This window comes from Stappia taiwanensis, from assembly GCF_014635285.1.
Classification (GTDB): domain Bacteria; phylum Pseudomonadota; class Alphaproteobacteria; order Rhizobiales; family Stappiaceae; genus Stappia; species Stappia taiwanensis.
The window spans coordinates 109,932-221,315 of sequence record NZ_BMCR01000006.1 but is presented as its reverse complement, the minus strand read 5'-3'; the positions used below and the strand labels follow the sequence as shown (position 1 = coordinate 221,315).

Below are 111,384 nucleotides of genomic sequence, written 5' to 3'. Positions count from 1 at the left end.
AAACGTCCAACTATGCTCACCGACAGCCTGGGGAAACGATACCGCGACACCTTGGACACCTCGCCAGCAACGGATTGCGCAGACCGAAATTTCAACCGAGAGCGTTAAAATCCGATCAACGCCGCAGAGTTCAGGACAAGCTCCTGAGAATCAGCAAGTTTTCACTGCCCCCGCTCCTTCCAGACCGGACCTCCCGCCTTGCGATCACTTCTCGATACCCTGTCTCCCGCCATTTTCGTGCTGCTCTGGTCGACCGGCTTCATCGGCTCCAAGCTTGGTGCGCCCTATATTGAACCTTTCGTCTTCCTGAGCATTCGCTTTCTCTGCGTCATTCCGGTCCTGCTCGTCTTCGCCCTCCTCACCCGCGCCCGCTGGCCGGGCAGCGGGCGCGACATCGGTCATTGCCTCGTCGCCGGAATGCTCATCCATGGCGTTTATCTGGGCGGCATCTTCTTCGCCATCGACCGGGGCATGCCGGCCGGCATCGCCGCGCTGGTGCTCGGGCTGCAACCGCTGCTGACCGCGCTGCTCGCCGGCCCCTTGCTGCAGGAGCGCATCGGCGCGCGCCACTGGCTCGGCCTGGCGGTCGGCGGCTGCGGCCTCGCCCTGGTGGTGCTGCCGCAGCTCGGCGTCGCCGCCTCTGGACTGACGCTGGTCAACGCGCTGGTCTGCCTGCTCGCGGTGATCGGCATGGCCTTCGGCACGGTCTATCAGAAGAAATACGCCGGCGGGCTCGACCTGATGCCGGCCACCAGCTTGCAGTATGTCGGCGCACTGCTGATCACCCTGCCGCTGGCCGCCGGCGAGAGCTGGCGGATCGAGTGGTCGGCGGAGCTGATCATCGCCCTCACCTGGCTGGTGCTGGTGCTGTCGATCGGCGCGATCCTGCTGCTGATGGTGCTGATCCGCCGGGGCAGCGCCGCCCGGGTCGCCAGCCTGTTCTATCTGGTGCCGGTCGCCGCGGCGATCGAGAGCTACTTCCTGTTCGGCGAAACCCTCGGGCCGGTGCAGATCGCCGGCAGCGCCCTGGTGGTCGGCGCACTGCTGATGATCCGGGAACGGCGCATCGGCACCCGGCGCCCCCCCGCCTGAGACCCAAGAAGCCAGGCGGGTGCCCAAGCGGTTCAGGCCGAAGCGGCCGCCTCGGCCTGGCGGCGGCGCCAGCGCAAGGTGGCGGCGTTGAGCTCGCCGCCCAAAACGAACACCATCGACACCAGATACAGGAAGATCAGCGCCGTCATCACACCGGCAAGGCCGGCATAGGTGGAGACGTAATTGGCGAAACCGGCGAGATAGATGCCAAAGGCAACGCCGGAGACCATCCACAGGACCAGGGTCGCCAGCACTCCGGGCAGCACATCGAAAAAGCCACGCCGACCGGCGGGCAGCACAAAATGGGCGACGAACAGCCCCATCAAGGTCAGGATCGAGGCGATCAGATAGCGCGACAGGTTGAGCCGGGCGGTGAACTCCTCCAGGAACGGCGCGTATTTCAGCACCGCCGTCCAGACCAGCGGCGCGAACACGATCAGGAAGGCGAAGGTGATCAGGATCGCCGAGCCGATCAGCACCAGGGCGATCGCCTGCAGCCGCCGGTAGATGAAGCCGCGATTTTCCGGCTCCCGATAAGCCCGGTTGAGCGCCACCCGATAGGCCTCCACCCCGTTGGAGGCGAACCACACCGAGGCGATCACACCGACGGTCAGGAAATCGCCGCGCGGCTCGGTCAGAACCACCGTGATTTCCCGCGCGATCGGCCCGGCGACCTCCTTCGGCCAGGCATCGAACAGCATCTCGGCAATCCGGTCGGCCATGTCGCCCAACCCCAGAAAACCGGTCAGCGCGGCGATGAAGATCAGGAACGGGAACAGCGCCAGCAGCGACGACAGCGCCACATGGCTGGCAATGGCGAACCCGTCATCGCGCGACATTTCCGAAATGGCGTCGCCAATGATCGTTCCAACGGCCTTGAGAATCGAAAAAATGGACATGTGTTCTCGTTTGCGGCAGCGGCCGCCGCCGGTCAAGCCGCCGCCTGCCGTTCATGCCGCATCGCAACCGGCACGAAATAAAATTTCTTGATCCGTCGGTCAAAAGAAGGATTGCTTCGGCCGCGCGGCGCGATACAGTTTGCACCGCAACATAATGCGCAGCAATCGCGCATGAGGTTAATGGAGAGGATGCATGTCGCTAGCGAGCGAATTCGGCGATAACCAGATGGACCGCGCCCTGGAGGAGTTGACCGGCGCCGCCGTGGAGGCCCTCGATGGCCTTCTGGGCGCTGCCGCCGATGCGGTACGGGCGCGGGTCATGGACGGTGGCCGGATTTCCACGGCGAAGATGGACGCGGAACAGCGCGCGACCCACGGTCTGGCCTGGCTGGCAACCTATGTGGAGGCGCTGCGCCAGCTTCATGCCTATGGCAATCGCCTGCGCGAAAGCGGCGCTTTCGGCGAGACCGAGGAGCTGATCACCCGCATCGGCTTTGCCGAATACCTGGCGCAGATCTTCGGCGGCATTCCGATGAACCAGGGCGAGTTCGTCCGCCTTGCCGACCTGGGACTGGACGGGGCTCAGGCAGACCGGTTCCATACGGCTGAGATCGCCGCCCTGATCGCCACCGGCAACACGCCGGCGACCCGCGCCCGGCTTGCCGGGCTGATCCAGCAGCAGGAAGGCGCCTCGCTGTTCGGTGCCTCCGGGCTCGACGAGACCTATGAGCAGGTGCGCGACGAGATGCGCCGCTTCGCCGCCGACAAGGTCACCCCTCATGCCCATGAATGGCACCTGAGCAACAGCTACATCCCGCTCGACGTGATCGCCACCATGGCGGAGCTCGGCGTCTTCGGCCTGACCATCCCGGAAGAGTTCGGCGGCATGGGGCTTGGCAAGGAATCCATGTGCGTCGTCTCCGAGGAGCTGTCGCGCGCCTATATTGGCGTCGGCTCGCTCGGCACCCGCTCGGAGATCGCCGCCGAGCTGATCCTGTGCGGTGGCACGGATGAGCAGAAGGCCAAGTGGCTGCCGCTGATCGCCTCCGGCGAGGTGCTGCCGACGGCTGTCTTCACCGAGCCCAACACCGGTTCGGACCTCGCCTCGCTGAAGACCCGCGCCGTGCGCGAAGGCGATGTGTGGAAGATCTACGGCAACAAGACCTGGATCACCCATCCGGTGCGCGCCGACATCATGACCCTGCTGGCCCGCACCGATCCGAGCGAACCCGGCTACAAGGGCCTGTCGATGTTCATCGCCGAAAAGCCGCGCGGCACCGATGAGACCCCCTTCCCGGCGCCGGGAATGTCCGGCGGCGAGATCGAGGTGCTCGGCTATCGAGGCATGAAGGAATACGAGATCGCCTTCGATGGCTTCGAGGTGAAGGCGGAAAACCTTCTCGGCCAGGTCGAGGGCCAGGGCTTCAAGCAGTTGATGCAGACCTTCGAGGGGGCCCGCATCCAGACGGCGGCCCGTGCGCTCGGCGTTGCCCAGGCCGCGCTTGATCTGGGACTGCGCTACGCCCAGGAACGGGTGCAATTCAGCCGGCCGCTGATCGCCTTCCCCCGCGTGTCGGACAAGCTGGCGATGATGGCGAGCGAATTGATGATGGCCCGCCAGCTCACCTATTTCTCGGCCTGGGAGAAGGATTCGGGCCGGCGCTGCGATCTGGAGGCCGGCATGGCCAAGCTGCTCGGCGCCCGGGTTGCCTGGGCGGCGGCGGACAATGCGCTGCAGATCCATGGCGGCAACGGCTTCGCGCTGGAATACGCGGTCTCGCGCGTGCTGTGCGACGCCCGCATCCTCAACATCTTCGAGGGCGCGGCGGAAATCCAGGCGCAGGTGATCGCCCGGCGCGTGCTGGAACTGCGGGCCTGAACGCCTTCGAAACCGTGAGATAGCCAGCGCGCCCCGGATCCCCGCGATCCGGGGCGCGTTTTTTTGCCTTGTCCCGCCAGTCCGGATCGCGCCCGCTGTGGCTCGCCGGTCCCGCATAACCTCGAAAGAAGCGGAACGAAGCAGCTTTCACAGCGCCTGCACGGATGCCGGAAAACGTCTTTTAGAAGGCCGGCGGCCGCATCCTGACAGGACAGGATTTCACGATTGACGTGTTGGTTGTCGCCATCCTGCCAAAGGTCTCCAGCAACGGATCAAGTTCGCCAATATCCCGAAGCAAGACGCGGGCAACGAAACCATCCTCTCCGGTAACCTTGTCGCATTGGACGATCCTGTCCGTGCTCTGAATCTGCTGTTCCAAGATATGCTGTTTCCCGGGAAACGGCTTGAATCTGACAATAGCCTCTAGGGAATAGCCGAGCGCCGCCGGCGATACCTTCACGGCAAATCCCAGAATAACGCCGGTATCCTGCAACCGTCTGACGCGGTCACGAATGGTTGGCGACGATACGCCCGCCTCATCGGCAAGATCCTTCCAACTGACGCGCGCGTCACAAGCCAGCGCGGTGAGGATCGTCCGATCGAGATCATCCAGCAAAATTTCCATTTTAAACCCAGTTCCATAAACTTCCTTCTGATGTGAAGGATTATACAATTGCCTCCTCTGAAATGAAAAGCACATTGTGGCAAATCCCAGTTAGCTTCTCCGTTGAGGATGTCTCAACACGGGAAAAGATCATGAACTGGATACTTTGGACATCATTCGCCACGGTCTCCATCGTCAACATTGTGACGCCCGGTCCCGCCAACCTGAACACGGTGCGGCGCGCCGTGCAGCTGGGGGGCGCACGTGTCATTCCGACCATCGCCGGAAATGCCTTGGGGCTTGCCGTCGGCGGTGCTGTTTGCGCAGCGGGCATAGCGTCTTTCGTGCTCGCCTCTGAGATTCTCTGGATGCTCTTCCACTGGTTGGGGGTCGGCTACCTCGCATGGCTTGGGTGCAAACTTCTGACAAAGGCCGAGGTGCTCGCATTGGACGAGGCGCCCCAGAGCCCGGTGGGCGCCAAGGCGCTTTTCATGGAGGCATTCCTACTGGCCGCGACCAACCCCAAGGCTTTGCTATTCTATATGGCTCTCTTCCCCCAGACCTTGGACCCGCAGCTTGAGTTGGTGCCGCAGGCGAGCATTCTGGTCCTGACCTATTGCGCTCTCTCCGTCGCCTCCCTCAGCACCTATTCAGCCCTGGCGCACATGCTGCGAAACCGCTTCATGACACAGACGAGATACAACAGGTTCCGCCAACTCTCTGGTGTCGTGCTGCTTGGCTTCGCGGGAAAACTCCTTCTGGGATCGCGATAGAGGAGACCTCGAAAACCGGGCGAAAACCGCTCAACGCATTGCCCCGACCAGCCAGAGCGACAGCACCGGGCAGCCGATCAGAAGCCCCAGCCGGACGATGTCGGCGATCCAGAACGGGGTCACGCCCTTGAAGATGGTCGCCAGGCTGACGTCTTCCAGCACGCTGCGCAGCACGAAGACGTTGAGCCCCACCGGCGGCGTGATCAGGCTGATCTCGGTAACCACCACGACGACGATGGCGAACCAGATCAGCACCAGTTCCGGATCGGCCAGGAGGCCGGTGCCGAAATCGAGCTCCGACACCAGCGGATAGAACACCGGGACGGTGAGAAGGATCATCGACAGGCTTTCCAGCACGCAGCCGAGGATCAGATAGACGACGACAATGGCGGCGATCACCAGCCAGGCATTGACCTCAAGGTCGTAGACGAAGCCGGACAGCGCGTCCGGCAAGCCGGCGAAATTGATGAAGTTGGTGAAGATATCCGCGCCGATGATCAGCACGAAGATCATCGCCGTTGCCCGCGCGCTTTCGCCGATCGCCCCCATCAGCGGCCGCCAGCCGAGCCGGCCGAACAGGGCCGCCAGCGGCAGCGAGGCGCCCGCGCCGATGCCCGCTGCCTCGGTCGGCGTGAAGAACCCGCCGTAAATGCCGACCATGATGATGGCGAACAGGATCACCAGCGCGGCAACGCCGAGCCCGTCGCGCCGGGTCAGCGGATCGAGCTCTTCGGCGGGCGGGGCCAGCGACGGATTGCGCCAGACCGCCACCTGCACGGCGGCGAGATAGAGCACGAGCCCAAGTAGCCCCGGCACGATGCCGGCGATGAACAGCTTGCCAATGTCCGATTCCGTCAACAGCCCGTAGATGATCAGGATCACGCTCGGCGGGATGAGAATGCCGAGCGTGCCGCCGGCGGCGATCGACCCGGCGGCGAGACTGTCGGCATAGCCGTAGCGGCGCATGGAGGGCATCGCCACCTTGGACATGGTGGCGGCGGTGGCCAGCGACGAGCCGCAAACGGCGGAAAAGCCACCGCAGGCGATCACCGAGGCCATCGCCAGCCCGCCGCGCATGCGCGCGGTCGCGTGATTGGCCACCGCGTAAAGACCGTGGCTGATGCCCGAGCGCGCCAGCACATTGCCCATGAAGATGAACAGCGGCACCACCGAGAGCGAATAGGCAAGGCCGGCATCGAACACCAGCGTGCCGGTCATCGCCAGCGCCGCATCCAGCCCGCGCATCAGGGCAAAGCCGACGAGACCGACCAGCGCCATGGCGAAGGCCACCGGCATCTTCAGGAAAATCAGCAGCAACAGGACCGCAAAACCGATCAGGGATTCCGTCATGAAAGCTTCCGTTCAACGCGGGCGAACACGCAGTGCCTGCAGCGCCGCCGACAGAGCGCTGATCGCGCAGGTCACGGCGGCGAGAAAGGCCACGGGGGAAAGGGGCAGGGACAGGGAGTTGGTGACCGTGCCATCCTCGGCAAGGCGCAGGCCATGGACGAACAGGCGCCAGGCAAACACCGCCAGCACCAGCGCCGTCAACAGGCCGGTCACCGGCCGCGCGGCGCGGGCGATCCGTCCGCCGGCCACCATGTCGAGCAGGTCCACCTCCACATGTTCGCCGCGCCGGGTGGTCAGCGGCAGGGCCAGGAACACCAGCGTGGCGAGAAAGATCTCGGTCAGCTCATAGGCCCCCGGCAGCGGCGCGTCATAGGCATAGCGCGCCACCACATCGATGCAGGTGACAAGGGTCAGCGCCAGCAGCAAGGTACCGCCGGCCACCGCCAGCCCCCGGTCGAGCGCATCCCACAGGGAGCGGCGCGGGCGCCGTCCCCCGTCAGGGTCAGGCTGCACGCCCGGAGCGTTTGGGGATGTCATCGCGTGCCCGGCCCGCCTAGTAGGCAACGCCGGTGCGGGCGCGAAGATCGGCCAGCGCCGCCGCCCCATCGAAGCCTTGCGCCGCGACCGCCTCGGCCCAGGCCGCCTCATGGCGGGCCGCGGCCTCCTTGATCGCCGACAGAACGGCGTCATTGGCCGCGTAGACCTCAATGTCGGTGCCCGCGACCAGTTCCGCGCCGCCGGCATCGGCCGCATCCCACACCGCGCCGGCCCGTTCGGCGAAAGCCGCACCGGAAAGCTCTTCCAGCGCTGCCTTGTCCTCATCGGACAGGGCATCCCATTTCGCCTGGTTCATCACCAGGAACCAGGAGGTGTTGTACATGCCGCCGGGCACGGTCATGGTGCTGGTCAGGTGATCGGTCAGGCGGAAGGCCTTCAGCGCCTCCATCGGGAAGGTGACCCCGTCGATCACCCCACGCGACAGCTTTTCATAGACCTCGCCCGGCCCCATGAACTGGGTGGTGATGCCCAGATCCTGCGACAGCGCGGCGATATAGCCGCCGGGGGTGCGGATCTTCAGCCCGGCGAAATCCTCCGGGCTCTCGATCTTGCGCCGGTTGTTGTGGAACATGCCCGGACCATGGGCGAACAGGCCGAGCAGCTTGACCCCCTCATGTTCGCCCTGGGCATCGAGCTGGCCGCCATAGACGTCCCAATAGGCCTTGGAGACCGCCACCGCATTGTCGCCAAGGAAGGAGAACTGGCCGATGCGCGAGCGCAGGAACCGGTCGTCCTTGGTGAAGGAATGCAGCCCGTAGGTGATATCCGCGACCCCATCGCGGGCCAGATCGTAATGGGCCGGCGGCGCGCCGAGCGGCTTGGCCAGCACCCGCACCTTGACCCGGCCATCGGTTGCCTTCGCCACATCGCGCGCCCAGGGCTTCATCACCTTGGCGACGATCGGATGCTTGGGCGGCAGCCAGGACGACAGCACCAGCGTCGTCTCCGCCTGCGCGGCGGGGACCGCGAACCCGAGCGTCGCCGCGACCGCGACAAGCCCTCCCGTTACCAGTCCGGCGAACCTCTTCATGACATCCCTCCCTTGGCGCCGGCCTCCCATTGGCGCCGGCCGGCGCACAGCATCTCTCCCATCCCCTGTCCCTGAACGGGCGAGGCTCCAATTAGTTGCAGATGCAACTTTTTCAGGAAACGGAACCTGCGTCAAGTTGTCCGCTGGCTTGCGGCAAAGCCAGTGGCACCTGCGCAAAACGCAAGGCAGACCGCGAGCCGGAATTCGCGGGGATCTTGAGGAAAGGAATCGACTGCGGCGCCGGGAGACAGTTGCGGGCCGCTACCAGTGTTCCCCGGGCAGCGGGTCGACCGGGAACCGCCCCTCGGTGTGGCCGCCGCCGGCGCCATGACGGCCGGTGAGCGGATAGGCCTCCTCCACCAGATAGGGACCGCCGCCGACGCTGGCGCGCGAGGAGAACAGCACGAAGCGACCCGCAGTGAAGCTCGGCGCCTGGAAGCTGCCGCGCTCGGCCAACCAGCGCGCCACATCCGAGGTGCTGGAGGCACGGCAGCGGGCCAGCGTCAGATGCGGCGTATACTTGCGCCGCTCCGGCGGAAGACCCAGCCGCTGCAAGATGCGCTCCTGTTCCGCCTGCAGCTCCATCAGCTCCGGCGTCGGCTCGACCCGCGCCCAGACCGCATGCGGCTTGCCATTGCCGAAGGAGCCAAGCCCGTCGAGCCGGACCGTCACCGGCTCCCGCCGGATGCGGTCGAAGGCCGCGACCACCTCGTCGGCCATCCGCTCGTCGATGTCGCCGATGAAGCGCAAGGTGATGTGATAATTTTCCGGATCGATCCAGCGCGCGCCACGCAGGCCGCCGCGCAATAGGGAGAGCATGAGACCGATGTCTGACGGGATCTCAAGCCCGGTGAACAGTCGAGGCATGGTGTTCCCCTCCGCTGTCGCCGATACCCTATCAGGACCGCAATCGGCATTGCCGACAAGGAAAAACATAAAATCGATTGAAATCAGCTTGTTAAATTCTGTCCGCCCCGGCCGCCCCCCGGCGACGACACCGCCGCCGGGTTCGCGAATCAGTTGATCGCCCGGCGCTGCCCACGCCGGACAAGGCTCACGGACAGGGGCTGCCGTGACGCTGGAACAGCCCGTTGATGCGCGCTTCCAGCTCCGCGTCGATGGTCACGTCGAGCGCGCCAAGATCGTGTTCGAGCTGGCCGAGCGAAGTGGCGCCGAGGATCACCGAGGTGGTGAACGCGCGGCTCTGGGCAAAGGCGATCGCCAGTTGCGCCGGCGAGATGCCGACCTCCTCGGCAAGGTCGAGATAGGCGTCGATCGCCTCCGCTGCTCCGGGCTTCTCGTAGCGGCTCAGCCGGTCGAACAGGGTCTTGCGCGCGCCGGCCGGCAGGGCGCCATTGCGGTACTTGCCGGTGAGATACCCCTGCCCCAACACCGAATAGGCAAGCAGGCCCACATCCTCGCGCAGGGCGATTTCCGCAAGCCCGCCCTCGAAGGTGCGGTTGACCAGCGAATAGGCGTTCTGGATCGAGGCCACGCGCGGCAGGCCGACCCGCTCGGCGGCGGCCAGATAGCGCATGGTGCCCCAGGGGCTTTCGTTGGACAGGCCAATGTGCCGGATCTTGCCCGCCGCCACCAGACCGGCCAGCGCCGACAAGGTCTCCTCGATCGGGGTTTCGTCCGCCGCCTGAGCAGGGTTCTCCCAGATCGTCGGATTGGAGCCGAAGCAGGTGACCTCCCGGTCCGGCCAGTGCAACTGATAAAGGTCGATGTAATCGGTCTGCAGCCGGCGCAGGCTCTTGTCCACCGCCTCGGTCAGTTGCGCATGGGTCAAACGCCCAGGCACGCCGCCCTCGCGGAACCAGGTGTTGCCCGTGCGCCCCACCGCCTTGGTGGCGATCACCACCGAGGCACGATTGCCCCGTGCCTTCATCCAGTTGCCGAGGATTTCCTCGGTCCGCCCCTGGGTCTCCGGCTTCGGCGGGATCGGGTAGAGTTCGGCGGCGTCGAACAGGTTGATGCCATGCGCCAGGGCGGCATCGAGCTGGGCATGACCTTCCGCTTCGGTGTTCTGCTCGCCGAAGGTCATGGTGCCGAGGCAAAGGCTGGAGACGAAAAGGTCGGTGCGTCCGAGACGGCGCTTTTCCATGTGTCTGTTTTTCCTGTGAAATGTTCAGATACGTTGGCAGTTTGAGACGGGGGCGCGGCTGGGCCGCGGCTCAGCCGCCGGAGGCGCGCGCCCGGGAAATCAGCTCCTCGACGCTGGGCAGGATGCCCTTGACCATCAGCCCGACGCCGGCGCCGGTCGGATGGATGCCGTCGGCCTGCACCGTTTCGGGAGAGATCGGCACTCCATCGAGGAAAAAGGGGTAGAGCAACGCGCCCTGTGCCTCGGCCACCGCCGGAAATACCGCGTCGAAGGCATCGGCATACTCATCGCCCAGATTGCGCGGCGCCTTGATGCCGGCGAGCAGCACGGGCAGGCCGCGTGCGCGCAAGGCGCCGACGATCTGCTCCAGATTGGACCGGGTGGTGGCCGGCGGCAGGCCGCGCAGGGCATCGTTGCCGCCAAGCGCGACAATCACCGCATCGCTGTCCGCCCCGACCGACCAGTCGAGCCGGGCAAGACCGCCGGAGGTGGTGTCGCCGGAGACCCCGGCATTGACGACGGCGACCTGATGGCCGCGCGCGCGCAAGGCGGCCTCAAGCTGCGCCGGGAACGCCTCCTCGGGGGGAAGCTGATAGCCGGCGGTCAGGCTGTCGCCCAGCGCGACGATGGTCAGGACCTCCGCCGCAGGGGTCTCCTTGGCGAGCGTTTCGGCGCGCACCGCGCCGCCGCCAAGCCCGAACGCCGCCAGCGCGCACAGGGCGAAAAATGTATCTTTTCGTATCAAGCCGCCTGATCCTCTGGACGCTGCCGCCGGTGTTTCCCATATCGGCGGTTTGAGCGATTGCCATGACCGCCATATGACCATGGAGCCTTTCGCCATGGTCGGCACACCGCCTATATAGGGTTATCCATGACCGACCGACCAGCCTCGGCGCCTCTCATTTCCCTCAAAGACGTGCATCTCAGCCTCGGCCGCGACGCCGGACGGGTGCATATCCTCAAGGGAATCGACCTTGACGTCGCCGCCGGGCGCTCTCTCGGCATCATCGGTCCGTCCGGGTCCGGCAAGTCCACGCTGCTGATGGTGATGGCCGGGCTGGAGCGGACCGACCGCGGCACCGTCCGCGTGGCGGATGCCGACCTGACCGCCCTGTCGGAAGACCGGCTCGCCCGGTTTCGCGGCGAAACGGTCGGCATCGTCTTCCAGTCCTTCCACCTCATTCCCAACATGACCGCGCTGGAAAACGTCGCCATCCCGCTGGAGCTGTCCGGGGTACGCGGCGCCCATGACAGGGCGCGGGCGGAGCTGGCCGCCGTGGGACTGGAACAGCGGCTCCATCACTACCCGGCGCAAATGTCCGGCGGCGAACAGCAGCGCGTTGCCATTGCCCGTGCGCTGGTGACCCGCCCGCCGCTGCTGCTGGCGGACGAGCCCACCGGCAATCTCGATGAGACCACCGGCGCGCAGATCATCGAGCTGATGTTCCGTGTCTCGCGCGAGCGCGGCATGACCCTGGTGCTGGTGACCCACGACAGCGCCCTGGCGAAACGCTGCGACGATGTGATTCGCGTGCGCTCCGGACGGATCGAAATGCTCGATGCCGCCTCCTCTCCCCGACCAGCGCCCTCTGCGGACATGCCCGCCCCCGCTCCTGCGGATGGGACCTGAGCCATGCACGCACCCGTCACCGGCGCCCCGCGCCCTGCCGCCCGCCCGTCTCTCGCGCTCGCCTGCCGTTTTGCCTTTCGCGAAATGCGCGGCGGCCTGCGCGGCTTTTATATCTTCATCGCCTGCATTGCCCTCGGCGTTGCCGCCATCACCGGCGTGACCTCAGTCTCCCGGGCGCTGACCGAAGGCATCGCCGCCGAGGGAACCTCGATCCTGGGCGGCGACCTCGCCGTTCGCCTGATCCACCGCAAAGCCTCCGCCGAAGAGGCCGAATTCCTCGAAAGTCTGGGCGATGTCTCACGCATCGCCACCTTGCGGGCGATGACCCGCGCACCGGACCAGGACGAGCAGACGCTGGTGGAGTTGAAGGCGGTGGATGGCGTCTATCCGCTCTATGGCGATTTTCGCCTGACCGGCGGCGGCGATCTCGACGCCGCCCTGCGCCGCGATGGCGATGTCTGGGGCGCGGTGGCTGAGGCGGAACTGCTGGCCCGCCTTGGCATCGACACCGGCGACGAAGTGCAGCTCGGCCGCGCCCGGGTCCGGATCACCGACACCATCGCCGCCGAGCCGGACCGGCTGAGCGGCGGCATCAATTTCGGCCCGCGTCTGATCATCTCCGATGCGGCCATCGAGGACACCGGCCTGATCCAGCCCGGCAGCCTGGTGCGCTGGCTCTACCGGGTCCGGCTCGAAGGCACGGCCAGCGACGCCCGGGTCGCCGCCATCGTCGGCCAAGCCGGCGAGCGCTTTCCCGATGCCGGCTGGCGCATCCTGTCGCGCGACAACGCGGCACCGGGACTACAGCGCAACATCGGCCGGCTGGCGCAGTTCCTGACCCTTGTCGGCCTGACCGCGCTGATCGTCGGCGGCGTGGGCGTCGCCAATGCGGTGCGCGCCTATCTCGACGGCAAACGCCCGGTGATCGCCACCTTCCGCTGCCTTGGCGCCGATGGCGATTTCGTCTTCCGCGTCTATCTGGTCCAGATTCTGGTGCTGACCGCCGTTGGCGTTGCCGCCGGTCTGGTGCTGGGCGCGCTCATTCCCTTCGCCGCCGCCGGTCTCCTGTCCTCCCTGCTGCCGATCAAGACCGTTGCCGCGCTCTACCCCTCCGAACTTGGCCTCGGCGTGCTCTACGGCTTCCTCACCGCGCTGACCTTCGCGCTCTGGCCGCTGGGCCGCGCCCATGACGTGCCGCCGAGCGTCTTGTTTCGCGACGATGTCAGCAGCACCCGCCGGCTGCCGCGCCGGCGCTACCGGCTCGCCACGGGGCTCGCCGTTCTGGTGTTGGCCGGTCTGGCCATCGGCCTGTCCGGCGACCTGCGCATCGCCCTTGTCTATGTCGGCGCCACCGGCGTCGTCTTTGCCCTGCTGGCGCTGATCGCCCGGCTGATCATGGCCACGGCCCGCCGCCTGCCGCGCGCCCGTTCCACCGGCCTGCGCCTTGCCATCGGCAACATCCACCGGCCCGGCGCCCTCACCCCCTCGGTGGTGCTTTCACTCGGGCTGGGTCTGTCTCTGCTGGTGACGCTGGCGCTGATCGACGGCAATCTGCGCCGCGAGCTCGGCACCGCGATTGCCGGACGCGCCCCGAGCTTCTTCTTCGTCGATGTGCAGAACAACGAACGCAGCGCCTTCGACACCCTGCTGACCAGTGCGGCCCCGGAAGCGCGGATCGACGGGGCGCCGATGCTGCGCGGCCGCATCACCGCGCTGAACGGCATCCCCAGCGACCAGATCAAGCCGGCCGAAGGTGGGGCCTGGGCCCTGCGCGGCGATCGCGGCATCACCTATTCCCCTGAGCTTCCCGACAACTCCACCCTGAGCGAGGGCAGTTGGTGGGCGCCGGACTACTCCGGCCCGCCGCTTGTCTCCTTCGAGGCCGAGGTCGCCGAGGCGCTGGGTCTGGCCCTTGGCGATACGGTGACCGTCAATGTGCTTGGCCGGCCGATCACCGCCGAGATTGCCAACCTCCGCAAGGTGGAGTGGCAATCCCTGGCCATCAACTTCGTCATGGTGTTCTCGCCGAACACCTTCGCCGGTGCGCCGCACACCCACCTGAGGACACTCACCTATGAGAATGGCGCCAGCGAGGACCGCGAGCTGGCGCTCCTGAAGACCGTGGCCAAGGCCTACCCGACCGTGACCTCGGTCCGGGTCAAGGACGCCATCGAGCAGGTCAACGCGCTGGTCGCCCAGCTTGCCTGGGCCATCCGCGCCGCCGCCTCGGTGACCCTTGTCGCCTCGGTGCTGGTCCTGGGCGGGGCGCTGGCCGCCGGTCATCGCCACCGGGTGCATGACGCGGTGGTGCTGAAGACCCTCGGCGCGACCCGGCGCCGGCTGATGGGCGCCTTCGTGCTGGAATACGCGATCCTTGGCCTGGTGACAGCGCTGTTCGCGGTGGTGACCGGCACGCTCGCCGCCTCCTTCGTTCTTGTCGAGGTGATGGACGCCAGCTTCACCTTCCTGCCGGCAACCGCCACGGGTGCCGCCCTTGCCGCCCTGGCCCTGACCGTCGGCTTCGGCCTGATCGGCACCTGGCGGGTGCTCGGGCGCAAGTCCGCCCCCGTCTTGCGTAACTTGTAAGATGCTGAAAATCAGGGAAAATTAACCCTCACGCACCGCAAAGTCGCACAAGGGGGTGCACCCTGTCGCCTGCCACGATAAGGTGCACCCGGGACGCGTGGGCCGGGGAGCCTGCGACATGACACGGGCTATGGGGACATCTCATGAATTTCAGCTTTACCAAACCGCTTCGCACGCTCGCCGCCGGGCTCGCCCTGGCCGCCGGTCTGGCCGCGCCGGCCATGGCCGAATCGCCCTTCCACACCGGCGTCTGGCAGGTCAACGAACCGACCGGCCCGCGCGGTCTGGTGGTCAGCGACTGGCTGGTGTTCGAAGAGGGGCTGCCGAAGTACTGGCTCTATCGCAAGGCCGGCACCAACGACATGAACCAGTTCGACTTCCTGACCCGGCAGATCGGCCAGGCCACCTATGCGCCGGTGGAGATTCGCGTCTACCGGACCGGTGATCACAAGATGCAGTACACCACCTTCGTCAAGAAGGAAGAGCCTGTGCAGCATCCGGCCGAGCGGCTGTCGATCCCGAACTACAAGAATTCCTGCCTGTCGGTGGAGAACAAGGGCGAGCGCCTGTTCGGCACCTGGCTCGGCACCAGCGGCTCGACCATGAAGCGGCTGCACCTGTCGAAGTCGAAGATCACCATCGACGGCGAAAGCCGCAAGGTCGACATCATGCCGGTGCGCACCGGGCGTCTCGGCATTGTCGAGAACGGCCAGCCGGTGGCCTTCTTCACCGACGGCGGCGGCGACTATGCCGTGCTGCAGTGGTTCAAGCCGGGCGTGACCACCGAAGTCATGGTCGACCCGAAGAAGGAAATCCTCGACTTCGCGCGTGAGGAAATCGTGCGCGACCCGAAGGGCACCTGCGACCGGCAGATCGCCTCGCGCCTGAAGGCGATGAAGTAAGCGGCCTTCGGCGGAACGACAGGATCGGCAAGGCCGCGGGCAACATGGCGAAATCGTAATGTTGCCTGCGGCGATTGCATCTTGTCCTTGTCGCCGGCCGCCCCCATATTCAAGAAGACCTGTGCCAGACCGCGCCATCGGGGCGCCCGGGAACCTGCAGGATCTTGCATTCATTCACGAGGGATAGAGAGGACTTCGATGTCGACCTTCGACCGCAACTCGAACATTCGGTATGCCGCGGCCGGCGCGCGCGCCGAGGCCGGCGTCTATGACGAAGGGCTCCGGGCCTACATGCTGGGCGTGTACAACTACATGGCTCTGGGCCTCGCCATCACCGGCGTGCTGGCCTTGGCGACCGTGTATTTCGCCACCACCACCGATCCGAGCCTCGCCGTCGCCACCTTGGGCAACGGCAAGATGCTCTCAAGCCTCGGCTACACCATCTATGCCAGCCCGCTGAAGTGGGTGGTGATGCTGGCGCCGCTGGCCATGGTGTTCTTCCTCAGCTTCCGCATCCAGTCGATGAGCGCCTCCACCGCGCAGACCACCTTCTGGGCCTATGCCGCGCTGATGGGCGTCTCCCTGTCGTCGATCTTCCTGGTCTACACCGGCGGTTCGATCGCCCGGGTGTTCTTCATCACGGCGGCCTCCTTCGGTGCACTCAGCCTGTTCGGCTATACCACCAAGAAGGACCTGTCGGCCTGGGGTTCGTTCCTGTTCATGGGCCTGATCGGCATCATCATCGCTTCGCTGGTCAACCTGTTCCTGGCATCCTCCGCACTGCAGTTTGCCATCTCGGTGATCGGCGTGCTCGTGTTTGCCGGCCTGACCGCCTATGACACCCAGCAGATCAAGGAAATGTACGACGGCGCCGACGGCTCCGAAGTGGCCGCCAAGAAGTCGATCATGGGCGCGCTGCGTCTCTACCTCGACTTCATCAACCTGTTCCTGATGCTGCTGCAGCTGTTCGGCAACCGCGAATAAGCGGCGCCGGCCTCAGCGAAAAACCAAAAAGCGCGGGATCGTTTCCCGCGCTTTTTTTGTGCCCGGCATCTTCCCCGCCCTGCCTTCGGACAGGCGGCACAGCAATCCGGACAGAGCGGCAGCCTCTCTCCGTTGACGCTCAACATATTCCCCGCAAGAGTACTTTTCATCCTTACCTCACGATGAAAAATCTCGACCATGATCCAGTTCCGTTTCCACTGCTGCGCTTCCCTGTCCGCCGTTCTGTGCGCACTCATGGCGCCGAGCCCGCTCAGCGCCGATGAATATTCCGCGCAATGGGGGCTTGGCATGATCGGAGCCAAGGCCGCGCATGATCGCGGCTACACCGGCGCAGGCGTCACCGTCGGCGTGGTCGACAGCGGCATCTACCAGTACCATTCGGACCTGATTGACAACCTGAGCCCGATTTCCATGAACGGCCCCACCGGCCTGCCCTCCGACGGCGTCGATGTGGAGGGGCACGGCACCCATGTCGCCGGCACCATTGCCGCGGCGCTCAACGGATATGGCATGGTCGGCGTCGCGCCGGGCGCCCAGGTCGCCTCGCTTCAGCTCGCCGATTACGGCACCGACGAGATCACCGAAGCCACCCTCGACACGACCGCCGCGCGACTGTTCGATCACGGCCTCGACAACGGCATCGAGTTCTACAACAACTCCTGGGGCTCGGACGACATGATGCCTTCGGGCGGTGTCGATCTGGAAAACGCGCGTCAATATCTTGAAACCACCTACGACTACATGCTCGACGCCATCGAGCGGGGCGTCGAGGCGGGCAATGTCTACGTCTGGGCCAATGGCAACGACGGGCTGCCAAGCGTCTCCCTGGAGGCCGGCCTCCCGGTGCTCGCCCCCGAGCTGAAGGGACATTGGATCGCGGTCGCCGCCCTGGAGCGGACCGGCGAGATCGCGCCCTATTCCAACCGCTGCGGGATCGCCGCAACCTGGTGCATCTCCGCACCCGGCGGCGATGACGATGAGGATGCGGGCGGCATCTACTCCACCGATCACAACGGCACCTATGTGCGCATGTCCGGCACCTCGATGGCCGCACCCCATGTGACCGGCGCGCTGGCCATCGCCCGGCAGATGTTCCCCAATGCCAAGGGCAGCGATCTCACACAGCTCATTTTCGCCACCGCGACCGACGCGGGCGACGAAGGCATCGACGCGGTCTACGGCTGGGGCATCCTGAACCTCGACGCCCTCACCTCGACCCGCGACGCTGAGGCCGGCGCCCTCTACTCCCAGAGCGTCTACGCGCAAGGGCGCACCCTCGGCCAGATCGCCGACATCGCCGGCGCCATCGTCTCCGGCGGACCCGGCGGCGGACAGCAGAACGTCACCTTCTCGACCAACGGCCCGGCTCCGGAGACGGATTTCAACGCCCGCTGGTGGACCGCCCCCCTTGCCGGACTGACCCGGACCCTCGCCAGTGCAACCAGCAACTCGGCCATGACCCGAACCGGCGGCGTGCTCACCGGTCTCGATTTCCGCCCCTCGCAGGACGTGCGTTTCGGCTTCGGCCTCGGCTTCAGCGAAACCCGCACCTCCAGCGGCGGCAACAAGAGCCGCGCCGCCGGGTTGCATGCGCTCGCCTACGCCGGCCTTACCATGGGCGAATGGTTCACCGATGCATCCGCCGGTCTCAGCCGCTTCGAGACCTCGACGAGCCGCGCCGCCATCCCCGGCGCGGGCGGAGCGGGCGGCTTTGCCGGCACCGCCAAGGGAACCGACATCGGCGTCTGGGGCAATCTGCGTGCCGGCATGAACCTCACCACCAGCCTCGCCGAGATCCAGCCCTATGCACAGGCCCGCGTCGTGCACCAGTGGCTTGGCGGCTCCACCGAAACGGGCGCCGGCGTCTTCACGCTGACCGCCCCCTCGGCCACATCCTCGCAGACGGACCTGGGCGTTGGCGTCCGGTTGACCGGAACGCCCCTGCCGATCTCCGCCGGCGACCTGAAGCCGGTGCTTGACGTTGCCTATGCCCGCGCCATCGGCTCGCTCGGCGACAGCCGCGCCACCAGCCTGCTCGGCGCACCGGTTGCCGCCAGTTCGGTGGGCATCGGCCGGGACATCGGCCGTCTCGGCGCCGGCCTGACCTATGCCTCGGCCAGCAGCACCGTCAGCGCCACGCTCGGCTACTCGGGCGAGTACCGAGCCCGGGCCGCATCGCATGCGCTCAGCGCCGGCGTGTCGATCAAGTTCTGACATTCCGGAGATGCCGGAACGGCAAAAGGGGCCGCGCGACATCGTCGCGCGGCCCCTTTTGCCGTCGTCTTTGCCGTCGCCGTGCCGGGAACCGGGTCCGCAGCCGGACCCTAGACCTCAACCAACCGCAGATCGCGTTTCTTGTCGAACACCTTGAGCACCTGGGCCAGATCGGTGCCGCGCTTCAGCACCACGCCGCCAGCGCCCAGCACGCTGTAGGCGCCCTGACGGCGGGCGTTCTTCGGATTTTTCTCGATCCGGAACAGCGGCACCTCGCTCGTGCGCCGAAACACGGAAAACACCGCCCGATCCTTCAGAAGGTCGATGGCGTAGTCGCGCCACTCGCCCGAGGCGACCTTGCGTCCGTAAAGCCGCAGGATCTGATCCAGTTCGCGCCGATGGAAGGCAACGACCGGTCGAGGCGCCGCCGCCGCGCCGCTCCCCGCCGCCGATCCCGATCCACCCCCCGACCCGATGGCGGCGCTGCGCACCGCTTGCGGCCGGGATGCCAGGGACTCATCGTCGAACTCGCTCATGACGCCTCCCGCCAGGTTGGTCTGTCCGCACGCTGGCGGCACCTGCCCCCCGCCACGCCGTGCCGCCATGATGCCTCCCGCGCCGGCGCTTTGGCAAGCCGGCTGCCAAACCGGCACGGATCGCGTGCGCAGGCTGCGCGCGCTCTACCGGAGCGCTCACCCCTTGGCGGAATTCATAGTTTTGCCCCAATCCAGTCAACACCGCGCCATCTTGGAGAGCGACAGTCCAATCGTTGCCAACGGGATTGGCGCTGGTGAGACTTCGGTACGCAACAGCCCCCCAGCCCCCCGGGGTTTCCCGATGTCTTTCCCCGTCCCTTCGCGGACGAAACTGGCAACCGGAAGGGCCGGCTTTACGCCGGCCCTTTTCCGTTTTTCCGGCCGCTTCGCGCCGGACCGCACCTGCCCTCCCCTCGGCAATTCTGGCAATCAAGCTTTTGCCCGCGCCGATTCAGCGCTATCATCAGAACATGAGCCTTGGTCTGATTGCCCTGCGCCCGGCCCGGCAAGATGACGCCATGGCCCTCGCCCTGATCCATGAGGAGGCGTGGCGAGGCACCTATCGCGGCATTCTCGGCGGTGTCGAGCTTGAACGGATGATCTCCCGGCGCGGGCCGCGCTGGTGGAGAACCGCCCTGTCGCGCGGTGTTCGCATCCAGATGCTGGAGGTGGCCGGCACCCCGGCCGGCTATGCCACCTACGGGCGGAGCCGCATGCGCGAGTTGCCCTTCGAAGGCGAAATCTACGAACTCTATATCCGCCCCGACCATCAGGGGCTGGGCTTCGGCACCGAGTTGTTCCATGCCACCCGCCGCGCCCTCGACCGGGCCTATCTGTCGGGCCTTGCCGTGCGCGTCCTCAGCGACAATGCCGAAGCGGTGCGCTTCTACCGCCAGCGCGGCGGTCAGGCGCTGATGAACACCCGCGAGCAGATCGCCTCCTCCACCCTCGAGCTGACCATCTTCGGCTGGTTCGCCGACACCCCCCAATAGCCTGGCGCCTCGCCGCGCCCCTTCGGCGCGCTTTGCCGCGCAGGCGTGGCGGTTTCGCGCGTCCAGGCGGTTGCACCGCACAAATTCCACCTTGCCATCAGCGTCGGTGCCTGCGATACAGCCCGCGACCCACCATTCTAGGAGCTTGATCCATGCGCATCGATGCCGTTCCGATCGGGAAGAACCCGCCTGAAGACATCAACGTGATCATTGAAGTGTCCGCGGGCGGCGAGCCGATCAAGTACGAAATGGACAAGGACGCCGGCGCCATGTACGTTGACCGGTTCCTGTACACGCCGATGCGCTACCCGGGGAACTACGGTTTCGTGCCCCACACCCTGTGCGGCGATGGCGACCCGGTCGATGTGATCGTCGCCAACCAGCGGCCGATCGTTCCCGGCGCGATCATGAACTGCCGCCCGATCGGCGTGTTGTTCATGGAAGACGAAGCCGGCATGGATGAAAAGCTCGTGGCCGTTCCCAGCTCCAAGCTGACCCGGCGCTATGAGAACATCGCTCATTTCGAGGATCTGCCGGAAATCACCATGCAGCAGATCAAGCATTTCTTCGAGCACTACAAGGATCTGGAGCCCGGCAAGTGGGTCAAGATCTCCGGCTTCGGCGGCCCGGACGAGGCCAAGCGGATCATCGAGGAATCGATCGCCCGCGCCAAGGCCGACAAGGCCTGAACAGCGCGTCCCGCGCCTGAAGCTCTGAAGAGCTGAGAGCTTGACCATCTGACCGGCGGGACCGCCGCCGGTCAGTTCGCCGCCTCGATGGCGTCCATATCGTCATCGGACAGGCCGAAATGGTGGCCGATCTCGTGCACCAGCACATGGGTGATGACCGCCCCGAGCGTTTCCTCATAGGCGCACCAGTAATCCAGGATCGCCCGGCGATAGAGCCAGATCCGGTTCGGCATCTGCCCGCTCCAGCCGGCGGCCGCCCCTTGCGCCAGCCCCACCCCCTCGAACAGCCCCATCAACTCAAACGGGCTTTCGATGCCCAGTTCGATCAGAACGTCCTCGTCGGCAAGATCGGCGACGCGCAGTTCAATCTCGCCGCACAGCCCGCGAAACGCCTCCGGCAGGCGGGCGAAGGCCTCCGCTGCGATCTGTTCGAACACCGCAAGATCCGGGGCCACCGCCCCGCTCCAGCGCATGTCTTCAGGCTTTGGTGCCGCCGTCGCCACGATCCGTCGCTTCCCTCTGAAATTTTCCTTCACCCCGCAGGGCCGGAGTTAGAAATAGGTCACCACCAGATAGATGATAAGGCCGACCGCGAAGATGGCGCCGGCGGTCCGGCCGATCCGCGTGCCCCATTCCTCGATTCTGTCGGGTTCGGCGCCGTCAGGATCGGCCTTTTCCGAGCGGCCGGACTTGGCCGCGCCGGTGAAGGTGGTGCGCAGGAAGGTCTCGCTTTCACGCTCCGCTTGCGCCAGCAGGCTGTCCGCCTCGCGCTTGCGTTCCTCCGCGCTCTTTTTGTCGGCCATGTCTCGCGCCCGCCGTTCCGTTCTGGTGCCGTGTTGCTCCGGCCCCGGTCTCAGTCGGCTTTCAGCTTCGAGGCATTCGCCCGCGATGTCCACAGGCAGAGAAGCGCCAGCAGCGCCAGCCCGGTGGACGCCACCGCGTTCCAGCCGGCAAAGGACAGGCCGAACATCCGCCAGCTTGCCTCGGTGCAGCTGACCACCCGGGTGCTGCGCAAGGCATTGAGCAGATCCGCCGCATTGGCCGGGGGTGCGGAGCCGCCGCCGCAATCGGCAGGTCCCGGCCAGAAGCCCCATTCCGCGCCGGCCTGATAGACCCCAAGCCCGGCGCCATAGGCAAACAGCGCCGCCACCAGCAGAAGAACCAGCACCAGCAGACCACGCGCCGCCCCCCGCCACAGCAGCCACAGCGCGACAAGCGCCAACGGCAGGCCGGCGTAATAGGGCACGCGCTGTTCCAGGCAGAGCTTGCAGGGCGCATAGCCGCCGATCAGCTGGTACCCCCAGGCGAAGGAGATCGCCGCCGTTCCGCCGGCGATCAGCAGGATAAGCAGCAGCAAGGACAGTGAGCGCGGCGAGGACATGGGGGGCAGCCCCTCCCAGGGGAGTTCAGAGAAACTTGATCAGGACGAAGCCGCCGACCAGGCCGACGACGAACAGGGTGAACATCAGCCCCAACCGCTTTTCGATGAAATGGCGGATCGGCGGGCCGAAGAAATACAGAAGGCCGGCGACGACGAAGAAACGCAAGCCCCGGGCGAGCACGCTGGCGACGAGGAACACCGGCAGACTGAGGCCGGAGGCGCCGCTGGCGATGGTGATCACCTTGTAGGGAAAGGGCGTCACGCCGGCGATGAAGACGATCCAGGCGCCGTATTCGTTGAAATTGTCCTGGAAGGTCTGGAACTTGTCGAGGTAGCCGTAGAAGGCAAGGATCGGCTGGGCCAGTTGCAGGAACAGCAGGGCGCCGATGGCATAGCCGGCGAATCCGCCGATCACCGAGGTCACCGTGCACAACAGCGCATAGAAGAACGCGCGCGCGCGCCGGGCGATCACCATCGGGATCAGCAACAGGTCCGGCGGCAGCGGAAAGATCGAGCTTTCGGCAAAGGACACGAGCCCCAGCGCCAAAGGCGCGCGGCGGCCGGAAGCAAGGGACATGGTCCAGTCGTAGAGTTGGCGCAACATGCCGTCTGCTTAGCCCGTCCCCCGCCGGTTGTCACGCGCGCGTGTGCCGCCCGGCACGCTTCCCGGTGACAACCGGCCAGGACAGACGATCTTTCCGTTGACGGGCCGTGCGCGATGACTATGATCGCCGCGTTTCCGGCAGCCTTTTCGCCTGCTGCCAAAGAGTGCCCCCGTGGCGGAACTGGTAGACGCGACGGATTCAAAATCCGTTTCCTTAACCGGAGTGTCCGTTCGAGTCGGACCGGGGGCACCACTTCCCAACATCGCTGACATGACGCACCCCGTCCGGATGCCCCGGCGCCGGGTAGTCGCCCGCACGCCGCCTCCCGGCCTATGTGCTGATGCGTTCCGGGTTTTCCCGCCCTTGCCTTCCTCCCGCCCCCGGTCTTTCATGCGCGGACCGCATGGGGGCGCGCTTGGGGGCAGAACCTGAGCTGTTTCCTCACCACCCATTTGCCTTGCGGCCACGAAAGTCACATCAAAAGGCGCACCCGGTGCGCTTTTCTCGACAGGGCCGCGCAAAACCGGTAGATCGGAAGCATGACGCAAGGGACACGAGAGATCGAGCTGAAGCTCGAGGTCGATGCCGATGCGCTGGAGGAGCTGAAGGCCGCTCCCGCGCCCCTGGGCTACACGGTCGATCCGCCCCGAACGCAGGAGTTGCGCTCGATCTATTTCGACACCGCCGATCTGGACCTCCACCGGGCCAAATGGTCCTTGCGCGTGCGGCAGGTCGGAGCGGACTGGATCCAGACCGTCAAATCCGGCACCTCGGTCAGCGGCGGCCTGTCGATGCCGAAGGAACAGGAGGCCGAGGTCAGTGCGCCGGCGCCCGACCTGACACGAATCCACGACCGGACCTTGCAAAAGGCCCTGTGGAAGCAGATCGACGGCAAGCAGGTCGATCCGGTGTTCGAGACGCGCATGCAGCGCACCACCCGCATCTTTCGCACCGAAGAAGGCGCGGAGATCGAGATGGCGCTGGATGCCGGTGAGGTGCGCACCAGGACCCGGACCCTGCCGCTGTTTGAGGCGGAACTGGAGCTGAAGCGCGGCCAGGTGGGCGATCTGTTCGCCCTCGCCTCGGCGCTGAACGGCACCAGCATTGCCCGATTTTCCGCCTTCAGCAAGGCGCAGCGCGGCTACGCCCTGATGCGCGGCGACGACATGACTTGCCGGCCGGTCGGCGCCGGCCGCGTCGAGCTGTCGCGCAAGACCGACACGGCGGAGAGCGCGCTGCGCACGATCCTGCGTTCCTGCCAGGCACAGATCGCCGCCAATCGCGATGCCACCCTGGAGGTGGACGATCCGGAGGCCGTGCACCAGATGCGCGTCGGCCTGCGGCGCCTGCGCAGCGCCCTGAAGGTGCACCACGACCTGTTGCCCCTCGCCTTGCGGGAAGATCTGGACGAGCGGGCCAAGGTGCTGGCCACGCGGCTCGGCGAATTGCGCGATCTCGATGTGCTGGTCGATGAGATCATCGCGCCGGTGCTCGATCAGGTCCCGGCCGAGGTCGACGCGAAACGTCTGGCCGTGGTGGTCGGCGCCCGGCGCCAGGCGGTGCGCAAGGCGCTGCGGACCGAGCTGCGCGCGCCCGAGGTCAATCGCCTGCTGTTCGCTCTGGGCAGTCTGGCCGAGGCGGAAACCTGGCCGCGCGACCCGATGGACGCGGATGCCGCCGCCGCGCTGCAGGAAACGCTGGCCATGCCGGCCCGCGACTACGCCCGCCGCGCGCTGGACAAGCGCTGGAAGGCGGTCGCCCATCTGGGTGAGCGGATCGACGAGCTGACGCTGGAAGAGCGGCACGACATGCGCAAGCGGCTGAAAAAGCTGCGCTATGCGGTGGAGTTCTTCCAGCCGCTGTTTCCGAGGAAACACTGCGCCCCGTTCGTCGCCACCTTGAAGACCCTGCAGGATGTGTTCGGCTATCTCAACGATGTGGTGATGGCCGCCAAACTGGCGCCGATCGCCCGGGAGAAACGCGGCGAAGGCGCCAAGCTGAGCCTGGCCGCCGGCTTCGTCATGGGCTGGCACGAGTACCGCGCGGAAAGCGAATGGGCCAAGGCCCGGGCGCTGTGGGACAAGAGTCGGCAGAGCCGCAAGTTCTGGCGGAACTGACCGCCAGCGCCGCCCCCACACGGAGCGCGTGAACCGGGCGCGCTCCGCCCCGCCCGCGCTACTGCTGCGGCGGGGCCGCGTCGGGCTCCTGCTTCGGCCCCTTGCCGATACCGAAGGAGCCGAGGAAGCCCGACGGCAGGCCGAAGCCCTGCTCCACCGCGTCCAGCACCTCCTTGTCATCGACCTCGCCGTCGATCACCTTCTGCACGTCGATGCTGCTGCCGCCACCGGTCACCCGGCCAATCACGTCATTGGCCGCATCGGTCAAGGCCTTCTCCGGCTGACGCTTGAGCACCTCCGCCAGCCCGCCGCCGATGCCCTCAAGCTGCTTCAGCGCCGTTTTCGGATCGTCAAGAATGCCCTTGATGTCCGGATAGATCTTCGGCCTGTCCCAGGGGCCGCGCACGATCACCGGCACGCCGAGCCCGGCCAACTCCCGGTCCTCACCCTTGCCGCGCGGCATCGGCGGCGCCCCTTCGAGCGTCGCCACCACCTTGGGCTCGAACCGCCAGTCGAGGCTCTTGCGCGGCAGGTCGATGAGCCCCGTGCCGGACATGCGCACCAACGGCCCGGCAAGGGCCAGATCGGTGGAGCGGGCGACACCATTGGCAATCTCGAAGCCAAGGCCCAGCGAGGAGAAATCCGTCTTCTGCGCCGGATTTTCCGCCCAGCCAAGCAGGGTATCCACGGTCAGCCCGCGCACCATACGCGGAATGTTGATGCCGCGTACGGCCCCGTCCACGAAGTCGAACCTTGCGGTGCCGCCAAGGCTCGCGACCAGATCGGCCTGGCTCGCCCCCCGGGCGCGCAGCGCCAGCGCGGTGCCGACGCGGCCCTCCAGCCAGCGAAAATCGATCAGCGCCGACAGGAACGGATGCGCGTTTACATCGACCAGATCGAACGCGGCCTCGATCACCGGCACCGGCCCGGCGCCGTCCAGCGTCAGCGTGCCCCGGCCGCTGCCCTCGTAAAGCGTGAGATCGGCGAGATCCGCCGTCAGTCGCCCGCCCTTGAGTGCAACAGTCAGCCGGCTCGGCCCGACCTCGACCTTGTCCCAGGCGATGGTCCGGGCACTCAGTTCCAGGTTGGCGTCGACGGCCTTCAGGCCGGAAAGATCAATCGGGTCGGTGCTCCAGGGTGCAGGTCCGCCAGAGGGGGCGCGGGCGCTGGTTTTGCCGCCCGCGCGGGCGGGAACCTGAGCATTCCCCCCGCCGGTCAGATAAGGATCGAGCCCGAGCCGATCGAGCGCCAGCGCGGCGGTGATCAACGGCGGATCGCTGAGGCGGATTTCGCCCTTGCCCGTCCCGCTGATGTCGTCGAGGCGGATCCGCGCATCGGTGAAGGCGACCGCCCCCGGCGCGGCCCCGAGCCGCCCGGCGATGGAGAAGGCCTTCAGCCCGCCGCCCGGCGGCAGCGGAGACCCGAGCCAGGCCGCCAGCCCGCGCAGGTCCGCCGTTTCCAGGAAGAGATCGCCATCGAGCGCGCCTTGCGCGGAGACCGCGCCGTCATAGCCCGCGCCCACCCGGCCGCTTTCCACGCGCACCCGCACCGGTGCCGGCAAGCCGGCGAGCAGCAGGGCCGGTTCCGCCGTTCCGGAGAGCTGGAAGGTCTCGCCGCGCCAGCGCAGACCGCCGGTCAGCGACACAGGGCGGTCGAGACCGGCAATCTCCACGTCCGCGGCGATGTCCTCGATCGTCGCCGAGGCCGGATCCTCGCCCAGCGGCGCCGGCAGCACCAGCCCGCCGATGCTGCCCCTGGCAAGACGCAAGGACCCGCGCAAATCGAGCGAACCGAGCAGCGCCGCCGCATCCCCGCCGCGTGCGCTGAAGGCAAGATCGCCACCGAGGGCACCGGTCGCCGCCTCCGCACGGCCGGCAAGCTGCAGCACTTCGGCCAGATCGAGATCGGCAAGGCGCACCCGGCCGGAGATCGCCGGCGCGCCCGCGCCCTGGGAGAGCGATCCGGCACCGCTGATCTCAGCGGCACCGATCTTCGCGACCAGATTGTCCAGATCCACCCGGCCGGCGGACAGGGCGACATCGCCGGCAAGACTGTAGGCGCCCGGATCGCGGGCGAGCGCAACCCCTAGGGCGGCCAGCGGCTCGGCGACAGAGTCCCCGGAGGCAGCAAGGGTCAATGCGCCGCTGCCGGCGGCGGAAAGATTGCCGGTGCTGCGCAGGGATGCGCCGGCCACGGTGGTCGTCAGGTCGATGTCGCTGGCCCCGCCCCTTGCCAGCGCCAGAGGGGCCGCCACACGCCCGGAGACGGCCGCCTCGATGCCCTGGTAGCGGGCGGCGATGTCGAGATCGAGCGCCCCGGCGAGTGAAGGCAGGCGCAAGGTGGCGTTGATCTGGTCCACCGCCATCTCATCGCCGCTGCGCCGGTCGGCGTAGAGAAGCCGGCCATCCTTGACCTGAAAATAGGCGACGCCAATCCGCGCCAACCCGAGCATGGGATCGGCGGTCTCCTCCGCCCCATCCCCGGTCGCGGGTTCGGTGGGTGCTGCGGCTTGCGGCGGCGGCGCGCCATCGGTCGAGTTTTCGGAGATGGCCTCGGCGGCGGCGGCCCAGCGGTCATGCGGGAAGGCGGAACGCGGCGCCCAGTTGGCCACACCGTCCGGGCCGACTTCAAGGCTGATCTCCGGGGTCCGCAGAACGATGTGGGTAAGCTGCAACGAGCCGCCGAACAGCGTTCCCCAAGCCAGGCCGAAATCGACCTCCTCGGCCCGCGCCAGTTCTGCCCCGCCCATTCCGGCCGCGCCGGTGAAGCCGACATCGGCGGCCTGCAACCGCAAACTGGGCAAGAGCGAGATCGACACCGGCCCATCGAGCCGCAGCCGCCAGCCGGAGCGGCGCTCCACCTCGGCGATCACCCGCGCTTTCAGCGCATCCGCCGGCAGGAAATACGGCACGATCAGCGCGGCCGCGACCAGCACGAGGATCAGCCCCAAGATCCCAATCGCCAATCGTTTCACCTGCGCCTCCCGTTCCGTGCGAATCACCCGGAGTGTACGTCAAAGCGTGTCGACAGAGTGGCCGAACCACCGATTGCAGCCCGCCCGGGGTTCCGATCCGCACAGTTGCCCAGGCCCCTTCCCCGCCAGCATGGACAAGCCTGCGGGAATTTTGCGATGCTGCGGCCGGGATCCCCACCAGCATCGGCGGCAGCAAGCAGCCCAGGCGGATGGAAGTCAAGGAGTGTGCATGTTCGTTGCGTTGAAGCGTTTCCTGAAACAGGCGGTGACCGGAGAGCAGGGCAAGCTGGATTTCGCCGAGGACGATCATCGGTTGGCGGCCGCCGCGCTGCTCGTCCATCTCGTCTCCGTCGACGGGGTGGTCGACGACAAGGAGCGGGAGGCCCTCAACGAGGTGCTTCGGCGCAACTATCAGCTGACCCCGGACATGACCGCCGAACTGATCAAGGCGGCCCAGCACCGGGACGACGAGGCCGTCGACCTGTTCGGCTTCACCTCCGTTCTCAAGCGCGATCTGGAGATCGAGGAACGGCTGAAGGTGCTGGAGATGATGTGGGAGATCGTCTACGCCGATGGCATCGTTCATGAATTCGAGGACAACACCATCTGGCGGGTGGCCGAGCTTCTGGGCATTTCCTCCCGCGACCGGCTCGCCCTGCGACGCAAGGTGGCCGGCGCCAGAGACGCCGCCGCGTCGGAGGCGGACGAAGACTAGGCAGAGGTAGAGACCGGATCGGCGACGGCCGGCGGCCCGCGGATCTCGCCAGCGTATGCGTAAAATCCCGTAGCGAACGGATGACAACCGGGGCACCCATGCGTTAGGTTGTGGTCATGATCCTTGATCCGAAGCTTCTGGCCGGACGGCCGAAAATCCTTGTGGTGCTGCATCAGGAAACCTCGACACCCGGTCGGGTCGGACAGGAGCTGATCCGGCGCGGCTTCGCCCTCGACATTCGCCGCCCGCGTTTCGGCGATTGTCTGCCCTCGACCCTTGAGGACCATGCCGGCGCGGTGATCTTCGGCGGACCGATGAGCGCCAATGACACCGACGCCTTCGTCACCCGGGAAATCGACTGGATCGACGTGCCGCTGCGCGAGGGAAAACCGTTCCTCGGCATCTGCCTCGGCGCGCAGATGCTCGCCCGCAACCTCGGCGCAAGGGTCTATGGCCATGAGGATGGGCTGGTCGAGATCGGCTATTACGACCTTCACCCGACAAAGACCGGCTGCGAGCTGATGTCCCACTGGCCCGACAAGGTCTATCAGTGGCACAAGGAAGGCTTCGATCTGCCGAGCGGCGCCACCTTGCTGGCCAGCGGCGAGACCTACCCCAATCAGGCCATCCAGGTCGGCCCCGCCGCCTTCGGCATCCAGTTTCACCCGGAGCTGACCTATCTGATGATGGTGCGCTGGACCACCCGCGCCGCGCCGCGCATGGCCCTGCCGGGCGCGCGAAACCGGCGCGATCATTTCGCCGGACGTTATGTGTTCGACCCGGCGGTGAAATCCTGGCTGGTTGGCTTCCTCGACCGCTGGATCGGCCATGCCGATGCCCAGCCCTGCCGCGCCGAGTTGCCCCAGCGGGTCCTGAGCTGACGCCCGGCGCGATCTGAACGGCCGGGCCATTCCGGATCGGCCCGGGGAGTTATCCCTCGCGGCAGTCGCGGCACAACCCGCGCAGCTCGATCATCGATCCGGCCAGCACAAAGCCTTCCCGCTTGGCCCAGTCGCGAATCGGCGCGGCAATCCGCTCCTCGGCAAACTCACTGACCTTGCCGCATTTCTCGCAGATGGCGAAGCCGGCGGTCTCATGCCCGGCGCAGTCCGGGTGACTGCAGGCAACAAAGGCATTGAGGCTTTCCAGCCGGTGCACCAGCCCATAGGCGCGCAGCTTTTCCAGCGCCCGGTAGACCTGCAGCGGCGCGCGGAAGCCTTCGCCGCGCAGGGCATCGAGAATCGAATAGGCGCTGAGCGGCGCGTCCGAGCCGTTCAGAACATCATACACGAGCGACTGGTTGCGGGTCAGGTCCGGATGATGGACATGCGCTGCGGTCATCTGGCGCCTCCGCCTCCTCCTTGGGGTGTTGTAAAGCGGCGCAGCAAGGCGCCGACCGGGGTCATCCCCAGCAGGAACAGCACCAGCGCGGCGACGACGATCGACGGCCCGGACGGGGTGTCGAACCGCAGCGATCCGAAAAGCCCGCCGATGACGGCCAACGCACCGATGAATGCGGCATAGACTGCCATCTGCTCCGGACCGCTGGCAAGGCGGCGTGCGGCGGCGGCCGGAATGATCAGGAGCGCGGTGATTAGCAACACGCCGACGATCTTCATGGACAAGGCGATGACGGTCGCCATCAGCAACATGAACACCGCATTCGCCGCATCCGGATTGAGCCCCTCCGCCTCCGCCAATTCGCGGTTGACGGTGGCGGCGAACAGCGGGCGCCAGATGACCGCCAGAACCGCCAGAACGGCGGCGCCGCCGGCATAGATCACCGCGATGTCGAACACGGACACCGCCAGGATATCGCCGAACAGGAAGCCCATCAGGTCGATCCTGACCCAGCTCAGGAAGGCCAGGCACACAAGGCCGAGCGCCAGCGCCGAATGGGCCAACAGCCCGAGCAGTGCATCGGAAGACAGCGACCCGCGCCGCTGCAAGCCCATCAGCAGGATCGAAATCGCCAGGCAGACGGCGAACACCGACAAGGTGATGTTGATGTCCAGCAGAAAGGACAAGGCCACGCCGAGCAAGGCCGCATGGGACAGGGTATCGCCGAAATAGGCCAGCCGCCGCCAGACGATGAAGCAGCCGAGCGGACCGGCCACCAGGGCAACGCCGACACCGGCGACCAGCGCCCGCTGGAAGAAATCGTCAAACATGGCCGGCCTCGTCCGTCTCCGTCGCGCCTTCTGCGTGTGCGTGACCATGGTGGTGATGACCATCCCCCGGATGGCAATGGTCGGTGATCGAGCCATCCGCATGGCGCACCCGGCCATCGGCCAGATGCACATGGTCGTGACGATGTTCATAGACGGCAAGCGCCGCATTGGCCCGCCCGCCGAACAGTTGCCGGTAGGCGGCGCTGCCGGCGACCGCCGAGGGCGCGCCGGTGCAGCAGACATGACCGTTCAGGCAGATAACGTGATCGGTCGCCGACATCACCACGTGCAGATCGTGGGAAATCAGCAGAATGCCGCAGCCCAGCTCGGCGCGGATCGCTGAAATCAGCTCATAGAGCGCGCTCTCACCGCTGAAATCGACGCCTTGCACCGGCTCGTCGAGCACCAGAAGGTCCGGCTTGCGGGCAATCGCCCGCGCCAGCAGCGCCCGCTGGAACTCGCCGCCGGACAGGTGGCGCACCTCCGCCCCGACAAGATGGGCAACGCCGGTGCGCTCCAGTGCCTCGTGGGCCGCGCCCGCCGGCAGCGGTCCGGTCAGCCGCATCAGCCGGTCCACGGTCAGCGGCAGGGTCCAGTCGATCGCCAGCTTCTGCGGCACATAGCCGACCGTGAGGCCCGGCGCCCGGTGGGCGGCGCCCTCGTCCGGCCGCTCGATGCCCAGCGCCATTTTCGCGCTGGTCGACTTGCCCGACCCGTTGGGGCCGATCAGCGTGACGATCTCGCCCCGGGCAACGGTCAGATCGACACCGCGCACCAGCCAGCGGCCATCGCGGTAAAGCCCGGCGTTTTCAAGACGGACGAGCGGCGGCGCGGCGGCACCGGCCCGGGCAGCAGCGGCAAGGGTCATGAGGAAGAGCTCGCAATCGTCATCGTCAGGTCCGGTCCAGGATCTGGCGGTTCCACGTCGAACCGCCGTGTGGGTGTGGTACGGCACGGACGACCGCCGTCCAAGCCGTTTTTCTCCCCGCCCCGGGGAAGCGAAGCGCAAGCCGCGCCGTGAGCAAGATCGACGGCGGCAGCGCCCGCATCCATCTTGCAGGCGGAAATTCGTTATGTTATGTCATAACACATCCCGACGCCGGGATCGAGAACCTACCTTCATTTCAGACGCGCCCTGTCGCATTTCAAGGACCCTGCCCCGTGGTATCGCCCGTCTCTCCGCTTCAAAGCCTGCCCTCCCTCACCTCGCTTCTGCTGGCAAGCACGGTCACGCTCGCCAGCGCCGTTCCGGCCATGGCCGAGGTGGCCGTGGTCGCCTCGATCAAGCCCCTGCACTCGCTCATTGCCGGTGTGATGGACGGTGTCGGCACCCCGGACCTGATCGTCGATGGCGCGGCTTCGCCGCATGTTCATGCGCTGAAGCCCTCCAAGGCGCAGCAGTTGCAGGATGCGGATGTGGTGTTCTGGATCGGACACGAGCTGGAGGCGTTTCTGGAAAAGCCGCTGGAAACCCTGCCGCGCGAGAATGCCGTGATCGTCGAGCTGCTCGAAAGCGACGGGCTGGTGCGCCACTCCATCCGTCAGGACGAGGCCTTCGAGGCGCATTCCCACGCCCATGCCGATGAGGACAAGCACGCGGACGAAGACGGTCACGATCATGACCATGGCGACGACCATGATCACGATCATGATGGGCACGATCACGACGAGCACGATCACGACGAACACGCGGGCGGCGAACCGGCACTCGACCCGCATGTCTGGCTCGATCCGGAAAACGCCAAGGTGTTCGTCGCCGCGATTGCCGCGACCCTGGCCAAGGCCGATCCGGACAACGCCCCCGCCTATGCGGCCAATGCCGAGACGATGACCGGGCGGCTCGACGCGCTTCAGGCCGAGCTTGCCAAGGAGCTGGCCCCGGCGGCGGGCAAGCCCTTCGTCGTCTTCCATGACGCCTATCAGTATTTCGAAAAGCGCTTCGGCCTGACCGCAGCCGGCGCCATCACCCTCAGCCCGGAGACGGCGCCCGGCGCCGAGCGCGTGGCGGAAATCTCCGGCAAGATCCGTTCGCTCGACGCGGTCTGCATCTTCTCCGAACCGCAGTTCGAGCCCAAGCTGGTCACTGTTGTCGCCGAGGGCAGCAATGCCCGCAGCGGCGTGCTTGATCCGCTGGGCGCCTCGCTCGACAACGGCCCGGAGCTTTACCCGACCTTGCTGCGCAACATGGCCGGCGCGGTCAGCGGCTGCCTGCTCGGCGGGAGCTGAGGCGGCCCGCACCCCGGGCACCGAATGATCGACGGGCGGCCCCTGGGCCGCCCGTTCTTCTTTTCCGGACAGGACCCGGTTCAGTTGTGATGGCCGCTGAGGCCGCCGGAAATTTCCTCGGTCTGCTCCGCACTCAGCTCCTCCGGCAGGATCAGGTTGAGCCCGATCGCCAGCACCGCCGCCGGCAGCAGGCCGGTGGTCAACAGAATCTGCAGGGTGCGCGGCAGATGCTGCAGGGCCTCGGGCACCAGTTGCAGCCCCAGCCCGACCGACAAGGCCACCGCGAAGATCACCATGTTGCGCCGGTTCCACTTGACGTCGGCCAGCATGCTGATGCCCGCCGCCGCGACCATGCCGAACATGACGATGACGCCACCGCCGAGCACCTCGATCGGCACGGTGGAAATCACCGCCCCGACCTTGGGCACCAACCCGCAGACGATCAGGAAGATCGCCCCGAAGGTCACCACATGCCGGCTCATCACCCCGGTCATGGCGATCAGCCCCACATTCTGGCTGAAGGAGGTGTTCGGCAACCCGCCGAACACGCCGGCCACCGCCGTGCCGAGACCATCCGCATAGGTCGCGCCGGCGATTTCCCGGTCGGTCGCCTCGCGCCCGGCGCCACCCTTGGTGATGCCGGAGACATCGCCCACGGTCTCGATTGCCGAAACCACGCCCATCAGGCCGAAGCCGATCACCGCCGCCCAGTCGAAGGCAAGACCGAAATGCAGCGGGTTCGGCAGGGTGAACCAGGCCGCCCGCCCCACATTGGCGAAGCTGACCATGCCGAGCGCCATGGACAGCAGGTAGCCGACGATCAGCCCGAGCAGCACCGCCGCCACCGACCACATGCCCCGGGTGAAGAACTTCAGCCCGAGGGTGACGGCAACAACGACAAGGGCGACGAACCAGTTCTGGGCGCTGCCGAACTCCGGCTTGCCCATGGCCGGCACACCGCCGGCCGCGTACTGGATGCCGACCTTGACCAGCGCCAGACCGATCATCAGCACCACCAGCCCGGTGACCAGCGGCGGCAGGGCGAAGCGGATCTTCCCGATCACCGTGCCGAGCGTGGCGTGAAACAGCCCGCCAATGATGATGCCACCCATCAGCGCCGCCATCGCGTCGACACCCTTGCCCGCGACCAGCGGGATCATGATCGGCAGGAAGGCGAAGCTGGTGCCCTGCACCACCGGCAGGCGGGCGCCAATCGGCCCGGCGCCGATGGTCTGGAACAAGGTGGCGATGCCGGCGAACAACAGCGACATCTGGATCATGTAGATGAGATCGAACACCCCGGCGGTGCCGAAGCCGAAGCCGGCGGCACCGGCAACGATGATCGCCGGGGTGATGTTGCTGACGAACATGGCCAGCACATGCTGGATGCCAAGCGGCACCGCCGTGGCAAGCGGCGGCGTGTAGTCGGGATCCCGCAACTGGGCGGGTGTCCCTATCGAACTGTCGACGGCCATTTGTATCTGTCTCCTTCTGGAAGGTGCGTGGCGGTTCCGCCTTGTTGTTTTTTCGTTCCAAGCAAATCCGGTGCCGGCTTTTTGTTCGCGTCCTCCGCGCGATGCCGGTCACCGGAAACTCTCAATCGGGCAGCCGGCTCAGTCCGCCAGCGTGCCGAACAGGCGCAGCCGGCTGACGCCCCCGTCGGGGTAGATGTTGAGCCGCACATGGGTCACCGGTCCGGCGGAAGTCACTGCTTCCGGACCGACCGCATGCTCGGCATCGGCGGACAGCGGCGTGCGGGCGATCAGCTCCGGCCAGAACATCGACGAGGTCACCACCGCATCGCGCAAATCGCCGCCGAGCGCGCCGAGATCGGCCCCTTGCAGGGAGAAGCTCTCCGGGAAATTACCCTTGAAATGCGCGGTATCGACCAGCGCCCGGCCGATGGTGCCGCGCGCGCCCAGCGCAACGATGATCCAGTCATTTCCCGGCTCGCGCCGGCGCCGGGTCTCCCAGCCATCGCCCATGTTGATCCCGCGCCCGGGCACCAGCAGCCGGTGATAGGAGCCGTAATGGGCGTTGGAAAAGGCGACGATCCGCCCGCCGCTGAGCGCCGAGGCCAGGTCGATCTCGCCGCTTCCCAAAGTGTTGCGGTCCAGCTCCGGCCGGCCATAGACCCTGAAGCGCGCCACCCCGCCATCGGGATGGATATGCAGGCGGACATGGCTCCACAGCGCATCGGAACCGCAGGCAAAGAAGTGCTGCGCGCTGGGCCCGAGCGGCGACATGGCCACCAGCTCCGTCCAGACCGTCGCCGCATCCGGCTCGCCCGAAACCCGGCACGCCTCGATGCGGCAGGCGGGCGGGTAATTGCCTGTAAAATGGGCGGTATCCACGTCGAAGCCTGAAATTCGACCAGGCACCGCCAGCCGCACCACCGCGTGATCATGCCCCGGGCCGCGCCGCCGGCGCGATTCCCAGCCATCCATCCATTTGCCGTTGTCGTCGAACTTGTCGGCGATGAACACCGCCTCGGTATCGGCGAGCATCCGATCGGCGGCGGCGAAGAAATCGTCGGTCACGGAGACGACCCGCGCGCCGAGCCCGGCGGAGGCGAGATTGACATCGGTCCGGGTGAAGGCCGGACGGTTGTCGGAGGAAGAAACGCTCATGAAGGCTCCTTGGCGAAACACGATGGAAACGACACAGGGCCGGCAGCCGGCCTGCGGGAACGAAACGCGCCGAAGCGTCAGTCCGGCAGCATGTCCTGAAGGCGCAACAGGGCGATCCGCTCCACCTGCTGGCAGGCGGTGCGGAACTCCTGCGCCCGGTCATGGCCGATCCGCTCTTCGAAATTCGCAAGGATCTCGTCCTTGCTGCGGCCCTTCACCGCCAGGATGAAGGGAAAGCCGAAGCGGGCGGTGTAAGTGGTGTTGAGCTCCTGAAACCGGGCGCGCTCTTCGTCGGTCAGCGCATCGAGCCCGGCGCCGGCCTGCTCGCGGGCGGAGTCCGCCGTCAGCCGGCGCGCCGCCGCCAGCTTCCCGGCAAGATCCGGATGGGCGGTGAGGACCCCGAGCCGTTCCGCCTCGCTGGCACTGCGGAAGATCCGGCAAAGCGCGTTGTGCAGCCCGGTCGCCGTGTCATGGGCCGGGCCGAGTTCCAGCGCGAAGGCCCGCTCGGCGATCCAGGGCGAATGCTCGAAGACCCCGCCGAACCGCTCGACGAACGCGCCCCGCGCCAGACGCGACGGGCGCCCCTCCCGCGGGCGCGGCGGATGGTGCCGGGTCCAATGCTCGGCGATGTCGATCCGGCGGGCGAACCAGACCCGCTCCTGCGCGGCCGCATAGTCGAGAAACCGGGCAAGGGCGGCGGCCCGGCCCGGCCGGCCGGCAAGCCGGCAATGCAGGCCGATGGACAGCATCTTCGGCGCGCCCGCCACGCCCTCGGCGTGCAGCATGTCGAAACTGTCCTTCAGATAGGCGAAGAACTGATCGCCGGAGTTGAAGCCTTGCGCGGTGGCGAAGCGCATGTCGTTGGCATCGAGCGTGTAGGGCACGATCAGTTGCCGTCGCCCCGCATGATCGTGCCAGTAGGGCAGATCATCCGCATAGGCGTCGGCCACATAGTCGAACAGGCCGGTTTCCGTCGCCAGATCGACCGTGTTGACCGAACAGCGCCCGGTGTACCAGCCGCGAGGGCGCGCACCGGTCACCTCCTCATGCAGCCGCACGGCGGCGTGCATGTCCGCCAGCTCCGCCTCCCGGTCATGGTCCTTGTATTCGATCCATTTCAGCCCGTGCGAGGCGATCTCCCAATCCGCCGCCTGCATCGCCGCCACCTGGGCAGGCGAGCGGGCGAGCGCCGTCGCCACTCCGTAAACGGTGATCGGAATGCCGCGCTGGGTCAGGATCCGGTGCAGCCGCCAGAAGCCGGCGCGGGCGCCGTATTCGTAGATGGATTCCATGTTCCAGTGGCGCTGCCCCGGCCAGGAGGCGGCGCCGACGATCTCCGACAGGAACGCTTCGGAGCCCGCATCGCCATGCAGGATGGCGTTCTCCCCGCCCTCCTCGTAATTGACGACGATCTGCACGGCGATCGCCGCATTGCCCGGCCAGCCCGCCCCCGGCGGAGTGGCCCCATACCCTTGCATGTCACGGCAATAGCGCGGCGGAACGTCAGATGCGGTCACCGTCCGGTCTCCCTTCGATCATGAGGACAGAATACGAACCGATAGATAAGGCCGCGCTTCACCATGTCTCATGCCACGCCGGCCCCATGTATCGGTCCGCACCTTCATAGTGGTAATGCAGAACAATCACCCTCTCTTTCAAAATTTTCTTGAAAGAGATATGCGCCGTCCGGTTGTTTGCCGGCACGGCTTCACCCGGGATAGTGCCGCCCCGCAGCACAAAACGTAAAGGGGCCCGCATGACCCAAGCCGCCACTCCCCCAGCCAATCCCAAAACCGGCAAACCAGCCAGGACACACGCCAGGACACGGGCCGGGACACGGGCCAGCGTCACCACCCATGTGCTCGACACCGCACGCGGGGTGCCCGCCGAAGGGCTTGTCATCGAGGTGTTCCGGCTCGGCACGGATGGCACCCGGCAACCGCTCACACACCTCGTGACCAATGCGGACGGACGCACCGATGCGCCGGTGGTGCCGCCGGAGCAGATGGCGGCGGGCAGCTATGAGCTGGTGTTTCATGCCGGGGCGTATCTCGCCGCCGCCGGGCTCATCGGAGAAGATGGCGTGCCCTTTCTGGATGCCGTGCCGATCCGCTTCGGCATCAGCGATCCCGCCCGGCACCATCACGTGCCGCTGCTGCTCTCGCCCTTCGGCTATTCCACCTATCGCGGCAGCTAGATTTTGGCTGGCTCAGCCGGAGGCGCGTCCGGATCGGCCAGCAGCGCCTCCAGCCCCTGCCGGCAGCGCGCGGTGACGAAATCGATGAACAGGCGGATCTTCGGATCCTGATAGCGCTTGTGCGGGTAGAGGCAGGCAAGGCGCACCGGCGGCGGCGGCGTTTGCTCGCACACCGCCACCAGCGCGCCGGAGCGCAAATGCCCGGCAACCTCGAACAGTGGCTTGTTGACGATGCCGCAGCCGGCGAGCGCCCAATCGGTCAGCACATCGCCATCGTCGGATTCGAACGGCCCGGACACCTCGAAGGTTTTGACCCCCTCAGTGGTTGCCAGCCGCCATTGAAACTCGCTCGCCCCGGGAAAGCGCAACAACAGGCAATGATGCTCATCGGCGATCAGATCCTCGCCGCACAAGGGGTGCCCATGGGCGGCGAGATAGGCGGGCGCGGCGCACAACACCCGCTCGCAATCGAGCACGGGGCGCATCCGCAAGGTGGAATCCTCCGGCGAGCCGAGCACGAAGGCCATGTCCAGCCCCTCGCCCATCACATCAAGCTTGCGGTCGGACAGGCGCAACCGCACATCGACCATCGGATAGGCCGCCTTGAACTCCGGGATCAGCGGCGCGATCAGCCGTCGGCCGATGCCCAGCGGCGCCGCGGCAAAGATCGAGCCGCGCGGCACCCGCGCCACATCCGCCACCGCCGCTTCCGCCTCGGCGATGGTGTCGAGGATCTTCACCGCGCCCTTGTAGAAGATCGCCCCATGCTCGGTCGGCTGCAGCTTGCGCGTGGTGCGGTTGAACAGGCGCACCCCGAGCCGCTTTTCCAACTCGCCGATACGGCTCGACACCACCGCCGGCGACACCCGCTGATCCCGGGCGGCAGCCGACATGCTGCCCAGCTCGACAACCCGCACGAACACCTTGAGATTGTTCACATAGGACATAGCAACCCCGTACCATCTTCAAGAAATTTTTGATAGTGCTAGGGGACGCACCGCATTTTTTGCAAATCATCCCCGTGCCACCTTTGCCGGCATGGGCTGCACCGCCGGGGCGAACGTGACATGCTCCCGGTCACGCACGGGGCTGGCAGCCGGACACATCGGGCGAAGAGAACGGACAAAAATGATCGACATGGCATTGGCTTGGGACTGGCTCTCCTTCGCGCTGCGCTGGCTGCACGTGATCACGGCCATCGCCTGGATCGGCTCGTCCTTCTATTTCATCGCCCTCGACCTTGGCCTGCGCAAGGCGCCGGACCTGCCGAAAGGCGCCCATGGCGAGGAATGGCAGGTGCATGGCGGCGGCTTCTACCACATCCGCAAATACCTGGTCGCCCCGGCTGAGATGCCCGAGCACCTGACCTGGTTCAAATGGGAGAGCTACGCCACCTGGCTGTCCGGCTTCGCGCTGATGGCCGTCGTCTACTATGCCGGCGCCGATCTTTATCTGATCGACGCCAATGTGCTGGAGATGTCGCAGCCGGTGGCCATCGCCGTCTCGATCGCCTCCATCGCGCTTGGCTGGATCGTCTACGATCTCCTGTGCAAGTCGCCCGCCGGAAAGAGCACCACCGGGCTGATGCTCCTGCTCTATGGCGTGCTGGTGGCCATGGCCTGGGGCTACACCCAGATCTTCACCGGCCGCGCCGCCTTCCTGCATCTGGGCGTCTTCACCGCGACGATCATGTCGGCCAATGTCTTCATGATCATCATCCCCAATCAGAAGAAGGTGGTGGCCGCGCTGATCGCCGGAAAGACGCCCGATCCCGCCCTCGGTGCCCAGGCCAAACAGCGCTCGCTGCACAACAACTACCTGACCCTGCCGGTCATCTTCCTGATGCTGTCCAACCATTACCCGCTGGCCTTCGCCGTTCAGTACAACTGGCTGATCGCCTCGCTGGTGTTCCTGATGGGCGTCACCATCCGCCATTTCTTCAATACCCGGCACGCGCGAAAAGGCTCGCCCTGGTGGACCTGGGCAGCAACGGCGGCCCTGTTCGCCGCCATCGTCTGGCTCTCCGCCCTGCCGCAGCCGATGGCCGGCGAGCCTGAGGACAGCGCCCGGCTGACGCCGCAGCAAAGCCGCTTCGTCACCCAGGCCCGGTTCGACGAGGTGCGCGACACCGTGCTCGGCCGCTGCTCCATGTGCCATGCGCGCGAGCCGGTGTGGGAAGGCATGATCGTGCCGCCGAAGGGGGTGGTGCTGGAGAGCGATGCGGACATCGCCGCCCATGCCCGCGAGATCTACCTGCAGGCGGCCCGCAGCCGCGCCATGCCGCCGGCCAACCTGACCTATTTGGAAGACAGCGAACGGCGCCTGCTCGCCGCCTGGTACGAAGACGCGACCCGCTAAGCACGACCCGCTGAGCCAGCCCCTTCCTCAGCCTCCTTCACTGCACTGACAACGCCCCCGCACCGCCCGGCGCCACCGCGCCCGGCGGCGCTTGCGCGTGGGCAGGTCAGGCCGCGCCGGCCCGGTGACGGTTGCACCAATATTGCGCAGCAGCCTTACCAAGGTGGATTCTCGCGACAAAACGTATTAACAAGTCCATCCATCCCGCCTTGGCGCGCCATGCGCCCCTCCGATGCGTTGCCGCATTCGGACAAGACAGAAAATTCGCGCAGCAAGAACGACGCCGACTATTTGTCGTCGGCGCGCGAATAATGACAAGGAGACGACAAACCGATGCCGATTCTCACAGAAGCGGAAGAAATCTCGGATATTGCTTTTGGATACATGGCCTCAAAGGCATTATTCGCAGCGCTTCACTTCGGCATCTTCACGCATCTGTCCCAGGCTCCGGCAAGGGTCGAGGATCTGGCCGCGAAGATCGGCGTTCCGGCGGAGCGGTGCCGCACGCTTCTGACCGCGCTTGCCGCCCTGGGCCTGATCGAACGGGACGGCGGGGCGTACCGCAACTCACCCGCCGCCGAACGCTTTCTGGTGAAGGGCGCGAAATACGATTTCAGCGACTACCTGCGCCTCCAGGTCCATCAGCAGATGTATCCGCTGATGGATCAGATCGAACCGGCGCTGGCCGGCGAGCTGCCGGAGGAGGCGACCGCCTCCTATGCGGAGTGGTTCTCCGACCCCGAAGAGGCGCGGCTTTATTCCGAAAGCCAGCACGCCGGATCGCTCGGCCCGGCTCTCGGCCTTGCCCGCCGGGTCGACCTGTCCGGCGCGCGCAAGCTGCTCGATGTGGGTGGCGGCACCGGCGCCTTCGCCATCACCCTGTGCGAGGCCTTCCCCGAGCTCTCCGCCACCATCGTCGACTTCCCCAATGTGGCGACGCTCGGCCGCACCTTCATCGACAAGGCGGAGCTGTCGGACCGCATCGCCTATCGCGAAGGCAATGCGCTGGAAACCGACTGGCCGGAGGCACAGGACGCGATCCTGATGTCCTATCTGCTCTCCGGCGTGCCGGACCACACCCATGTGGGGTTGATCGAACGCGCCTTCCGGCATCTGGCGCCCGGCGGCCAGCTGATGGTGCATGACTTCATCGTCGACAGCGACCGCGCCGGGCCGAAGAACACCGCGCTGTGGCAGCTGCAGCACACCGCCTTCACCCCCGAGGCCCGCTCGCTCGCCGACGATTGGCTGGAAACACAGTTGAAAGCCGCCGGCTTTGAAAGTGTCAGCGTCGAGCCGCTGATCCCCGGCATGACCAAGCTTGCACTGGGCACCCGCCCGGCCTGAGCGCCCTCGTCAACCGCCACGCTGGTCGAGCAGCCAGTCGCGCACCCGCAGAGCGGGCGGTGCCAGCGCCCGCCCGCGCGGCCAGATGAGCTGAAACGTCTGGTCCGTCTCCAGCACATGCCCGCCGACCGGCAGCAACAGACCGGCCCGCACCAGCCGGTCGGTCAGATGCTGCCAGCCGAGCGCGATGCCCTGCCCTTCCATCACCGCCTGCACCACCAGCACATAGTCGTTGATCACCAGACCGCTGGCGCGCGGCGGGCGCGGCAGGCCGACACTGGCGAACCAGTCGCCCCAGTCGGTGCAGGGGCGATAGGGCTCCTCCAGATGGATCAGCCGCTGGGACGCCACCTCCGCCGGCGTCTCCGGCCGGCCGAACCGGGCCACATAGGCCGGGCTTGCCACCGCCGCGATCCGCTCCGGTGCCAGCACCTCGGCCTCATAAGCCGCAAAGCCTCCGACCGGGCCGGCACGCACCCCGAGCGGAATGTTCTCTCCCGCCAGATCGAAATCCCGGTCGCCGGTCTGGATGCGCAAGTCGATATCCGGCAGATCCTCGCGCAATTGCGCCAGACGCGGCAGCATCCAGAAGCTGGCGAAGGCGGTGGAGGCGAACAGCGTCACATGCCGGTCGCTGCCCAGCGCCCGCAGCTCTTCCGCCGCCTTGCGGATATGGCCAAGGCCCAGGCTCACATCCGCGTGGAACCGGGCGCCCGCCTCCGTCAGCTCCACCTGCCGGTGCCGACGATGAAACAGCCGCACCGCCAGACTGTCCTCCAGCCCCTTGACCGCGAGACTGACCGCCGCCTGGCTGAGCCCCAGCTCCACCGCCGCGCGGGTAAAGCTGCCGAGCCGGCCGGCCGCCTCGAAGGCGATCAGCGCGCGGGCCGAGGGCAGCAGATGGCGCAGGCTTTCCATTAGGGAAGCTTATCCGTTCGATGAGAATTTTCCAGCGTTACGGCCCGTGTCCTCCAAGTTAGCCTGATGCAAGCGGCAGGAATTCCGGCAAACAGGATACCGCGGCGGAGGAGACCATGACTGACGCCCGACTGGAGACGAGCCCCCACGAAACCCATGGCACGCGCGACCGCCGTCAGGGTGGCGGCGCCCGCGAGCGGCGACGGGCCCAGCGGCAGGCAGCCGCCGGCGGCGCCACCTCCGCCCCGGCCTATATCACCCGCGCCCTGCCCCCTTACGACATTCTCGGCGAAGAGGGGCTGGCCCGCATCGAGCAGGCCGCCGACCGGATCCTTGCCGAGGTCGGCATCGAGTTTCGCGGCGATCCGGTGGCGCTGGAGCTGTTCCGCCGCGCCGGGGCTAAGGTGCAGGATCTGCGTTGCCGCTTCGAACCGGGCATGCTGCGCGAGATCCTGAAGAGCGCGCCGGCGGAGTTCACCCAGCTGGCCCGCAACCCGGCGCGGTCGGTGCAGATCGGCGGGACCAGCACGGTGTTCGCCCCCGCCTATGGTTCGCCCTTCGTGATGGACCTCGACAAGGGCCGGCGCTACGGCACGCTGGAGGATTTCGAAAATTTCGTGAAACTCGCCTTCATGGCGCCCTGGCTGCACCATTCCGGCGGCACGGTGTGCGAGCCCACGGACGTGCCGGTCAACAAGCGCCATCTCGACATGGTCCATGCCCATATCCGCTACTCCGACAAGCCGTTCCTGGGCTCGGTCACCGCGCCGGAACGGGCCGAAGATTCCATCGCGATGGCGCGGATCCTGTTCGGCCCCGAAGTGGTCGAGCGCCACTGCGTGATCATGGGCAATGTCAACGTCAACTCGCCGCTGGTCTGGGACGGCATGATGACCGGCGCCATCCGCGCCTATGCGGCGGCCAACCAGGGCTCGGTGATCGTGCCTTTCATCCTCGGCGGCGCCATGGGACCGGTGACCACCGCCGGCGCCATCGCCCAGTCGCTGGCCGAAACCATGGTCGGCTGCGCCCTCGCCCAACTGGTCAGGCCGGGTGCGCCGGTGATCTTCGGCAACTTCCTCTCCTCCATGGCGCTGCGCTCCGGCTCCCCCACCTTCGGCACGCCGGAGCCGGCGGCCGGATCGCTGGTGGTCGGCCAGCTTGCCCGGCGGCTCGGGTTGCCGCTGCGCTGCGCCGGGTCCTTCACCACCTCCAAGCTGCCGGACGCTCAGGCCATGCAGGAAAGCGTCACCTCGATGCTCTCGGCGGTGCATTGCGGCGCCAATTTCCTGCTCCATTCCGCCGGCTTCCTCGATGGCCTCCTGTCCATGAGCTACGAGAAATTCATGCTCGACGTCGATGTCTGCGGCGCCCTGCACAGCTACCTCGCCGGGGTCGCAGTGGATGACAACGCGCTGGCGCTCGATGCCTTCGCCGAAGTGGGGCCGGGCAACCACTTCTTCGGCTGCGCCCATACCATGGCCAATTACGAGACCTGCTTCTGGGACAGCCAGCTTGCCGACAACGACCCGTTCGAAACCTGGGCCGAGAACGGCGGGCTTGATGCGGCGGCCCGGGCCAATGCACGATGGAAGGCAATGCTGGCCGCCTATGAGCCGCCGCCCCTCGATCCTGGCATCGATGAGGGCTTGCGCGACTTCATCGCCCGCAAGAAGGCCTCGATGGAGGATGCCTGGTACTGATCAAGGTACCGACCCGATGGACGAGGAGGGAGGGGAGGCCCGCCGATGACATCAAATCCCGCGCCGCCGGACACCATGAACGCCGCGCAGGTCGCCGGCGATCCGCTGCTCCAGCCCTACCGGCTGAAGCACCTCACCTTGCGCAACCGCATCATGTCGACGGCCCACGAGCCGGCCTATGCGGAAGACGGGCTGCCGAAGGAACGCTACCGGCTCTATCACGCGGAAAAGGCCAAGGGCGGCATTGCCCTGACCATGACCGCCGGCTCGGCCATCGTCTCACCGGACAGCCCCGCCGCCTTCGGCAATCTCCACGCCTACCGGGACGAGATCGTGCCCTGGCTGCGCGAGATGACCGACGCCTGCCATGAGCATGGCGCGGCGGTGATGATCCAGATCACCCATCTGGGCCGGCGCACCAACTGGAACAAGGCCGACTGGCTGCCGGTGCTCGCCCCCTCGCCGCTGCGCGAACCGGCTCATCGCGCCTTTCCCAAGGAGGCGGAGGACTGGGATCTCGACCGCATCACCGCCGATTATGCGGACGCGGCCGAGCGGATGCAGGCCGCCGGCCTCGACGGCATCGAAATCGAGGCCTACGGCCATCTGCTCGACGGCTTCTGGTCGCCCGCCACCAACCAGCGCACGGATGAGCACGGCGGCAGCCTCGACAACCGGCTGCGGTTCACCCGCCGGGTGCTGGCGGCAATCCGCGACCGGGTCGGCAGCGATTTCATCGTCGGCATTCGCATGGTCGCCGACGAGGATTGGGACAAGGGGCTGAGCCGCGCCGAGGGGATCGACATCGCCCGCCGGCTGGTCGGCGATGGCGCCATCGACTTTCTCAACGTCATTCGCGGCCATATCGACACCGACGCGGCCCTTGCGAAGGTGATCCCGATCCAGGGCATGGCCGCCGCGCCCCATCTCGACTTTGCCGGCGAGGTGCGCGCCGCCACCCGCTTCCCGGTGTTCCACGCCGCCCGCATCAACGACGTCGCCACCGCCCGCCATGCAATCGCCGAAGGCCGGCTCGACATGGTCGGCATGACCCGCGCCCATCTCGCCGATCCGCATATCGCCCGCAAGATCGCTCAAGGGCGGGAAGCGGACATCCGGCCTTGCGTCGGCGCCACCTACTGCCTCGACCGGATCTACGAAGGCCATGAGGCCCTGTGCATCCACAACGCGGCCACCGGACGCGAGGCGACCATGCCGCATGTGATCCGCCGCAATGCGCGCGCGCGGCGCAATGTCGTGGTGGTCGGCGGCGGTCCGGCCGGGCTGGAGGCGGCCCGGGTGGCGGCGGCGCGCGGCCATCAGGTCACCGTGTTGGAAGCCGCGCCCCATGCCGGCGGCCAGGTCCGGCTGGCGGCGCAGACGCCGCGCCGGCGCGAGCTGATCGGCATCATCGACTGGCGCCTTGAGCAATGCGAAGCGGCCGGGGTCCGCTTCCAGTTCAACACCCTGGCCGAGGCGGAGGACGTGCTGGCGCTCGCCCCGGACATGGTGTTCATCGCCACCGGCGGCCTGCCGAACACCGATGTGCTTGAGGCGGGCGGCGATCTCGTCGTGTCCTCCTGGGACCTGCTCGCCGGTGATGTGCGCCCGGGCGCCAGCGTGCTGGTCTTCGACGACAATGGCGGCCACCCCGGCATGCAGGCCGCGGAACTGGCCGCGCGCGCCGGATCGCGGGTTGAAATCGTCACGCCGGAGCGCTTCTTCGCGCCGGAGATGGGGGGGCTCAACCATGTGCCCTATGCGGCGTTGTTCCAGGAAACCGGCACCCGCATCACCATCAACACCCGCCTCGTGGCGGTGGCGCGGCGCGGCAACGGGCTGGTGGCAACGCTGGGCTCCGACTACGGGCCGCAGCGAACAGAACGCGCGGTGGATCAGGTGGTTGTCGAACACGGCACACTGCCACTCAGCGAGCTCTACTTCGCCCTCAAGCCGCATGCCCGCAACCGGGGCGAGATCGATTGGCGCACCGTCATCAACGGCGGCGATCCTTTCCCGGGCCGCAATCCCGAGGGCACCTTTCAGCTTGCCCGGATCGGCGATGCGGTCGCCGCGCGCAACGTTCATGCGGCGATCTACGAGGCGCTGCGTCTTGCCAAGGATCTGTGAGGGGGCCGGCAGGGACGATCCACCTGCCCGGGAACAGATGCAACTGTGCAACACTCCGGCGATTTCGGTTTTCCTGTTAAGGCATTCCCCGCCGGTTCGGCGTATAACCCGAGATAACCAGATACCGACGCCCTTCTCCGGAGTGGATTTCCCACCATGCGCATCGCCAAACTCCTCGCCGCAAGCCTTTTGTCCGCAACGTTTTTGTCCGCCGGCCCGGGCCTTGCTCAGGATGGAATGAGCGCGCCGGACGATCTGCCCTTGCCGAAGAAGCAATATGTGGTCGACCTGGGCGTCGGTGCCATGGTCCAGCCGAAGTACGAAGGCGCGGACAAGATGCTGGTCTACCCGCTGCCGATCGTCTCCTTCGGCCGCTTCTACGTGCCGGGCCTTGGCCAGGTTGCGGAGGGCGGGGCCGTCAAGCGGGGCGTCTTCTTCTTCCCCTCCTTCAACTTCATCGGGGAACGCAAGGCGTCCGACAGCAGCAGGCTGACCGGCACCAACAAGATCGATTGGGCACTGGAGCTGGGTCTGGGCGCGGGCTTCCGCTATGACTGGTTCCGCGCCTTCGTGGAGCTGCGCCAGGGCATCAACGGCCACACCGGACAGGTGGGCCAGATCGGCGCCGATGTGGTGTTCAATCCGATGGAGCGGCTGCAGCTCAGCTTCGGTCCGCGCGCCGACTTTGCCAGCGGCAACTACATGGACACCTATTTCGGTGTGACGGCGGCGGAAGCGGCAGCCTCCGGCGGCGCGCTCACCGCCTATGACCCCAGCGGCGGCTTCAAGTCCCTCGGCCTTCTCGGCCGCGCCAGCTATGCGGTCACCGACACCACCGCCCTGCATCTGCAGGCGGGTTGGGATCGGTTCATCGGCGATGCCAAGAACAGCCCGATCGTCAAGGCGGGCAACGAAGACCAGTTCACCGTCGGCGTCGGCGTCACCTACCGCTTCGCCTTCGATCTGTTCGACTGATCCGGTTCAGCGGGGCGCACCGCCCTGCTGCCCCGCATATCAAACTGCAAGGACGGCCGAACCGGCCGCCCCGAACGCCCCCTCCCGAAAAACGTTCTCAGTCTTCCGCTTCCTGTGAGCGGCAGGTCTTCAGCGTAAAACCGTCCGGCAGCCGGGTGGTGCTGTCACCGCAGGCACCGATCATCCGCGCGGCCTGAAGCCCGCGCGTGTGGCGCAAGTCAGCCCCCACCAGACGGGTGCGCCGGAACAGGGCGCCCTCCAGATTGGCCCCGCTCAGATCCGCGCCGGTCAGATCGGCGCTGGAAAAATGCGCGCCGCTGAGATCCGCGTCGCGAAACACCGCGCCGCGCGCCTTCACCCGGTCAAGGTCACCGTATTTGAGCCGGACGCCGGTCAGATCCGCATTCGTCAACCAGGTGCGCTCCAGCACGACCCCGTCCATCTTCGCGCCGCGAAACACCGCCCCGGCGGCCGAGGCGCGCACCATGTTGGCAAGGCGCAGATCCGCATCGACGAAACTTGCCTTCTCCAGATCGGTCTCGCCGAGATCGGCGTTGCGCAAATCCGCATCGTCGAACCGGACGCCGGTCAGCTTCGCCTTTTCCAGATCGACCGCACGCATGGCGGCGCCCTCAAGTTGCGCCCCGGAGAGATCCGCCCGTTCCACCTCGGCCCGGCGCAGGTCGGCGCCGCGCAGATCCGCCCCGACCAGCGACACGCCCTTCATATCCGCCTCGCGCAACACGGCGCGGCGCAGATTGGCGTCCTTCACATCAAGGCCGCGCAGCTCGCCCAGTTTGAAGTTGCACCGCTCGCACGCACCGGTTCGCTTCAACTGCTCCAGGGGCGTTTCCGCCACGGCGCCGCCGACCGGAAGGACCAGAAGCAGGCTCAGCGCCGCAGCGCATCTGGCGCGTGTGCTGGCGATCATGTCGCATCTCCATCATCCGAATTCGTCACTCCATAGGATTTAGGCTTTTCGGCAGCAAAATGTAAGAGAACAGACCGACTTGCCGCGCGTCGGCCGGCATTTTCCCCCGTGAGGGGACTCTGCCCCGCTGCCGTGTTAAAATTACCGATAATCGTCTGGATTGCTGACTTCCACGTGCGGCCTAAGGGGGGAACACGATGAAGTGCATGTCCTTGATTCGCAGGTGTGCGGTGATCGCCGCCCTGCTTTTTGCCGCGCCCCTGCCGGCGGCGACCGATGCCTTGGCGGCGCAACTGGTCGCCCGCATCGACCTGTCCGAACAGCGCATGCGGGTTTACGTCAATGGCCGGCGCTACAGTTCCTGGCCGGTCTCCACCGCCCGGCGCGGCTATCGCACCCCGGTCGGCACCTTCCGCCCGGGGCGGATGCACCGGCGCTACTATTCGAAGAAATACCACGGCTCGCCAATGCCGCATTCGGTGTTCTTTTATGGCGGCTACGCCATTCACGGCACCAATCAGATCCGCCAACTCGGCCGGCCCGCGTCCCATGGCTGCATCCGCCTGCATCCGCAGAATGCCCGCGAGCTGTTTTCGCTGATCAAGCGAACCGGAAAACGCAACGCACGCATCGTGATCACCCGGTAACCTTTCCGAACGATCGGGTCACTTGTATCCTTTTCCGGAAGGGCCGGCTCGGCTAGGCTGCGGCAAATTCGGATGCACCATGAGGCATCCGGCAAGATGGGCGGGACGAAGGAAAACAGCGGGGTCGCATTTGCCGTTTTCCCTCGTCCGCCGATCGCTGACGACGCACTACCTGACTATCAGCGCGCCAAAGATGGAGCAAAACCCTTGCCAAATCGTTGGCGCGCTGAATTTTCAAGATCCGCGCGGCCAAAAAACGGCCAAATCAATATATTGATTTCATTAACTTTTCAGAAAGAGGCGCTGCATCGCATCCCGCCTTGCAAACTGCCTGATCCGGTTAGCGAAACGTAAACGCCACCTCACCCCATCCGGCGGCGTGGGGCCGCGATCCGCTCACAGAAACTCCGCGCGCAGATCGATGCTGGAGCGTTCGCCCACCGCCGCGAAATTCTCCTCGGCCCAGGTCTCCGCCGCGCCGCGCCCCAGATCCCTGAGATGGGTGAGGAAAGGCCATTCGGCGTTGACCTTGGAGGAGGATTGCAGCGGCTTCAGCCCTTCCGCCGCGATCCGGTGAATGCGCACCTTCTGATAGTCCTTGCGGTCGAGCTTGCCTTCCTCGATCAGCCGGCCGACGAACTCCACCGCCCGCATTTCGCGCAAGAGGGTGGAGTTGAAGGTGATCTCGTTCAGCCGGTTGAGGATCTCCCGCGCCGTGCGCGGCGTTTCCTTGCGCTCCAGCGGGTTGATCTGCACCAGCACCGTATCTTCGGTCCCGGTGGTGCCGAACAGCGGAAACAGCGGCGGATTGCCCATGTAGCCGCCATCCCAATAGGGCACGCCGTCGATTTCCACCGCCTGGAACATATGCGGCAGGCAGGCGGACGCCATCACCGCGTCCAGGGTGATCTCCGGCCCTGAGAACACGCGGATCTTGCCCGTATGCACATTGGTCGCGGCGAGAAACACCTTGAGATGATCGCAGGCGCGCACCAGCTCGAAATCGACGGTCTCCTCCACCACCTCGCGCAAGGGGTTGATGTTGAGCGGATTGAACTCGTAGGGCGAGGAAAACCGCGAGGCGAGATCGAAGGCAAGATAACTCGGCGACAGATCGAGGCTCCATTGGCCCATGATCACATCAAGCGGCGTGCGCTTGATCGGACTGAGCCAGGCGCGATTGCTGACCGCCTTCCAGAAGCGATGCAGCGCGTCGCGCGCCCCCGCCTGCCCGCCCTCATGCAGGCCGGCGGCCAGCACCACCGCGTTCATCGCCCCGGCCGAGGTGCCACTCAGGCCCTTCAAGGTGAAGAGCTCGCTCTCCAAGAGCCAGTCGAGCACACCCCAGGTGAAGGCGCCATGGGCGCCTCCCCCTTGCAGGGCGAGATTGATCGGCTTGGCCTTCACGGTCATCGTCCCGTCTCCCGGCCCGGCCCGCTTATTGCGCCGTCCAGCCGCCATCGAGCTGCATCATCGTGCCGGTGATGCAGGAGGCCGCATCGCCGGTGAGATAAAGCGCCATCGCCGCCACCTGCTCGACGGTGACGAATTCCTTGGTCGGCTGCGCCGCGAGCAAAACGTCGCGCTTGACCTCTTCCTCGGTCAGCCCACGCGCCTTCATCGTGTCTGGGATCTGCCGCTCCACCAGCGGCGTCCAGACGTAGCCCGGGCAAATGGCATTGACCGTCACCCCATGCTGCGCCACTTCGAGCGCCACCGTCTTGGTCAGGCCGGCGATGCCATGCTTCGCCGCCACATAGGCGCTCTTGAACGGCGAGGCGACCAGCGCATGGGCGGAGGCGGTGTTGATGATCCGGCCCCAGCCCTTCTCCTTCATGCCCGGAACGGCGGCACGGATGGTGTGGAAGGCGGAGGAGAGGTTGATCGCCAGAATCGCGTCCCATTTCTCCACCGGGAACTCCTCCACCGGCGAGACATGCTGAATGCCGGCGTTGTTGACCAGAATATCCACCGTACCGAAGGTCTTGGCCGCGTCCGCCATCATCCCGGCGATCTCGTCCGGTCGGGTCATGTCGGCGCCCGAATACTGGCAGGAAACGCCGAATTCGCTCTCGATGCCAGACCGCTCCGCCTCGATCGCGGCGGCATCGCCGAAACCGTTGATGACGACATTGGCGCCCTCGCGGGCGAAGGTGCGGGCCATGGCAAGACCGATCCCCGAGGTGGAGCCGGTGACAAGGGCGGTTTTATTGGACAGCATCAAGGCGGTTCTCCCGATCACACCGACCGGCGAACGCCCGCCGGCCTGTTTCGCTCATACAACATGAGATCGCATTGCACCGCAACATCGCCCGGCCGCGGCGCGCCCCGCGCTCAGACCGGAGGCTGGGCCTGCTGCGCGGCATTCGCCTGCCGCTCCCGCAGGAGGAAATAGGCACGGGTCAGGAGAGTTACATAGACAACCGATCCGACGTGCAAGATGGCAAATACAAGAAATAAAAATAAAATACCGAGAGGTGAATATAAACCAATCACCGCGATAAATCTCAAAGAAAACAATATTGCTATTTTCATAGACAAAAATAACGGAGCCGTCAAAACAAAAATAGAAAATCGAGCTCCCTGACTTAACTTTACTGATTGCGATATAGTTAAATTTCGCCCCAAAGAAATAGCAGGAACAACAAGAGACGAAGGAGCATGAAACAATACAAAAAAACATACGAAGATAAATACATAAAACGAATAACAAAGATTATCCGCAATCAAGAAAAGCACCAGAGAGCCACCACCCTTTAACAGATAGCCATAATAAAATATACTAAAAAAATGAAAATAAAACCTCGAAATAGTAAACGCAGAGCCAAAACTGATTAATGTAACAAATGAATATATAATAAATAAACGAACATATCTCGAATTTAAATTTAAATTCACCCAAAAAACATCTTCATTCAACTGAATGGCACGAATCCACGTCACCGCCCCCGAGGTCAACCCGATCATCAATATGATCATGAGAGGAATATGAAGCAGTTGAAACGACGAAGCGATATCAAGGTAATCGTCAGGCTCTATTCCCGTGATTAGAAATATCATGGCACTCAGAACCGTCCAGGCGCCACAAACCTTCACAACGAGGATGGGGTTTGAAGATACGACTCTGAGCGTTTCGGTAAGAATCTGCCTGGTGGTTGCAAACATGCCCTACTGAACCTCGATGTTTCGTACAGGGGGCTTCAGAAGCCGGGAACCGCCTTAGTCCTCCGGCGCCACGCTCAGACCGGGGGCTGGCCCTGCTGCGGGGCATTCGCCTGGCGCTCCCGCAGGATGTAATAGCCGCCGGTCAGAACGCTGATCTGTAGCGCGGTCGCTGCAACTTGCAACGCAAGGAGAAGAATAGTCGCCGCAACAACCGAAAAGAGGCCCGCCCCGCCCCCAATCATCGCAAGCAGGCCGACGGCGAAGGTTCCACCGGCGATCACCAACGAAAGGCCGACCGCCGCGAGGGACATCGGCAATCCGAGCCCCTCGCTGTCACGGAAGGCTTCGCCAAAGCCCAGCGGCTCGTCCATCGCGACGGCGGGAAGGACGAGGCTGAAACGCAGTATGAAAGGAAGAACAAAGAAAACCATTGTGGCGATCATGACGACAATCGCCAGAATGCCCTGCGAGATAAACAGCCAGAGCAAAGCCGCAACTGGGATCATCAGTACCATCAAAATCAGCATGACCGCGAAGAATTTCAGTGCATAGCGCAGCTCGCGACCGCCGACGGTGAGATGCAGCCAGCCCGGCCGCTCCTCCATCAGCAGACAGCGATGCCAGGCGACGGCGATGGAAGCATTGCCAAGGACATAGACGACGACAAAAACAAATGCGGCCACAACACGGCCGGGACCAATAGCGCCGAATTCCGGAGGGGAGAATATTTCTCCAATTACCTGACCGGCCAGAAAGATCGCGAACCAGGCCCAGCAGATCTTCAGGAACGTCTCGAAATTGGCGAAAAGTGCCTTGAACGCGCCGAAGAAAAGCCGACTGGTCGTCTTGAAGAGCATGCATCCCCCGAAAACAAAATTGGTTGCCGCGCACGCCAGCATCCGCGAACCGGTTGAAATCGAGTTGCACTATTCCAACCTCTGCGCGTGTCCGCAAGCAGCCCGCAATGAAATTATCGCCCGGCGCCCGTTTTCCGCGGCGGTGGATCAACGCCGCCGGCGGCCGATATCGCGCACTGCCGCCACCGCCCGATGCGCCTGCGCCCGCTGGCGCTCGCCGCGCAGCCGCTCCGCCCGCTCCACCTCCGCCTGTTGCAGCCCGACCTGCCGCGCCACCCGTTCGCGCACCAGCCCATAGGCGGTGACATGCAGGCTGGAGAGCAGCCAGGTCACGATCACCATGGTGCCCATCGGCAAGAGCGCGGACCGCACCTGCGCCAGCGGCCCGCTGCCACCGAGCGCCAGCGCGGTGTCGAACAGCCCCAGCAACAGGGTCCAGATGCCAACCGCGGCGCCGGCAACCGCCAGAACCGCAAGCGCGGCAATCGTCAGCGCCCAGCTCAGCCCCGCCGTCAGCCGCCAGGACTCGCGCAAGGTCAGCGGATCGTCCAGCGCCGCCGCCGGCAGCACCAGCGAGAACCGCTGCACCAGCATCACCGACAGCGGCAGGCACAGGATCATCAAGGCCGCACCGACGGGCGGGGCGATCAGCGTCGTAAACGCGGCGCCGAAGAACAGCGCCATCAGGATCCCGGTGCCGAGCAGGCCAAGCAGCAACAGCTCCCAGGCCACCCGAACATGGCGCAGACCGAAGGCCAGGAAAAATTCACGCCGCCCGGTGACGATCCGGCGCACATAGGCAATGGCGATGGAAAAGCCCGCCAGCAGATTGGCAAGAACGGCCAGCCCCCGCAGCGCCTTGGCCCGGTCCGGGTCGTCGGCCCCATCGCCGCCGGCGAACGGCTCCATCATGTAGGATCCGGTCTGAAAGCCGGTATCGGGGGTCATTGCCACGCTGATCGCCAGGTTCACCGCCAGGAGAACCAGCATATAGGCCCAGCCGGCGGTGAAGAACGTGCCGAGCCGGCTGCGGGCAAGTTTCAGACTGCGACTGACAACGACCAATAGCATGAGGCCCCCTCTCCTCCTTCAGATGCGGTCTGCCCTTCTCAAGGTCAAGCCGAATCTCCTTGGGAAAGATGCTGGGCCGGGGCCTGAGGATCGCGGACCGCCACTCTGCCGCCCCCCGAACCGGAGCGCCCCCCTTGCGCGCAGGGGCCGCGCGCCCTATTCAATCTGCGGGATTGCGAGCGCCCCGCGTCCCCGCCGGGCGCGACCAGACAAACGCGGATCGGCGTCATGCACAGCGAAGACACAAGTTTCGGGCCGGCGACGCGCCGGGTCTCCGTCCCCGTCCGGGTCGGCTCCGTCACCATCGGCGGCGGCGCGCCGGTTGCCGTCCAGTCGATGACCAACACCGACACCGCCGATATCGACGGCACGGTCGCCCAGGTCTCCGCCCTCGCCCAGGCCGGCTCGGAGTTGGTGCGCATCACCGTCGACCGCGACGAGGCGGCGGCGGCGGTGCCGAAGATCCGCGAGCGGCTGGAACGGATCGGCTGCTTCGTACCACTGGTCGGCGATTTCCACTACATCGGCCACAAGCTCCTTGCCGATCATCCGGCCTGTGCCGAGGCGCTGGCCAAATACCGCATCAACCCGGGCAATGTCGGCTTTCGCGACAAGCGCGACCGGCAGTATTCCGAAATCATCGACATCGCCCTTCGCCATGACAAGCCGGTGCGCATCGGCGTCAACTGGGGCTCGCTCGATCAGGAATTGCTGACCCATCTGATGGACGAGAATGCTGCGCTCGCCAAGCCGGCGCCGGCCAATGCGGTGATGCGCGAGGCGATCATTCAGTCTGGCCTCCTGTCCGCCGCCCGCGCCGAGGAGCTGGGCATGGGCCGGGACAAGATCATCCTCTCGGCCAAGGTCAGCCAGGTGCAGGACCTGATCGCCGTCTACGCCGATCTGGCCGCCCGCTGCGACTACACCCTGCATCTCGGGCTCACCGAGGCGGGCATGGGCACCAAGGGCATCGTCGCCTCCGCCGCCTCCATGGGCATCCTGCTGCAACAGGGCATTGGCGACACCATCCGCGTGTCGCTGACCCCGGAGCCGGGCGGCGACCGCACCCGCGAGGTGCAGGTGGCGCAGGAGCTGCTGCAGGTGATGGGCTTCCGCGCCTTCGTTCCGGTGGTGGCCGCCTGCCCGGGCTGCGGCCGCACCACCTCCACCGTGTTTCAGGAGCTGGCCCGCGACATCCAGGACAACATCCGCGTGTCGATGCCGATCTGGCGCGAGAAGTACCCCGGCGTCGAGGCGCTCAATGTCGCGGTGATGGGCTGCATCGTCAACGGACCGGGCGAGAGCAAATTCGCCGATATCGGCATTTCCCTGCCCGGCACCGGCGAGACCCCGGCGGCCCCGGTGTTCATCGACGGCAAGAAGGTCGCCACCTTGCGCGGCGAGAACATCGCCGAAGAGTTCAAGGCGATGGTCGACAGCTACATCGAAAACCGTTTCGGCTCCGGCTCCCGGTCTGCCGCCGAATGAGCGCGCCACTGACGCCCGGCGCCCCCCGGCCGGAGATCCTCGTGGTCAGCTCCCAGGTGGTGCGCGGCGCCGTCGGCGGCCGGGTTGCCGTCTTCGCGCTGGAGCGCCTCGGCTTCAAGGTCTGGTTCCTGCCGACGGTGCTCCTGCCCTGGCATCCCGGACAGGGGCGCGGCACCCGCCATGTGGCCTCCGACGAGACCTTCACAGCGCTGGTGGAGGATCTTCTGGGCGCCGACACGCTGGCCAATATCGGCGCCGTCGTCTCCGGCTATCTCGGCGCGCCGAGCCAGGCGCACGGCCTTGCCCGTCTCGTCGACAGGGTCAAGCAGGTCAATCCGGACGCCTTCTACCTGTGCGATCCGGTCTGCGGCGACCACAACGGGCTCTATCTGCCGGAAGAAACGGCAACGGCGATCCGCGACGAGCTGCTGCCGCGCGCCGACGTGGCCACCCCCAATCTGTTCGAGCTGGAATGGATGAGCGGCCTTGCCGCCGACACGGAACAGATGTCCATCGCCGCCGCCCGGTCGCTGGCGCCGGCCCGCGTCCTCGTCACCTCCGCCCCGGCCCTCAGGCGCAATGCGGTCAGCAACCTGCTGGTCACCGCCAAGGGGGCAATTGCCGCCGAACACGGCATCGTTCCCGATGCGCCCAACGGCACGGGCGATCTGATGTCGGCGCTGTTCGCCGCCCACCTTCTCGATGGTCTGGATGATGAAAGCGCCCTGAAGCGGGCCGCCGGCACCACCTTCGAGATGGTGGCGCGCAGTGTCCGGCAGGGCGCCCGCGACCTCTTGATCGCCAGCGAACAGGCCTCGCTCGTCGGACCGATGGCAATGGTCTCCTGCCGGCGCATCCTTGATCTGCCGATCCGCGCCTGAAATGCGAGCCTGAGAGCTGCCGTGCGAACCCAGCCGCAGTTATTGCGGCTTGGCGGCCGGCAACGGCGCCGGTCCACCGGCCGGAGCGACGGTCGCCGCCGCCTCATCCCCACCGGAAAACAGCCGGCTGAAGAAGCCGCCAGAGGATTTTTGCTGAGCCGGCTGCGGCGCGAAAGCCGAGGCGGTGGGTTCGCTCGTGGCGGTGGTGGCTGCGGTGGCCGCGGGCACCGACGCGGTCACAACGCCGGTCGCCGGATCGGCGGGCGCTTTCTCCGCATCCGCATCCTGATCCGCGCCGCCACCGAAAATGGCGGCGATCTGCGCCTTGCGCTCTTCCGACCGCTTGCGGCTGGCGACGATCTGCTCCACCTGTTCCCGATCTTTCTTCTGCTTGACCGCAACCGCCTGCTCGACCGGATCGGGAATATCGTAGGCCGGGCATTTGGCGGTGGCGCGGAAGGGCACGCCCTCCATCAACGGCACTGCGTCGAAAACATAGCGCTTGTCGCAGACATCGACCTTCGGCGGCCGCTTGGTCACCTCGAAATGATCGGAGCCGCGCTTCAGCATCCGCCAGAAGTCGATATGCGGATTGTCCTGATGCTCGGCCATGTTCTTCGCGGTCATGCGGAAAGGAAACGCCTGCACCTGGAAGGAGCGCTGGCCGCCCTTGAAGCTTTCCCGCGCCAGCGCGTAGATGTCCTGAACCTGCGCATCGGTCATGGCGTAGCAGCCGCGCGAGGAGCAGGCCCCATGCACCATCAGATGCGACCCGGTGCGGTTGTGCGAGCGATCGTACTTGTTCGGATAGCCCATGTTGAACGCCAGATGGTAGCTGGAGTTCGGGTTCATCAGCGAGGGAGTGATCTCGTAAAAGCCCTCCGGCGCCTGCCGGTCGCCTTCCTTGAACTTCGGCCCGAGCTTGCCCGACCACTTGCAGATCTCGAAGGTCTCCAGCAGCGCATAGCGCCCGGATTTGGTCTGCTTCCACACCTCAAGCTCGGAATCTTCCTTGAAGATCCGCAGCATGATCGGGCTCTTGCTGTCCATGCCAAGCCGGGAGATCTTGCTCTTCAGCTCGTCGCTGATCGGCCTGAGGTGCTTGGGGCCATAGCCCAGCTCATCCGCCTGACACGCCCCGAGCACGCCGACCAGCGCCAGCGCGGCCAGTGTCTTCATCTGCCGTGACCCGAACCGGGCAAATTCCTGAGCCATGCCGTCAATCCACCCTCAGCGTGCCGCAATACGGCGGCTTCCAGACAAGGATTTATACCAAACAGAATCCTGACAGGAACCGGTTTACCTCCGGTTAACCCATGCTGACGGCACGAACCCGGCCAGCAGATGCGACCCCAGCGGGTACTTGCTGAACCAGAATTCCGGCAATTTGGCGGCAGAAAAACGACCGGCGCGATGGAGCTACAGCGTACGGCCGATCTCCAGGAACTTCGCCCGGCGCTGTGCTCGGATCTCCTCGGCGCTCATGCCGTCGAACCGAGCCAGCGCCGCCTCGATGGCCGTCCCCGCCCGGTCGACGACGATCTCCTTGGCCCGATGGGCACCACCGAGCGGCTCCTCGACGATCTCGTCGATCACCCGCATGCCGATCAGGTCCTGGGCGGTGATCTTCATGTTGGTCGCCGCGTCCTGCGCCCGGGCGCTGTCCCGCCACAGGATCGAGGCACCGGCCTCGGGAGAAATCACGCTGTAGATGGAATGTTCGAGCATCGCCACATGGTTGGCCGTGGCAATGGCAATCGCGCCGCCCGAGCCACCCTCACCGATGATCAGCGCCACGCTGGCCGTGGACAGCCCGAGACCGGCATCGGTCGAACGGGCAATCGCCTCGGCCTGACCGCGCTCTTCCGCGCCGATGCCCGGATAGGCGCCAGCGGTATCGACCAGCGACACGACCGGCAGCGAAAACCGCTCCGCCATGTCCATGATCCGTACCGCCTTGCGGTAGCCTTCCGGCCGGGCCATGCCGAAGTTGCGCTTCAGGCGCGACTGGGTGTCGGCGCCCTTTTCCTGCCCGAGAATGGCAACCGACCGGCCACGAAAACGGCCGATACCGGCAATGATCGCCGCATCCTCGGCATAGCTGCGGTCACCGGACAGCGGCGTGAAATCCTCGATCAGGCCCGTAATGTAATCCACCGCATGGGGCCGGTCGGGATGACGCGCGACCTGGGTCTTCTGCCAGGGGGTGAGCTTTGCATAAAGCTCCTTCAGCGTCTGCTCCGCCTTCTGTTCGAGGCGGGCGATTTCCTGGGAGACTTCCACCGTCTCACCGGAGCCGGCGACGGCCTTGAGTTCGTGCACCTTGCCCTGAAGGTCGGCGACGGGCTTTTCGAAGTCGAGGAAACTGAGCATGGAAAGACGATCTCGGCGCTATGCGGGGTCGGGATATGCCCCGCGGTCTGCGGCGCGAAACTGGCGAGACACGCCCCTCCTGTCAAGAGCGGCGCGCAATGACAATCAGGTGGCGCGGCAAAGGGACGTTTTCAAGAGCGGTTTCCCGCCATCCCACCGGGACCCTCCGGCAACCGGAGAAAACCGCGCCGGCACGCCCTGGCCTTGCTAGCGCGCGGCCTGGTCCCGTCCGCCGGTAAACCGCAGCTTGCGCGGCTGCACCACCAGGGTGCCGTTCTTGGTCGCCATTTCCACCCGGTAAGGCACGAACACGCCCTTGGAACCGATCGGCGCGAGCCAGGCTTCCATCCGCCGGTTTTCCTTCATGTATTTCACCGAGGCGCGGGACGGGCGATGGCCCGCAACGGGAATCCAGCGCGCCGAACACACCACCACCTGGCCATCGTAGCCCTTGCCCGAGACCTCCCGCATCTCCTTGTACTCAAGCTGGATATCGAAACGTGTCCAGCCGTCGAACACCGGGATCCGCCGCTTGCAGACCGAGGCATCGGGCGCCCCGCGCGTGGCCGCCGCCGGCATCAGAATGGCACTCAAGGGATCGACCACATTGCGCTTGTGCCGGGCGGTCACCTTGATGCGTTCGGCGTTGGGCTTGAATTTTGGCGTGACGCGCATGGAGCGGACACGGCCCGAGCCTTGCGCCAGATCCACGAAGAAATCCCGGTTCGCCGCCCGCGAGGCCATCTTGTAGCGCGCCGGCCGCACCTTCTTTCCGCCCAGCCAGCCGGAGGCTTCCGCCCCGCCCTTGCCTGTGGAAAACAGCGTGCCGATGCCGGCGGGCTCCATCACCACCTTGGCGGAATAGGCATTGCTCTGCACCACCAGCGACAGAGACCCGCGCGCGATCTTCAACCCCGAAACGGAGATATCGTAGACACCGCCGAGCTTGGCGGTTTCGGCCCGGGCAAAGGGCGCCTGGGCGAGCACCAGTGCGGACACGCCGGCGAGCACGGGCAGGGAGGACCGCGCAAGGCGGGTGAAAACGGTCGATAGGCTGGTCATCGGAACCTCACCGGGAACGCGGCGACACGCGCCGGGCCTGAAAGCCGGGGCAGAAACAAAATCGTGGGTTACATCATGCCGACGGCGCGGCAGCATTTCACGCAAGTTTCATCGCTCAGGGTAACCGCATGGTTAATGGACTGCAAATGAATGCCGCGCGGACCGCCGACAGGACATCGCGCCAGTCCGCCTTTCGATCTTTCGCAAGTTGCCGGCGCAAGATGCCTTGACGGCGGCGGCCATGCCCCTTATAGCAAGCCGACTTTCCATGAAATGCCGGTCGGATAGTGCCGGACCCATCAGGTCCGCGCGAGGATTGGCAGTTTCGACCAAGAGGCGCGAGCCTCACCGAACAACCCGATTGAGAGAAGGTGTCCCATGGCCCGCCGTTGCGAACTGACCGGCAAGGACGTGATGACCGGCAACAACGTCAGCCACGCCAACAACAAGTCCCGTCGCCGCTTTCTGCCGAACCTGTGCAATGTTTCGCTGATGTCCGACGTTCTTGGCGAGACCTACAAGCTGCGGATCAGCGCCCATGCGCTGCGCTCGGTTGAGCATCGTGGCGGTCTCGACGCGTTTCTGATGAAGGCCGCCGAGAGCGAGCTGTCGCCGAAGGCGCGGCTGCTGCGCACCGAAATCCGGCGTCGCCAGACCGAGGCCGCTGCGGCCAACTGATCACGAGGGACGCAATTTCCGCAACGGAAAGCTACTTGCGTCGCCCGACATGATCCGGATATGAAAAGAGAGGCGCCGCGGCGCCTCTTTTGGTGTTTGCGCCCCACTCGCCCCTGAAAGGCGAAGCTCGGAGCCTGATACGCCCAAGCCCCCGTGCGCCCTGTCCGGCGCCGGCGACAAGGATCGACTGCCCGTGACCGACACCCCCAGCTTCACCCGCCTTCACGCCTTCAACGCCATGCTGGCCATGGCCGCCGTGGTGGTCGCCTCGAATGTGCTTGTCCAGTATCCGGTGCATGCAACGCTGGCCGGCATCAATCTGGCCGACCTCTTGACCTGGGGCGCCTTCACCTATCCGGCCGCCTTCCTCGTCACCGATCTGACCAACCGGCGCTTCGGCCCGGCAGCGGCCCGCAAGGTGGTGATGATCGGCTTCGCGCTGGCGGTCGGCATTTCGATCTTCGCCGCCACGCCGCGCATCGCCATCGCCTCCGGCTCGGCCTTCCTGATGGCCCATCTGCTCGACATCGCCGTGTTCAACCGGCTGCGCCGCTTCGCCTGGTGGACCGCCCCGGCGGTCTCCTCGGTCTGCGGTTCGCTGCTCGACACGCTGCTGTTCTTCGGCATCGCCTTTTCCGCCCTGGCGACCCCGTTGCTCGGCCATCACGACGATTTCGCCGCCGAGGCGGCACCGCTGCTTGGCGTCTTCGCGCTGGAGGTGCCGCGCTGGGTGTCCTGGGCGCTTGGCGATCTGTCGGTCAAGCTGCTGGTCGCCGCCGCGCTGCTGCTGCCCTATCGGCTGCTGCTCGCCTGGTTCGCCCTGACCGGCTCCCCGAGCCGCGCCTGACACCTGCGGAATAGCTGGCCGGCGCCTACGTTCCGAGCTTCAAGAAAACGACGCTCCGGGCCCGAGAGGCGTCCCGGGTCCGGAGCGCTGAAACAGGTACGGCGTGTTACATCGCCGGCACGGCCAGGCCGCGCCGCTGGCAGGCCGCCACCACCGTGTTGGCCAAGAGGCAGGCGATGGTCATCGGCCCGACGCCGCCCGGCACCGGCGTGATCGCGCCGGCCACCTCGACCGCCTCGTCAAAGGCGACATCGCCGACGAGCCGGGTCTTGCCCTCGCCCTTTTCCGGCGCCGGCACCCGGTTGATGCCCACGTCGATCACCGTCGCGCCCGGCTTGACCCAATCGCCGCGCACCATCTGCGGCCGCCCGACCGCCGCGACCAGAAGATCCGCCGACCGGCACAGGGCGGCGATGTCGCGGCTGCGCGAATGCACCATGGTCACCGTGCAGTTTTCATTCTGAAGCAGAAGCGCCACCGGCTTGCCGACCAGAATGGAACGGCCCAGCACCACCGCGTTGACCCCGGAGAGATCACCGCCCATGGCCTCCTTCGCCAGAAGGACGCAGCCCTGCGGCGTGCAGGGCACCAGCCCGGGCTTGCCCAGAACGATGCGGCCCGCGTTCTGCGGATGCAGGCCATCCACATCCTTCGCCGGGTCGATGGCCAGCACCACCTTGTCCGTGTCGATGTGCCCGGGCAGCGGCATCTGCACCAGAATGCCATCCACCTGCGGATCAGCGTTCAGCCGTTCCACCAGCGCCAGCAGATCGGTCTCGGAGGTTTCCTCCGGCAGCCGGTGCTCGAAGGAGCGCATGCCACATTCCTCGGTCTGGCGCGCCTTGTTGGCCACATAGACCTTGCTCGCCGGATCCTCGCCGACCAGCACCACGGCCAATCCCGGGGTCAATGCCTCGTCTGCCTTCAGCGCCGCCACTGCGCCGCTCACCGCCTCGCGCAGCCGTGCGGCCCGCGCCTTGCCATCAATCAGGGTTGCGGTCATCTCGTCTCCGATGGGTTATGCGCCGCGTGCGAAAAAGCTCCGGGCACAGTCTGATCATTCGCCGCCGCACAGCTCCATCAACCGTGCGGCACATTCTTGCGGATCTGCGTCAAGATGAAGGATTTTCAGCCGCGCCGTCGCCCCGCTTTCCAGCGTGACGGCGCTGCGGGCAAGGCCAAGCTGCTTGGCCAAAAGCTTGACCGTCGCCACATTGGCCGCGCCCTTGTCGGGCAGCGCCCGCACCCGCAGGCGCAGCACCGGACGGCCGTCGGACAGGACATCGACCCCGTCGACCCCGTCGCGGCTCGCCTTGGGCGTGACCCGCACCGCCAGCCTGAGCCCGGAGCCCGACGCGCGCCAGGGAAGGGTCTCGGCACCGGTCATCTACCCGCCTCAGAAGACGTTCGGGGCGACGTAATGGAAGATCACCCGCTGCAGCAGGAAGATGCCGAGCAAGAGCACGATCGGCGAAATATCGAGCCCACCGAAGGAGGGCACGAACCGGCGGATCGGCCGCAACAGCGGCTCGGTGAGGCTGTAGAGCGCCTGGCCGATCATCGAAACGAACTGGTTGCGCGGATTGACCACGTTGAAGGCGTAGAGCCAGGAAAAGATCGCGCTTGCGATGATCACCCAGGTGTAGAGGTTTAGGATCAGGAGAAAAACGTCGAGAATGGCACGCATGGGCGAGAAGGCTCCGGACCGGACCAAGGATTTTGCGATTGCCCTGATGTAACGGCAGCACGCGCGCCCCGCAAGGCCGCAGACCGGGAGGGGATGCCGCAGCGGCCGCCATGCGATCTCCCTTTTTTCCTCATGGGAACCGGGAAAACCGGCGCAACGGCCCGAAAACCGGAGTGCCGCAGGTGCAAACTCTCTCGCCTGGCGTCGCCGATAAAGGTCCGGGCGCCCCGGGTTTTCCCCTTGCAACCTGCCGCCCGGCGCCCTTTCGGACCCGCCGCCGCGCTTCTCTTGTGTGCCGGTGCCGATGGCCCTTGACAGCCCCCTCCCCGCTCCCCTAAAAGCCGCTGAACGCCAAGGCGTTGGGGCCGTAGCTCAGATGGGAGAGCGCTGCAATCGCACTGCAGAGGTCAGGGGTTCGATTCCCCTCGGCTCCACCAATTTCCCGAACGATCTGCATTTCCACGAAAAATCGATGACGCAACGACCGCGCCTTGCCGGCGACGGACGCGCGTTTGCATGCCTCCACGCGCGCTGAGCGGGCGGGCAGGCGAAAAAAGCCGGTGAAGGGCACCCCGCACGCTATCGGCGTTTTACCGCCGATAGCGCTGTAAGGTCGGAGGCAAGCGCAGGCCCTACGCCGCGCCGCCGATTTCCAGCGGGCCTTGCCAGGCGCCCGGAACCGGGATCATCGCGGCGGCTTCCACCGACGGCACATGATCGGATGGCTGTGGGGTCGGCAGCGGCATCGGCGCGGTGACATGGGCGCCATCGGCGCGCGGCACGGCGGCCAGCAAGCGGCGGGTATAGGGATGGCGCGGCGCGTGCAGCACCTGCGCGGTTTCCCCCTGCTCCACGATCTCCCCCTGATACATGACCGCGATCCGGTGGCTGACCCGTTCGACGACGGCGATATCGTGGCTGATGAAGAGGAAGGACACCCCCTCCTCACGCTGGATCTTCGCCATCAGATCGGTCACACGCCGCGCGTTGGAGACATCCAGTGCGGAAACCGCCTCGTCAGCAACGATGATCTGCGGCCGAACCGACAGGGCCCGGGCGATGCAGATCCGCTGCCGCTGCCCGCCCGAGAACTGGTGCGGATAGCGCTCGGCGGCATCGGCGGGCAGCCCCACCCGCTCCAGCAGCTCGCGCGCCATGGCATCCCGCTCCCCGGGGGCGACCATGCCATGCAGATGAGCCGGCTCGGTCACCAGATCGCGGATCGACATGCGCGGGTTCAGCGCCGCGTAAGGGTCCTGAAACACCATCTGGATTTTCGCCCGGTGCGGCTTCAGCGCGGCTGCATTCAGCGTTTCCACCTGCGTGCCCAGCAAGGCGATCTCCCCGGCGGCGGGATCGACCAGACGCATCACCGTGCGCGCCAGCGAGGACTTGCCGCAGCCGCTCTCGCCGACAAGGCCAAGCGTTTCGCCCCGACCCAGCGTCAGCGAAACACCGCGCACGGCGGTGAACGGCTCGGACCGGCTCAGGAAACCGCCGCCGCCATAGGTGGTGACCACATCGCGCAGCTCCAGAACCGTCTCCGCCCCTCGCAACGGCGCCGGCGAGCCACCGCCGAGGCGCGGCGTGGCGGCCAGCAACTCGCGGGCATAATCGGACCGCGGCGCGGTGAAGAGATCCGCCTTGCGCCCCTCCTCGACCAGATTGCCATCCTTCAGCACCACCACCCGGTCGGCGATTTCGGAAACCACACCGAGGTCGTGGGTGATGAACAGAACCGCCATGCCGAGATCGCGCTGCAACCCGGCGATGAGTGCGAGGATCTCGGCCTGGGTGGTGACGTCGAGCGCGGTGGTCGGCTCATCCGCGATCAAGACGTCCGGCTCGCAGATCAGCGCCATGGCAATCATCACCCGCTGCCGCAACCCGCCGGACAGCTCGTGCGGATACTGGTCGAGCCGGCGGTCCGGCTCGGGAATCCGCACCCGCTCCAGCGCGATCCGCGCCGCTTCGCGCGCGACCTTGCCGCGCAGCCCCCGGTGCAACGCCAGCGTCTCAGCCAATTGCGCGCCGATGGTCATCACCGGGTTGAGCGAGGTCATCGGCTCCTGGAACACCATCGCGATCCGGTCGCCCCGGATCGCCCGCAGCGCCGCCGGGGCAAGCTCGGTGATCTCGGCCGGGCTCTCGCCGCCCAGCCGGATGCTGCCCCCGGTGATCCGCCCGCCCTCGCGTTCGATCAACCGCAGGATCGAGAGCGCCGTGGCGCTCTTGCCCGAGCCACTCTCGCCGACCAGCGCCAGCGTTTCGCCCCGGTGAATGTCGAAGCTCAGCCCGTGCACCGCCTCGACCGAGCCGAAGGCGACGCGCAGGTTCTTGACCGAAAGGATGGGGGGATTGGGGGTCATGGCGCCTACTCCGCCGCGAGGTCTGCGAAGAACGGCGCCAGCGGCGGCGTCCAGCGGCGGCGGGAGGGCGTCAACCGCGCCTCGAAGGGATCGTCGCCGAACACCTGCCAGTGGATCGTCTCGCCGAGCTGCAAGAGCCCCCAGGCCCGGGCCGGCTCGCCGGCGGTGGTGAAGCTCTCGGTCAGGCTCTGCTGGGTCATGTGCGGGATACCGTCGACGGTGGTGACGGTGTTCCAGTGCACATGCCCGGCGATGGCCGCCATGGGAACACGGGCCTGCGCAAGCGCGGCGCGGGCGCGCTCGGCCTGCGGATAGGTGGAAAAGCCGGGAGTGCGCTGGAAATAGTAGTTCCCGGTCTGGGCATGGCCGGAGATCGGGACATGCGAGGCGAGCAGGGTGGGCTTGTCCGCCTGCTGCGCCATGCGCGACAGCCAGAGCAGGTCGGTCTCGGGCAGATCGAAGCCGGGACGCGGCACATTGCGGTGGATACGCGCATCCGCCCGCCACAGCGCCAGTTGCCAGGCGCCGAGGTCGATCACCTCGCTGGCGAGCGCCGTGCCGAGGATCTCCTCGTTCTCCGCCACGCTCAGGTGATCGCGGTCGTGGTTGCCGCAAACGTGGTGCAGCGGCGCCTCGATGCGGGCGAGAATATCGGCCACCTCGCGCTCCAGCCGCGCGTCGGTTTCACTGTCCACGTCCGAGATCCGGTCGCCCAGATCGAGCACCAGATCGGGCTTCTGCTCATTGGCCCAGTCAGTGAACGCGGCGAGCAACTCAAGCGCCGTATCGCCGCGCTTGGTGTGCGAGGGGGCGCCGTGGTGAATGTCGGTGATGATGGCGATCCGGGTCATGATGGTCTCTATAGAAGCGCGCCAGCTGCGCGTGGAGGCTGTGGAGGATGGGGCCGCAGGGCGAGGGGCCGGGCCCGAAGGCCCGGCCCCGTCAGCGCGGGGATCAGTTGCCGGCGAAGGAAATGCTGCCGGCGCGGAAATCAAGCACGTAGGGGATGTGCCCGGGCATCGGCGCCCAGTTCACCGACTGCTTCATGCCCCAGCTTTCGAACGGGCGGTACAGCGGCAGCATCGGCGGGTCCTGCTTGATCTCTTCCATCAGCTCGACATAGGCGGCGTTCCGGTCGGCCACGTCGGTGGAGAAGCGGAACCGGTCCCACTTCTTCGCGTAGTCGGCATCGGTGTTGAAGCGGCCTTCGCTTTCCGAGGGACCGCCGGGCGCCCACATCACGCCGAAGGAGCCGAAAGGATCGGCGAAATACATCGGGTTCGACCAGTTGCGCACCATCATCTCCGGATCGTTGCCGGACCACTGGTCCTGCACGTTCACCCGGCCGTTGATGCCCACCGCGCCCCACATCTCCATGATAGCCTGCGCGGCCAGGAGACCGTTGGTGTAGTAGGTCGCGGCAGTGTCGAAGGTGATCTCGAACCCGTCGTAACCCGCCTCTTCCAGCAGCTTCCGGGCGCGCTCGGGGTCATACTCGAAGGTCACGAGATCGGGCTGATGCAGTGCGCCCATCTCGGCCATGGTGTGGGTCGAAGGTACGATCGCCTTGCCCAGCCACAGCGCCTCGTTGAGCGCATCGCGGTCGATGGCCAGCGACAGCGCCTGACGGATGCGCGGGTCCCGCAGCTTGGGGTGGTTCTGGTTCATGATCATCACGTGGAACAGCGCGGTGGCCGATCCTTCGGTCTTGAGGTTCGGATCGCTGTCGATCAACGACAGCTGATCCGGCGCCACGTTGGTGATGATGTCCGCTTCGCCGGTCTTCAGCGCGGTAACGCGGCTGGCGGTCTCGGCGATCTGCACGACGGTGGCGCGCTCCAGCGGCGCGGTCTCGCCCCAGAAGTCGTCGAACCGCTCCCACACCAGCTTCTCGCCGGGCTGGAAGGCGGCGACCTTGTACGGACCGGTGCCCACGGGCGCGAGGGCGAAGGCCTCGTAGTCGCTGTCCTCGGCCACGTCGGCCTTGCCGGTCAGGCCCTTGATGTAGGCCTCGGGCACGATCATGACCTGCTGCAGGGACATCAGGGTTTCCCAAAGCGGCTCTTCACGCTCGGCCACCACGCGGATGGTCAGGTCGTCGACCTTCTCCGCGCGCAGGAAGTTGCCCAGACGATCCTTGGCCCGCACCACATAAGGCGGGAAGGTGGCCTGCATCATGCGGTTGAGCGAGAACACCACGTCATCGGCGGTCATGTCGGCGCCATTGTGGAATTTCACGCCCTCACGCAGCTTGAACTCCATGACCTTCGGCTCGACCAGCTTCCAGGACGTGGCCAGCGCCGGCACCCACTCAAGCTCCAGCTTGCCGTGGTCCCGGTCGATCAGCGTGTCGAAGGTGTTGTAGTAGAACTGCGAGCCTACGTTGGAGTGGTCGCGGCCCGGATCGATGTAAGGGGCCACGTTGGCGGCGCCCACGGTGATTTCCTGTGCGGCCGCCACCAGCGGCAGCGTGACAAGGGCGGTGGTCAGAAGCAGACGGAACATGAAATGTCTCCGATTGGGGGGAAGAGAAACAGCAACGGGACGGGCCGGTTTGTCCGGCTCTCGGTTTCTTGTCGGATCAACGCTCTCTCAGGCGGACATCGGCGCGGTCGCGCAGCCAGTCGCCAAGGATTTGCACGGTGAAGGTCAGCACCACGATCAGCGCGGCAGGGGTCAGCACGATCCACGGCGCGGTCGGCATGTAGTCGCGCCCCAGCCCCACCATCGACCCCAGCGAGGGCTGCGGCGGCTGCACCCCGAGCCCCAGGAAGGACAGCGTGCTCTCCAGGATCACGATGTTCGACAGCGACAGGGTGAACTGCACGACCAGCGGCGACACCAGATTGGGCAGCACATGGCGCCAGGCGATGTAGAACGGCCCGGCTCCGGCGGTGTGCGCGGCCTCCAGATAAGGCTGCGCGGCGATGCGGCGCACCTCGCCGCGCACGATGCGGGCGTATTGCTCCCAGCCGGCAATGCCCAGAACCAGGACGAGCACGGTCAGGCTCGACCCCATCAGCGCCAGCACCAGCAGGGCGACAAGCGTGAAGGGAATGGCGATCTGCATGTCGACCAGCGACATGATCCCATCCTCGACCCAGCCTCGGCGCTGCCCGGCGATGAGCCCCAGCAGCCCGCCGAGGAGCAACCCGATCACCGCACCGGCGAAGGCCAGCGCCAGGGTGAGCCGCAGCCCATGCAGCGACCGGGACAGCACGTCGCGGCCGAGCTCATCGGTGCCCGCCAGATGACCGGCGGAGTAGCGGTCGAAGCCGATAGGCGGACGCAAACGGGCGAGCAGGCTCTGATCGAGCGGATCGAACGGCGTCAGCCACGGAGCGAGAAGGGCGCCGCCGGCCAGCAGCACGGCGCAGACCAGCGCGATGGTCTGGATGATATCCGCCCCCCGCCCCTTGCGGCGCGCGCCGCGGCGGCGAAGGCGGGGAAGCGCGTCAACAAGGCTTGCCATATCGGTCTCCTTCAGGCGCGGGCCAGCCGGATGCGCGGGTCGGCCAGCGCATAGGCGATGTCTGTCAGGATGTTGATGGAGACCACCGCAACCGCCACGGCGATCACGCCGAACTGCAGCACCGGGTAGTCGCGCAGGATCGCGGCGTTCACCAGCATCTGCCCCACGCCGGGCCAGGAGAAGATGCTCTCCACCACCACGGATCCGGCGGCCGCCAGCCCGGCGATCTGCAGTCCGATCACCGAGATCACGGTGATCGAGGCATTGCCGAGACCATGCTTCAGCACCACCTGCGTCTCGCGCAGGCCCTTGGCCCGGGCGGTGCGGATGAAGTCCTGCCCGAGCACATCCAGCATCGCATTGCGGGTGAAGCGGGTCAGCGCGGCGATCAAGCCGCCCGACATGGCGATGGTCGGCATGATGAAATGCAGCCAGGTGCCATTGCCCACCACTGGCAACCAGTTCAGCCAGTAGGAGAAGGTCAGCACCATGACGATGGCGAGCACGAAGGACGGCACCGCATAGCCGGTGAAGGCCACCACCATCACCGCCGAGCCGATCCAGCTGCGCCGATAGACCGCCGCCAGCACGCCCAGCGGCAGGGACACCGCCACGGTCAGGGCGACCGAGGTCAGCAGGAGCTGCCCCGAAGGCCAGAGCCGTTCGGCCACCACCGTCGTGACCGGACGTCGGTCGACGAAGCTGAGGCCGAATTCACCGGAGAGAACGCCCCGCAGATAGGCCAGGTACTGGTGCCACAGCGACCGATCGAGCTGGAAGTAGTCAATCAGCGCCTGTCGCCCCTCGGCGGTCAGCCCCTCGCCCAGAAAGGTGTCGATCGGGTTGCCCGACAGACGAGTGGCGACGAAGGTCACCGTGACGATGGCCCAGAGCGTCACCACCGCCTTGAGCACATGGCGCAACAGATAGGGGGTCATTTTCCGGCCCTCCGCTGAATATGGATGAACGACATGCCGGCCGCCTCGGCGGCGCGCCCGTCGGTCGCGGCGTTGTCTCCGACGAAAACCGACTGCGCCGGCTCCAGCCCCGCCTCGGCCATTGCATGCAGCAGCATGGCGGCATGCGGCTTGCCGAGGCAGTGCCAGGCGAGACCGGGCCGGATCGCCCGCAGCGCGGCCAGCAGCGCGCCGGTTTCCGCCACCGGCCGGCCGGCGTGATCGGGATGCGAGACATCCTCGTTCGAGACCCACAGCGGAACGCCTCGCGCCACCGGCGCCAGCAGCGGCCCCAGCGTATCGACGGTCTGCGCCGGGTCCCGGCACAGCAGCACCGCCTGGGGGTCGCGCGCCTCGGGGTCGAGCCCGAGGGCGCGGGCGCGGGCCATGAGCAGCGGCGCGGCGCAAAGCGTCAGCCGCCGCACGCCCTGGCGGGCAAGGTGCTGAAGGGTGAACTCGCCCGCCATCAGAATGTGCGCGGGAGGTACGGAGAGACCCAGCCCGGACAGTTGCGACGCCAGAGCCTCCGCCGTGCTGTCGGAGCGGTTCGAGACGATGCGCAGCCGGTCGCCACATCCATCGGCGAACGCCGCCGTCTCCTCGAAGAGCCGCCCTTCGGACATCAGGCATCCGTCCAGATCGCAGAGTACAATCCGCGCCTGTTTCACGTCACGGGGATCAAGCCGGGCGCGACGTCGGGTTGTCGGGAGGGATGTTGGAACGACGGTCAAGTCTGCTCTCTCCTTGCGTTTGCAAGACCGGCCCCCACTGGCCCGGCGCTGGAGAGCAGATTTGACGGCGCTTTGTAACAGGACTGATACGAACGAAAGCTAAGCTTTGGACAAACCAAACCCGGAGCTTGAGAGATGGCCATTTCCCCGCAACGTCTCGACGCCGTCAGGGCCGTCGCGGAAACCGGCTCCTATGCCGCCGCGGCGCGCACGCTGGCGGTCACCCAGCCGAACATCTCCGCCCAGGTGCGCGGCCTGGAGCAGGAGTTCGGCATTCGCCTGTTCCGCCGCGAGGCCGGACGGCTGCTGCCCACCGACCTCTGCCTGAAACTTTGCGATACGGCGGAACGCATGGCCGAAGCCCGGCAGGAGGCCGAGCGTCTGCTACTGAGCCGCTCGTCGCTGCGCGCGGGACAGATCATCGTCGGCCTGGGCAATGCCATGCCGGGCATGGCGCTGGTGGCGGCCTTTCACCGCGCCTTTCCGGGGGTGACGCTGAAGGTCGAGACCGGCTCACATCACAAGATCACCCGCGCGGTGCTGAACCACGAATGCGACATCGGCGTTTTGCCCGATGTGCCCGCCGATCCCCGCTTTCGCCGCGCGCATCTGGCGAGCGCCCGCGTGGTGGCGATCGCCCCGCTTGGCCACCGGCTGGCGCAGGAGAGAATGGTGACCGCGAAAATGCTCTGCGATGAGCCGATGATCTTCCGCGCCTCGGGCTCGTCAACCCAGCGGGCGGTGGACAGGATGTTCGCCCGGGCCGGCCTCTCGCCCCGCCCGTTCCTGACCCTCGACGCCCGCGACGGCCTCTATGAGGCGGTAGCCAATGGCCTCGGCATCGGATTTCTGTGGCAAGGCTCCACCGGCCGCAGCGACGGGGTGGTGCGCCTGCCCATCGCCGAAATGCAGGGCCTGACCATCCACGAGACGGTGTTCAGCCTGAGCGAGACCACCAGTCAGGTGGTCGAAGCCTTTTATCAGCTGGTTCCGCCCCTGCCGAAACAGGCGCCCGCCGCCTCCGGCACTGCGGCTTGATCTTGCCCCGGCGTCAGGATGTAGAACCCCCGCACACACGGAAAGCGGGAGCAGACATCATGCAGAAGCAAGAAGTTCAGAACTGGCTCGATCGCTACGGCCGCGCCTGGGTGGAGGGCGATCCGGAGCAGATCACCGCCCTTTTTACCGAGAACGCAACCTACCGGGAAACGCCGTTCGACCCGGCCATGACCGGCCGGGAGGCAATCCGGCAATACTGGCAGGACGGGGCGGCGGACGCGCAGGAGGACGTGGCGTTCTCCTCCAAGGTCTGGGCCATTGACGGAACCACCGCCGTTGCCGGCTGGCAGGCGCGGTTCACGCGCAAGGCCTGCGGCAGCCGCGTGGAGCTCGATGGAACCTTCCGCCTCAAGCTGACAGGCAGCACGGACGGGCTTTTGTGCGAAAGCCTGGAGGAATGGTGGCACCGGCGCGAGACTTAAGGGGCGCTACCAACGCTCCAAGCCTGCGTTTCCCCCCTCGCGCTCAGGAGACAGCCCCATGCAACAGACGCCCCGGACCGGAGACCGGCTCACCGACAAGTCCGCCACCCCCGGTGACGCGACGATACGCGACTGGATCGGGGCGGAAGCCTGCGAGCACTGGACGGCGCTGCGCGCCTGGATCGACAGCTCCTACCCCGGCGTCTTCACTCCGGACTGGATTTATGGCGGCAAGACCCATGGCTGGTCCCTGCGCTACAAGAAGTCCAAGGCCTTCTGCACATTGCTGCCCGAATATGGAGTGTTTTCGGCGGTGATCGTATTGGGCGCCAGGGAGCGGGAGAAGGTGGAAGCGCAGCGAGAAGCCCTGAGCCCCGGCCTGATGGCGCTGTATGACGCGGCCGAGACCTATCACGACGGAAAATGGCTGAAGATCGGGATTGCCTCCACCAAAGACCTTCAGGACGTAACCGAGCTTCTGGCGCTCAAGCGCCCGCACCGCAAGGGCGCCTGACGCTCTCACATGCTTAAGGGCAGGCACGGCCCGGCGCCCTCACAAGAGCGCCGCGCCGTGCGGATCAGGCCGTCTGCCGGTCCGGGTTGACGCCGGTCCAGGCGGTGCGGTCGAGATCGAGGTCGGGGAAGTCGTCCGGGTTGAGCAGCGGCCGGGCGACGCCGGCCTTGAGCTGCGCCCGGAAGTCCTGCAGGATCCGCAGGCAGGTGGGTAACAGCATCATCAGGACCACCAGATTGACCACCGCCAGGATGCCCATCAGCGGATCGGAGAAGAAGAACACGGCGGTCGCTCCCGGCGCCACCGCGCCGACGAAGACGATACCCATGACGACCAGCCGGAAGCCGTTCAGCGCCATCGGATGTTCGGTGATCACCGTCAGCGCGTTCTCGCCGAGATAGTAGTTGTAGATGATCGAGCTGAAGGCGAAGAGCAGCAGGATGAACGTCAGGAAATACTGGGTCCAGTCGCCCAGATGTTCCGCCAGCGACTGCTGGGTCAGCACCACCCCGTCCACGGCCTCCGCCCCGGGCTGGTAGACATCGCCGAGCAGGATGACGAAGGCGGTGCAGCTGCAGATCAGGATCGTGTCGATGAACACGGAGAACGACTGGGTGATGCCCTGGCTGATGGGATGACGCACATCCGCCGTCGCCGCCACATTGGGCGCTGAGCCGAGACCGGCCTCGTTGGAGAACAGCCCCCGGCGCAGCCCCTGCGCCAGCGCCGCGCCCATGCCGCCGCCCACCGCCTGCTCGAAGCCGAAGGCATTGAGAACGATCGAGGCCAGCACGCCGGGCAGCTCGCTCACGTTGAGAAGGATCACCACCACCGCCATCAGCAGGTAGCCGACGGCCATCACCGGCACCACCACATCGGCGGCCTTGGCGATGCGATGAATGCCGCCGAAGACGATGAAGCCGGCAATAATGGTCAACACCACGCCCGACCAGAGACGGTCGATGCCCAGGCTCTCCTCGGCGGCGCCAGCCACCGTGTTGCCCTGGAAGGCATTGAAGCCGAGGCCAAAGGCGGCGATCAGGCAGACCGCGTAAAGCACCGCCAGCCATTTGTACTCATGACCAAGCCCATGAATGATCGAGCGGGCCGGACCGCCGCGAAAGGCGCCATCGGGCTCGCGCCGCTTGTAGAGCTGCGCCAGCGAGCATTCGACCAGGCTGGTCGCCATGCCGACAAGGGCAACCGCCCACATCCAGAAGACCGCCCCCGGTCCGCCGAGAGTAATCGCCACGGCCACACCGGCAATGTTGCCGCCGCCGACCCGACCGCCGACGGACACAAGCAGCGCCGCGCGGGCGGAGATCGCGTTGGGATCGGCGCTCTGGTTTTCCGAGGACAGCACCCGGAACATGCGCTTGAAATAGCGGATCTGCACGAACCCGGTCAGCACCGTGATGAAGACGCCGAACACCACCAGCAGCGGGATCAGCGCCCAGCCCCAGGTGAGGTCGCCGATAACCCCGAACACCCCTTCGATAAACGCCATTTCTCCCCCGATCAGCCCAGCTTGTAGACGCATACCCCACGCGGGCGGTCGCCAGAACGGACGGAAACGCCGCGAGGTCGGCCCTAGTTAGACCATGAGTCTTAACAGCAATACTGCGTCTTGCTTGCAAAGGGGCTCGGGGCGGCAGCCGTAGCGGGAAAGGGCGCTATCCTCCACGCTCCACCTCCGCCATCGCCAGCGCCGTCAGCACCGGCACGGTCTGGCCGTAGCGCAGCGCGGTCTCCGCGTTGGCGGCATTGCCATCCAGATAGCGGCGATAGATGCCCTGGAGGATGGCGGCAAGCCGGAAGAAGGAAAACGCCAGATGGAAGGTCCAGCCCTCGATGCGCGCAAGCCCGCGCCGCCGGCAATAGGCGGCGAGATAGGCGGCCTCGTCGGGAATGCCCAGCGCCTCCCGGTCGACGCCGCCGAGCCCCTTGAACACCCCGTCGTTGGGCAGGCGCCACTGCATGCATTGATAGGCAAGATCAGCGAAGGGATGGCCCAGGGTCGACAACTCCCAGTCCAACACCGCGCGGATCGCCAACACCTCGGGATCGAAGATCAGGTTGTCGATCCGGTAGTCGCCATGAACAAGGCTCACCGTCCCGTCATCCTCCGGCAGATGCCGGTCCAGCCAGGCGATCAGCTGCTCCATGTCCCGGTTCTCGCCGGTCTCGCTCGCCCGGTACTGGCGCTGCCAGGTGGCGAACTGGCGGGCGAAATAATTGCCCGGCCGGCCATAGTCGGACAGCCCGACGGAGGCGATGTCGACGTCGTGCAGATCCGCCAGCACCGTGACCATGGCGTCATAGACCCGGCCACGCTCGGCCGGGGTCTTGTCCGGCAGTGCCGGATCCCAGAAGACAACGCCCTCCACCCGCTGCATGACGATGAAACGGCGGTCGAGCCATTCGTCCTCGCCGCCGCTCAGCAGCATCTCCGGCACCGGCACGCGGGAGCCGTGCAGCGCAGCCATCACCCGAAATTCGCGGTCGACCGCATGCGCCCCCTTCAGCCGCTTGCCGGCCGGCTGCACCCGCAACACCGCCTCACCGCCGGAACCGAGCGCCAGGAAGGTCGGGTTGGACTGACCACCGCCGAACGGGGCGATGGTCACCCCGCGGCCGAGCGCCGGCAGCCGCTCTTCCAAGAGCGGCGCGAGGGCCGCGACATCGCCGGGAACCGCACTCATGCGGCCGCCCGCGCCTTCAACATCTGCCGTGCCAGCGCATCCTGATGCACCTCGTCCGGACCGTCGGCGATGCGGATGGTCCGGGCATAGGCAAAGGCCGCGGCGAGGAAGGTGTCCTGCGACACGCCCGCCGCCCCATGCACCTGGATCGCCCGGTCGATCACCGTCTGTGCCATCTGCGGGATCACCACCTTGGCCATGCCGATCAGATCGCGTGCGTCCTTGTTGCCGAGCCGGTCCATCTTGTCCGCCGCCGCCAATGCCAGCAGGCGGGCCTGCTCGATCTCGCACAGGGACAGGGCGATTTGCTGCCGCACCACCCCCTGATCGGCGAGCGGCTTGCCGAAGGCCCGGCGTGCCGACACCCGGTCGCACATCAGCTCCAGCGCCCGCTGGGCGGCGCCGATCAGCCGCATGCAATGGTGAATGCGTCCCGGCCCGAGCCGGCCTTGCGCGATCTCGAAGCCCCGCCCCTCGCCGAGCAGCAGGTTCTCCGCCGGCACCCGGACATTGTCGAACAGGATCTCCGCATGCCCGTGCGGCGCGTCATCGGCGCCAAACACATTGAGCGGGCGCACCAATGTCACCCCCGGCGTGTCGAACGGCACCAGGATCATCGACTGCTGTCTGTGCCGTTCCGCCGCCGGGTCGCTCTTGCCCATGACGATCAGGATGCGGCAGCGCGGATCGGGGGCGCCGGTGGCCCACCACTTGCGGCCATTGATCACGTAGTGATCGCCATCGCGCAGGATCGAGGCTTCCACATTGGTGGCGTCCGACGAGGCCACCGCCGGTTCGGTCATGCAGAAGGCGGAGCGGATCTCGCCGGCGAGCAGCGGCGTCAGCCATTTCGCTTTCTGCGCCTCGGTGCCATATTTGATCAGCACCTCCATGTTGCCGGTATCCGGCGCATTGCAGTTGAACACCTCCGGGCCGATGATCGAGCGGCCCATGATCTCCGCCAGCGGCGCGTAGTCGCAATTGTTGAGCCCGGCGCCATGCTCCGGATAGGGGCACCACAGGTTCCACAGACCTTCCGCCCGGGCGCGCGCCTTCAGCTCCTCCATCACCGGGGGGATCGCCCAGCGGTCCTTGCCGCTGTCGACGAAGCGGTGATAGTCGGCCTCGGCCGGGATGACATGCGCCTCCATGAAGGCGGACACCCTGGCCTTCAGGTCCTCGACCTTTGCGCTGTGGACGAAATTCATTCAAACCCCCGAAAGTAATGTACCGCCATCGACGGTCAAAGTGGTTCCAGTCATGAAACTGCCCGCCTGCGAGGCGAGCAGCAGCAACGGCCCGTCGAGCTCGCTCAACCGGCCCAGCCGCCTTGGGAACAGCTTGCCGATCAGCGCCTGGCCGGCGTCGCTGTCGAAAAAATCGGAATTGATATCGGTCTTGAAATAGCCCGGCGCGATGGCGTTGACGCGGATGCCGTATCGCCCCAACTCCCGGGCCATCGCCCGGGTCAGGTGCAACACCCCGGCCTTCGCCGCCGCGTAGTTGGTCTGGGTCGGCTGTACCGCGAGCCCGAGGATCGAGGCGATGTTGACGATCGACCCGCCCCGTTCGCCGGCGGCCATCACCCGGGCGACGATCTGCCCGGCGCGCCACAGGCCGGTCAGGTCCGTGTCGACCACCGCCGCCCAGTCCGCCTCCGACATGTCGAGAAACCGTTCGGTGCGGGCGATGCCGGCGTTGTTAACGAGGACGTCGATCCGCCCGTGCCAGTCGGCGATGCCGGCAACCGCCGCCTCCAGCGCCGGCCGGTCGGTGATGTCGGCCGGCGCGCAGCGCACATCGATGCCGTCAGCGCGCAAGGGCGCGGCCACCGCCTCCAGCTTCTCGCCATTGCGGGCGATCAGCGCCACCGCCGCGCCTGCTTCCCCCAGCGTGCGCGCGAAATGCGCCCCGAGGCCGGAGGAGGCTCCGGTGACGACGGCAACCCGTCCGGTCAGATCCAGCAAGGTCATATGGCAGCTCCCACGACGAAGGCGGCGATGGTGGTGGTCGATCCGCCGATATTGAGAAGCCCGACCCGCCGCGCGCCCTCCACCTGGCAGGCCCCGGCCCGACCGGTCACCTGGCGGTAGCCGTCGAGCATCATCCGCACGCCGGTTGCCCCGACCGGGTGGCCGAGGCCGATCAGCCCGCCGGAGGGATTGACCGGCAACCGGCCATCGGCGGCGATCACCCCCTCTTCGATCGCCTTCCAGCTCTCTCCGGGCGCGGTGATGCCGAAACTGTCGATGGCGGCGTATTCGGTCATGGCGAAACAGTCGTGGGTCTCGATGGCGTCGAGCGCGAAGACATCGCCAACCCCGGCCCGGCCGAAGCACTCGGCGATGGTCTTTTGCACCTGAGGCAGAACATAGCGCGTATTCCGCCCCTCCCTCAACTTATCGGAGAGAAGCATCGGTGCGGTGCGATGGCCCCAGCCCTCGATCCGGGCAAGATCCGACAGCTTCAGCCCGCGTTTTTCCGCATAGGCACGCGCCCGTTTGGCTGAGGCGAGGAAAACGGTGGCGGCGCCATCTGTCACCTGACCACAGTCGTTGCGCCGCACCCGCCCCTCGATCACCGGGTTGGCCTCATCATGCTCGGTGAAGCTCTCCGGCGTGAACGACCAGTTGCGCGTCTGCGACAAGGGATTGCGGCGGCCGTTCTCGTAGTTGATCCGGGCGATCTCGCCGAGATGAGCATAGTCGACCTCGCCGTATTTTTCCGAATAGGCGTCGATCAAGTCGGAAAAGGCGGCAGGCCAGAGGTAGCGGGCGTCGGTCCATTCCCGCCCGTGCCAGGCGGCGGCGCCAAGATGTTCGGCCGCCGTCTGGCCGGGCACGTTGCGCATGTATTCAACGCCAAGGACACAGGCAAGGTCATAGCGTCCGGCCTCGATCTCGGCCATGGCGGAGAGCACGGCCATGGAGCCGGAGGCGCAGGCCGCCTCGTGCCGGCTGGTCGGCACGCCGGAAAGGTCCGGGTGAAGCGAGGCGAAAATGCCGCCAAGCTGGCCCTGACCGCAGAACAATTCTCCGGTGAAATTGCCGATATGCGCGGTCTCGATCTCGGATGCCTCAAGGCCGGTCGCCTCCAGCCCCTGATGCAGCGCCTCCGCCATCATGGCGTCGATACCGAGCCCCTCCCGCGCCCAGTTGCGGGCAAAGTCGGTCTGGGCACCGCCAAGAATATAGACGCCGCCCGCCCCGGTCCCTTCGGTATGGTCCCGTTCGCGTGTTGCCGATGTCATGTCGTCAAACCTCCAGCCATGCCTTGCGGATTGCCTCGTCAGTGCGCAGTTCGTCGGGGCTCCCTTCAAACACCGTGCGGCCATGGCCCATCACATAGACCCGATGGGCGATCCGCATCGCGATGGTCAGCTTCTGCTCCACCAGCAGGATCGCCACCCCGCGCCGGGCAATTTCCGCCAGAAGATCGCCGACCTGCTCGACGATCAACGGCGCCAGCCCCTCGGTCGGCTCGTCGACGATCATCAGCTCCGGGCCGCTCATCAAGGCCCGGCAGATCGACAGCATCTGCTGTTCGCCGCCGGACAGCACCTCCGCATGGGTGTCGCTGCGCCGCCGAAGCGAGGGGAACAGCTCGTACACCTCCTCAAGCTGCCAGCTGCGGGCACTCGCCGCTCCATGCCGGCCAAGCAGAAGGTTCTGCTCCACCGTCAGCCCGGGAAACACCGCCCGCTCCTCCGGCACATAGCCGAGGCCGAGGCGGGCGACCCGATGCGGTTCAAGACCGATGGTCTCGCGTCCCCGCACCCGGATGCTGCCCTGACGCTCGACAATCGCCATCACCGCCTTGCACAGGGTGGAACGGCCGACGCCATTGCGCCCGAGCAGCGCGACGATCTCGCCCTCGCCCACGTCCAGATCGACCCCGTGCAGCACGTGGCTGAGGCCGTAGAAGGCGTGCAGGCCGCGCAGGCTGAGGATCGGCGCGCTCATGCCTCCGCTCCGAGATAGGCTTCGCGCACCGCCGGATCCTGGCGGATCTCCTCCGGCGTGCCGGTGGCGATGATCTGGCCGTAGACCAGCACCGACACCCGGTCGGCCAGGCTGAACACCACGTTCATGTCATGCTCCACCATCATCACCGTCCGCCCCACCGCCACCTTGCGCAGGAAGCCGGAGAACTGCTCCACCTCATTGTGGTTCATCCCGGCGGTGGGCTCATCGAACAAAAGCACCCGGGCATCACCAGCAATGGTCATGCCGACCTCAAGCGCCCGCTGCTCCGCATAAGACAGATTGCCGGCCTTTTCGCCCGCCCGCGCCGACAGGCCGATCTCCTCGATCAGCCGCTCCGCCTCAGCGCCGATCCGACGATATCCGGAGGCCCGCCGCCAGAAGCAGTAGCCCGCCCGGCCCGGCCACATCAGCGCGCAGCGGATGTTCTCGAACACGCTCATCTCGTTGAAGATGTTGGTGATCTGGAAGGAGCGCGAGAGACCAAGGCGGTTGATCCGGTAGGGCCGCATCCCCGAGATCTGCGTGTCGCCGAGCAGGATCTTTCCGGAGGTCGGGGCAAACCGTCCCGAGATCAGGTTGAAGAAGGTGGACTTGCCGGCGCCATTCGGCCCGATCACCGCATGGAAACTGCCCTCGCGCACGTCGAGCGAGATGCCGCGAATGATCTGGGCGGCGCCGAAATCCTTGTGAAGATCGCGAATGGAAAGCGCGGGCCCGGAAGCGGTCATCATGAGCCCTCCTCCACCAGCGGCGTGACGACCACCTCAGGCCGCCGCCCCCCGCGCCGGGCCCGCAGGACCAGCGCCGCCGACAGGGCGCAGGCCCCCAGCGCCAGCGCCCACACGCCCCAGTTCGTGGCATCGACATCGCGCCAGAACAGGCGCAGCGGATCGCTTGGGTCGAAGCTGTTGGACAGGTGATAGCTCAGCTCGACCAGCATCACCCCGCCGACCAGCCCGGACAGCACCGCCGGCCCCCAGACCAGCGCCCGGCGCAGGCACCCCGCCGCACCGTGGCGGCGCAGTGCCCCGGGCAGTTCGGCCAGGATCCCGGTCAGCCCGCGCGGCGCGAACAGGATGATCGCCAGGAACAGAAGACCGTAATAGAACAGCCAGGCATCGGTGATCCGCGCCAGGTTGAGCTCCAGGAGCAGCACCACGAAGGCACCGACCACCGGCCCCAGCACATAGGTGATGCCGCCGAGATAGGTGGCGATCAGCACATTGGCCGAGGTGCGCAGCCCGAATACCTCCGCATTGGCGATCTCGAAGGTGAGCGCGAACAGGCTGCCGGCAAGCCCGGCGAAGGTGCCGGCGATGCAGAATTGCAGGAAGCGGATCCAGTAGGGATCGTAGCCGAGAAACTCCACCCGCTGCGGATTGTCCCGCACCGCATTCGCCATCCGGCCAAGCGGGCTGCGCGACAGGAACACCATCAGGGCGACGCTGACCAGCGCCCAGACCAGCACCAGCAGATAGATCTCCGAGGGCCGGCCGTAGCCCAGACCGGTGAGGGTGACATCCACCATCCGATCGGTGGAGACCCCTTGCTCGCCGCCAAAGACGCTTGGAAACACCATGGCGGCGGCGGTGATCAGCTCAGCCATGCCCAGCGAGATCATGGCGAAGGTGGTGCCGGCCCGGCGCACGGAGACGAGCCCCAAGACGGCGGCCATCGCCAGCCCCGCGAGCGCGCCGCCAAGCGGTATGAATTCCAGGGGCAGTGCCAGCGCACCGCCGCCGATCGCCGTGATCAGATAGAGCGCGGCAAAGACGCCGCCGCCGAAATAGACCGCATGGCCGAAGGACAGGAGCCCGGTCTGTCCCAGAAGCACATTGTAGGACATGGCGAAGGTCACCATCACCGCGAGCTGGGTCAGGAACAGGGTGAGAAAACGGCTGTCCGAGACCAGCGGCAACGCCAGCGCCGCGCTGAGGGCGAGAAGGCCTAAGAGCAGGAAAGAGACGGATCTGGTCATGTTTCGCGCGTCCCCAGAAGCCCCCGGGGCCGCACGATCAGGAGCACCACGAGCAGGAGATAGGGAAGGACCGGCGCAAGATTGGCCGGAGTGATCGTCCAGATTTCACGGAACGGCCCGGTCGCCTGCGGCGCGGCGGCGCCAAGGCTCACCACCAGATCGGTCAAGGTGCCGTCGAAGGCGACCATCAACGTCTGCAGGATGCCGATGAGGATCGAGGCGAGGAAGGCGCCGAGCAGCGAGCCGAGCCCGCCGAAGACGACGATCACGAACAGGATCGTCCCCATCTGATGGGCCATGCCCGGCTCGGTGACGAGATAATTGCCGCCAATCACCCCGGCGAGACCGGCCAGCGCCACGCCGCCGCCGAACACCAGCATGAACAGGCGCGGCACATTGTGCCCGAGCGCCCACAACACGTCCGGATGGGACAGCGCCGCCTGCACCATCAGGCCGACCCGGGTGCGCTTCAGCAGCGCCAGGAGGCCGAGAAACATCAGAACGGCGATGGCGAACATGAAGGCGCGATAGGCGGAATAGTCGATGCCGCCAATGGAAAACAGCGGAAAGTCAAGCACCTCCGGGATGCGATAGGGCACCGGCTGACGGCCCCAGACAAGCCGGACCAACTCCTCGATCAGATAGGCAAGACCGAAGGTGAACAGAAGCTCGGCCACATGGCCATGCCGGTGCACCACCCGCAGGCCGTAGCGCTCGACGGTGGCGCCGAGCAGCCCGACCAGAAGCGGCGCCAGCACCAGCCCCATCCAGAAATTGCCGATGCTGCTCAGTTGATAGGCGAAATAGGCGCCCAGCATGAAGAAACTGGCATGGGCGAAGTTGAGCACGCCCATCAGGCTGAAGATCAGCGTCAAGCCGCTGGCCAGCATGAATAGCAACATGCCGTAGAGCAGGCCGTTGACCACGGCAAAGGCGAAAGTATCCACCCGCAAAGCCTCCCCAAGGGCGGGTTGCTTCCCCTTTTCAAGAGGGACGCAACCCGCGAATTCCAGTCAGATCGGTGAAACGGGCACCTAGGGGCGCTTCACCTCACAGGTGGAATCGTCGGAAAGCTGATCGCCGTTCACCGTCAGGACCGTCTTCCAGCCAAGGCCCGTCCCTTCGGCGTCGTTGGTGATCCCTTCACCGGTAAAGACCGACATGAACAGCGGGTGGAACAGCTGGTGATCGGAGGCGCGCATGGTCATCTTGCCGGTGGGACCATCGAAAGCGGCCCCGGACAGGGCACCGGCCACCGCCTTGGGGTCGGTCGAGCCGGCCGCCTCGATGGCCTCGGCCAGCATCTGCATCTGCACCAGGATCTGCACGTAGTAGAGATCCTCGCCATATTTCTCCTGAAAACCGGAGACCAGTTGGCCCGCCGCCGCGTTGTCCTGCTCCACCGGGACGTCCGGATGCCAGGGCGCGGCATCGTAGACCCGGCCGACACCGGCCGCGCCAATCGCCGTCGGCGTGCCGAAGGTGCCCGAATACTGGGTGAAGAACTTGGCATCGAGGCCGGCGCTGTTGGCCGCCTTGATCAAAAGCGTCAGGTCGGCGCCGAAGTTGCCGGTCACCACCGCATCGGCGCCGGCGGCCTTGATCTTGGCCACATAGGGGGTGAAGTCCTTGACCTTGCCAAAGGGGTGGAACTCATCGCCGACGATCTCGATATCGGGGCGCTTTTCCGCCAGCATCTCCTTGGTGTAGCGGCTGACCTCATGGCCGTGGCCATAGTCCTGACCGATGATGTAGACCTTCTTGATGTCCTTGTCGGCGGCGATCAGATCGGTCAGACCGGCCTGCTTCATGCCCGAATGGGCCTCGAAGCGGAACATGTAGAAATTGCACTTGTCGCGGGTCAGCGACGGGTCCGCCGAACCGTAGTTGAGATAGAGCACCGGATCGTCCGGATTGCGCCGGTTGTGCTTGTTGACCGCATCGGCCAGCGCCAGCGCGATGCCCGAGCTGGTGGCCTGGGTGATGATGCGGATACCCTGATCGAGCGCCTCCTGAAAGGCGATCACCGTCTCCTGGGCGCTCGCCTTGTTGTCGAAGCGCACCACTTCGAAGGTCTTGCCGCCAAGAACGCCGCCGGCCTCGTTCACCAGATCGGCGCCAAACTGCACATGTTTGCCGTTGACGACGCCCACATTGGAAAACGTGCCCGAAAACGGGTCGATATGGCCGATGCGAATACTTTCCGCCTGCGCCGCCCCCACGGCCAGACCACTCATCGCCAATCCACCGACGGCCAGTCCACTGACGGCGAGTGCCGCCCAAAATACCGAATGCTTCATGATCTCCTCCCAATCACAGCCATTCCTCGCTATCAAATTTAGAACGACCGTTCAAGTTCATTCTTGAGAGGCGCGTCATTCCCTGCAATAAATGATCCGAAATTGCCAGACATCTCGCTGAACAAGAACGCGATTGGCATTTTTCTGGAGGAATAAATGGAACGATCATTCAGTTTTTCAGCAGATGGGGCATCGGCCATCGTCACCGGCGCGGCATCGGGGCTCGGCCAGGCGACCGCCCTCAAGCTGCATCAGGCGGGCTACCGGGTCACCGCCGTCGATCTCGATGCGGAGGCGCTGCGCGCCGCGCTGCCCCATGAGGGCATCGAAACCGCCGCCTGCGATGTCGCAGACCCCGAGACCGCGGAGCGGCTGTTCGCCGACCATGCGGCGCGCTGGGGAAGCCCGCGCGTCCTCGTCAACTGCGCCGGCATTGCCGCGCCCGGTGCCACCTTGCGGCCGGACGGCCCCATGCCGCTCGACGAATTCCGCAAGGTTCTCGAGGTCAATCTGATCGGCAGTTTCAACTTCATCCGCCTCGCCGCCCGGCAGATGCAGGAGGCCGAGCCGGATGCGGACGGTGAGCGCGGCGTGATCGTCAACACCAGCTCGGTCGCCGCCTTCGACGGCATGGTCGGCCAGGCCGCCTATTCTGCCTCCAAGGGCGGTGTTGCCGCCATGACCCTGCCACTTGCCCGGGAGCTGGGCAAATACGGCATCCGCGTCATGGCCATCGCCCCCGGCGTGTTTTCAACGCCGATGGTGCACGGCATGCCGGACCGGTCCCGCGATGTGGTCACCGCCCTGCGCCCGCCCTTCCCCGACCGGCTCGGCACACCGGCGGAATTCGCCGGCCTGGTGATGGCGATCATCGAAAATCACCTGCTCAACGGCGAAGTGATCCGGCTCGACGGCGGCATTCGCCTGCCGCCGCGCTGATCCGGGCCGCAAGGTCGCAAGGTCGCAAGGGAGGAGAAGACCGACATGTCCAGCACCCAGAAAACAGAGCCCTACGCTCCGGCAATTGCCGGTGAGCGCTTCGTCGTTCCCGAAACGGTCAACACCACCCGCCGGGAGTGTCATTTCGGCCACCGGCTGTTTACCTGCCTCGACCGCCGTCCGGCGCGGTTCGACGATCTGTTGCGCAAGGCCGCCCGCGACCATGGTGACAACGAGGCGCTGGTCTGCGGCGAGGAGCGCCTGAGCTACGGGGAATTCGACGCGGCCGTCAGCCGGGTCGCCAACGGGCTCACCGCCGCCGGCATTGCCCCCGGCGAGCGGGTCGGCATCATGCTCGGCAACGGCATTCCCTTCTTTCTCGCCATCATGGGCGCTGTCCGCATGGGGGCGATCGCCGTGCCCATGAGCATCAAGATGAGCGCACCGGAAACCCGCTACATCCTCAACCACTGTCAGGCCGCCGCGCTGATCACCGGCAAAGACATCCTGCCCCGTGTCCCGCCGGCCGCCGAGTGCCCCTCCTTGCGCCACATCTGGGTGGCCGGCAATGGCGAGACCACCGAGGCTGCCCCCGCCGGCATGACCGCTTTCGCCGAATTGCTCGCGGCCGACGACACACCTCCCCCGCCGGTTGGCGATGAAGATGACACCATCTTCCTGTTCTACACCTCCGGCACGACCGGCAAGCCCAAGGGCGCGCGGATCGCCAACATCAACATTGTCCATTCCGCCCTGCAATACGCCTATGCCATCGACCTGAAACCGGGCCAGCGCGGCCTGCTGGCCATTCCCGGCGCGCATATTTCCGGCTTCATGGCGCTTTACACCAACATGCTGTCGGTCGCCGGCGCCACGGTGATCCTGCCCGACTACCGCACCGCCGAGGTGCTGGAGGTGATGAAGCGCGAGGCGATCACCTTCACCGTCTTCGTGCCCTCGATCTACCAGCTGATCCTGATGCATGCCGATTTCGATGCCGGCGCCTTCGACGCCTGGCGCACCGGCATCTTCGGCGGCGGCATCATGCCGCCAGCCACCGTGCAGCGCCTCGGCGAAGTGCTGCCGGACCTGCGGCTGATCAACGCCTATGGCGCGACGGAAACCACCTCGCCGGTGTCGATCATGCCGGCCTTTGCCAGCCGCGACCGGCCGGCCAGCGTCGGCCTTCTGGTGCAATGCGCCGAGGCGGTGGTGATGGACGACGCCGGCAGGGAAGTGCCGCGCGGGCAAAGCGGAGAATTGTGGGTGCGCGGCCCGATGGTCGTGCCCGGCTACTGGGAGGATCCGGAGCAGACCGCCCGCGCCTTCATCGACGGATACTGGCGCACCGGCGATGTTGTCAGCATGGACGCGGAGGGCTACCTCTATATCCACGATCGCAAGAAGGACATGATCAACAAGGGCGGCTACAAGGTTTTCAGCGCCGAGGTGGAAAACGCACTGGTGGCGCTTGAGGGCGTGGTGGAATGCGCGGCGGTGCCGGTGGCCGATCCGGTGATGGGCGAGCGGGTCTGCGTCTTCGTCGCCTGCCAGCCCGGCGAGACGGACGAGGCCGCGCTGCGCCGCCATGCGGCCGCGACCCTGGCCGACTACAAGCAGCCGGATTTCTATCTGGTGGGCGCCGAGCCCCTGCCGCGCAACCCGAACGGCAAGGTGCTCAAGGCCCCGCTGGCCGAAAAGGCCAGGGTCTTTGAAGGGAAAAGAACCTGAGATGACGAAAGAGCCCGAATGGACCGAGGCGATCGCCTTCGATGACGAGCCTCGGCGGCAGGACAGTGGTCAGCTGCGCGCCGCCGAGACCCGCACCCGCATCATCGAGGTCGCCGAAAGCCTGTTCGCCCGCCGCAGCTTCGCCTCCGTGTCCCTCAGGGAGATCACCACCGAGGCCAATGTGGCGCTGGCGGCGGTCAATTATCACTTCGGCAGCAAGGAGGGGCTGTTCAAGGCGGTGTTCCTGCGCCGGGCGCGGGATCTCAATCGCGAACGGGCCCAGCTTCTGCAAGAGGCAGAGGCGCGCTCGGAAACCGGCATCGTGCCACTGCGCGAGGTGCTGACCGCCCTGCTCGCCCCCGGCATCCGCTGGTCCTTCGACCCGGGCGGGCGCGGCCTCTTCATTCAGTTTCTGATCCGCTGCCAGGTCGACCGCGCCTCGCCGCTCTACGACCTGTTCTACCGGGACGTCGGCCATCTGCGCCGCTTCATCCCCTACCTGCAAAAGGTTCTGCCGGAACTGAGCGCCGAGGAGATCCACTGGCGCCTGCATTTCACCCTCGGCACCCTCCATTACACCATCACCGATCTGCAGCGGCTGGAGCATATCTCCGAGGGGATTTGCGACATTTCCCAGTATGAACCGGTGCTGGAGCGCATCGTCTCCTTCGCCGAAGCGGGCTTTCGCGCCCCGGCCCGGCCGCACCGATAGCCCCCGAAGTCGGGCGGACGCCTTTAGCGCCCCGGCGCCAGCGCCCGTGCCGCCAGCGCCGGCCAATTCGCCAGCAGGGCCTTGCGCGCGCGTATGCCGGGCGAGCCCTTCTGCCGCGTTTCATCCTGAGCCAGCCGGGCGAACACCAGTGTCCGCCCGTCCTTTTCAGCCCAGCCCACATACCAGCCCCAACCGCGCGCCCGGTCGAAGCTGCCGTCCTTCCGGCGCGGATAGGCGCCGCCAGTCTTGCCCTTGAGCATCCAGCCATCGCCCGGTTCGGCAGCCTGAACGATCCGCCCGGTCATCTCCATCGCCTGGGCGGAGACCGGAAGCCGCCGATTGACCAGCTTGCCCAGAAAGGCAACCTGCTCCAGCGGCGAAATCTTCAGCGAGGACGCGATCCAGGACCGCTCCAGCCCGTTGCCCTTGCCCGGATCGCCGGAAAGGTCCGCGTTGCCATAACCAAACGCGGCGGCATAATCATGCAGCCGCTCGGCGCCGAGAAATCCTGTGATCTGCTGCGAGAACCAAACGACCGAATAGCGCATCCAGCGGGCCGGGTCGGTCGGCTGGGTCCAGGCCTTGCCGCCCCAGGCGACATAGCCCTTGCGATAGGGAAGCTTTGGCACCGTCTCATCTTCAAGGAAGCCGGAATCGAAGCCCATCAGGCTGAGCGGGATCTTGAAGGTCGAGGCCGGCGTCACCCGCGCCCCGCACCCCTCGCCCTCTTGCAGCAGGATGCGGCCATCGCCTGCGTCGGCAATCACCGTGCACAGGGTCCTGGCGCGCACCGCGGACGTCATCGCGGCCGCCCCCGACAGACCGATCAGCAAGACAAGGACGGCGCGGGGAAAAGCTCTCATGGCGGGATCCGGTTCGGGACGCGTGCGGAAATGGCGCGAGGGGCTGCGCCAAGACGGGCGGCAACTATCGCGTGACGCGCCGTCTTCGGCAAGACCACTGCGAGCACTCCGCAGCCGCGACGACACACCCCGCCGGCGCTGCTTGCCCATCCGGGATCGGAGGAAAGCGGGCGCGACCGGCGGATTGAAAATTGATTTTTCGCCGGGGTTTGTTATCAACGTCGCAGCATAGCTGCCGAGGGTCCCGTAGCTCAGCAGGATAGAGCATCAGATTCCTAATCTGAGGGTCGCAGGTTCGAATCCTGCCGGGATCACCATTTTTCAGGCGCGAGAGCCCTCCCCCGCACCCGAACAATCATCACGTCCATACCGGCGCACCGCTACCGTCTGAAGGCGGTCAGCCGCAATAGGACAGCTTGTCCGGCTGCACCTTGAGCAGGGCCTCGCGCAGCTTCTCCAGCGCCCGACTTTCGATCTGCCGCACGCGCTCCTTGGAAATGCCGAGCTTCTGCCCCAGCGCCTCCAGCGTCGCCCCATCCTCGGTGAGCCGGCGCTCGCGCACGATCCTGAGCTCTCGTTCGCTCAACACGCCGAGCGCGCTCTCCAGCCAGCGGGAACGCCGTTCGGTGTCGATCACCGCGCCCACGGTTTCTTCCGGAAGCGGTTCGTCCGACACAAGGAAGTCCTGCCGGTCGGTGCCTGGTCCGTCGCTTTCCGACACCGGCGCGTTCAGCGAGGTATCCGGACCGGAAAGACGCGCGCTCATGGTCGCCACATCCGCCGGCTTAACCCCCATCACGTCGGCGATCTTGGAAACCAGTTCCGTTTCCGTGATCTGGGTGGTGCCGCTGGTCAGCTTCGCCCGCAGGCGGCGCAGGTTGAAGAACAACGCCTTTTGCGTCGAGGACGTGCCCCCGCGCACGATCGACCAGTTGCGCAGGATATAGTCCTGGATCGAGGCGCGGATCCACCAGGTGGCGTAGGTGGAAAAGCGCACCTCCCGCTCCGGTTCGAACCGCGAGGCGGCTTCCAGCAGACCGATATGCCCTTCCTGGATGAGGTCAGCCATCGACAGGCCGAAGTTGCGATACTTGGCGGCAACAGCGATCACCAACCGCATATGCGCCAGGCTCAGCCGGTCAAGCGCGGCCTGATCGTCCTCGTAGCGCCATTTCAGCGCCAGTTCGTGCTCTTCCTCGCGGCTCAGATAGGGCGCGTTCATCGCTGCCCGAACCAGTTGCCGACGGTCACCTGAGAGGTAGCTCATGATGGGTTCCTCCGCGCGTTGCGCTCGGCCAGTCTACGTGGCGGCCCGCCCTTCGGTTCACCGCAGTCCGGTTCACCCAGCTCTTTGAGCAAGCACACCACCGTGTGGCGGCCGCGTCGGAACGCGCCGCCCGGATCCGGCTCCGAGGCAGAAAGCCGCCGTTTCAGGAGAGGGAGGCCTCCTGAAACACGGGCGGCACCAGCAGGCGCCACGGCAACCGGATCAACTCGTTACCCCCACAATGCGCCCAAGGCCCGATCAGAACCAATACAAGTTATCGTGTGCGACCATAAGGTTTCCTGATCGCGGGGCGGAACATCATCATTTTTGCTCGCCCTCTGCCCAGGGCCCAGACCCTAGAAAAAAAGCCCGGCGCGACGGCCGGGCTTTTTCAAAAACGCACGAAACCGAAAGATCAGGCGGCTTCTTCCTGTGCGCCCTCGCCCTCGCCTTCTGCCTCGGCTGCGGGCTTGCGCCCGGCGGACTTGGCCAGGTTCTGCTCGATCTGCCGAATGGCTTCGGTTTCCGAGCTCTTGTTGACCGCCGCGATCTCCCGCGACATCCGATCGAGCGCCGCTTCATAAAGCTGACGTTCGGAATAGGACTGCTCCGGCTGGCTGTCCGAGCGATACAGGTCGCGCACCACCTCGGCGATGGCGATCAGGTCGCCGGAGTTGATCTTGGCCTCATACTCCTGCGCGCGGCGGCTCCACATGGTGCGCTTGATGCGCGGCCGGCCACGAACGGTCTCCAACGACTTCTTGACCGCCGCCGCATCCGACAGCTTGCGCATGCCAACGGAGGCGATCTTGGCGACCGGCACCCGCAGCGTCATCTTGTCCTGTTCGAAATTGATCACCAGCAGTTCCAGGGCGTAGCCTGCGACATTCTGCTCTTCGATTGCGGTGATCTGTCCAACCCCATGCGCCGGATAGACGATATGCTCGCCCGTCTTGAAACCCTGTCTCTGCGCGGTCTTCTTTACAGTTGTCGCCATACGCTCTTGCTACTCCTGCGCAGTTGCGGCCATTGAGGCCGAAAGGGGCGACCATCGACTTCGCCCCGCCTTACGGAGATGCGCGCGCTCGCCGGTCTCTGGTTTCCCAGCGTCGCAAACGCCCGCTATTCGCTGATCAGCCGACCGAACATGCCCATCCCGAATTGGTCAGGAAGGAAACCGCTTTTCCACGCCGGAACGCCGAAACAGAATTGCGGCCATAAAAAAAACCTCCATCCGGAGGAGGAGACAGGCTTCACATCAGCTATGTAAGAATACTATCACAAAAACTGTGGATTTCAAAATACGAACGCAAACAGGGGCGTGAGCCGGGGAAGACCCTGGCTGCCACGCCCCGTAAAACGCCGCCGTTCCGGCGTCAATCGCCCGCGCCGGGCTCCGCCGAGAAGAACTTCTCGAACTTGCCGGGCTGCCCGTCCATGGCATCCGCCTCCGGCATGGGCTCCTTCTTGGCCGTGATATTCGGCCATTTGGTCGCGTATTCGGTGTTGATCTCCAGCCACTTCTCAAGACCCGGCTCGGTATCGGGCTTGATCGCATCGGCCGGGCATTCCGGTTCGCAGACGCCGCAGTCGATGCATTCGTCAGGATGAATGACGAGCATGTTCTCGCCTTCATAGAAACAATCCACCGGGCACACTTCCACGCAGTCCGTGTACTTGCACTTGATGCAATTGTCCGTGACGATATAGGTCATCGTAATCCTTTCATCGGACCGCCGTCCGGGGAGGCCCCTCCCCGCGCCAGCGCCGCATTCGCATCGCCTGAAGGATCCGCCGTCACCACCGCAAGGCCGGGAACCCGAGGGCACTGATCTCCTCTTGAAGACTGCCTAACGGGTTTGCCGGTGACCTTCAAGTTCGGAAATTGCTGCATATGGTAGCGGCAGGAGAAGATTTTCCTGCCAGCTCCGCTCCACTTGGGACCCATGCCCGATCAGCACCCGGGATCAGGCCCGCCGGTCATCCCCCATCGAGGCCGCCGCCGCGCAGGCGATCCATCTGCCGCCGCGCCCGCTTGGTCGGCCGACCGCTGCCCGGATCCCGCCGCTCCGGCCCCGCCATCCGCGCGCCAGGGCGAACATCCCCGGCCGCCTTGCCCTCCGGCGACGCAGCCGCGCCCGAGGCGGGATCGCCTTGCGGCGCCGGGGTCAGATCCTCATAGAGACGCCGCGCCTCCGGCGCAGGTCCGCGCCGCTCGCCCGGCGCCAGCACCTTCAGCACCAGCACCCGGCGCGCCACGGCAATGGTCAGCACATCCCCCGGCCGCACCGGCTTAGCCGGCGCGCTCACCTTGTCCCGGTTCAGCCGGACATGGCCGCCGCTGACGAGCTTCTGCGCCAGGCTGCGCGACTTCACCACCCGCGCATACCACAGCCATTTGTCGATCCGCTGAACCGCGTCCGGCAGGGTCCCCGGCTTTCCTTCGTCGTCGCTCATGCGCCTATCGTCCGCCGAAGTCCGGCGCCCGGCCAGCCCGCCTCAGCTCTTGTCGCGGGGCTTCTTCTCCAGATCCGCCTTCAGCGCCGCCAGCTTGGCAAAGGGCGAATCGGGATCGAGCGCCTGTTTGCGCGGGGCCGGAGCCGATTTGTACGACGCCCCCGGCTTGCCGCCGCCAGCACCATCGCGCCGCTTGCCGCCATCCGCGAAGGGGCGCCCCTTGCCCTTCGGCTTGCCACCGGGGCGACGATCCGCCGCGCCCTCACCGGCACGCCCGCGGCCGCCGCGCCGGCCCTCACGCCGACCTGCCGCCGCCTCATCGCCACCACGCCCGCGCCGTTCGCGCCGACCCGGCCGCCAGACCTCGATGGTCACCGTTTCCATCACCACCGACGGGGCAGCCTCGTCCGCGCTTTCCGCAGGCGCAGCCTCGGCCGCTTCCGGCTCGGCCGGCGCCGGCTCCGTGTTTTCCGCGTTGGACGCGACCGCTTCAGCGGCGGGCGCCTCGGCGGTCATCTCTGCGCTTGAGGCCTCAGCAACGGCAACGGCCTCGGGCTCGCCGACCCGCGCAGCTTCCGCCTCCGGTGCGGGGGCCGTATCCGTCTCGACCGGGGCCGGGGCCACCTCGCCAGCGTTTTCCGTCTCCGGCGCGGTCTCCGCAGGCGCTTCGCCCACCGCTTCGGGGGCAGCAGCAACCACCGGCCGCTGAACCTCACGGCTTTCGCTGCGGTAGCCGAGCGACTTAAGCACCGCCGAGAAATCCTCACCGGCACAGCCGAGCAAGGAGGTCATCGCCACCGTCACGGTGAACCCACCGCCTTCGGCAACGGCGCCCTCCGGCGGGGTCACGCCCGTATCGAGCGGCTTCCAGGCGAGCAGCGGGCGAATGAGATCGGCCAGCCGCTCCAGAATGTCGATGCGCACGGCGCGCGGACCGCAAACGCGGAAGCCCACCACCTTGTAGAGCGCCTTGGAAATCTCCGGATCGACCGTGATCGAGGTGCGTCCCGAGGCCGAAAGCTGCGGCAACTCCGCAAGACCCGGCATGTCCGGCTCGCCATGCTTCAGCGCCCAGAGCTGGGCGATCAGCCGGCTCGGCGCCGGCTTCAGCAGGGCCGGAACGAAAATGTGATGGGCACCGAAACGCACGCCAAGGCGGCGCAGGCCCGCCCGCATCGTCTGATCAAGCTGGCGCACGTCCTCGGAGATGTCCGCCCGCTCGACGATGCCGAGATTTTCCACCAGCCGGAAGGCGACGCCCCGGGCCAGCCCTTCGAGCCCCTCGCCCGTTTCCAGATCGCGCAGCGGCTTGACCAGCGTGTCCACATGGGCCTTGACCCAGAGCTGCAGCCGCGCCTCGACCTTCTCCCGGTCGGCACCGTCCAGCGTGTCGTCGCACAGGAACAGGATCCCCGGCGCCAGCACCGTGTCACCCGGCAACAGGCGGGCGACCACTTCCCCTTGCCAGCGCAGCGCGCCGTCGTCGGCCAGAGCGAATTCCTCGTTCGGCGCGCGCGAAAGCTTTTCCGCCCGGCTCCCCATCTCGCTGGCCAGCGCCTTTTGCGCCGCGACCCTCAGGGCCTTGCCATCGGTTCCTTCCGCTGCCGCGTCCGGCGCGAAGCGGAACCCTTGCAACTGGCCAACATGCTGTCCCTCGACGAGCACGTCGCCTGTCGATGTGATTTCCGCTTCAAGCATTGCATTCTCTCTCAGACGTCGCATCAATACGCTCGTTCGCCGGTCGACAAACCGTTGTGTCAGTCTGTCGTGCAAGGCATCCGATAAACGGTCTTCTACGCCGCGCGTGACGCCTTGCCAATGGGCGGGATCGGAAAGCCAGTCGGCGCGGTTGGCAACAAAGGTCCAGGTGCGGATATGCGCCATGCGATTGGACAGGGTGTCGATGTCCCCATCCGTCCGGTCGGCAAAGGCCACCTGGCGGGCGAACCAGTCATCCGGAACCACCCCTTCGCGGGTCAGATGGCCGAACAGACCCGCGATCAGATCCGCATGATTGGCCGGCGCGATCTTGCGGTAATCCGGCACCTGGCACACGTCCCACAAAAGTTTCGTGTTGCCCTTGCCCTCGGCCAGCCGGCGGACCGCCTCGTCGCGCACGGCCAGATCGAAGGCGGTTTCATCCGCCCCGGGCAGCGCCCGCGTCAGACCCTGCTCGCGCGGCGGCTCGTCGAGCGAGCGGCGCAAGGCGGCCACGGAGGAAAAGTCGAGCCGGGTGCTGCGCCACTGGAACACCTTGAGCGCGTCGAATCGGTGGCTCTCCAGATCCTCCACCAGATCATCCTCGAACGGATCGACCCGGCCGGTAACGCCGAAGGTGCCGTCCCTTGTGTGCCGACCGGCACGGCCGGCGATCTGCCCCATCTCCGCCGGGCTCAGCCGGCGATACTGGTAGCCGTCGAACTTGCGCACTCCGGCAAAGGCGATGTGATCCACATCGAGATTGAGCCCCATGCCGATGGCGTCGGTGGCGATCAGGTGCTGCACGTCCCCGTTCTGGAACAGCGCCACCTGGGCATTGCGGGTGCGCGGGCTGAGCGAGCCGAGCACCACCGCCGCGCCGCCATGCTGGCGCCGGATCAACTCGGCGATGGCATAGACCTCCGAGGAGGAGAAGGCGACGATGGCTGAGCGCTGCGGCAGCCGGGTGATCTTCTTCTGACCGGTGTAGGACAGCACCGACATGCGCGGCCGGGTCACCACATTCAGCCCCGGCAGCAAACGCTCCAGCAGCGGGCGTGCCGTCGCCGAGCCCAGAAGCAGGGTCTCGGAGGTGCCGCGCATGTTGAGAATACGGTCGGTGAACACATGCCCGCGCTCCAGATCGCCGGCGAGCTGCACCTCATCGATGGCGACGAAGGACGGTTTCAGGTCGAGCGGCATCGCCTCGACGGTGGAAACCCAGAACCGGGCCTCGCGCGGCACAATCTTTTCCTCGCCGGTGACCAGCGCCACCTGCCCCTCGCCGACCCGGTCGACGATGCGGCCATAAACCTCGCGCGCCAGGAGCCGCAACGGCAGCCCGATCAGGCCGCTTTCCTGGGCAATCATCCGCTCGATTGCCAGATGGGTCTTGCCGGTGTTGGTCGGCCCGAGAACGGCGGTGACGTTGCGGGCGCGGGCGACCGCCGGGAGCTGCGTGTATCCGGATTGAAGCATGGCGATTGTCGACGCGAGGTGACCTGTTTCGGTGTCGGGATGCGGTCAGCGGACCGGATCGGCGCGAAAATGGCGAATGCCGCCGCGACAGCGCGAAGCCGCCGGACCGCCGCCCCACGAATGAGCGCTGCCCCACAAGTGAGCGCTGCCCATGTGGCCAGGACAAGGCAAAGAGCTGAAGGTCACCGCCATCGCCAAGCCTTACACTCCCTCGGTTCCGAACACGGCGCCGTCACCGGGCGGAAAATTGAACCATCCCTCCCGGAGCAAGGCCCCGCAGCCGGAGGAAAACCGCCCGTTAGGTAGCACAGACCGCGCGGCCATGTCGCCCTTTCTTTTCCCGCCGATGGCGCCGGGATTTCGGCGTCGGAACAGGCGAAATCGGCGAGAACGGAACGAGTCCCGAACAAAGCCGGACCGAATCGGTCACACGCCGAGATTCCGCATTCGTTCTCCACAAGATCTCGTACTCGATAGAAAAGGGGCGCCAAAATCCTGAATCGGAACAAGGATTTACTTCCCAATTCCCGCATGGCCCGATTCCCTGCCGCGCAAGAGCTATTTCTTGAAAAAAGATGAACCAGGCAAGAAATCTCCAGCCCGGCCGATTTGCATTGCGATGAAAGCGGAAACAAAGCCTGTCCGAATCGCTGCCCCTCCTGTGTTTCCGGTTTGTTTTCACAAGATCTGGTGGCCAGCGCCCGGCCAGCCACATGGTGGGACCGGGCGATGCCCCTGCCGGCACAACCCTTCTCCTCGGCTCGTTAACCATATCGTCTCAAAATGAAGCAGCCTTGCCGCCCAGCGCGGCACCGGCCCGCTCCACCCCCCGCATCCGGCTTTCCTTGTACGGCCACGACGCGTAGAACCACAGGCAATGCCCATTGGAGAGGGAGGAGCACCTTTGGCCATTCGCAAGATCCTTGTCGCAAACCGTTCGGAAATTGCCATCCGCGTGTTTCGCGCGGCGACCGAGCTGGGTATGCGCACCGTCGCGGTCTACGCCGAGCAGGACAAACTGGCGCTGCATCGCTTCAAGGCGGACGAGGCCTACCAGATCGGCAAGGGTCCGCATCTTCCCGAGCAGCTCGGCCCGATCGAGGCCTATCTGTCGATCGACGAGATCCTGCGGGTGGCGCGCAAGGCCGAGGTCGACGCCATTCATCCAGGCTATGGCTTCCTCTCCGAAAGCCCGGAATTCGCCGAGGCCTGCGCTGCCGCCGGCTTCATCTTCATCGGCCCCGAGCCCGACACCATGCGGCGCCTGGGAAACAAGGTCGCCGCCCGCAATCTGGCGATCGAGGCCGGCGTGCCGGTGATGCCGGCCACCGATCCGCTGCCCGACGACATGAACGAGGTGCGACGCCTGGCCGAGGCCATCGGCTATCCGCTGATGCTCAAGGCCTCCTGGGGCGGCGGCGGGCGCGGCATGCGCGTCATCCGCGACGAGGAGGCGCTGATCCGCGAGACCGAGGCCGCCAAGCGCGAGGCCCGGGCCGCCTTCGGCAAGGACGAGATCTATCTGGAAAAGCTGGTGGAGCGCGCCCGCCATGTGGAGGTGCAGATCCTCGGCGACGCCCACGGCAATCTGGTCCATCTGTTCGAGCGCGACTGCTCGATCCAGCGGCGCCACCAGAAGGTGGTGGAGCGGGCACCCGCCCCCTATCTCAGCGCCGAACAACGGGCCGAGGTCTGCGATTTCGGCCTGAGGATCGGCCGGACGGTCGGCTATCGCGGCGCCGGCACCGTCGAGTTCCTGATGGATGCGGACACCGGCGCGTTCTATTTCATCGAGGTCAACCCGCGCATTCAGGTGGAACACACGGTCACCGAGGAGGTGACCGGCGTCGATCTGGTGAAGGCGCAGATCCGCATCGCCGCCGGGGCGATGATCGGCGATCCCGCCTCCGGCGTGCCGCCCCAGGGAAAGCTGCAGCTCAACGGCCATGCCCTGCAATGCCGGATCACCACCGAGGATCCGGAGCAGAATTTCATCCCCGACTATGGCCGCATCACCGCCTATCGCGGCGCCACCGGCTATGGCATCCGGCTCGATGGCGGCACCGCCTATTCCGGCGCGGTGATCACCCGCTTCTACGATCCGCTGCTGGAGAAGGTGACCGCCTGGGCCCCCACCGCCGAGGAGGCGGCCCAGCGCATGGACCGGGCCTTGCGCGAGTTTCGCATTCGCGGCGTCGCCACCAATCTGGTGTTCCTGGAGAACATCATCGGCCACGCCGATTTCCGCGCCAACAGCTACACCACCCGCTTCATCGACAGCACCCCGGCCCTGTTCGAACAGGTCACCCGCCGCGACCGGGCAACCAAGCTGCTGACCTATATCGCCGACGTAACCGTCAACGGCCATCCGGAGACCAAGGCCCGACCACGACCGCCGGCGGATGCGCCGGCGCCGGTGCCGCCGGCCTATGGCGAGACACTGAAACACGGCACCCGGCAGCTGCTGGACGAGCTCGGCCCGGCAGGCTTCGCCGACTGGATGAAGGCAGAACGGCGGGTTCTGATCACCGACACCACCATGCGCGATGCGCACCAGTCGCTGCTGGCCACCCGCATGCGCACCTTCGACATCGCCGCCATCGCCGAGAGCTACGCCGCCGGACTGCCGCAACTGTTCTCGCTGGAATGCTGGGGCGGGGCAACCTTCGACGTGGCCATGCGCTTCCTGACCGAGGACCCGTGGGAGCGGCTACGGCTGGTGCGGGAAAAGGCGCCGAACATCCTGTTGCAGATGCTGCTGCGCGGCGCCAATGGGGTCGGCTACACCAACTATCCCGACAATGTGGTCCGTGCCTTCGTCGCCGAGGCGGCGGCGGCCGGCATCGACCTCTTCCGGGTGTTCGACTGCCTCAACTGGGTAGAGAACATGCGCGTGTCGCTCGATGCGGTGATCGAGGCGGACAAGCTGTGCGAGGGGGTGATCTGCTACACCGGCGATCTGATGGACAGCGCCCGGCCGAAATACGACCTGGCCTATTACGTGAAGATGGCCCGGCAACTGGAACAGGCCGGTTGCCACATCCTCGGCGTCAAGGACATGGCCGGGCTGATGAAGCCGGAGGCGGCCCGCCGTCTGTTCACCGCCTTGAAGCAGGAAACCGGCCTGCCGATCCATTTCCACACCCATGACACCTCGGGCATTTCCGCCGCCACCGTACTGACCGCCGTCGAGGCCGGGGTCGATGCGGTCGACGCGGCGATGGACGCCTTCTCTGGCATGACGTCCCAGCCCGCACTCGGCTCCATCGTCGCCGCCCTGCGCGGCGGTGCCCGCGATCCCGGGCTCGACCCACGGACAATCCGGGAAATCTCCTTCTACTGGGAAGCGGTGCGCAATCAGTATCGCGCCTTTGAAAGCGATCTGCGCGCGCCGGCCTCCGAGGTTTATTTGCATGAAATGCCCGGTGGCCAGTTCACCAACCTGAAGGAACAGGCCCGCTCGCTCGGTCTGGAAACCCGCTGGCACGAGGTGGCGCAGGCCTATCACGACGTCAACATGATGTTCGGCGACATCGTCAAGGTCACCCCCTCTTCCAAGGTGGTCGGCGACATGGCGCTGATGATGGTCAGCCAGGGGCTCACCGTGGCGGATGTCACCGCGCCGGACCGGGAGGTCGCCTTCCCCGAAAGCGTCGTCCAGATGATGCGCGGCGATCTGGGTCAATCGCCCGGCGGCTGGCCGGCCGCACTGCAGGCCAAGGTGCTGAAGAGCGAGACGCCGATCACCGTGCGCCCGGGCTCGCTGCTCGCCGACGACGATCTGGACGCCCGCCATGCGGAAGCAGCGGAAAAGACCGGCCGCGACCTCTCCCCCACCGAGCTCGCCTCCTATCTGATGTACCCCAAGGTGTTCACCGATTTCGCCGCCGCGCAGGAGACCTACGGTCCGGTCAGCGTGCTGCCAACACCGGTCTATTTCTACGGCCTGGCCACCGGTGAGGAGATCGCCATTGACCTGGAGCCGGGCAAGACGCTGGTGGTGCGCTGTCAGGCGGTCGGCGAGACCGACGAAAAAGGCGAACGCAAGGTCTTCTTCGAGCTCAATGGCCAGCCGCGCATCATCAAGGTGCCGGACCGGGCCCATGGCGGCAAGGGCTCCGGCGTGAACCGCAAGGCCGAGGCCGGCAACGACCGGCATGTCGGCGCGCCGATGCCCGGGGTGATTTCCACCGTGGCGGTCAAGCCCGGCCAGAGCGTCACCAGCGGCGATGTGCTGGTGTCGATCGAAGCGATGAAGATGGAAACCGCCCTGCATTGCGACCGGGACGGGCGGATCGCCGAGGTGCTGGTCGCCCCGGGCAGCCAGGTCGATGCCAAGGATCTTCTGGTGGTTTTCGAAGCGACGCCGGAAGCAGGTGAAGAGGCGGCTGCCGACGCGGCGCCGGCGGACACGTGACCCTTACGATTGAGGCCCGGGATCTTGCCCGGGTCTTCCTGCATCTGCAGGGTCTTGCCGCACCGCCGGGCACAAAGGTCGGTGCGGACGGGGTCCGGCAGATGATCGACGGGCTCGGCTTCGTGCAGGTCGATTCGATCAACACGGTGACCCGTGCCCATCACCAGATCCTGTTCTCCCGCAACCAGACCTACCGGCCCAAGCTGCTGACCGGCCTGCTGGAGCGGGAGCGGGCGCTGTTCGAGCACTGGACCCATGACGCCTCGGTGATCCCGGTGTCGGCCTACCCTTACTGGCGGCACCGCTTCGCCCGCAAGCGCGAGCGGCTTAAGGCCCGCTGGACCAACTGGCACGGCGCAGAGTTTCAAGGCGAGCTCGACCGGGTGCTGGCACATATCCGCGACAACGGCCCGGCCGGCACCCGCGATTTCGACAAGGAGCGAGAGCGCAAGGAGCCGGGCTGGTGGAACTGGCATCCAGGCAAGGCCGCGCTGGAGTTTCTCTGGCACACCGGGGAGATCGCCGTCACCCGCCGGGACAATTTCGCCAAGATCTACGATCTCGCCGAACGGGTGGTGCCGGAAGAGCATTTCCGGCGCGAGGTGTTGCACGCGGCATTCATCGACTGGGCCTGCACCGGCGCGCTTGACCGGCTTGGCGTCGCCACCTCCGGGGAGATCGCCGCCTTCTACGATCTGGTTACTCCGGAGGAAGCGAAGGTCTGGTGCACCGAGACCGCCCGCGACCGTCTGCAGCCGGTGCGCATCCTCAGCAAGGACGGCAGCGAGCGGCTCTGCCACGCCCGCGCCGATCTAGACAGCCTGCTTGCCGAGGCGCCCGAACCGCCCGGGCGCGTGCGCGTGCTCAGCCCGTTCGACCCGGTGCTGCGCGACCGCAAACGCGCCGAGCGGCTGTTCGGCTTCAGCTATCGCATTGAGGTGTTCGTGCCGGCGGCCCGCCGCACCTACGGCTATTACGTGTTTCCGCTTCTGGAAGGGGCACGGCTGATCGGCCGGATCGACATGATCTGCCGACGGGCGGACGGGGTACTGGCGGTCACCGGCTTCTGGCCCGAACCGGGCATTCGCCTCGGCGAGGGCCGGCTTGCCCGGCTTGAGGCGGAAGTGGCACGCATGGCCCGGTTTACCGGCATGGAGCGGGTCGCCTTCGCCCCGGACTGGCGGCGCGACGGCCCATGAGGCGCCGCCGCTCCGGCCATCGTCAGTCCTTCGTGCGCAGGATGCGTTCGATCTCGGCCGGCGGATGGCCGGTCAGGGTCTTGTCCACTTCGGCGACGATCCGATCCGTCACCTCCTTGTGGAACGCCTTGCGCAACTCGCCAAGCGTTGCCGGCGGCGCCACGACGATCAGCTTCGCGAAACGTCCCTTATATGCCTCGCGGTAGAGCGCCTCTGCCACATCGCGGGCAAAGCGGGCCTTTTCCAGCCGGTGCCAGTCGGTCACTTCCACCGCGCTGCGGTGCGGCCCTGGCCCATCGGACAGCCGCCCCGGCGCGTCGGTTCCTTGCGCCGAGGTGGGCGGGTTCTCCTGCGCCAGGATGGAGATCACCTGCAGGTTGGGATAGACCGCGTCGCCAACATTGCGAAAAACCAGTGCCTTTTCGCCATCACCCACCAGAATCCAGCTGTCCCGGGCGATCCGCAATCCACTCATTGCACACTCCATCCTTGTCTGACAGCAACCCGAAGGGCGGGACCGGATACCCCGGACGGGTCAGCCTTGGTCAAGATCATGCCCCATTGCACGGCCCGCAAGAACAGGCATGGGGCGCGAAGCCTCTGGCTTCGCCCGGCCCGAGTGTCAGATGGGGTCTGGCGCCGGCAATTCAAACCCGGTCAAACAGTGAGAGCAACAATCGGTCGCAGCCCTCCACCAGCATATCATAGACCGCCTCGAACCCGCCCGGACCGCCGTAATAGGGATCGGGAACGTCCCGGTCGAGAAACCGGCGCAAGCTGGCGCCCGCCGTCGCCGGCGCCCGTGCGCGCAACGCCTGAAGGTCCCGCAAGTTGCTGTCATCCATCGCCAGGATCAGGGAAAAGCGGGAAAAGTCCTCCACGCTCACCTGCCGGGCGCGCTGTCCGGTCAGGTCGATGTCATGGCGCGCCGCCACCTCGATCGACCGCGGATCCGGCCGCTTCCCCACATGCCAGGCCCCGGTGCCGGCGGACTCAATGACCAGCCCCTCCGCCCGCCCGGCCCGGGCCGCCCGGTCGCGCATCACCCCCTCGGCCAGGGGCGAACGGCAGATGTTGCCAAGACAGACAAACAGGATCGCGGTCATCACATTCCCCCCTCAGCGGCTGGCGACCGCTTTCCTGCAGCGCCGTTTCATGGAACGGTAGCAGCTCGGGGACGGAGGGAAAACGCCATGGCCGAACGATTGACGAAGGACCAGCGCCGCGAGGCACTGAACGACCTGCCCGGGTGGAGCCTTGACCCCGAGGGCGATGCGATCGAAAAGACCTTCCGCTTTGCCGGTTTCATCGAGGCCTTCGGCTTCATGACCCGGGTCGCTCTGGTGGCGGAGAAGATGAACCACCACCCGGACTGGTCGAATGTCTATCGCACCGTCTCGGTCAGACTGACCACCCATGACGCGGGCGGGCTGACCGAGCTCGATATCAAGCTGGCGCGGGCCATGGATAGGCTCGCCGGCTGAACGCCAAGGACGACGTCAGCCCTTTTCCAGCAGGAACACGGCGACCTCGCCATCGCGCTCCTGCGACAGCAGCCGATGCCCTGCTTCCTGGCAGAAATGGGGAATGTCGATCACCGACATGGGATCCGTCGCCTCGACCCTGAGCCGGGCGCCGGTCTTGAGCGGGGCCATGGCCTTGCGCGTCTTCAGCACCGGCAAGGGGCATTTCAGCCCCTTCAGATCGAGATGCACGTCCACGTCACTCACCGTCATCGTCTCCCACCCGGATTGCCCGCCATCCGTCTTGAGGCCGCGCCCGTTGCGCCCGGTCCGTTCGTAGGCCGCAAGGAGCATTGGCCCCAACCGGCCACGAATGCAAGGCCCGCCCGATTTCCTCACCGCCCAACAGTTATATGCACAATAATTAATCATACTCGAAATGCTTATATGATTATTTTTTAATCAGCCATGGACGCCACACCTCTGCGTGGAGACCCGGACGCCGCCCCCGCAATACACCAGCCCACCACATTGATACCATTACCTTTTTCGATCCGCCCCTCACCTCGAACCGCCCCATATTGCGCCGCAACACGAGTTGGCACGCTCCTTGAAACATCCCTGACGACGCCGACCGGCGCGGATGGCGGCGGCGGCAACAGGGAAAGGAACGGAAGCGAGCATGAAAATCGTGATGGCCATCATCAAGCCGTTCAAGCTCGAGGAGGTGCGCGACGCCCTCACGAGCATCGGCGTTCAGGGGCTGACGGTAACCGAGGTCAAGGGCTACGGCCGCCAGAAGGGGCACACCGAGATCTACCGCGGCACCGAATACGCCATCAGCTTCCTGCCCAAGCTGAAGATCGAGGTCGCCGTGACCGCCGAGCTTGCCGACACGGTGGTGGAGACCATCGCCGAAGCCGCCAAGACCGGCCAGATCGGCGACGGCAAGATCTTCGTCTACGCGCTCGAACAGGTGCAACGCATCCGCACCGGCGAAACCGACGCCACCGCGCTCTGACCCCTCCGTGCAAAGGATCCTTTGACATGAAAAAGCATCTCGACCCCGTCGGGCTCGCCGCGCTGGCGCTCTTGGCGGTCACCGGCCCCGCCCTCGCCCAGGACGCGGCCACCGCCGCGCCGGCGCCGCAATATGCGCTCGCCTCCGAAACCGCCTATATCTTCAACACGCTGCTGTTCCTGATCGGCGGCTTCCTGGTGATGTGGATGGCCGCCGGCTTCGCCATGCTGGAAGCCGGCATGGTGCGCTCCAAGAACGTCTCCATGCAGTGCCTGAAGAACATCTGCCTATATTCCATCGCCGGGCTGATGTTCTGGATCACCGGTTACAACCTGATGTACACCGGCGTCGACGGCGGCTTCATCGGCACCTTCGGCCCCTATGCCTTCGACGCGGTCGGTGCCGGCGACGAGGCCGCCAAGGAGGCGCTGCTGGCGACCGGCTATTCCACCGCCTCCGACTGGTTCTTCCAGATGGTGTTCTGCGCCACCACCGCCTCGATCGTCTCCGGCACCCTTGCCGAGCGCATCAAGCTGTGGCCGTTCCTGATCTTCACCGTCGTCCTCACCGGCTTCATCTACCCGATCGCCGCCTCCTGGCAGTGGGGCGCCGGCTGGCTCTCCGCCATGGGCTTTTCCGACTTCGCCGGCTCCACCCTGGTCCATTCGGTCGGCGGCTGGGCGGCCCTTGCCGGCGCACTGGTGCTCGGCGCCCGCGCCGGCAAATACGGCAGCGACGGCCGCGCCCTCGCCCTGCCCGGCTCCTCCATGCCGCTGGCCACCCTCGGCACCTTCATCCTGTGGCTCGGCTGGTTCGGCTTCAACGGTGCCTCGCAGCTCGCCATGGGCACCATCGGCGATGTGACCGACGTCTCCCGCATCTTCGCCAACACCAACATGGCCGCCGCCGCCGGCGTGGTGGTCGCGGTGCTGCTCACCCAGGCGCTCTACAAGAAGGTCGATGTCACCATGGCCCTGAACGGCGCGCTCGCCGGCCTGGTGTCGATCACCGCCGAACCGCTGCAGCCGACCGTCTGGCAGGCGGTGCTGATCGGCGGCGTCGGCGGCGTGATCGTCGTCTTCACCGTGCCGCTGCTCGACCGGCTGAAGATCGACGATGTGGTCGGCGCCATCCCGGTGCATCTGGTCGCCGGCATCTGGGGCACGCTGATCGTGCCGCTGTCCAACGCGGAGACCAGCTACGCGACCCAGATCATCGGCATCGCCGCCTATGGCGCCTTCGCCTTCGTCGGCAGCATGATCGTCTGGCTCGCCCTGAAGATGACCCTCGGCATTCGCGTCAGCGCCGAGGACGAGGCCCTCGGCCTCGACAAGACCGAGGTGGGCGTCGAGGCCTATCCGGAGTTCGGCCAGGGCAGTCAGCGGGTCTGACCCGCACCCACCGGATCTTGCAAGCAACCGCTGGCCGGGGCACGCCCCGGCCAGTTCTCTTTTGCGGATCGCCGACGACCGGCGAGCGCTTGTCCCCCGCCGCATCTGCCGCCATCTTGCCCCAGCGGACGACCGATTCGGCGCCCGCCCGCCACGGGCGGCCAATCGACACCACCGGGGATGCCACCCATGCCGCTGATCCTGTCTCTCCCGCTGACCCTCGTCCCGCTGCTGGTCTACAACCTGCTTGCCTTCGCCGTCCTGGGCGACACCGGCGGCGATCCCTGGCTCGCACCGGTCCTGACGATGGAACTGGTCTCCGGCGCCCGCTTCACCCTGGTGACCGGCGATCTGATGATCCTCACCGGATTGGCCATGCTGTTCATCGAGCTGCTGAAGGCGACCCGCACCGGCACCACCGCGCTGCTGGACCACATCCTCTCCACCCTTGTCTTCATCGCCTATCTGGTGGAGTTCCTCACCCTGCGCGAGGCGGCAAGCTCCGTGTTCTTCATTCTGATGTGCGTGACCCTGGTCGATGTGATCGCCGGCTTCAGCATCACCATCACTGGCGCCCGCCGCGACTTCGGCACCCATAGTGGCGACTCCATGCACTGAACAGTCACCTGCTCTGACCGGACCAGCCCCGCGCAGAAAGGCAAAGGTTAACAAAACCTTACCAGCCGGCACGCCGCTTGCGGTTCTCATCTCGACAACGAGGCCAATGTCCCAAATTGGCACGATCGGGAGACGAACATGCGGATCGAGCGAGGCCAGCGTTCCATACCGGGAGGCCACGGCAGACGCGAAGCGGCGACTGTGTCAGCCCGCAACGCGACGGCGAGTGGCATTATTTCGTCCCGGGCCATCGTCGCGGTCGAACCGGTGGAGGCAATCCGCCCGGAAAGCTTCCGCCGCTATCGCGGTGCCAATCCGGCCTTCATCGCCCAGTTGATCGCGCACCGCGAAAACCTGCCGCAGACACGGGCGCGCCGACGCGCCGACCCGGCCACCGCGATCGGCGCCTATACGGCGACCGAGCGGATGCCCCGGCACATTCCCACCGGCCGGCTTCTGTCCGTCTGCAAGTAGGCTCCGAAGGGTCCACATCCGCCCGCGATCCATGCTGGCGTCCGGCATCGTGGCTTGCTAGCGTCCCGGCTCCACGCGCCGCCCGTCGCGGGCGGCCTCAGGCCAGGGACGCATATCAATGAGCGAACTCACTCTCGCGATTTCGGAAAAGATCATCAAGGCCGCGCTGGCTCATGGCCAGAGCCTTGGCCTGAAGCCGCTCACCGTCGCCGTGCTCGACGCCGGCGGCCATCTGGTCGCGCTCATGCGCCAGGATGGCTCCTCGATCCTGCGACCGCAGATCGCCACCGGCAAGGCCTATGGCGCCATCGCCACCGGCGCCGGTTCGCGCTGGCTGGACGCCAACGCCGCAAGCCGCCCGCATTTCGTCCAGGCCCTCAACGGCGTGGCCGGCGGCGGCATGGTCCCGGTTCCCGGCGGGGTGCTGATCCGCGCGGCGGAAGGCGGGGCGATCCTTGGCGCCGTCGGCATCACCGGCGACACCTCGGACAATGACGAGGCCTGCGCCATCGCCGGCATCGCCGCTACCGGGCTGGCCGCCGATCCGGGCTGATCCAGGCTGAACCGCCCCGCGCCGACGCTTGGCCTACTTCTTGTCGTCGGCGAGGGAATCGATCTTCTTCTGCATGTCGGCCAGCTGCTTCTTCAGCGCATCGAGATCGTCGGAGCTGGCCGGCTTGGCGGCGCCAGCCTCCCCTGCGGGGGCAGGCGGCGCCTCACCGCTCTCCGGCGCCTGACCGGCCCCCTGCCCCGCACCAAAAGGCAGAAACATCCGCATCGCCCGATCGAAGATCTCGGCGTTGCGCTTGACCTGATCCTCGATCACCTCGAAGGCCGAGTTGCCAAGTGCATTGCCCATCTGCTCGCGCATCCGGTCCTGTTCCCGGGTCAGCGAGGTCATCGAGTAGTCGAGATAGCTTGGAACCACCGTCTGCATGCTGTCGCCGTAAAACCGGATCAGCTGCCGCAGGAAGGTGATCGGCAAGAGGTTCTGCCCCTTGTTTTCCTGCTCGAAAATGATCTGCGTCAGCACTGAACGGGTGATGTCGTCGCCGGACTTGGCGTCATAGACGACGAAATCCTCCTCGTCCTTGACCATCACGGCCAGATCCTCAAGCGTGACGTAGGTACTGGTGCCTGTGTTGTAGAGCCGCCTGTTGGCGTATTTCTTGATGATGGTTGGCTCGTTGGTCTTGGCCATATCGTTCTTCGGATCCCGGCTCGGTGTCCCGCAGGGTCGCAGGACCACATTCCTCCCGCGACGGACGACGCCCTAGGCACCGCCGTCTTTCCATTTCCCGCCACGATAAGCCAATCCCCCCCACCCGCACCACCGTTTTATCCACTGCCGCCCCCCGCCGGCACGTCAACCCGAAGCTGCACGCCACGGAACCACAGCGGCAAGGGCCTCTCGGCAGACGAAAGGATGACGCGAAAACGCGTGATTCCACACCTCCACCGGTCCGATCCGGTTGACTAAGCCCGACCGACCGTCTCTAGTTTGCCTGAACAGCGCGCTTGGACACCAAAGAGGGGGGCAAGCGCATCGTGTCGGGAGGTCCGGATTCGGAGGCTACTTATGAGCGAAACCAACGACGTTGTTATCGTCAGCGCAACCCGCACCCCGGTCGGTGCCTTCAATGGCTCCTTCGCCAACACCCCGGCGCATGACCTCGGGTCGACGGTGATCAAGGCGGCGCTTGAGCGTGCCTCCGTGGCGCCCGATGACGTGGATGAGGTCGTCTTCGGCCAGGTCCTGACCGCCGGTCAGGGGCAGAACCCGGCGCGCCAGGCGGCGATCAACGCCGGCATTCCGGCCGCCGCCAGCGCCTGGACGCTCAACCAGGTGTGCGGCTCCGGCCTTCGCACCGTCGCCATCGCCATGCAGCAGATCCAGTCGGGCGACGCCTCGGTGATGGTTGCCGGTGGCCAGGAGAACATGTCGCTGTCGCCCCACTGCGCCCATATGCGGTCGGGCTACAAGATGGGCGACTACCAGATGGTCGACACCATGATCAAGGATGGCCTGTGGGACGCCTTCAACGGCTATCACATGGGCCAGACGGCGGAAAACGTCGCCGAGAAGTGGCAGATCTCCCGCGACCAGCAGGACAATTTCGCCGTTGCCTCGCAGAACAAGGCCGAGGCAGCGCAAAAGGCCGGGCGTTTCAAGGACGAGATCACCCCGGTGACCGTGCGCGAGCGCAAGGGCGAGAAAGTCATCGACCAGGACGAGTACATCCGTCACGGCGCCAATCTGGAAGGCATGACCAAGCTGCGTCCGGCCTTCACCCGTGAAGGCTCGGTGACCGCCGGCAACGCATCGGGCATCAATGACGGCGCCGCAGCGCTGGTGCTGATGAGCGCCGAGGAAGCCAAGAAGCGCGGCCTGACGCCGCTCGCCCGCGTCGCCTCCTGGGCAACCGCCGGTGTCGATCCGGCCCTGATGGGCTCCGGCCCGATTCCCGCCTCGCGCAAAGCGCTGGAAAAGGCCGGCTGGAAGGTCGAGGACCTCGACCTGATCGAGGCCAACGAGGCTTTCGCCGCCCAGGCCTGTGCGGTCAACAAGGACATGGGCTGGAACCCGGATATCGTCAACGTCAATGGCGGCGCGATTGCCATCGGCCATCCGATCGGCGCCTCCGGCGCCCGCATTCTCGTCACCCTGCTGCATGAAATGGCGCGGCGCGACGCGAAGAAGGGTCTTGCCACCCTGTGCATCGGCGGCGGCATGGGCGTTGCCCTGTGCGTGGAGCGCTAAGCGGTCACAGCGTCTTCATCGAACGCTGACATCAACAGCTGGCCCGGGCACTTCGCCCGGACCGGCGCGCCGGAGGGAGTGTGCCGTTCACGGGCGACACACCGGCATGACACAGATCGTGACGGAAGGATCCGCGCACCGCCACGAAGCAAGCGGAGTTCAGTTTTTTGACAAATCCTGTTTCAGATGATCGCCGAGGGGAGGACTGCATGAGCAATGTGGCTATCGTGACCGGGGGAACGCGGGGCATTGGCGCCGCGATTTCAAAGGGTCTGAAGGCGGCCGGCTACACCGTTGCCGCGACCTATGCCGGCAACACGGAGAAGGCCGAGGCCTTCCGCGCGGAAACCGGCATCCACGTCTACAAGTGGGACGTGGCCGATCCGCAGGCCTGCCACGATGGCATCGCCCAGGTCGTTTCCGATCTCGGGGCGGTCGAGGTGCTGGTCAATAACGCCGGCATCACCCGCGATGGCTGGTTCCACAAGATGGACTACGAGCAGTGGTCCTCGGTGATCCGCACCAATCTGGATTCCATGTTCACCATGTCGCGGCCGGTCATCGACGGCATGCGCGAGCGCGGACACGGACGGATCATCAACATCTCATCGATCAATGGCCAGAAGGGTCAGCTCGGCCAGGTGAACTATTCCGCCGCCAAGGCCGGCGTCATCGGCTTCACCAAGGCTCTGGCCGCCGAGACCGCGCGCAAGGGCATCACCGTGAACGCCATCTGCCCGGGCTATATCGACACCGACATGGTCGCCGCCGTGCCGGAAAAGGTGCTTGAGGGCATCATTGCCGGCATTCCGGTCGGGCGCCTCGGCCAGGCCGACGAAATCGCTGCGGCGGTGGTTTATCTCGCTTCGGCGCAGGCCGCGTTCATGACCGGCGCGGTGATGACCATCAACGGCGGCCAGTACTACGCCAACGGCTGACCCGTCGCTGCGTCCGCGGGACGCAGCGTCTTTGGCAAAAAACCAACAACCAGGCGCCCGAACGAAAAGGGCCGGCCCCGAGGGGCCGGCCCAATTCAATTCAAACCGGCGGATGCCGGGCTCAAACGTCGTCCTTCGGCGAAAGGATCTGACGGCCCCGGTACATCCCGGTCTTCAGATCGACGTGATGCGGGCGGCGCAATTCGCCCGAATCCTTGTCCTCGACATAGGTCGGCTGCTTCAGGGCGTCCGCGGAGCGACGGAATCCGCGCTTCATGCGCGTGGTTTTTCTCTTCGGAACGGCCATCGTTATTCTCTCCGTCATGCAATATTCGGCGAACCCGGACCGGGTTTGCCCGGGGCAAGGGTCCACACGATGTGCAGGAATGGCGGGCTTATACAGAACCTTTGCCGCTTTTGCCAGCCCGAAAGCGCGCTTTTTTTTCGCAAATCGTCTCATCGGCCTCCGGGGAAACCGGGAAGGCAGCCCAGATGCGGGTCGATTGCCGCCGCCCGCGCCCGGTTGATCCGGGCGAGACGAGCATGCCCGCCCCCCGGCCGCGCCGGATTGCGGGCGCGCGGATTGGGCAGGGCGGTGGCCAGCCGCGCCGCCTCGGTCCGGGTCAACGCGGCGGCTGGCTTACCGAACCAGGCCGAGGCCGCCGCCTCGGCGCCGAACACCCCCTCGCCCCATTCGGCAATGTTGAGATAGATCTCCAGAATCCGCCGCTTGGTCAGCATCGCATCGAGCATCACCGCCAGCGGCACCTCCAGCGCCTTGCGCACATAGCTGCGGTCGCTCCACAAAAACAGGTTCTTGGCCACCTGCATGGTCAAGGTGGAAGCGCCGCGCACCCTCTCCCCCTCGCCAAGGGCGTCGATCTGGGTTTCCAGCGCCTGCCAGTCGACGCCGCCATGATCGCAGAACCGGGCGTCTTCGGAGGCCACCACCGAGCGGATCAGGTGCGGCGAGATCTGCGACAGCGGCACATAGCTGCGGTCGACCCACAGCCCGCGCGCATAGCGCTCCAGCATCAAGGTGCTGACCGGCGGCACCAGGGCATAGACCAGCGTCAGGGCCGGCGGCAGCAGCAACAGCACCAGGAATACGCGCAGCAGCCAGCGGCGCAGCCAGTGCCGGCGGCGGCGCTCCTCGCCCCCCTTACGCGTCCTGTCGGCCTGCCGCTTGTCCGCCGAGGCACCGCGCCGCCGTCCGCTCACGCCCCCTCCCCCCGTGTCTGGCGGCCGCGCTCGTTCAGATAGCCGCGCAAGGCGGCCGCCAGCGCCTGCGCGTCCGCCCCATGGCCGGACCGGCGGCGCCACACCAAACCCAGCTCGCGCGTGGCCAGCGGCGCCTCAAGCGGGGTCAGCACCAGCCCGGTGCCCCGGGTCACCCCGGCATCCGCCGCAATCCGGGGCAGAAGGGTGATGCCCAGCCCATTATCGACCATCTGCACCAGTGTCGTCATCGAGGAGGCCTGGATCTCATCCGATTCGGGCGGCGCTGCACCATCGAATGCACGCAGCACATGTTCGCGCAGGCAGTGCCCATCCTCAAGCAGCAACAGCGGCTCGCCGCGCAGCTTGGCAAGGGAAACGCAGCCCCCCGATGCAAAGGCATGATCTCCCGGAACCGCCAGCAACAGCGGATCCTCGCCGATCATCTCCGTTTCCAGACCTTGCGTATCATAAGGAAAGGCGATCAGCAGCACATCCAGCCGCCCCTCGCGCAGGGCCTCCATCAGCGCGCCAGTGAGCCCCTCGCGCAGATGCAGCCGCAGATCGGGGTAGCGCGCGCGCAGGCCCGGCAACACCTGGGGCAACAGATAGGGGGCAATCGAAGGGATCACGCCAAGACGCAGCCGGCCGCTGAGCGGCTGCCGCGCCGTGCGCACCGCCCCGGCCAGATCCTCCGCATCGCGCAGGATGCCGCTCACCCGGTCAAGGATCGTCTGGCCGGCGTCGGTCAGCGCAATGCTGCGCCCGGAGCGGTCGACCAGTTCGGCGCCAAGACAGGTCTCAAACTGACGAATCCCCGCCGACAGCGTGGACTGGGTGACGTGGCAGACCCGCGCCGCGCGCACGAAGGATCGGGTCTCCGCCAGGGCGACGAAATACTGCATCTGACGAAGCGTCGGAAGCATGGCCTGCGGGCCTCCCCGTCTTTCACGTCAAGCCCCTGCGCGCCTGACGGCTTTTCGCGTTTCGCTCACGCAGGGTCACCGCATGGTATCGATATTTTCGATTGCGCAGATCGCTTTTATCGGTTTGACCGAACGGCAAATCTTTGCATAACCGGTCCTGCCGCCACACACAATGCTGTGGTGCCACCTTCACCCGTCGTGCCGAGCGCCAGGCGCCGCACGGCAAGCTTCTTGAGGAGACACACATGATCGGCATCGGCGACAAGCTCCCCGAATTCGAGGTCGTTGGCGTGAAGCCCGGCTTCAACCATCACGAAGAGAACGGCGAGAGCGCCTTCGAGGC

Annotated in this window: 107 protein-coding genes and 3 tRNA genes (2 of these 110 running past the window's edge); 46 read left to right on the top strand and 64 right to left on the bottom strand. The window is 66.2% G+C overall.

Annotation, left to right across the window (positions count from 1 at the left end):
• On the bottom strand, nt 1–2 hold a 2-nt sliver of the coding sequence (locus IEV83_RS15205; RefSeq protein WP_209003188.1) for a methyl-accepting chemotaxis protein. 1,963 nt of this gene lie to the left of the window's left edge; only 2 of the gene's 1,965 nt are visible here; the start codon is cut by the window's left edge — 2 of its three bases fall inside, at nt 1–2; the stop codon falls past the left edge of the window.
• 196 nt (nt 3–198) lie between these two features.
• On the opposite strand from IEV83_RS15205, the gene IEV83_RS15200 reads away from it, so the two are divergent.
• The gene (locus IEV83_RS15200; RefSeq protein ID WP_209003187.1) at nt 199–1,092 is read left to right on the top strand and encodes a DMT family transporter; all 894 of its coding nucleotides are present in this window, start codon (nt 199–201) and stop codon (nt 1,090–1,092) included.
• A gap of 32 nt (nt 1,093–1,124) precedes the next feature.
• Here IEV83_RS15200 and IEV83_RS15195 read toward each other — a convergent pair whose 3' ends face one another.
• Nucleotides 1,125–1,991, bottom strand: a complete 867-nt coding sequence (locus IEV83_RS15195; protein ID WP_181759579.1) for a YihY/virulence factor BrkB family protein — start codon at nt 1,989–1,991, stop codon at nt 1,125–1,127.
• 226 nt (nt 1,992–2,217) lie between these two features.
• Between IEV83_RS15195 and IEV83_RS15190 the strand changes: the two genes are divergently transcribed.
• Nucleotides 2,218–3,870 (top strand): acyl-CoA dehydrogenase family protein, encoded by a 1,653-nt coding sequence (locus IEV83_RS15190; RefSeq protein WP_209003195.1) that lies wholly within the window; start codon nt 2,218–2,220, stop codon nt 3,868–3,870.
• A gap of 181 nt (nt 3,871–4,051) precedes the next feature.
• Here IEV83_RS15190 and IEV83_RS15185 read toward each other — a convergent pair whose 3' ends face one another.
• On the bottom strand, nt 4,052–4,495 hold the full coding sequence (locus IEV83_RS15185) for an Lrp/AsnC family transcriptional regulator (protein WP_371873471.1): 444 nt from the start codon (nt 4,493–4,495) through the stop codon (nt 4,052–4,054).
• A 131-nt stretch (nt 4,496–4,626) separates the two neighbouring features.
• On the opposite strand from IEV83_RS15185, the gene IEV83_RS15180 reads away from it, so the two are divergent.
• Nucleotides 4,627–5,247 carry a LysE family translocator gene (locus tag IEV83_RS15180; protein WP_181759581.1) on the top strand — a complete coding sequence of 207 codons (621 nt, stop codon included), beginning with the start codon at nt 4,627–4,629 and terminating at the stop codon, nt 5,245–5,247.
• Between the two features lie 30 nt (nt 5,248–5,277).
• Here IEV83_RS15180 and IEV83_RS15175 read toward each other — a convergent pair whose 3' ends face one another.
• From IEV83_RS15175 to IEV83_RS15150, 6 genes are all read right to left on the bottom strand, one after another.
• Nucleotides 5,278–6,597: a TRAP transporter large permease gene (locus tag IEV83_RS15175; RefSeq protein ID WP_181759582.1), complete on the bottom strand. Its 1,320-nt coding sequence runs from the start codon at nt 6,595–6,597 to the stop codon at nt 5,278–5,280.
• A 12-nt stretch (nt 6,598–6,609) separates the two neighbouring features.
• The gene (locus tag IEV83_RS15170; RefSeq protein ID WP_181759583.1) at nt 6,610–7,134 is read right to left on the bottom strand and encodes a TRAP transporter small permease; all 525 of its coding nucleotides are present in this window, start codon (nt 7,132–7,134) and stop codon (nt 6,610–6,612) included.
• Between the two features lie 16 nt (nt 7,135–7,150).
• Nucleotides 7,151–8,185: a TRAP transporter substrate-binding protein gene (locus IEV83_RS15165; protein ID WP_181759584.1), complete on the bottom strand. Its 1,035-nt coding sequence runs from the start codon at nt 8,183–8,185 to the stop codon at nt 7,151–7,153.
• Between the two features lie 261 nt (nt 8,186–8,446).
• On the bottom strand, nt 8,447–9,052 hold the full coding sequence (thpR, locus tag IEV83_RS15160; protein ID WP_181759585.1) for an RNA 2',3'-cyclic phosphodiesterase: 606 nt from the start codon (nt 9,050–9,052) through the stop codon (nt 8,447–8,449).
• 187 nt (nt 9,053–9,239) lie between these two features.
• Nucleotides 9,240–10,292 carry an aldo/keto reductase gene (locus tag IEV83_RS15155; RefSeq protein ID WP_181759586.1) on the bottom strand — a complete coding sequence of 351 codons (1,053 nt, stop codon included), beginning with the start codon at nt 10,290–10,292 and terminating at the stop codon, nt 9,240–9,242.
• A gap of 70 nt (nt 10,293–10,362) precedes the next feature.
• Nucleotides 10,363–11,037: an arylesterase gene (locus IEV83_RS15150; protein ID WP_244628201.1), complete on the bottom strand. Its 675-nt coding sequence runs from the start codon at nt 11,035–11,037 to the stop codon at nt 10,363–10,365.
• Nucleotides 11,038–11,163: 126 nt separating this feature from the next.
• Here IEV83_RS15150 and IEV83_RS15145 point away from each other — a divergent pair, with 126 nt between their 5' ends.
• From IEV83_RS15145 to IEV83_RS15125, 5 genes are all read left to right on the top strand, one after another.
• Nucleotides 11,164–11,922, top strand: a complete 759-nt coding sequence (locus tag IEV83_RS15145) for an ABC transporter ATP-binding protein (RefSeq protein ID WP_181759588.1) — start codon at nt 11,164–11,166, stop codon at nt 11,920–11,922.
• A gap of 3 nt (nt 11,923–11,925) precedes the next feature.
• A complete protein-coding gene (locus tag IEV83_RS15140; protein WP_181759589.1) occupies nt 11,926–14,508 on the top strand; it encodes an ABC transporter permease in 2,583 nt (860 codons plus the stop codon).
• Between the two features lie 143 nt (nt 14,509–14,651).
• On the top strand, nt 14,652–15,410 hold the full coding sequence (locus tag IEV83_RS15135; RefSeq protein ID WP_181759590.1) for a hypothetical protein: 759 nt from the start codon (nt 14,652–14,654) through the stop codon (nt 15,408–15,410).
• Nucleotides 15,411–15,608: 198 nt separating this feature from the next.
• On the top strand, nt 15,609–16,394 hold the full coding sequence (locus IEV83_RS15130) for a Bax inhibitor-1/YccA family protein (protein ID WP_181759591.1): 786 nt from the start codon (nt 15,609–15,611) through the stop codon (nt 16,392–16,394).
• A gap of 198 nt (nt 16,395–16,592) precedes the next feature.
• Nucleotides 16,593–18,629 carry a S8 family peptidase gene (locus IEV83_RS15125; protein WP_181759592.1) on the top strand — a complete coding sequence of 679 codons (2,037 nt, stop codon included), beginning with the start codon at nt 16,593–16,595 and terminating at the stop codon, nt 18,627–18,629.
• A 110-nt stretch (nt 18,630–18,739) separates the two neighbouring features.
• On the opposite strand, the gene IEV83_RS15120 is transcribed toward IEV83_RS15125, so the two are convergent.
• Complete coding sequence (locus tag IEV83_RS15120; RefSeq protein WP_181759593.1) at nt 18,740–19,165, bottom strand: DUF2794 domain-containing protein; 426 nt, start codon at nt 19,163–19,165, stop codon at nt 18,740–18,742.
• 470 nt (nt 19,166–19,635) lie between these two features.
• Here IEV83_RS15120 and IEV83_RS15115 point away from each other — a divergent pair, with 470 nt between their 5' ends.
• Together IEV83_RS15115 and ppa are read left to right on the top strand one after the other, a co-directional pair.
• The gene (locus tag IEV83_RS15115; protein WP_181759594.1) at nt 19,636–20,157 is read left to right on the top strand and encodes a GNAT family N-acetyltransferase; all 522 of its coding nucleotides are present in this window, start codon (nt 19,636–19,638) and stop codon (nt 20,155–20,157) included.
• Nucleotides 20,158–20,309: 152 nt separating this feature from the next.
• The gene (gene ppa / locus IEV83_RS15110; protein WP_181759595.1) at nt 20,310–20,846 is read left to right on the top strand and encodes an inorganic diphosphatase; all 537 of its coding nucleotides are present in this window, start codon (nt 20,310–20,312) and stop codon (nt 20,844–20,846) included.
• Between the two features lie 71 nt (nt 20,847–20,917).
• Here the strand turns inward: ppa and IEV83_RS15105 are convergent, their stop codons facing one another.
• From IEV83_RS15105 to IEV83_RS15090, 4 genes are all read right to left on the bottom strand, one after another.
• Complete coding sequence (locus IEV83_RS15105) at nt 20,918–21,319, bottom strand: metallopeptidase family protein (protein WP_181759780.1); 402 nt, start codon at nt 21,317–21,319, stop codon at nt 20,918–20,920.
• A gap of 78 nt (nt 21,320–21,397) precedes the next feature.
• A complete protein-coding gene (locus IEV83_RS15100; protein ID WP_181759596.1) occupies nt 21,398–21,649 on the bottom strand; it encodes a hypothetical protein in 252 nt (83 codons plus the stop codon).
• Nucleotides 21,650–21,699: 50 nt separating this feature from the next.
• Nucleotides 21,700–22,227 carry a disulfide bond formation protein B gene (locus IEV83_RS15095; RefSeq protein WP_181759597.1) on the bottom strand — a complete coding sequence of 176 codons (528 nt, stop codon included), beginning with the start codon at nt 22,225–22,227 and terminating at the stop codon, nt 21,700–21,702.
• A gap of 25 nt (nt 22,228–22,252) precedes the next feature.
• Nucleotides 22,253–22,831: a YqaA family protein gene (locus IEV83_RS15090; protein ID WP_181759598.1), complete on the bottom strand. Its 579-nt coding sequence runs from the start codon at nt 22,829–22,831 to the stop codon at nt 22,253–22,255.
• A 166-nt stretch (nt 22,832–22,997) separates the two neighbouring features.
• Between IEV83_RS15090 and IEV83_RS15085 the strand changes: the two genes are divergently transcribed.
• Both IEV83_RS15085 and IEV83_RS15080 read left to right on the top strand, forming a co-directional pair.
• Nucleotides 22,998–23,084, top strand: a tRNA-Leu gene (locus IEV83_RS15085).
• 287 nt (nt 23,085–23,371) lie between these two features.
• Entirely contained in the window at nt 23,372–24,949 is a 1,578-nt protein-coding gene (locus tag IEV83_RS15080; RefSeq protein ID WP_181759599.1) for a CYTH and CHAD domain-containing protein, read from the top strand.
• 58 nt (nt 24,950–25,007) lie between these two features.
• Here the strand turns inward: IEV83_RS15080 and IEV83_RS15075 are convergent, their stop codons facing one another.
• Nucleotides 25,008–27,914: an AsmA family protein gene (locus tag IEV83_RS15075; RefSeq protein WP_181759600.1), complete on the bottom strand. Its 2,907-nt coding sequence runs from the start codon at nt 27,912–27,914 to the stop codon at nt 25,008–25,010.
• 238 nt (nt 27,915–28,152) lie between these two features.
• Between IEV83_RS15075 and IEV83_RS15070 the strand changes: the two genes are divergently transcribed.
• Both IEV83_RS15070 and IEV83_RS15065 read left to right on the top strand, forming a co-directional pair.
• Complete coding sequence (locus tag IEV83_RS15070) at nt 28,153–28,638, top strand: tellurite resistance TerB family protein (RefSeq protein ID WP_181759601.1); 486 nt, start codon at nt 28,153–28,155, stop codon at nt 28,636–28,638.
• A gap of 116 nt (nt 28,639–28,754) precedes the next feature.
• On the top strand, nt 28,755–29,519 hold the full coding sequence (locus IEV83_RS15065; RefSeq protein ID WP_181759602.1) for a glutamine amidotransferase: 765 nt from the start codon (nt 28,755–28,757) through the stop codon (nt 29,517–29,519).
• A 49-nt stretch (nt 29,520–29,568) separates the two neighbouring features.
• Here the strand turns inward: IEV83_RS15065 and IEV83_RS15060 are convergent, their stop codons facing one another.
• The 3 genes from IEV83_RS15060 to IEV83_RS15050 are packed head-to-tail and all read right to left on the bottom strand — an operon-like array spanning nt 29,569 to nt 31,677.
• Nucleotides 29,569–29,979: a Fur family transcriptional regulator gene (locus tag IEV83_RS15060; protein ID WP_181759603.1), complete on the bottom strand. Its 411-nt coding sequence runs from the start codon at nt 29,977–29,979 to the stop codon at nt 29,569–29,571.
• Nucleotides 29,976–30,809, bottom strand: a complete 834-nt coding sequence (locus IEV83_RS15055) for a metal ABC transporter permease (protein ID WP_181759604.1) — start codon at nt 30,807–30,809, stop codon at nt 29,976–29,978. Before IEV83_RS15055 ends, IEV83_RS15060 begins: the two co-directional genes overlap by 4 nt.
• Nucleotides 30,802–31,677 carry an ATP-binding cassette domain-containing protein gene (locus tag IEV83_RS15050; RefSeq protein WP_181759605.1) on the bottom strand — a complete coding sequence of 292 codons (876 nt, stop codon included), beginning with the start codon at nt 31,675–31,677 and terminating at the stop codon, nt 30,802–30,804. The genes IEV83_RS15055 and IEV83_RS15050 overlap by 8 nt, the downstream gene beginning before the upstream one ends.
• 293 nt (nt 31,678–31,970) lie before the next feature.
• On the opposite strand from IEV83_RS15050, the gene znuA reads away from it, so the two are divergent.
• Nucleotides 31,971–33,035 (top strand): zinc ABC transporter substrate-binding protein ZnuA, encoded by a 1,065-nt coding sequence (gene znuA / locus IEV83_RS15045; protein WP_244628200.1) that lies wholly within the window; start codon nt 31,971–31,973, stop codon nt 33,033–33,035.
• Between the two features lie 80 nt (nt 33,036–33,115).
• Here znuA and IEV83_RS15040 read toward each other — a convergent pair whose 3' ends face one another.
• The 3 genes from IEV83_RS15040 to puuE all read right to left on the bottom strand — a co-directional run bounded on the left by IEV83_RS15040 (nt 33,116) and on the right by puuE (nt 37,143).
• The gene (locus tag IEV83_RS15040; protein ID WP_181759606.1) at nt 33,116–34,510 is read right to left on the bottom strand and encodes a uracil-xanthine permease family protein; all 1,395 of its coding nucleotides are present in this window, start codon (nt 34,508–34,510) and stop codon (nt 33,116–33,118) included.
• Between the two features lie 138 nt (nt 34,511–34,648).
• Entirely contained in the window at nt 34,649–35,665 is a 1,017-nt protein-coding gene (gene alc, locus IEV83_RS15035) for an allantoicase (protein WP_181759607.1), read from the bottom strand.
• 77 nt (nt 35,666–35,742) lie between these two features.
• Nucleotides 35,743–37,143 carry an allantoinase PuuE gene (gene puuE, locus IEV83_RS15030; protein WP_181759782.1) on the bottom strand — a complete coding sequence of 467 codons (1,401 nt, stop codon included), beginning with the start codon at nt 37,141–37,143 and terminating at the stop codon, nt 35,743–35,745.
• Between the two features lie 278 nt (nt 37,144–37,421).
• Here puuE and uraH point away from each other — a divergent pair, with 278 nt between their 5' ends.
• Nucleotides 37,422–37,862, top strand: coding sequence for a hydroxyisourate hydrolase (uraH, locus tag IEV83_RS15025; RefSeq protein WP_181759608.1), 441 nt, complete (start codon nt 37,422–37,424; stop codon nt 37,860–37,862).
• Here uraH and IEV83_RS15020 read toward each other — a convergent pair.
• Nucleotides 37,859–38,809: a LysR family transcriptional regulator gene (locus IEV83_RS15020; RefSeq protein ID WP_181759609.1), complete on the bottom strand. Its 951-nt coding sequence runs from the start codon at nt 38,807–38,809 to the stop codon at nt 37,859–37,861. The two genes, uraH and IEV83_RS15020, sit on opposite strands and share 4 nt — an antisense overlap.
• A 181-nt stretch (nt 38,810–38,990) precedes the next feature.
• On the opposite strand from IEV83_RS15020, the gene IEV83_RS15015 reads away from it, so the two are divergent.
• The gene (locus IEV83_RS15015; protein WP_181759610.1) at nt 38,991–40,220 is read left to right on the top strand and encodes a urate hydroxylase PuuD; all 1,230 of its coding nucleotides are present in this window, start codon (nt 38,991–38,993) and stop codon (nt 40,218–40,220) included.
• Between the two features lie 333 nt (nt 40,221–40,553).
• Nucleotides 40,554–41,567, top strand: coding sequence for a methyltransferase (locus IEV83_RS15010; protein WP_181759611.1), 1,014 nt, complete (start codon nt 40,554–40,556; stop codon nt 41,565–41,567).
• Between the two features lie 9 nt (nt 41,568–41,576).
• Here the strand turns inward: IEV83_RS15010 and IEV83_RS15005 are convergent, their stop codons facing one another.
• On the bottom strand, nt 41,577–42,485 hold the full coding sequence (locus tag IEV83_RS15005; RefSeq protein ID WP_181759612.1) for a LysR substrate-binding domain-containing protein: 909 nt from the start codon (nt 42,483–42,485) through the stop codon (nt 41,577–41,579).
• A gap of 116 nt (nt 42,486–42,601) precedes the next feature.
• Here IEV83_RS15005 and IEV83_RS15000 point away from each other — a divergent pair, with 116 nt between their 5' ends.
• The 3 genes from IEV83_RS15000 (at nt 42,602) to IEV83_RS14990 (ending at nt 47,293) form a co-directional block, all read left to right on the top strand.
• Nucleotides 42,602–44,188: a trimethylamine methyltransferase family protein gene (locus tag IEV83_RS15000; protein WP_181759613.1), complete on the top strand. Its 1,587-nt coding sequence runs from the start codon at nt 42,602–42,604 to the stop codon at nt 44,186–44,188.
• Between the two features lie 45 nt (nt 44,189–44,233).
• Nucleotides 44,234–46,318 carry an NADH:flavin oxidoreductase gene (locus IEV83_RS14995; protein ID WP_280514005.1) on the top strand — a complete coding sequence of 695 codons (2,085 nt, stop codon included), beginning with the start codon at nt 44,234–44,236 and terminating at the stop codon, nt 46,316–46,318.
• A gap of 237 nt (nt 46,319–46,555) precedes the next feature.
• Entirely contained in the window at nt 46,556–47,293 is a 738-nt protein-coding gene (locus tag IEV83_RS14990) for a MipA/OmpV family protein (protein WP_181759614.1), read from the top strand.
• A gap of 97 nt (nt 47,294–47,390) precedes the next feature.
• Here IEV83_RS14990 and IEV83_RS14985 read toward each other — a convergent pair whose 3' ends face one another.
• Nucleotides 47,391–48,224 carry a pentapeptide repeat-containing protein gene (locus tag IEV83_RS14985; protein ID WP_181759615.1) on the bottom strand — a complete coding sequence of 278 codons (834 nt, stop codon included), beginning with the start codon at nt 48,222–48,224 and terminating at the stop codon, nt 47,391–47,393.
• Between the two features lie 206 nt (nt 48,225–48,430).
• On the opposite strand from IEV83_RS14985, the gene IEV83_RS14980 reads away from it, so the two are divergent.
• Nucleotides 48,431–48,871, top strand: a complete 441-nt coding sequence (locus tag IEV83_RS14980; protein WP_181759616.1) for a L,D-transpeptidase — start codon at nt 48,431–48,433, stop codon at nt 48,869–48,871.
• Between the two features lie 96 nt (nt 48,872–48,967).
• Complete coding sequence (locus IEV83_RS14975; RefSeq protein WP_181759617.1) at nt 48,968–49,225, top strand: RNA-binding protein; 258 nt, start codon at nt 48,968–48,970, stop codon at nt 49,223–49,225.
• Nucleotides 49,226–49,267: 42 nt separating this feature from the next.
• Here IEV83_RS14975 and IEV83_RS14970 read toward each other — a convergent pair whose 3' ends face one another.
• The 5 genes from IEV83_RS14970 to IEV83_RS14950 form a co-directional block, all read right to left on the bottom strand.
• Nucleotides 49,268–50,284 carry a patatin-like phospholipase family protein gene (locus IEV83_RS14970; RefSeq protein ID WP_181759618.1) on the bottom strand — a complete coding sequence of 339 codons (1,017 nt, stop codon included), beginning with the start codon at nt 50,282–50,284 and terminating at the stop codon, nt 49,268–49,270.
• 25 nt (nt 50,285–50,309) lie between these two features.
• Nucleotides 50,310–51,092 (bottom strand): 3-hydroxybutyrate dehydrogenase, encoded by a 783-nt coding sequence (locus IEV83_RS14965; protein ID WP_181759619.1) that lies wholly within the window; start codon nt 51,090–51,092, stop codon nt 50,310–50,312.
• A 113-nt stretch (nt 51,093–51,205) separates the two neighbouring features.
• On the bottom strand, nt 51,206–52,036 hold the full coding sequence (locus IEV83_RS14960) for a hypothetical protein (RefSeq protein WP_181759620.1): 831 nt from the start codon (nt 52,034–52,036) through the stop codon (nt 51,206–51,208).
• A 74-nt stretch (nt 52,037–52,110) separates the two neighbouring features.
• Entirely contained in the window at nt 52,111–52,893 is a 783-nt protein-coding gene (locus IEV83_RS14955; protein WP_181759621.1) for a hypothetical protein, read from the bottom strand.
• 147 nt (nt 52,894–53,040) lie between these two features.
• Nucleotides 53,041–53,964 (bottom strand): 4-hydroxy-3-methylbut-2-en-1-yl diphosphate synthase, encoded by a 924-nt coding sequence (locus tag IEV83_RS14950; RefSeq protein ID WP_181759622.1) that lies wholly within the window; start codon nt 53,962–53,964, stop codon nt 53,041–53,043.
• A 228-nt stretch (nt 53,965–54,192) separates the two neighbouring features.
• Here IEV83_RS14950 and ispG point away from each other — a divergent pair, with 228 nt between their 5' ends.
• Nucleotides 54,193–55,452, top strand: coding sequence for a flavodoxin-dependent (E)-4-hydroxy-3-methylbut-2-enyl-diphosphate synthase (gene ispG, locus IEV83_RS14945; RefSeq protein ID WP_181759623.1), 1,260 nt, complete (start codon nt 54,193–54,195; stop codon nt 55,450–55,452).
• Nucleotides 55,449–56,333, top strand: coding sequence for a pyridoxal kinase (gene pdxY, locus IEV83_RS14940; RefSeq protein ID WP_181759624.1), 885 nt, complete (start codon nt 55,449–55,451; stop codon nt 56,331–56,333). The genes ispG and pdxY overlap by 4 nt, the downstream gene beginning before the upstream one ends.
• A 39-nt stretch (nt 56,334–56,372) precedes the next feature.
• Here the strand turns inward: pdxY and IEV83_RS14935 are convergent, their stop codons facing one another.
• From IEV83_RS14935 to IEV83_RS14925, 3 genes are all read right to left on the bottom strand, one after another.
• Nucleotides 56,373–57,548, bottom strand: coding sequence for a L,D-transpeptidase family protein (locus tag IEV83_RS14935; RefSeq protein ID WP_181759625.1), 1,176 nt, complete (start codon nt 57,546–57,548; stop codon nt 56,373–56,375).
• A gap of 204 nt (nt 57,549–57,752) precedes the next feature.
• Nucleotides 57,753–58,706 (bottom strand): acetyl-CoA carboxylase carboxyltransferase subunit alpha, encoded by a 954-nt coding sequence (locus IEV83_RS14930; RefSeq protein ID WP_181759626.1) that lies wholly within the window; start codon nt 58,704–58,706, stop codon nt 57,753–57,755.
• Between the two features lie 207 nt (nt 58,707–58,913).
• Complete coding sequence (locus IEV83_RS14925; RefSeq protein ID WP_181759627.1) at nt 58,914–59,768, bottom strand: DUF3108 domain-containing protein; 855 nt, start codon at nt 59,766–59,768, stop codon at nt 58,914–58,916.
• A gap of 378 nt (nt 59,769–60,146) precedes the next feature.
• Between IEV83_RS14925 and rpmB the strand changes: the two genes are divergently transcribed.
• Nucleotides 60,147–60,446 (top strand): 50S ribosomal protein L28, encoded by a 300-nt coding sequence (rpmB, locus tag IEV83_RS14920; RefSeq protein WP_181759628.1) that lies wholly within the window; start codon nt 60,147–60,149, stop codon nt 60,444–60,446.
• A gap of 238 nt (nt 60,447–60,684) precedes the next feature.
• Complete coding sequence (locus IEV83_RS14915) at nt 60,685–61,293, top strand: VUT family protein (RefSeq protein WP_181759784.1); 609 nt, start codon at nt 60,685–60,687, stop codon at nt 61,291–61,293.
• Nucleotides 61,294–61,399: 106 nt separating this feature from the next.
• Here IEV83_RS14915 and folD read toward each other — a convergent pair whose 3' ends face one another.
• From folD to IEV83_RS14900, 3 genes are read right to left on the bottom strand one after another with little or no spacing between them, the layout of a single operon-like run.
• A complete protein-coding gene (gene folD / locus IEV83_RS14910; RefSeq protein WP_181759629.1) occupies nt 61,400–62,296 on the bottom strand; it encodes a bifunctional methylenetetrahydrofolate dehydrogenase/methenyltetrahydrofolate cyclohydrolase FolD in 897 nt (298 codons plus the stop codon).
• Between the two features lie 54 nt (nt 62,297–62,350).
• Nucleotides 62,351–62,680, bottom strand: a complete 330-nt coding sequence (locus IEV83_RS14905) for a DUF167 family protein (protein WP_181759630.1) — start codon at nt 62,678–62,680, stop codon at nt 62,351–62,353.
• 9 nt (nt 62,681–62,689) lie between these two features.
• Nucleotides 62,690–62,980: a YggT family protein gene (locus tag IEV83_RS14900; protein ID WP_181759631.1), complete on the bottom strand. Its 291-nt coding sequence runs from the start codon at nt 62,978–62,980 to the stop codon at nt 62,690–62,692.
• A 361-nt stretch (nt 62,981–63,341) separates the two neighbouring features.
• Between IEV83_RS14900 and IEV83_RS14895 the strand changes: the two genes are divergently transcribed.
• Nucleotides 63,342–63,417, top strand: a tRNA-Ala gene (locus IEV83_RS14895).
• Between the two features lie 195 nt (nt 63,418–63,612).
• On the opposite strand, the gene IEV83_RS14890 is transcribed toward IEV83_RS14895, so the two are convergent.
• From IEV83_RS14890 to IEV83_RS14865, 6 genes are all read right to left on the bottom strand, one after another.
• Nucleotides 63,613–65,349: an ABC transporter ATP-binding protein gene (locus IEV83_RS14890; RefSeq protein WP_181759632.1), complete on the bottom strand. Its 1,737-nt coding sequence runs from the start codon at nt 65,347–65,349 to the stop codon at nt 63,613–63,615.
• A gap of 5 nt (nt 65,350–65,354) precedes the next feature.
• A complete protein-coding gene (locus IEV83_RS14885) occupies nt 65,355–66,200 on the bottom strand; it encodes a metallophosphoesterase family protein (RefSeq protein WP_181759633.1) in 846 nt (281 codons plus the stop codon).
• A gap of 103 nt (nt 66,201–66,303) precedes the next feature.
• Nucleotides 66,304–67,854 (bottom strand): ABC transporter substrate-binding protein, encoded by a 1,551-nt coding sequence (locus tag IEV83_RS14880; RefSeq protein WP_181759634.1) that lies wholly within the window; start codon nt 67,852–67,854, stop codon nt 66,304–66,306.
• A 76-nt stretch (nt 67,855–67,930) separates the two neighbouring features.
• Nucleotides 67,931–68,821, bottom strand: coding sequence for an ABC transporter permease (locus tag IEV83_RS14875; protein ID WP_181759635.1), 891 nt, complete (start codon nt 68,819–68,821; stop codon nt 67,931–67,933).
• Between the two features lie 11 nt (nt 68,822–68,832).
• The gene (locus IEV83_RS14870) at nt 68,833–69,759 is read right to left on the bottom strand and encodes an ABC transporter permease (protein ID WP_181759636.1); all 927 of its coding nucleotides are present in this window, start codon (nt 69,757–69,759) and stop codon (nt 68,833–68,835) included.
• Nucleotides 69,756–70,445, bottom strand: a complete 690-nt coding sequence (locus tag IEV83_RS14865) for an HAD family hydrolase (protein ID WP_280514004.1) — start codon at nt 70,443–70,445, stop codon at nt 69,756–69,758. Before IEV83_RS14865 ends, IEV83_RS14870 begins: the two co-directional genes overlap by 4 nt.
• A 198-nt stretch (nt 70,446–70,643) precedes the next feature.
• Here IEV83_RS14865 and IEV83_RS14860 point away from each other — a divergent pair, with 198 nt between their 5' ends.
• The 3 genes from IEV83_RS14860 to IEV83_RS14850 are packed head-to-tail and all read left to right on the top strand — an operon-like array spanning nt 70,644 to nt 72,503.
• Nucleotides 70,644–71,546 carry a LysR substrate-binding domain-containing protein gene (locus IEV83_RS14860; RefSeq protein ID WP_181759638.1) on the top strand — a complete coding sequence of 301 codons (903 nt, stop codon included), beginning with the start codon at nt 70,644–70,646 and terminating at the stop codon, nt 71,544–71,546.
• 59 nt (nt 71,547–71,605) lie between these two features.
• Nucleotides 71,606–71,989 (top strand): nuclear transport factor 2 family protein, encoded by a 384-nt coding sequence (locus tag IEV83_RS14855; protein WP_181759639.1) that lies wholly within the window; start codon nt 71,606–71,608, stop codon nt 71,987–71,989.
• A gap of 58 nt (nt 71,990–72,047) precedes the next feature.
• On the top strand, nt 72,048–72,503 hold the full coding sequence (locus IEV83_RS14850; RefSeq protein ID WP_181759640.1) for a DUF3788 domain-containing protein: 456 nt from the start codon (nt 72,048–72,050) through the stop codon (nt 72,501–72,503).
• A 64-nt stretch (nt 72,504–72,567) separates the two neighbouring features.
• Here the strand turns inward: IEV83_RS14850 and IEV83_RS14845 are convergent, their stop codons facing one another.
• The 10 genes from IEV83_RS14845 to IEV83_RS14800 all read right to left on the bottom strand — a co-directional run bounded on the left by IEV83_RS14845 (nt 72,568) and on the right by IEV83_RS14800 (nt 83,469).
• On the bottom strand, nt 72,568–74,010 hold the full coding sequence (locus IEV83_RS14845; RefSeq protein ID WP_181759641.1) for an alanine/glycine:cation symporter family protein: 1,443 nt from the start codon (nt 74,008–74,010) through the stop codon (nt 72,568–72,570).
• A 166-nt stretch (nt 74,011–74,176) separates the two neighbouring features.
• Nucleotides 74,177–75,205: a phosphotransferase family protein gene (locus IEV83_RS14840; protein ID WP_181759642.1), complete on the bottom strand. Its 1,029-nt coding sequence runs from the start codon at nt 75,203–75,205 to the stop codon at nt 74,177–74,179.
• Complete coding sequence (locus IEV83_RS14835; RefSeq protein ID WP_181759643.1) at nt 75,202–76,413, bottom strand: acyl-CoA dehydrogenase family protein; 1,212 nt, start codon at nt 76,411–76,413, stop codon at nt 75,202–75,204. The genes IEV83_RS14840 and IEV83_RS14835 overlap by 4 nt, the downstream gene beginning before the upstream one ends.
• Nucleotides 76,414–77,178 (bottom strand): SDR family NAD(P)-dependent oxidoreductase, encoded by a 765-nt coding sequence (locus tag IEV83_RS14830; RefSeq protein ID WP_181759644.1) that lies wholly within the window; start codon nt 77,176–77,178, stop codon nt 76,414–76,416.
• Nucleotides 77,175–78,455 (bottom strand): acetyl-CoA acetyltransferase, encoded by a 1,281-nt coding sequence (locus IEV83_RS14825; RefSeq protein WP_181759645.1) that lies wholly within the window; start codon nt 78,453–78,455, stop codon nt 77,175–77,177. The genes IEV83_RS14830 and IEV83_RS14825 overlap by 4 nt, the downstream gene beginning before the upstream one ends.
• Nucleotides 78,456–78,459: 4 nt before the next feature.
• The gene (locus tag IEV83_RS14820) at nt 78,460–79,155 is read right to left on the bottom strand and encodes an ABC transporter ATP-binding protein (protein WP_181759785.1); all 696 of its coding nucleotides are present in this window, start codon (nt 79,153–79,155) and stop codon (nt 78,460–78,462) included.
• Between the two features lie 8 nt (nt 79,156–79,163).
• On the bottom strand, nt 79,164–79,919 hold the full coding sequence (locus IEV83_RS14815; protein WP_181759646.1) for an ABC transporter ATP-binding protein: 756 nt from the start codon (nt 79,917–79,919) through the stop codon (nt 79,164–79,166).
• Nucleotides 79,919–81,169 carry a branched-chain amino acid ABC transporter permease gene (locus IEV83_RS14810; protein ID WP_181759647.1) on the bottom strand — a complete coding sequence of 417 codons (1,251 nt, stop codon included), beginning with the start codon at nt 81,167–81,169 and terminating at the stop codon, nt 79,919–79,921. Before IEV83_RS14810 ends, IEV83_RS14815 begins: the two co-directional genes overlap by 1 nt.
• On the bottom strand, nt 81,166–82,071 hold the full coding sequence (locus tag IEV83_RS14805) for a branched-chain amino acid ABC transporter permease (protein ID WP_209003194.1): 906 nt from the start codon (nt 82,069–82,071) through the stop codon (nt 81,166–81,168). The genes IEV83_RS14810 and IEV83_RS14805 overlap by 4 nt, the downstream gene beginning before the upstream one ends.
• Nucleotides 82,072–82,203: 132 nt before the next feature.
• Nucleotides 82,204–83,469 (bottom strand): branched-chain amino acid ABC transporter substrate-binding protein, encoded by a 1,266-nt coding sequence (locus IEV83_RS14800; protein WP_181759649.1) that lies wholly within the window; start codon nt 83,467–83,469, stop codon nt 82,204–82,206.
• 156 nt (nt 83,470–83,625) lie between these two features.
• Here IEV83_RS14800 and IEV83_RS14795 point away from each other — a divergent pair, with 156 nt between their 5' ends.
• Genes IEV83_RS14795 through IEV83_RS14785 form a run of 3 tightly spaced genes read left to right on the top strand, consistent with a single transcriptional unit; the run spans nt 83,626 to nt 86,851 of the window.
• Nucleotides 83,626–84,408 carry an SDR family NAD(P)-dependent oxidoreductase gene (locus IEV83_RS14795; RefSeq protein ID WP_181759650.1) on the top strand — a complete coding sequence of 261 codons (783 nt, stop codon included), beginning with the start codon at nt 83,626–83,628 and terminating at the stop codon, nt 84,406–84,408.
• Nucleotides 84,409–84,453: 45 nt separating this feature from the next.
• Nucleotides 84,454–86,139 (top strand): class I adenylate-forming enzyme family protein, encoded by a 1,686-nt coding sequence (locus IEV83_RS14790; RefSeq protein ID WP_181759651.1) that lies wholly within the window; start codon nt 84,454–84,456, stop codon nt 86,137–86,139.
• Nucleotide 86,140: 1 nt separating this feature from the next.
• Complete coding sequence (locus IEV83_RS14785; protein ID WP_181759652.1) at nt 86,141–86,851, top strand: TetR/AcrR family transcriptional regulator; 711 nt, start codon at nt 86,141–86,143, stop codon at nt 86,849–86,851.
• 23 nt (nt 86,852–86,874) lie between these two features.
• Here the strand turns inward: IEV83_RS14785 and blaOXA are convergent, their stop codons facing one another.
• Nucleotides 86,875–87,714 carry a class D beta-lactamase gene (blaOXA, locus tag IEV83_RS14780; protein WP_181759653.1) on the bottom strand — a complete coding sequence of 280 codons (840 nt, stop codon included), beginning with the start codon at nt 87,712–87,714 and terminating at the stop codon, nt 86,875–86,877.
• Nucleotides 87,715–87,954: 240 nt separating this feature from the next.
• Between blaOXA and IEV83_RS14775 the strand changes: the two genes are divergently transcribed.
• A tRNA-Arg gene (locus IEV83_RS14775) sits at nt 87,955–88,031 on the top strand.
• An 80-nt stretch (nt 88,032–88,111) separates the two neighbouring features.
• Here IEV83_RS14775 and IEV83_RS14770 read toward each other — a convergent pair.
• The 5 genes from IEV83_RS14770 to IEV83_RS14750 form a co-directional block, all read right to left on the bottom strand.
• Nucleotides 88,112–88,981, bottom strand: a complete 870-nt coding sequence (locus IEV83_RS14770) for an RNA polymerase factor sigma-32 (RefSeq protein ID WP_181759654.1) — start codon at nt 88,979–88,981, stop codon at nt 88,112–88,114.
• 415 nt (nt 88,982–89,396) lie between these two features.
• The gene (locus tag IEV83_RS14765; protein WP_181759655.1) at nt 89,397–89,978 is read right to left on the bottom strand and encodes a CarD family transcriptional regulator; all 582 of its coding nucleotides are present in this window, start codon (nt 89,976–89,978) and stop codon (nt 89,397–89,399) included.
• Nucleotides 89,979–90,357: 379 nt separating this feature from the next.
• The gene (gene fdxA / locus IEV83_RS14760) at nt 90,358–90,696 is read right to left on the bottom strand and encodes a ferredoxin FdxA (protein ID WP_181759656.1); all 339 of its coding nucleotides are present in this window, start codon (nt 90,694–90,696) and stop codon (nt 90,358–90,360) included.
• A gap of 265 nt (nt 90,697–90,961) precedes the next feature.
• Nucleotides 90,962–91,438, bottom strand: a complete 477-nt coding sequence (locus tag IEV83_RS14755; RefSeq protein ID WP_181759657.1) for an RNA-binding S4 domain-containing protein — start codon at nt 91,436–91,438, stop codon at nt 90,962–90,964.
• A gap of 42 nt (nt 91,439–91,480) precedes the next feature.
• Nucleotides 91,481–94,615, bottom strand: coding sequence for a helicase-related protein (locus IEV83_RS14750; RefSeq protein WP_209003185.1), 3,135 nt, complete (start codon nt 94,613–94,615; stop codon nt 91,481–91,483).
• Nucleotides 94,616–95,519: 904 nt separating this feature from the next.
• Between IEV83_RS14750 and pyc the strand changes: the two genes are divergently transcribed.
• Both pyc and IEV83_RS14740 read left to right on the top strand, forming a co-directional pair.
• On the top strand, nt 95,520–99,032 hold the full coding sequence (pyc, locus tag IEV83_RS14745; RefSeq protein WP_181759658.1) for a pyruvate carboxylase: 3,513 nt from the start codon (nt 95,520–95,522) through the stop codon (nt 99,030–99,032).
• Nucleotides 99,029–100,231, top strand: coding sequence for a winged helix-turn-helix domain-containing protein (locus IEV83_RS14740; RefSeq protein ID WP_244628199.1), 1,203 nt, complete (start codon nt 99,029–99,031; stop codon nt 100,229–100,231). The genes pyc and IEV83_RS14740 overlap by 4 nt, the downstream gene beginning before the upstream one ends.
• A 22-nt stretch (nt 100,232–100,253) precedes the next feature.
• On the opposite strand, the gene IEV83_RS14735 is transcribed toward IEV83_RS14740, so the two are convergent.
• Both IEV83_RS14735 and IEV83_RS14730 read right to left on the bottom strand, forming a co-directional pair.
• The gene (locus IEV83_RS14735) at nt 100,254–100,706 is read right to left on the bottom strand and encodes a host attachment family protein (protein WP_181759659.1); all 453 of its coding nucleotides are present in this window, start codon (nt 100,704–100,706) and stop codon (nt 100,254–100,256) included.
• 172 nt (nt 100,707–100,878) lie between these two features.
• A complete protein-coding gene (locus IEV83_RS14730) occupies nt 100,879–101,337 on the bottom strand; it encodes a low molecular weight protein-tyrosine-phosphatase (RefSeq protein WP_181759660.1) in 459 nt (152 codons plus the stop codon).
• An 87-nt stretch (nt 101,338–101,424) separates the two neighbouring features.
• On the opposite strand from IEV83_RS14730, the gene IEV83_RS14725 reads away from it, so the two are divergent.
• Complete coding sequence (locus IEV83_RS14725; protein ID WP_181759661.1) at nt 101,425–101,715, top strand: 4a-hydroxytetrahydrobiopterin dehydratase; 291 nt, start codon at nt 101,425–101,427, stop codon at nt 101,713–101,715.
• A gap of 15 nt (nt 101,716–101,730) precedes the next feature.
• On the opposite strand, the gene IEV83_RS14720 is transcribed toward IEV83_RS14725, so the two are convergent.
• A complete protein-coding gene (locus tag IEV83_RS14720; protein ID WP_181759662.1) occupies nt 101,731–101,967 on the bottom strand; it encodes a sulfurtransferase TusA family protein in 237 nt (78 codons plus the stop codon).
• Between the two features lie 409 nt (nt 101,968–102,376).
• On the opposite strand from IEV83_RS14720, the gene IEV83_RS14715 reads away from it, so the two are divergent.
• From IEV83_RS14715 to IEV83_RS14695, 5 genes are all read left to right on the top strand, one after another.
• Entirely contained in the window at nt 102,377–102,715 is a 339-nt protein-coding gene (locus tag IEV83_RS14715; protein WP_181759663.1) for a P-II family nitrogen regulator, read from the top strand.
• Between the two features lie 26 nt (nt 102,716–102,741).
• On the top strand, nt 102,742–104,106 hold the full coding sequence (locus tag IEV83_RS14710) for an ammonium transporter AmtB (RefSeq protein WP_181759664.1): 1,365 nt from the start codon (nt 102,742–102,744) through the stop codon (nt 104,104–104,106).
• 189 nt (nt 104,107–104,295) lie between these two features.
• A complete protein-coding gene (locus tag IEV83_RS14705; protein ID WP_181759665.1) occupies nt 104,296–104,724 on the top strand; it encodes a hypothetical protein in 429 nt (142 codons plus the stop codon).
• A gap of 201 nt (nt 104,725–104,925) precedes the next feature.
• Nucleotides 104,926–105,198, top strand: a complete 273-nt coding sequence (locus tag IEV83_RS14700) for a hypothetical protein (protein ID WP_181759666.1) — start codon at nt 104,926–104,928, stop codon at nt 105,196–105,198.
• A gap of 118 nt (nt 105,199–105,316) precedes the next feature.
• Nucleotides 105,317–105,751 carry a GlcG/HbpS family heme-binding protein gene (locus tag IEV83_RS14695; protein ID WP_181759667.1) on the top strand — a complete coding sequence of 145 codons (435 nt, stop codon included), beginning with the start codon at nt 105,317–105,319 and terminating at the stop codon, nt 105,749–105,751.
• Nucleotides 105,752–105,784: 33 nt separating this feature from the next.
• Here IEV83_RS14695 and phaR read toward each other — a convergent pair whose 3' ends face one another.
• Entirely contained in the window at nt 105,785–106,399 is a 615-nt protein-coding gene (gene phaR / locus IEV83_RS14690; RefSeq protein WP_181759668.1) for a polyhydroxyalkanoate synthesis repressor PhaR, read from the bottom strand.
• A gap of 378 nt (nt 106,400–106,777) precedes the next feature.
• Here phaR and IEV83_RS14685 point away from each other — a divergent pair, with 378 nt between their 5' ends.
• Nucleotides 106,778–107,959 carry an acetyl-CoA C-acetyltransferase gene (locus tag IEV83_RS14685; RefSeq protein WP_181759669.1) on the top strand — a complete coding sequence of 394 codons (1,182 nt, stop codon included), beginning with the start codon at nt 106,778–106,780 and terminating at the stop codon, nt 107,957–107,959.
• A 209-nt stretch (nt 107,960–108,168) separates the two neighbouring features.
• Complete coding sequence (gene phbB / locus IEV83_RS14680) at nt 108,169–108,897, top strand: acetoacetyl-CoA reductase (RefSeq protein WP_181759670.1); 729 nt, start codon at nt 108,169–108,171, stop codon at nt 108,895–108,897.
• A gap of 121 nt (nt 108,898–109,018) precedes the next feature.
• Here the strand turns inward: phbB and rpmF are convergent, their stop codons facing one another.
• From rpmF to IEV83_RS14665, 3 genes are all read right to left on the bottom strand, one after another.
• Nucleotides 109,019–109,204: a 50S ribosomal protein L32 gene (rpmF, locus tag IEV83_RS14675; RefSeq protein WP_181759671.1), complete on the bottom strand. Its 186-nt coding sequence runs from the start codon at nt 109,202–109,204 to the stop codon at nt 109,019–109,021.
• Between the two features lie 149 nt (nt 109,205–109,353).
• Nucleotides 109,354–110,118: a monofunctional biosynthetic peptidoglycan transglycosylase gene (gene mtgA, locus IEV83_RS14670; protein ID WP_181759672.1), complete on the bottom strand. Its 765-nt coding sequence runs from the start codon at nt 110,116–110,118 to the stop codon at nt 109,354–109,356.
• On the bottom strand, nt 110,115–111,041 hold the full coding sequence (locus tag IEV83_RS14665) for a hydrogen peroxide-inducible genes activator (protein WP_181759673.1): 927 nt from the start codon (nt 111,039–111,041) through the stop codon (nt 110,115–110,117). Before IEV83_RS14665 ends, mtgA begins: the two co-directional genes overlap by 4 nt.
• A gap of 245 nt (nt 111,042–111,286) precedes the next feature.
• Here IEV83_RS14665 and IEV83_RS14660 point away from each other — a divergent pair, with 245 nt between their 5' ends.
• Nucleotides 111,287–111,384, top strand: the 5' end (the start) of a protein-coding gene (locus IEV83_RS14660; protein WP_181759674.1) for a peroxiredoxin. The gene runs 454 nt beyond the window's last position; 98 of the gene's 552 nt are visible here — the first part of the coding sequence; the start codon lies at nt 111,287–111,289; the stop codon falls past the right edge of the window.

What these genes read in the sequence shown, in the direction of transcription:
- IEV83_RS15195 (WP_181759579.1), bottom strand. Translation starts at nt 1,991, where the DNA reads ATGTCCATTTTTTCGATTCTCAAGGCCGTTGGAACGATCATTGGCGAC.
- IEV83_RS15190 (WP_209003195.1), top strand. Translation starts at nt 2,218, where the DNA reads ATGGACCGCGCCCTGGAGGAGTTGACCGGCGCCGCCGTGGAGGCCCTC.
- IEV83_RS15185 (WP_371873471.1), bottom strand. Translation starts at nt 4,495, where the DNA reads ATGGAAATTTTGCTGGATGATCTCGATCGGACGATCCTCACCGCGCTG.
- IEV83_RS15180 (WP_181759581.1), top strand. Translation starts at nt 4,627, where the DNA reads ATGAACTGGATACTTTGGACATCATTCGCCACGGTCTCCATCGTCAAC.
- IEV83_RS15175 (WP_181759582.1), bottom strand. Translation starts at nt 6,597, where the DNA reads ATGACGGAATCCCTGATCGGTTTTGCGGTCCTGTTGCTGCTGATTTTC.
- IEV83_RS15170 (WP_181759583.1), bottom strand. Translation starts at nt 7,134, where the DNA reads ATGACATCCCCAAACGCTCCGGGCGTGCAGCCTGACCCTGACGGGGGA.
- IEV83_RS15165 (WP_181759584.1), bottom strand. Translation starts at nt 8,185, where the DNA reads ATGAAGAGGTTCGCCGGACTGGTAACGGGAGGGCTTGTCGCGGTCGCG.
- thpR (WP_181759585.1), bottom strand. Translation starts at nt 9,052, where the DNA reads ATGCCTCGACTGTTCACCGGGCTTGAGATCCCGTCAGACATCGGTCTC.
- IEV83_RS15155 (WP_181759586.1), bottom strand. Translation starts at nt 10,292, where the DNA reads ATGGAAAAGCGCCGTCTCGGACGCACCGACCTTTTCGTCTCCAGCCTT.
- IEV83_RS15145 (WP_181759588.1), top strand. Translation starts at nt 11,164, where the DNA reads ATGACCGACCGACCAGCCTCGGCGCCTCTCATTTCCCTCAAAGACGTG.
- IEV83_RS15140 (WP_181759589.1), top strand. Translation starts at nt 11,926, where the DNA reads ATGCACGCACCCGTCACCGGCGCCCCGCGCCCTGCCGCCCGCCCGTCT.
- IEV83_RS15135 (WP_181759590.1), top strand. Translation starts at nt 14,652, where the DNA reads ATGAATTTCAGCTTTACCAAACCGCTTCGCACGCTCGCCGCCGGGCTC.
- IEV83_RS15130 (WP_181759591.1), top strand. Translation starts at nt 15,609, where the DNA reads ATGTCGACCTTCGACCGCAACTCGAACATTCGGTATGCCGCGGCCGGC.
- IEV83_RS15125 (WP_181759592.1), top strand. Translation starts at nt 16,593, where the DNA reads ATGATCCAGTTCCGTTTCCACTGCTGCGCTTCCCTGTCCGCCGTTCTG.
- IEV83_RS15120 (WP_181759593.1), bottom strand. Translation starts at nt 19,165, where the DNA reads ATGAGCGAGTTCGACGATGAGTCCCTGGCATCCCGGCCGCAAGCGGTG.
- IEV83_RS15115 (WP_181759594.1), top strand. Translation starts at nt 19,636, where the DNA reads ATGAGCCTTGGTCTGATTGCCCTGCGCCCGGCCCGGCAAGATGACGCC.
- ppa (WP_181759595.1), top strand. Translation starts at nt 20,310, where the DNA reads ATGCGCATCGATGCCGTTCCGATCGGGAAGAACCCGCCTGAAGACATC.
- IEV83_RS15105 (WP_181759780.1), bottom strand. Translation starts at nt 21,319, where the DNA reads ATGCGCTGGAGCGGGGCGGTGGCCCCGGATCTTGCGGTGTTCGAACAG.
- IEV83_RS15100 (WP_181759596.1), bottom strand. Translation starts at nt 21,649, where the DNA reads ATGGCCGACAAAAAGAGCGCGGAGGAACGCAAGCGCGAGGCGGACAGC.
- IEV83_RS15095 (WP_181759597.1), bottom strand. Translation starts at nt 22,227, where the DNA reads ATGTCCTCGCCGCGCTCACTGTCCTTGCTGCTGCTTATCCTGCTGATC.
- IEV83_RS15090 (WP_181759598.1), bottom strand. Translation starts at nt 22,831, where the DNA reads ATGTTGCGCCAACTCTACGACTGGACCATGTCCCTTGCTTCCGGCCGC.
- IEV83_RS15080 (WP_181759599.1), top strand. Translation starts at nt 23,372, where the DNA reads ATGACGCAAGGGACACGAGAGATCGAGCTGAAGCTCGAGGTCGATGCC.
- IEV83_RS15070 (WP_181759601.1), top strand. Translation starts at nt 28,153, where the DNA reads ATGTTCGTTGCGTTGAAGCGTTTCCTGAAACAGGCGGTGACCGGAGAG.
- IEV83_RS15065 (WP_181759602.1), top strand. Translation starts at nt 28,755, where the DNA reads ATGATCCTTGATCCGAAGCTTCTGGCCGGACGGCCGAAAATCCTTGTG.
- IEV83_RS15060 (WP_181759603.1), bottom strand. Translation starts at nt 29,979, where the DNA reads ATGACCGCAGCGCATGTCCATCATCCGGACCTGACCCGCAACCAGTCG.
- IEV83_RS15055 (WP_181759604.1), bottom strand. Translation starts at nt 30,809, where the DNA reads ATGTTTGACGATTTCTTCCAGCGGGCGCTGGTCGCCGGTGTCGGCGTT.
- IEV83_RS15050 (WP_181759605.1), bottom strand. Translation starts at nt 31,677, where the DNA reads ATGACCCTTGCCGCTGCTGCCCGGGCCGGTGCCGCCGCGCCGCCGCTC.
- IEV83_RS15040 (WP_181759606.1), bottom strand. Translation starts at nt 34,510, where the DNA reads ATGGCCGTCGACAGTTCGATAGGGACACCCGCCCAGTTGCGGGATCCC.
- alc (WP_181759607.1), bottom strand. Translation starts at nt 35,665, where the DNA reads ATGAGCGTTTCTTCCTCCGACAACCGTCCGGCCTTCACCCGGACCGAT.
- puuE (WP_181759782.1), bottom strand. Translation starts at nt 37,143, where the DNA reads ATGCAAGGGTATGGGGCCACTCCGCCGGGGGCGGGCTGGCCGGGCAAT.
- uraH (WP_181759608.1), top strand. Translation starts at nt 37,422, where the DNA reads ATGACCCAAGCCGCCACTCCCCCAGCCAATCCCAAAACCGGCAAACCA.
- IEV83_RS15020 (WP_181759609.1), bottom strand. Translation starts at nt 38,809, where the DNA reads ATGTCCTATGTGAACAATCTCAAGGTGTTCGTGCGGGTTGTCGAGCTG.
- IEV83_RS15015 (WP_181759610.1), top strand. Translation starts at nt 38,991, where the DNA reads ATGATCGACATGGCATTGGCTTGGGACTGGCTCTCCTTCGCGCTGCGC.
- IEV83_RS15010 (WP_181759611.1), top strand. Translation starts at nt 40,554, where the DNA reads ATGCCGATTCTCACAGAAGCGGAAGAAATCTCGGATATTGCTTTTGGA.
- IEV83_RS15005 (WP_181759612.1), bottom strand. Translation starts at nt 42,485, where the DNA reads ATGGAAAGCCTGCGCCATCTGCTGCCCTCGGCCCGCGCGCTGATCGCC.
- IEV83_RS15000 (WP_181759613.1), top strand. Translation starts at nt 42,602, where the DNA reads ATGACTGACGCCCGACTGGAGACGAGCCCCCACGAAACCCATGGCACG.
- IEV83_RS14995 (WP_280514005.1), top strand. Translation starts at nt 44,234, where the DNA reads ATGACATCAAATCCCGCGCCGCCGGACACCATGAACGCCGCGCAGGTC.
- IEV83_RS14990 (WP_181759614.1), top strand. Translation starts at nt 46,556, where the DNA reads ATGAGCGCGCCGGACGATCTGCCCTTGCCGAAGAAGCAATATGTGGTC.
- IEV83_RS14985 (WP_181759615.1), bottom strand. Translation starts at nt 48,224, where the DNA reads ATGATCGCCAGCACACGCGCCAGATGCGCTGCGGCGCTGAGCCTGCTT.
- IEV83_RS14980 (WP_181759616.1), top strand. Translation starts at nt 48,431, where the DNA reads ATGTCCTTGATTCGCAGGTGTGCGGTGATCGCCGCCCTGCTTTTTGCC.
- IEV83_RS14975 (WP_181759617.1), top strand. Translation starts at nt 48,968, where the DNA reads ATGGGCGGGACGAAGGAAAACAGCGGGGTCGCATTTGCCGTTTTCCCT.
- IEV83_RS14970 (WP_181759618.1), bottom strand. Translation starts at nt 50,284, where the DNA reads ATGACCGTGAAGGCCAAGCCGATCAATCTCGCCCTGCAAGGGGGAGGC.
- IEV83_RS14965 (WP_181759619.1), bottom strand. Translation starts at nt 51,092, where the DNA reads ATGCTGTCCAATAAAACCGCCCTTGTCACCGGCTCCACCTCGGGGATC.
- IEV83_RS14960 (WP_181759620.1), bottom strand. Translation starts at nt 52,036, where the DNA reads ATGTTTGCAACCACCAGGCAGATTCTTACCGAAACGCTCAGAGTCGTA.
- IEV83_RS14955 (WP_181759621.1), bottom strand. Translation starts at nt 52,893, where the DNA reads ATGCTCTTCAAGACGACCAGTCGGCTTTTCTTCGGCGCGTTCAAGGCA.
- IEV83_RS14950 (WP_181759622.1), bottom strand. Translation starts at nt 53,964, where the DNA reads ATGCTATTGGTCGTTGTCAGTCGCAGTCTGAAACTTGCCCGCAGCCGG.
- ispG (WP_181759623.1), top strand. Translation starts at nt 54,193, where the DNA reads ATGCACAGCGAAGACACAAGTTTCGGGCCGGCGACGCGCCGGGTCTCC.
- pdxY (WP_181759624.1), top strand. Translation starts at nt 55,449, where the DNA reads ATGAGCGCGCCACTGACGCCCGGCGCCCCCCGGCCGGAGATCCTCGTG.
- IEV83_RS14935 (WP_181759625.1), bottom strand. Translation starts at nt 57,548, where the DNA reads ATGGCTCAGGAATTTGCCCGGTTCGGGTCACGGCAGATGAAGACACTG.
- IEV83_RS14930 (WP_181759626.1), bottom strand. Translation starts at nt 58,706, where the DNA reads ATGCTCAGTTTCCTCGACTTCGAAAAGCCCGTCGCCGACCTTCAGGGC.
- IEV83_RS14925 (WP_181759627.1), bottom strand. Translation starts at nt 59,768, where the DNA reads ATGACCAGCCTATCGACCGTTTTCACCCGCCTTGCGCGGTCCTCCCTG.
- rpmB (WP_181759628.1), top strand. Translation starts at nt 60,147, where the DNA reads ATGGCCCGCCGTTGCGAACTGACCGGCAAGGACGTGATGACCGGCAAC.
- IEV83_RS14915 (WP_181759784.1), top strand. Translation starts at nt 60,685, where the DNA reads ATGCTGGCCATGGCCGCCGTGGTGGTCGCCTCGAATGTGCTTGTCCAG.
- folD (WP_181759629.1), bottom strand. Translation starts at nt 62,296, where the DNA reads ATGACCGCAACCCTGATTGATGGCAAGGCGCGGGCCGCACGGCTGCGC.
- IEV83_RS14905 (WP_181759630.1), bottom strand. Translation starts at nt 62,680, where the DNA reads ATGACCGGTGCCGAGACCCTTCCCTGGCGCGCGTCGGGCTCCGGGCTC.
- IEV83_RS14900 (WP_181759631.1), bottom strand. Translation starts at nt 62,980, where the DNA reads ATGCGTGCCATTCTCGACGTTTTTCTCCTGATCCTAAACCTCTACACC.
- IEV83_RS14890 (WP_181759632.1), bottom strand. Translation starts at nt 65,349, where the DNA reads ATGACCCCCAATCCCCCCATCCTTTCGGTCAAGAACCTGCGCGTCGCC.
- IEV83_RS14885 (WP_181759633.1), bottom strand. Translation starts at nt 66,200, where the DNA reads ATGACCCGGATCGCCATCATCACCGACATTCACCACGGCGCCCCCTCG.
- IEV83_RS14880 (WP_181759634.1), bottom strand. Translation starts at nt 67,854, where the DNA reads ATGTTCCGTCTGCTTCTGACCACCGCCCTTGTCACGCTGCCGCTGGTG.
- IEV83_RS14875 (WP_181759635.1), bottom strand. Translation starts at nt 68,821, where the DNA reads ATGGCAAGCCTTGTTGACGCGCTTCCCCGCCTTCGCCGCCGCGGCGCG.
- IEV83_RS14870 (WP_181759636.1), bottom strand. Translation starts at nt 69,759, where the DNA reads ATGACCCCCTATCTGTTGCGCCATGTGCTCAAGGCGGTGGTGACGCTC.
- IEV83_RS14860 (WP_181759638.1), top strand. Translation starts at nt 70,644, where the DNA reads ATGGCCATTTCCCCGCAACGTCTCGACGCCGTCAGGGCCGTCGCGGAA.
- IEV83_RS14855 (WP_181759639.1), top strand. Translation starts at nt 71,606, where the DNA reads ATGCAGAAGCAAGAAGTTCAGAACTGGCTCGATCGCTACGGCCGCGCC.
- IEV83_RS14850 (WP_181759640.1), top strand. Translation starts at nt 72,048, where the DNA reads ATGCAACAGACGCCCCGGACCGGAGACCGGCTCACCGACAAGTCCGCC.
- IEV83_RS14845 (WP_181759641.1), bottom strand. Translation starts at nt 74,010, where the DNA reads ATGGCGTTTATCGAAGGGGTGTTCGGGGTTATCGGCGACCTCACCTGG.
- IEV83_RS14840 (WP_181759642.1), bottom strand. Translation starts at nt 75,205, where the DNA reads ATGAGTGCGGTTCCCGGCGATGTCGCGGCCCTCGCGCCGCTCTTGGAA.
- IEV83_RS14835 (WP_181759643.1), bottom strand. Translation starts at nt 76,413, where the DNA reads ATGAATTTCGTCCACAGCGCAAAGGTCGAGGACCTGAAGGCCAGGGTG.
- IEV83_RS14830 (WP_181759644.1), bottom strand. Translation starts at nt 77,178, where the DNA reads ATGACCTTGCTGGATCTGACCGGACGGGTTGCCGTCGTCACCGGAGCC.
- IEV83_RS14825 (WP_181759645.1), bottom strand. Translation starts at nt 78,455, where the DNA reads ATGACATCGGCAACACGCGAACGGGACCATACCGAAGGGACCGGGGCG.
- IEV83_RS14815 (WP_181759646.1), bottom strand. Translation starts at nt 79,919, where the DNA reads ATGACCGCTTCCGGGCCCGCGCTTTCCATTCGCGATCTTCACAAGGAT.
- IEV83_RS14810 (WP_181759647.1), bottom strand. Translation starts at nt 81,169, where the DNA reads ATGACCAGATCCGTCTCTTTCCTGCTCTTAGGCCTTCTCGCCCTCAGC.
- IEV83_RS14805 (WP_209003194.1), bottom strand. Translation starts at nt 82,071, where the DNA reads ATGTTGCTATTCATGCTGGCCAGCGGCTTGACGCTGATCTTCAGCCTG.
- IEV83_RS14800 (WP_181759649.1), bottom strand. Translation starts at nt 83,469, where the DNA reads ATGAAGCATTCGGTATTTTGGGCGGCACTCGCCGTCAGTGGACTGGCC.
- IEV83_RS14795 (WP_181759650.1), top strand. Translation starts at nt 83,626, where the DNA reads ATGGAACGATCATTCAGTTTTTCAGCAGATGGGGCATCGGCCATCGTC.
- IEV83_RS14790 (WP_181759651.1), top strand. Translation starts at nt 84,454, where the DNA reads ATGTCCAGCACCCAGAAAACAGAGCCCTACGCTCCGGCAATTGCCGGT.
- IEV83_RS14785 (WP_181759652.1), top strand. Translation starts at nt 86,141, where the DNA reads ATGACGAAAGAGCCCGAATGGACCGAGGCGATCGCCTTCGATGACGAG.
- blaOXA (WP_181759653.1), bottom strand. Translation starts at nt 87,714, where the DNA reads ATGAGAGCTTTTCCCCGCGCCGTCCTTGTCTTGCTGATCGGTCTGTCG.
- IEV83_RS14770 (WP_181759654.1), bottom strand. Translation starts at nt 88,981, where the DNA reads ATGAGCTACCTCTCAGGTGACCGTCGGCAACTGGTTCGGGCAGCGATG.
- IEV83_RS14765 (WP_181759655.1), bottom strand. Translation starts at nt 89,978, where the DNA reads ATGGCGACAACTGTAAAGAAGACCGCGCAGAGACAGGGTTTCAAGACG.
- fdxA (WP_181759656.1), bottom strand. Translation starts at nt 90,696, where the DNA reads ATGACCTATATCGTCACGGACAATTGCATCAAGTGCAAGTACACGGAC.
- IEV83_RS14755 (WP_181759657.1), bottom strand. Translation starts at nt 91,438, where the DNA reads ATGAGCGACGACGAAGGAAAGCCGGGGACCCTGCCGGACGCGGTTCAG.
- IEV83_RS14750 (WP_209003185.1), bottom strand. Translation starts at nt 94,615, where the DNA reads ATGCTTCAATCCGGATACACGCAGCTCCCGGCGGTCGCCCGCGCCCGC.
- IEV83_RS14735 (WP_181759659.1), bottom strand. Translation starts at nt 100,706, where the DNA reads ATGAGTGGATTGCGGATCGCCCGGGACAGCTGGATTCTGGTGGGTGAT.
- IEV83_RS14730 (WP_181759660.1), bottom strand. Translation starts at nt 101,337, where the DNA reads ATGACCGCGATCCTGTTTGTCTGTCTTGGCAACATCTGCCGTTCGCCC.
- IEV83_RS14725 (WP_181759661.1), top strand. Translation starts at nt 101,425, where the DNA reads ATGGCCGAACGATTGACGAAGGACCAGCGCCGCGAGGCACTGAACGAC.
- IEV83_RS14720 (WP_181759662.1), bottom strand. Translation starts at nt 101,967, where the DNA reads ATGACGGTGAGTGACGTGGACGTGCATCTCGATCTGAAGGGGCTGAAA.
- IEV83_RS14715 (WP_181759663.1), top strand. Translation starts at nt 102,377, where the DNA reads ATGAAAATCGTGATGGCCATCATCAAGCCGTTCAAGCTCGAGGAGGTG.
- IEV83_RS14710 (WP_181759664.1), top strand. Translation starts at nt 102,742, where the DNA reads ATGAAAAAGCATCTCGACCCCGTCGGGCTCGCCGCGCTGGCGCTCTTG.
- IEV83_RS14705 (WP_181759665.1), top strand. Translation starts at nt 104,296, where the DNA reads ATGCCGCTGATCCTGTCTCTCCCGCTGACCCTCGTCCCGCTGCTGGTC.
- IEV83_RS14695 (WP_181759667.1), top strand. Translation starts at nt 105,317, where the DNA reads ATGAGCGAACTCACTCTCGCGATTTCGGAAAAGATCATCAAGGCCGCG.
- phaR (WP_181759668.1), bottom strand. Translation starts at nt 106,399, where the DNA reads ATGGCCAAGACCAACGAGCCAACCATCATCAAGAAATACGCCAACAGG.
- IEV83_RS14685 (WP_181759669.1), top strand. Translation starts at nt 106,778, where the DNA reads ATGAGCGAAACCAACGACGTTGTTATCGTCAGCGCAACCCGCACCCCG.
- phbB (WP_181759670.1), top strand. Translation starts at nt 108,169, where the DNA reads ATGAGCAATGTGGCTATCGTGACCGGGGGAACGCGGGGCATTGGCGCC.
- rpmF (WP_181759671.1), bottom strand. Translation starts at nt 109,204, where the DNA reads ATGGCCGTTCCGAAGAGAAAAACCACGCGCATGAAGCGCGGATTCCGT.
- IEV83_RS14665 (WP_181759673.1), bottom strand. Translation starts at nt 111,041, where the DNA reads ATGCTTCCGACGCTTCGTCAGATGCAGTATTTCGTCGCCCTGGCGGAG.